The organism is Pseudomonas songnenensis (assembly GCF_003696315.1).
Taxonomy (GTDB): domain Bacteria; phylum Pseudomonadota; class Gammaproteobacteria; order Pseudomonadales; family Pseudomonadaceae; genus Stutzerimonas; species Stutzerimonas songnenensis.
In genome coordinates this window covers 1-112,232 of record NZ_RFFN01000005.1, presented here as the reverse complement: position 1 = coordinate 112,232, position 112,232 = coordinate 1, and the positions used below count along the sequence as shown (strand labels likewise).

The following is a 112,232-nucleotide window of genomic DNA, read 5'->3' as shown; positions in this document are numbered from 1 at the left end:
GCGGCCAAACAGGGCATGCACCAGGAAAATGGTCGAGCGCCCGAGCGCCGCCAGCACATCCAGACCGGCGCGCCCCAACAAGGCGACCCGATCCAACAAGGAACGCTTACGCATCGGTGCCTCCCAGCAGGTCGTCGGCGTATGCCGGCGCGGGAAAATGGAACGGCACCGGCCCATCGGCCGAACCCTTCATGAATTGTCGAATACGCGGATTATCCGACGCCATCAGTTCGGACGGTGTGCCCTGCCCGAGCACCTGGGAGTCGCCCACGACATAGATGTAATCGGCGATGGAAGCGGTTTCGGCCAGGTCATGGGAAACCACGATACTGGTGATACCCAAGGCATCGTTGAGCAACCGGATCAGGCGCACCAACACGCCCATCGCGATCGGGTCCTGCCCGGCGAAAGGCTCGTCGTACATCAGAATCTGCGGATCCAGCGCAATCGCCCGCGCAAGCGCGACACGCCGCTTCATGCCACCGGAGAGTTCGTCGGGCATCAGCTCGATGGCACCGCGCAGGCCGACAGCTTCCAGCTTCATCAGCACGATGTCGCGGATCATCTCTTCCGGCAGCTTGGTGTGCACGCGCAGGGGGAAGGCGACGTTCTCGAACACGTCCAGATCGGTAAAGAGTGCACCGCTCTGAAACAGCACCCCCATCTGCTTGCGCATATCGAACAGCTCGCTACGCGAGAGGCTCGGCAGGTTGTTGCCGGCTACCCATACCTCACCCTGCGAAGGCATCAGCTGAGCGGCGATCAGCCGCAGCAGAGTCGTCTTGCCGCACCCGGACGGCCCCATGATGGCCGTGACCTTCCCTCGCGGGATCGCGATGTCGACTTTATCGAAGATACTGCGCTCGCCTCGCATGAAGGTCACTCCCTTCAGCTCGACCGCGTAGTCGTTGCTGGCGCTCATCTGGTCTCCTTGCATGCAGTCTGCGAAACAGACGGTTCCCGTCGGCGCCGGGATACTTTCTGCCTGACCGTTTTCGGGCGCGCACTATAGCACCGCCCCTATGGCCGCCCAACCAATGAGCGTTTCAGCAGATGACTAGCGACACGCCCGTTCAGCCTGGGTTCAGCTAGCAGTGATCAGATCCTTCAGGCGCAACGACGCTGGACCGCCGAGATTTTCCATCAGCGGCAGCCCGTTTCTCGCTATAATCCGCGCTTTTTAATCGGACGACCTCGCCAGCCATGAGCCAGAGCAGCCAGTTGATCGAAACCGCGCAACGCACCATCCGCCTGGAAACCGAGGCAGTTGAGCAGCTGAACGCCAGAATCGACGCAAGCTTCGTCAGGGCCTGCGAATTGATCCTGGCGTGCAAGGGCCGCGTGGTCGTGGTCGGCATGGGCAAATCCGGGCACATCGGCCGCAAGATCGCCGCAACGCTGGCCAGCACCGGCACCGCCGCCTTCTTCGTGCACCCGGCCGAAGCCAGCCATGGCGACATGGGCATGATCACCCAGGATGACGTCGTACTGGCTCTGTCCAACTCCGGCACTACCAGCGAGATCGTCACCCTGCTGCCGCTGATCAAGCGTCTCGGCATCACCCTGATCAGCATGACCGGCAATCCCAGCTCGGTGCTGGCCAAGGCCGCCGCGGTGAATCTGGATGCCAGCGTCAGTATCGAAGCCTGCCCGCTGAATCTCGCACCGACCTCATCCACAACCGTGAGCCTGGTACTGGGCGATGCGCTGGCCATCGCGCTACTGGAAGCCCGCGGTTTCACCGCCGAAGATTTTGCCTTCTCCCACCCGGGCGGCGCGCTGGGCCGCCGGCTGCTGCTCAAGGTCGAGCATGTGATGCACACAGGCGAGCGCCTGCCCAGAGTGCCGCGCGGGACCTCACTACGCGACGCCCTGCTGGAGATGACGCAGAAGGGCCTGGGCATGACCGTGATCGTCGAAACGGACGGGCGGCTGGCGGGAATATTCACCGACGGCGATCTGCGCCGCGCGCTGGACAAGGGCGTGGATGTACGCCAGACCAGCATTGACGAGGTCATGACCGTTCACGGCAAGACCGCCAATGCGGAAATGCTTGCAGCCGAGGCACTGAAGATCATGGAAGACCACAAGATCAGCTCACTGGTGGTGATCGACGATAGCGAGCTGCCGGTCGGCGCGCTGAACATGCACGACCTGCTGCGCGCGGGGGTGATGTAATGCACGAGCAACTGCTGCAACGCGCCCGCGACATCCGCCTGGCGATCTTCGACGTCGATGGCGTCCTGACCGACGGTCGCCTGTATTTTCTTACGGACGGTAGCGAGTTCAAAACCTTCAACACGCTGGACGGTCATGGCATCAAGATGCTGATCAATTCCGGCGTGCGCACCGCAATCATCAGCGGGCGCAAGACGCCGGTCGTGGAGCGTCGCGCGCAGAATCTGGGCATCCAACACCTTTACCAGGGCCGCGAAGACAAGCTGGTCGTGCTCGACGAGCTGCTCGCCGAACTCGGCCTGAGCTACTCTGAGGTGGCTTATCTCGGCGACGATCTGCCGGACCTGCCGGTGATCCGCCGTGTCGGCCTCGGCATGGCAGTCGCCAGCGCCGACTCGTTCGTCCGTGCACATTCACACGGCGTGACGCAGGCACGCGGCGGCGAAGGTGCAGCACGCGAGTTCTGCGAACTGATCATGCGCGCCCAGGGCACCCTGGCCGCCGCGCAGAACGCTTATCTGTAGAGGTCTGGATGCTTCGCAAACTGCGCTTCGCCGCCCTGCTGACCCTGATCGCTGCCCTGTTAGTGGCTATCGGCTACTGGAATATCCGGCCGGAAAGTTTCATGCAGCAGCCGCCTGCCGCGACTGCCGAGACGCCTGATGTCGACTTCTACGTGATCAACTCGCGCACGGTGCAGTACCAACCCGACGGCAAGCGCAACTACGAACTCACGGCAGACAAACTCGAGCACATCAAGGCCAGCGATATCAGCCTGCTGACCAAGCCCGACCTCATGTCCTATCGCGGCACCGAGCTGCCCTGGCACGTGCGCAGCGAGCGCGGCGAAGTATCGGCCGAGGGCGACGAGGTGGTGTTGATCGACAAGGTACGGGTCGAGCGTACCGATGCCAAAGGCCGCCCGACGATCCTTACCACCAGCCGCCTGACCGTATGGCCGGACAAGGATTATGCCGAGACCAACCAAGCCGTTAGAATCGAGGCCGCCAACGGCGTGACCACCGCAACCGGCATGAAAGCGTACATGGATGACGGCAGGATGCTCCTGCTGTCCAACGTAAGAGGCCAGCATGAGCTGCGTTAAGACTCTCCCCCTCCTGCTCGGTTTGAGCGCCTTCTGGCTCGGCGCCAGCGCCTGGGCGCTTCCCGAGGACCGTGAACAGCCAATCCGCGTACAGGCCGACTCCGCCGAACTCGACGACCGACAGGGCGTAGCGGTATATCGCGGCGACGTGGTCATCACCCAGGGCACGATGAAGATCACTGGCGACACGGTGACCATCACTCAGGATGGCAATGGCGATGTCGAGGTCTTCACTTCTATCGGCAAGCCAGCCTACTACGAGCAGAAACCGGCAGCGGACAAGGAGATCGTCAAGGCCTACGGCCTGACCATCCAGTACTTCGCCGCCAACGAGCGCATCGTCCTTATCGACCAGGCCAAGGTGGTTCAGGAAGGCAACACCTTCGAAGGTGAGAAGATCGTCTATGACACCCGTCGCCAGATCGTCAATGCCGGTCGCGCCACCAATGCCGATGTGACCACGCCGCGGCCGCGCGTCGACATGGTGATCCAGCCGCGCAAACGCGACCAAGCCACGGAGCAGCCTGAGTAATGGCCGTTCTCAAAGCCCAGCATCTGGCCAAGAGCTACAAGAGTCGCCAGGTCGTGCGCGACGTCAGCCTGTCCATCGAGAGCGGACAGATCGTTGGCCTGCTCGGCCCCAACGGCGCTGGCAAGACCACCTGCTTCTACATGATCGTCGGCCTGGTGAATGCCGACCAGGGTCGCGTTCTGATCGATCAGAACGACGTCACCCACCTGCCAATGCACGGCCGCGCGCGCGCCGGCATCGGCTACCTGCCGCAGGAAGCGTCGATCTTTCGCAAACTCTCGGTGGCTGACAACATCATGGCCATTCTCGAGACGCGCAAAGACCTGGATCGCAGCGGCCGGCAGCAGGCGCTGGAAGGTCTGCTGCAGGAGTTTCACATCAACCACATCCGCGACAGCCTCGGCATGAGCCTGTCCGGCGGCGAGCGTCGCCGGGTGGAGATCGCCCGCGCCCTGGCTACTGCGCCGAAGTTCATCCTGCTCGATGAACCCTTCGCTGGCGTGGACCCGATCTCGGTAGGCGATATCAAACAGATCATCCATCACCTCAAGGCCAAGGGCATCGGCGTGCTGATCACCGATCACAATGTCCGCGAAACCCTGGATATCTGCGAAACCGCTTACATCGTCAATGACGGGCAACTGATTGCCGAAGGCGACGCGCAGACCATCCTGAGCAACCAGCTGGTCAAGGAAGTCTACCTGGGCCACGAATTCCGGCTGTAACGCGGATTTTTTGCTCGGCTCGGCAAATCGGCTCTAGGCAAAGGCTTCGTCGGCAGGCATATAATTTGCTTTCGCCGGCGCCCCCAGGCGCGGCATGTCGGAATGGGCGCGGTTGCGCCGGCATACAAGGTTCGAAGTCCTCTGCCATGAAACCATCGCTAGTCCTGAAGATGGGCCAGCAGCTGACGATGACACCGCAGCTGCAACAGGCCATACGGCTCCTCCAGCTATCCACCCTCGATCTGCAACAGGAGATCCAGGAGGCGCTGGATTCCAACCCCATGCTCGAGCGTGAAGAAGACGGTGACGACTTCGACAGCTCCGACCCCATGGCCGAAGCCGCCGATCGGCCGGGCGAACCCGGCATCGAGAAAAACAGCAGCCCGGAAAGCACTTACGAGGAGCCGTCCCACAGCGGCGAAAGCGCAGACGACGGTGATTGGGGAGAGCGAATCCCCAGCGAGCTCCCGGTCGACACGGCCTGGGAAGACATCTATCAGACCAGCGCCAGCAGCCTGCCCAGCAACGATGACGACGAGTGGGACTTCACCAGCCGTACGTCCAGCGGCATCAGCCTGCAGAGCCACTTGCTGTGGCAGCTCAACCTGGCGCCGATGAGCGATACCGACCGCCTGATCGCGACCACCCTGATCGACTGCATCAACGATCAGGGCTATCTCGAAGAGACACTGCAGGAAATCGTCGACTCCTTCGATCCGGAGCTGGAAATCGAACTCGATGAGGTCGAGGTCGTCTTGCGTCGCATCCAGCAGTTCGAACCGGCCGGCATCGGCGCGCGCGATCTGCGCGAATGCCTGCTGCTGCAACTGCGTCAGCTCCCCGAGCGGACGCCTTGGCTGAGCGAAGCCCAGCGCCTGGTCAGCGACTACCTGGATATCCTGGGCAGCCGCGACTACAGCCTGCTGATGCGGCGGATGAAGCTCAAGGAAGACGATCTGCGCCAGGTCATCGAGCTGATCCAGAGCCTGAACCCCCGCCCCGGCTCGCAGATCGAGGCGAGCGAACCGGAGTACGTGGTGCCCGACGTCATCGTGCGCAAGCACAATGACCGCTGGCTGGTCGAGCTGAATCAGGAAGCCATGCCGCGCCTGCGGGTCAATGCGCAGTACGCAGGCTTTGTCAAACGCGCCGATTCCAGCGCCGACAACACCTTCATGCGCAACCAGCTGCAGGAAGCGCGCTGGTTCATCAAGAGCCTGCTCAGCCGCAACGAAACCCTGATGAAGGTCGCAACCCAGATCGTCGAGCATCAGCGCGCCTTCCTCGAGCACGGTGACGAAGCAATGAAGCCGCTGGTGCTGCACGATATTGCCGAAGCGGTGGGCATGCATGAGTCAACCATTTCCCGGGTGACGACGCAGAAATACATGCACACGCCGCGGGGCATCTACGAGCTCAAATACTTCTTCTCCAGCCACGTCAGCACCGCTGAAGGCGGCGAATGTTCGTCCACCGCGATCCGCGCGATCATCAAAAAGCTGGTCGCCGCGGAAAACCAGAAAAAGCCGTTGAGTGACAGCAAGATCGCTGGTTTACTGGAGGCGCAGGGCATCCAGGTGGCCCGCCGCACAGTTGCGAAGTACCGTGAGTCACTCGGTATCGCACCGTCCAGCGAGCGCAAGCGTTTGCTGTGATCGGCCCCTGGTCGAACTGTATCGGCGGCAGGCCTACCACCCTGCTCTTCGCACAAGGCAAAGGAGATAGCAGTATGCAAGTCAACATCAGCGGTGTTCATCTGGAAGTAACCGACGCCCTGCGTGACTACATCGAGGAGAAATTCGACCGGCTTGCTCGCCACTTCGACCGTATCATCAGTGTTCAGGTGATCCTGCAGGTCGAGAAGCTCAAGCAGAAAGCCGAAGCAACCCTGCACGTCGCCGGCCGCGAAGTCGTGGCCATTGCCGATCACGAAGACATGTACGCTGCCGTCGACCTGCTGGTCGACAAGCTCGATCGCCAACTGATCAAGCACAAGGAGAAGCAGCTAGACCACACTCAGGGCGCTGTCACCCGCTGACTTCAATATGATCCGACTCGAAAACATCCTCACCCCCGGACGTTCTCTGGTGAACGTCCCGGGCGGTAGCAAGAAGCGCGTCCTGGAGCAGATCGCCAAGGTGATCGCCCAGGATCTTATCGATCTCGACTCCCAGACCATTTTCGAAAGCCTGATCGCACGGGAAAAACTCGGCTCGACCGGGTTTGGCAATGGCATCGCCATTCCGCATTGCCGCATGGTCGGCTGCAGCGCACCGCTGAGCGCCGTTCTGCGTCTGGAAACGCCGGTGGATTTCGATGCCATCGACGGCGCACCGGTGGACCTGCTGTTCGTTCTGCTGGTGCCTCAAGCGGCCACCGACGAGCACCTTGAGCTGCTGCGCCAGATCGCCAGCATGCTCGACCGCGAGGAAGTACGCCAAAGGCTGCGCGAGGCGCCAACCAACCAAAGCCTCTATCAGGTCGTAGTCGACGTGCAGAACGGGGCCTGACGAAATGGGCAATCGATGCGGCTGATCATCGTAAGTGGGCGCTCAGGCTCGGGTAAAAGTACCGCGCTGAATGTGCTCGAAGACAACGGTTTCTACTGCATCGACAACCTGCCTGCCGGGCTGCTGCCGGAACTTGCCGAGCGCGCCCTGTTGCATACCGAGCTACTGCATCCGCAGGTCGCCGTATCGATCGATGCGCGCAACCTGCCTAGCCAGCTCAAGCGCTTCCCGGAACTGCTCGAAGAGGTCCGCGCCCGGCATATCCTCTGCGATGTGCTCTATCTGGACGCCGACGACGAAACCCTGCTCAAGCGCTTCTCGGAAACCCGTCGCCGTCACCCACTGACCAACGAAACCCGCTCGTTGGCCGAAGCGATCCACGATGAGGAGCTGCTGCTGGCTGCGATCATCGATCACGCCGATCTGAAGATCGATACGACGCACCTCAACCTCTACCAGCTGCGTGACGTGCTCAAGCTGCGCCTGCTCAACAAACCAGAGCCGGGCACGGCTTTTCTCATCGAGTCATTCGGATTCAAGCGGGGCATGCCCGTCGACGCCGACCTGGTATTCGACGTGCGCTGCCTACCCAACCCGTACTGGAAAGCAGAACTGCGCGACTTCTCAGGGCTCGACCAACCGGTGGTCGACTATCTCGCCGCTCAGGCCGATGTGGAGGAAATGTTCCAGGACATCCACGCCTATCTGAGCAAATGGCTGCCGCGGTTTGCTGCCAGCAACCGAGCCTACGTCACCATCGCCATTGGCTGCACCGGCGGGCATCACCGTTCGGTCTACCTGGCCGAACGGTTGGGCCAGGCCCTCAGAGAGCCGCTGAAAAACCTGCAGGTCCGTCATCGGGACCTCGCCTAGGAATACCTGTACCCATGCCCGCCCGTGAAGTAACCATCATCAACAAACTCGGCCTGCATGCTCGTGCTGCAGCCAAGTTCGTCGCCGTAGCCAACCGTTTCCCCTGCAAGATTCGCGTGGGCCGGTGCCCCGACACCCTGGTGGACGGGAAAAGCATCATGGCCGTCATGATGCTTGCGGCAAGCAAAGGCACCTCCGTACACCTGCACACCGAGGGCGAGCAGGAAGATGACGCCTTGAACGCCCTGATTGCGCTGATCGACGACTACTTCGAAGAAGGCGAGTAAAGCGCCGGGCTAGACGGCGCGAACTGTCTCCAGCCGCGCCACTGCGTTAGCTTCACTTACCGGCGACCATCATCCGCTCGATCAGCACCGAGCCGGTTCGCACATTGCTGCGGGTTTCCACGTCACAGCCCACCGCAACGATCTGACGGAACATGTCGCGCAGGTTGCCGGCAATGGTCACCTCCTGCACCGGGAACTGGATCTCGCCGTTTTCGACCCAGTAGCCACCGGCACCACGCGAGTAGTCGCCGGTAACCAGGTTCAACCCCTGCCCCATCAGCTCGGTTACCAGCAGGCCTCGACCCATGCGACGGATGAGCGCCGCCTGATCCTCATTGCCGTGGCTGACGAACAGGTTATGCACGCCCCCCGCGTTGGCTGTGCTCGGCATGCCCAGCTTGCGCCCGGAGTAGGTCGATAGCACATAGGACAGCAGGCGGCCGTTCTCCACGAACGGCTTGGCGTACGTCGCCAGACCATCACCATCGTAGCTGGCACTGCCAAGCGCGCGCGGAATGTGCGGGCGCTCATCCAGGCTTAACCATTCAGGAAACAGCGTCTGACCGAGGGCATCTTCGAGATAGGACGCCTTGCGATACAGGTTGCCGCCGGATATCGCCGCGATGAAGTGGCCGAACAGCCCGGTCGCCAACTCAGGAGCAAACAGCACGGGCACCTCGCAAGTTGGCACCGGTCGCGCCCCCAGACGCCTTACCGCCCGCTCGGCGGCGCGCCTGCCGATCGTCTGCGGGTCCAGTAGCGCCTCACCGATGCGATTGACATCGTAGAAGTAGTCGCGCTGCATCTGGCCTTCGCTTTCAGCGATCATCACGCAGCTCAGGCTATGCCGGCTGCTGCAATAACCACCGATGAAACCGTTGCTGTTGCCATAGGCACGGCAGCCCTGATGGGTATTGAGACTGGTACCGTCCGCGTTGCGAATACGCTGATCGACCGCGAACGCTGCGCCTTCACAGCTCAGGGCCTGTTCGATGGCCTGCTCCGGCGTGATGTTCCAGGGATGATAGAGATCCAGGTCGGGCAGCTCCCGTGCCATCAGCGTCGCATCAGCCAGACCGGCGAACTCATCCTCGGACGCATGCCTGGCAATGGCCAGTGCAGCCGCCACGGTTTCCCGTATGGCCTCATCGCCACTACCGGTGGTGCTGGCTGAACCCTTGCTCTGACCGACATAAAGCGTGATGCCGAAGCCCTGGTCGCGGTTGAACTCGACAGTCTCGACCTCCCCCTGGCGAACCGTGGTGGACAGCCCCTGCTCCATCGAGACCGAAACCTCACTGGCGCTGGCACCTTGCCGACGCGCTTCCTCGATGATGCGCTCGACCTTCTCGCGCAACCCGGGTAGCGCGTGCGGGCCGATGCCTTCTACTTCACTCATAAGCACTCCCAAACGACCGCAATCGAATCAAGTTGCAACCTGGCGCCGCTCCTCTGAAGCCTGCCGCCAGGGCTGCTGTTATCATGGCGGCATTTCCTAATGGACCATCCCCATGTCTGAACACTCCGACGCCGAAGATTTCGACGAGAAAAGCAAATCCCAGGTCAAGCGCGAGTTGCTTGCCCTTCAGGAACTCGGCGAGCGCCTGACCACCCTCAAGCCGGACCTCATTGCCCGCCTGCCGCTGAGCGATGCCCTGCAGAAGGCCTTGGCCGACGCCCCCAAACACAAGGCGCACATCGCCCGCAAAAGGCACATCCAGTACATCGGCAAGCTGATGCGTGATCAGGATGTCGACGCCATCCTGGCACTGGTCGATCAGCTGGACGCCTCGACTCGTCAGTACAACGAACGCTTCCATGCGCTGGAGCGCTGGCGCGACCGTCTGATCGGTGGGGATGACGCCACGCTGGAAGCCTTCGTTGCCGAGTACCCCGATACCGACCGCCAGCATTTGCGTGGGTTGATCCGTCATGCTCAGCACGAAGCGGCACGCAACAAACCGCCAGCCGCCAGCCGCAAGATCTTCAAGTACATCCGCGACCTCGACGAAACCAAGCGCGGGCTGCGCTAACTGCAGAGCCGAACCGGGAGCTGCAAGCCGAGGCCGACACGGTCCTGCGCTTGCAGCTCGAGATCAGCAGGCCTCTCAAGCGCCTGTTCCGCCTACCGTGATCTCATCGATCTTCAATGTCGGCTGACCGACACCGACCGGCACCGACTGCCCATCCTTGCCGCAAGTGCCCACGCCGCTGTCCAGCGCCAGATCGTTGCCGACCATCGACACCCGGTTCATCACCTCCGGCCCGTTGCCGATCAGCGTGGCGCCCTTCACCGGTGCGGTGATCTTGCCGTCCTCGATCAGATACGCCTCGCTGGTAGAGAAGACGAACTTGCCGCTGGTGATATCGACCTGGCCACCGCCAAGGCTGGCGCAGTAGATACCCTTCTTCACCGAGCGGATGATTTCCTGCGGATCGCTCTCGCCGGCGAGCATGTAGGTATTGGTCATGCGCGGCATCGGCAGGTGTGCATAGGACTCGCGGCGGCCATTACCGGTCGGTGCAACGCCCATCAGCCGTGCGTTGAGCTTGTCCTGGATATAGCCCTTGAGAATGCCGTTCTCGATCAGCGTGGTGCACTGCGTCGGCGTACCTTCGTCATCGATGCTGAGCGAACCACGACGGTCGGCCAGGGTACCGTCGTCGACGATGGTGCAGAGCTTGGACGCGACCTGCTCGCCAATCCGGCCGCTATAGGCCGAACTGCCCTTGCGGTTGAAATCACCCTCCAGACCGTGCCCCACGGCCTCGTGCAGCAGCACACCGGACCAGCCCGGGCCGAGCACCACCGGCAACGAGCCCGCCGGGGCTGGCACCGCCTCGAGGTTGACCAGCGCCTGGCGCAGGGCCTCGCGGGCGTAGCCCATGGCGCGGTCTTCTGTCAGGAAGTACTGATAGCCGGTGCGGCCGCCACCACCCTGGCCGCCACGCTCACGCCGACCGTTCTGCTCGACGATCACGCTGACGTTGAAACGCACCAGCGGCCGGATATCGGTTGCCATCTCGCCGTCCATGCCAGCCACCAGAATGTGCTCCCAGACACCCGCCAGGCTCACCGTGACCTGTTTGATGCGCGGGTCCAGCCCACGGGTCGCGACATCGATGCGCTTGAGCAGCTCGACCTTCTCGGCGCGGCTCAGCCCATCGAGCGGATTGTCGCGGCTGTACAGCGGAGCGAATGCCGCCCTGGACAGAACCCTGACCTCGCCCTGCTGCCCGCTGCGCGCAATCGAGCGCGCTGCCTGAGCGGCCTGGCGCAGCGCATCGGCGGTGATGGCATTGCTATAGGCGAAGCCGGTCTTCTCGCCAGACAGCGCGCGCACACCGACGCCCTGCTCCAGGTGAAAGCCGCCCTCCTTGACGATGCCGTCCTCGAGCACCCACGACTCGGACACCTGGTCCTGAAAATACAGATCCGCAGCATCCACGCCGGGACCGGCAAGCTCGCCGAGCAGACCGGGCAGATCGTCGATACCCAGGCCGCCAGGGGTCAGCAGGCGCTCGGTGACGGGTAACAGCAGTTCACTCATATTCACTCCAAACGGTCCGTGACCAGGCACGGTACGGAAAATCGGCGGTGGCGTTGCACCGGCATGCGCTGGCGAATGGCGGCCTGTTCCGCCACATCTCGCTCGGCGACGAGGGCAGCCGGAGCGGTTGCCTGCTCGCATAGCAATCGGCCCCATGGGTCAACGATAGACGAATGACCATGGGTGAAGCGACCGCCCGGGTGCTCGCCACCTTGCGCTGCAGCCAGGATATAGCATTGCGTCTCGATGGCGCGGGCGCGAACAAGGGTCGTCCAGTGGGCCTCACCGGTCACCGTGGTGAACGCCGACGGCACGCTGATCAACTCAGCACCCGCTGCGCGCAACGCCGTATACAGCTCCGCAAAGCGCAGGTCGTAGCACACGCTCATGCCCAATCGACCAACCGGCGTATCGACCACGACCAATCGCTCACCGGGCGCATAGTCATCCGACTCTCGATACTGGCCGCGGCTGTCAGCCACCGCCGCGTCGAACAGATGCAGCTTGTCGTAGCGCGCCACGCGCTGCCCTTGATCATCGAACAACAACGAGCAGGCGTTGGGCTTGCCCTGCGGGCAATCATCGGGGGGCAACGGCAGCGTTCCGGCGACTATCCATAACCTGAGGTCGCGCGCCGCCTGTTTCAACCAGGGCAGGATCGGCCCCTCATCCATTGCTTCAGCACGCCCGATCGCCGCCGGAGCCTTGTGCCCGATGGCTGCGAAGTTCTCCGGCAGCACCGCCAGACGGGCGCCGGCCTGTGCCGCCTGCTCCAGCAACTGTCGAGCGCAGGTCAGATTGAGCGCAACGTCAGCCTGACTGGCCATCTGTATCACCGCTAAGGACATGACTTCCCCGCTGCTGAAAGACGAAGCCCGCGACTGAGGATCAGTTGGGCTTCTCGAATGGTTTGTCGAAGCTGATCTTCGGCGACTGCCACGGCCCCTTGACGTCGTACTGCACGCTGGCGAAACGCGCCACGCGGTCACCCAGGAGCTTGTCCGCCACGAATAGCGCACCGCCGATCGCCGGCGCACCGACGATCAGCGCCGCCAGCGGCAGGTTGTTGCTGATCGGCAAGGTGACCAGCAGCTTGGCGTCTATTTCGTCGCGGGCCATGTCCAGCTTGCCGTCCAGCTCGAGGTTGCTCGACGGGCCGCTGACCGTGATCGGCTCGCGGGTCGTGAACACTCCGGCGCTGGCCTGCAGGTTGCCGTCCAGACGGTCGTAGCTGAGGCCCTTGCTGAACAGGTCGGAGAAATCCAGGCGCAGGCGGCGACCTATCGAGTTGAAGTTCAGCACGCCGAACACGCGCAGTGCCTGAGCGCTGCCATCGATCTCGACGAACTGTCCCTTGCGCAGCCGCGGTTGCATGCTGCCGGAATAGCGCGCCATGGCGAACCGGGCCGGCGATCCCGGCCACTGGCCGTCCGCATCCAGTCGAAAGGATTCACTGGTCACCGAGGGGGCGAAGCCCCAGGCGACCAACACGTCAGCCAGATTGCGCCCTTCGAGGCGACCTTTGTACCAGGTCTGCGTACCATTCCAGCCGCCGGCACCGGCGACCCTCAGCCCCTTCAGGTCAAGGGCGATATCGCGGAATTCGACTCCACCGCTGACCGGGCGCAACTTCAGCGCCCAGGCACCGAGTGCGTCGTCCCCCATGGCAACCTGGTCGATGGAAACATCCATCGCCGGCAGGCTTTGCGGGTCCACGTCAGCCAGCGGGTCGGGACGAGTTCCGCCCGCTTCGCCAGTCGCCGTCGCGGCGGGCAAGCGGAGGTGTTGCAGATTGGCCACGATGACACCGTTCTCGGCATCCGGAAGGCGGACCGCGCCGCTGATGAGCGAGCTGCGCAAATTCAGGGCCCAGGCATTGCTCAGCCGCTGAAGGTCAACGCCGAGATTGTCGATATGGGTGCCGAAGCCATCGAAACGGCCGATATCGACCTGCACCTGGCGCAGCAGGGAGCCCGTCGTCTGCTGTGGGTCACCCTTGCCGTGCTGATCGAGCACTGCCTGCCAGGCCTTCCAATCGAGTTCAGCCAGGCGGCCTCGTACGTATAGCCCGGCGCGGGCCGGCAGATTGGCCGCGCCGGCCCCCAGCCGCAGCTCGCCGCGCCCTTGTGCCCAGGCATCCGGCGGTGCAGCGAACGCCAATGCCGCGAGCGTCCCGTACTGCACACCGTAGCGTCGCTCAGCCCCCTGCAGAGACATGCGCAACGAAGTGTCACGGCGTACGCCGGCCGTTTTGCCGAATGGCGCCGGCAGGTCGATGCGCAGCCCCTGCAGCGAAGAGTCGATCTGCAACTGGCTGTTCTCACCCGCCAGATCCAGCCGCAGCTGGTAGGGCAACTCGCCACTGGCTGGCAATGGCTGATCCACTTCGAGCCACTCGAGCAATGGCTTGAGCCCCACGTCGCCGCGCGCTTCGACACGGGAGGCGGGCTTGCCGGCCGACCCCGTCGCCACAGCCTTGCCCCTGACCGCACGGCCGAACAGCCGAGCCTGGATATCGTCTGCGCTGAGGCCACGCGCAGTGTCGTAACGGAAGTCGCCGCGCAGCTGCTCGAAACCAAGCGCAGGTTCGGCGATCCGCAATGCTGCATCGCTGCTGGAGAAATCCACGATGACCCGCGGCGTGCCTTTACCCAACGGAATCTGCAGATCCAGAGCGCCATCGAGCTGCCCCTGTCCCTGCCACCCCGCGAAGATCTCCCCGGTGCCGATTGGCGCTTCCTGCAGCAGCTTCAACGCATCCGGCAGGCTGCTGCTCACCTTTCCCTTGACGGACAACTGCGGGACCTTCCCACTGTCGGCATGGGGAATATCGGCTGTCGCGTCATACACGCGACTGTCGAGAATCCGGCCTTCTGCAAGCCGCACCCGCACCCCGCTGTCCTCGATCAAGACTTCACCGCGCCCCTGCCGCAGCACGGGCCAGCCAGGCTGAAACGCCAGCTCGGCGTCACGCACCTTGAAATACAGGCTCAGGCTGCGCGCACTGTCGGAAGCGTTCTTGCTCAGCGCGCCCTGGTACTGGAAATATCCCTGTTCGACGGTACCACCACGTATGGCCTCCTTGAGCCAGCCGACCAGCGCTGGGCTCAGCGCCGGCGACCTGGTGGGCAGGTACTTTTCGGTATAGCCGGCGTCGCCGTCGCTAAGCCCGACGCGCAGGTCCATGTAGTCTTCCGCCTCTGGATCTCGCATCAGGCGGATGAGGAAGTCCCCGGCAATCCTGCCTTCTTCGCCATCGACACGCAGATAGGGTGCGACCAGGGTGAACGCCTGGTCGTCCAGCGTCCAGGTCAGGCGGCCGGCACCGTGCCGATAGTGCCAGGGCTCGGGGTACAGCGGCGCGAGGTGCAGGCTGAAGCCGTCACTATCCAGGCGCAGCTCGCCACTGGCCAGATCGCCCTGAATGCTGCCGCTTGCGTTTCCGACTGCCGGGATCCAGTTCTGCGCCGCGAAGTTGACCCGATCCAGATTGGCGGCGAACCGCAACCGCTGCGGGGAGTCCGACTCGGGGCGGTAGTCGAGGCGAAGATTGCGCACCGTTCCGCTGGGCTGCAGCGCCGAAAGCGTCTCGGTGGCGGCCGGCGGTAGCGGTGCCAGCCCGCCGACGAGCGTGGCGATTGGCGCGATGCCTAAGCGATCGGCCTGCAGCCGCCAGTGCTGCTCGCCCTCGTTCTGCTGCAGAAGGATTCGCGCGTCGCCCCAACGCTCGCCTTGCAGATCGAAGGCCAGTCGGTCCAGCAGCACCCGATAGCCCTTCTCGGTGTGATCGACGTAAGCCTCGACGGCCAGGTCCTCGAGCTGCAGAGGTGCGCGATCGGCAAACGACGCGTTCAGCTGCAACGCATTCAAACGCAACACGGCGCGCTCCAGCTGCTGCTTGCTCCAGCGCCCCCACAGCTCACCGCCCGCCTGCACCGAGTGCAGGCTCCAGTCGGCAGTCAGGCGCCGCGGCAGCCACGCGGCCCAATCGCTTTGCGGCAGGCTCAGGTAAAGCTGCGCTTCAGCCTGCTGCCAACGCTGCGCCTGCACGCGCCCCTGAACGCGCAAGGCCAGGGGCTGGCCGTCCGGCAGAACGCTGCGGGCATCGAGTCTGAGCCGCTCGCCATCGACCCGCAGGCCCACATCGGTGTAGCTCAGGGTCAGGGGCGACTCGCCGAAGGGCTCAAGGGTGATCTGACTGTCCAGAACTGCGAGGCGTCGCACCTGCTGCAACGCCTCGATAAGCTTCTGCGGATCGGGAGGCGGCTGCTCGGGGCGCTCTGGCAGGCCCTCCACCCGCCATCTGCCCTCCGCATCTTCAGCCACGGAGAGGTGCACACCGGCCAACTCCAGCGTTGCGAGACGCAACTCACGTGCCCAAAGGCTGGCAGCCAGGTCGGGGACGATGGCGACACGGTCCAGACGCATGGCACCGTCGCCCTCGCCGATCAGCACGTCATGTGCAAGCAGCCTGGGGGCGTAGCCCTCCCAGCGGCCCTCCAGCCGGCCCACGGTTACCGGCATGTTCAGCGCCGCTTGCGCCTTTTCCTGCACCTCGCGCTGATACTCGGCCACCAGCGGAACCAGTTGCCGGCCAAGGCTGACGTACAGCGCGGCCAGAATGAGTCCGAACGCTGCCAGCCATGACAGCTGGCGCGACAGGGTCACGAGAAATACGGCGAGGCGGCTCATGCGGATGCACTCCGGTCATCCTGGCCCGGACGGCCTGGTCTACCTCTGTTCAGAGCAACACCACGTCGTACTGTTCCTGCGAGTACATGCTTTCCACCTGGAACTTGATCGACCGACCGATGAACGCCTCGAGATCAGCCACGTTGCCTGACTCCTCGTCCAGCAGGCGATCGATCACCTTCTGGTTGGCCAGCACCCGATAGCCTTCCGCCTGGTAGGCCCGTGCCTCGCGCAGGATTTCGCGGAAAATCTCGTAGCAGACGGTTTCTGGCGTCTTCAGCTTGCCGCGCCCCTGGCAGCACATGCATGGCTCGCAAAGCACCTGTTCCAGGCTTTCGCGGGTGCGCTTGCGGGTCATCTGCACCAGGCCAAGCTCGGTGATGCCGATGATGTTGGTTTTTGCGTGATCGCGCTCGAGCTGCTTTTCCAGCGTACGCAGGACCTGGCGTCGGTGTTCCTCGTCTTCCATGTCGATGAAGTCGATGATGATGATGCCGCCCAGATTGCGTAGCCGGAGCTGGCGGGCAATCGCCGTGGCCGATTCGAGGTTGGTCTTGAAGATGGTCTCTTCCAGCGTGCGATGGCCGACGAAGGCACCGGTGTTGACGTCGATGGTCGTCATCGCTTCGGCCGGATCGATGATCAGGTAGCCACCTGACTTGAGCATGACCTTGCGCTCCAGCGCCTTCTGGATCTCGTCCTCGACGCCATAGAGATCGAAGATCGGTCGCTCGCCCGGGTAGTGTTCGAGACGGTCGCCCAGTTCCGGCATCAACTCGCCGACGAACTGGGTGACCTTCTGGAAATTCTCCCGCGAATCGATACGGATCTTCTCGATGCGCGGATTGACCAGATCGCGCAGGGTGCGCATGGCCAGCGACAGGTCCTCGTAGATCACCGTGGGGGCGGCAGCGGTCTTGATCTGACTGGCGATCTGCTCCCACAGACGGCGCAGGTAACGGATATCCATGAGAATCTCGTCACTGCCGGCGCCCTCGGCCGCGGTACGCAGGATGAAGCCGCCCGCCTCCTGGATACCCTCGGCTGCCACGCATTCTGCAACGATCTGCTTGAGTCGTTCGCGCTCAGCCTCATCCTCGATGCGCAGGGAAATCCCGACATGACTCGTACGCGGCATGTACACCAGGTAGCGCGAGGGAATCGACAACTGCGTGGTCAGGCGTGCGCCTTTGGTGCCGATGGGGTCCTTGGTGACCTGTACCACCAGGCTCTGCCCTTCATGCACCAGTGCGTTGATCGGCTCGACCGCATTGCCTTCACGGGCGGAGATCTCCGACGCGTGGATAAAGGCCGCTCGGTCCAGGCCGATATCGACGAAAGCCGCCTGCATGCCGGGCAGTACGCGCACCACCTTGCCCTTGTAGATATTGCCGACGATGCCGCGGCGCTGCGTGCGCTCGACGTGCACTTCCTGCAGAACACCGTTTTCGACCACCGCCACCCGCGACTCCATGGGGGTGATGTTCATCAGGATTTCTTCGCTCATTCTTATTCTCGGCGGTGGCTTGATGTGCAGCGCTAGCTGATCGTTGGGGTCGATTCTAACCGGCAAGCATGCCGAAGCCACAGGCTCTAGCTTGAGCCTTTGGTCCAACGAGGAAGGCCGAACGCATCGACAAGCTGAGCCGTTTCACACAGCGGCAGACCAACCACCGCGGAATAGCTGCCGTGCAGCTGACTGACGAAGACCGCGCCCCAGCCCTGGATCGCGTAGCCGCCCGCCTTGTCCGCGGGCTCGCCGCTGGCCCAGTAGCGCTCGGCCTCGGCTTGCTCGATGACACGGAAGCTGACTTCACTGATGACTACGCGAACGTCGCATGCCGTGCGGCTGGCCAGCGCCACCGCCGTCATGACGCGGTGCGTACGCCCGGAAAGCGCCGCCAGCATGGCGAGCCCGTCTGCGCGGTCGACCGGCTTTCCGAGAATGTGTTGATCGAGCACCACGCTGGTATCGGCGCCAAGCACGCAGCCGTCCTGATCGCCCAGACTGGCCAGCCCGGCAAGCGCTTTCTCGCGCGCAACACGCTCGACATACGCCTCGGGGGATTCGGTGGGTGACGGAGTTTCATCGACCGACACGTCGATCAGCGAAAACGGAACACCTATCTGTGCGAGCAGTTCGCGGCGGCGGGGTGATGCCGAGGCAAGATACAAAGCGCCCATGACAGATCCTCAACGATAAATAAGCGACAGCGTCGCATATCCGCCTGGCTCGAGAAAGGCGAAAGGGACTGCAGTGAAGCTCGGAGGGATGCCTTGGACAGGGCACCAGAGCGATCGCAAAAAGACGCGCGCGGGCTCAGTAGACGGCGAACCGCTGACGCATGCCTTGCAAGGCCACGAAGACCCAGGGCCACAACAGCGCGCTGATGGGCACCGGCACGAGGAACAGCAATGTCGGCGGTCGGTTGCCGGTCAATGTGTTGAGCCACAGTTGAACCAGCTGAGCCAGACCGAGCACGACCAATAACACCATGCTTTGCTGCCAAAGCGGGAACATGCGCAGACGCTGCTGCAGACTCAACACCAGGAAGGCAATCAGGATCAGCGGCAAGGCGCTCTGCCCGAACAGAGTGCCGGCGAGCACGTCCTGCGCCAGGCCGAAACAGAACGCAGCACCCAGGCCGCCGCGATGGGGCAGGGTCAGCGACCAGAATGCAATGACCAGGCCCAGCCACAGCGGTCGGGCAAGCTCTGCACTGCCTGGCATAGGCGCGACACTGAGCAGCAGCGCAAGCGTCAGGCTGAACCAGATGACCCAGCCATTATTCGGACGTCCGCTGATCATTGCCCCGCCTCCTGGGCTGGTGCCGCCGGCGCAGTACCGGCAGCCGGTTGTGCGGCTTCGGCAGTGCTGCCGGACTCGCCGGGCGGCGTGCTCGCCTCGACTCCTTCGGCGGCGGCTTTCTGATCGGCGTCTGCCTGGGCTTCTGCCGCTGCAGCTGCACGCTCTTCCGGCGTGCGCGAGTCGCTGAAAACCAGCATCAGGTAGCGACTGCGATTGAGCATGGCGGTAGGGACCGCGCGCACGATGGCGAACGGCTGACCAGACCCATGCACGACCTCGGTGACCTGCGCCACGGGGTAACCGCTGGGAAAACGCTGGCCTAGCCCGGAACTGACCAGCAGATCTCCGGCCTTGACGTCAGCCGTTTCGGCCACGTGACGCAGCTCGAGATAATCCGGATTGCCGGTACCCACAGCGATCGCGCGCAGACCATTGCGATTGACCTGGACCGGAATGCTGTGCGTGACGTCGGTGAGCAGCAGTACGCGCGCGGCATAAGGCAGCACCTCGACCACCTGCCCCATCAGGCCACTGGCATCCAGCACCGGCTGCCCCATGAAGACGCCATCCTTCTCGCCCTTGTCGATCAGGATGCGATGGGTGAATGGATTCGGGTCCAGACCGATCAGCTCGGCGACGATGACCTTGTCGTCGACCAATGCCGCCGAATTGAGCAGTTCGCGCAGGCGCACGTTCTGCTCGGTAAGCATCGCCAGTTTCTGCAGGCGTCGCTGCATCAGCAACGCCTCGGCTTTGAGCTTCTCGTTCTCGGCCATCAGGCTGTTGCTGCTGGCGATCTGTTCGGTCGCGCCTCTCCAGATCCGCACCGGCATGTCGGCGACCCAGTAGAACGGCGTCAGTACCAGGCCCATCTGACTGCGTACCGTCTTCAGCGCGTCGAAGCGGGCATCCACCACCATCAGCACGACACAAAGCACGACGAACACCAGCAGGCGCACACCGAGCAGAGGTCCTTTGGCAAATAGCGGCTTGATTGCAACTACCTCACGAACAAAAAGCTTGAGACCAAACGTGACAAGCCGAAAGCCGGCGCGACCGGATCTTTCGGCTTGTCATGAGCACAGCTGCGCTGGCTCACTCGGTGGACAGCAGGTCCATGGCGTGACGATCCATCATTTCCAGTGCGCGACCGCCACCACGGGCCACACAGGTCAGCGGTTCTTCGGCAACGATCACCGGCAGACCGGTTTCCTGGGCGAGCAGCTTGTCCAGATCACGCAGCAGCGCGCCGCCACCCGTCAGCACCAGACCGCGCTCGGCGATGTCCGAAGCCAGTTCCGGCGGGGACTGTTCCAGGGCGCTCTTGACCGCCTGAACGATGGTCGCCAGCGACTCCTGCAGGGCTTCGAGCACCTCGTTGGAGTTCAGTGTGAAGCTGCGCGGCACGCCCTCGGCCAGGTTGCGACCGCGCACGTCGACTTCACGCAGTTCGCCGCCCGGGAAGGCAGTTCCGATTTCCTGCTTGATGCGCTCGGCGGTGGATTCGCCGATGAGACTGCCATAGTTGCGCCGCACGTAGGTCACGATGGATTCATCGAAACGATCACCGCCGACGCGTACGGACTCGGCGTAGACCACGCCGTTGAGGGAGATCAGTGCGATCTCGGTGGTACCGCCACCGATATCCACGACCATCGAGCCACGCGCTTCGTCCACCGGCAGACCGGCACCGATCGCGGCAGCCATCGGCTCCTCGATCAGGAACACTTCGCGGGCACCGGCACCCAGTGCCGACTCACGAATGGCACGGCGCTCGACCTGGGTCGACTTGCAGGGCACGCAGATCAGCACGCGCGGGCTGGGCTGCAGAAAGCTGTTCTCGTGCACCTTGTTGATGAAGTACTGCAGCATTTTTTCGCAGACGCTGAAGTCGGCAATCACACCATCCTTCATCGGGCGGATCGCGTTGATGTTGCCCGGGGTACGGCCCAGCATGCGCTTGGCCTCGGTGCCTACGGCGACAACGCTCTTCTGGTTGCCGTGGCTACGAATGGCGACTACAGAGGGTTCGTCGAGAACGATGCCGCGATCGCGCACATAAATAAGGGTATTGGCAGTGCCCAGGTCGATCGACAGATCACTGGAAAACATGCCACGCAGTTTCTTGAACATGGGAAAAGGGCCCTGGGGCAAACGCGTGGGGAAAAAAGTGCCGCAAACTCTAACAATGGTGCGAAGTTAGGGCAAGGCGAGAGTCCGCCCGCGTAGCGTCAGACGTGAGCCATTGCGCGCCAGGTCGCATGACGGTGGCCGGCACCCATCCTAATGCCGCGCACCGCGCCCACGCTACCGATAACCGCCTAGGGCATGTAAGATTGACGGCTTTTCCGGGCTCGAAAGCCCATTGCCGCGGCTCGTCCCGTGCCGCCATGCGCCCCGTCCAGTCGACGGAAGGTGCAGTCCCGATTCGCTTTCCGCTGGAGATACCCGATGGCGCTTGAACGCACCGAGGTGGAAAAGATCGCTCACCTGGCCCGCCTGGGCCTGTCTGAAGCCGACCTGCCCCGCACCACCGAGACCCTCAACAACATTCTCGGCCTGATCGATCGCATGCAGGCGGTCGACACCACCGGCATCGAGCCGCTGGCCCACCCGCTGGAAACGACCCAGCGCCTGCGCGCCGACGCGGTCACGGAAACCAACCAGCGTGATGCCTATCAGGCCATCGCGCCTGCCGTGGAAGACGGTCTTTATCTGGTTCCGCGAGTGATCGAGTGATGAAGGACACCGACATGCACAACCTGACACTTGCCGAAATCGCCCGCAACCTTGCCGAGAAGCGCTTCTCCGCCGAAGAGCTGACGCGCACCCTGCTGGCGCGCATCGAACAGCTCGATCCGCAGTTGAACAGTTTCATCAGCGTCACCGAGGAACTCGCCATCGCCCAGGCCAAGGCCGCTGACGCCCGTCGCGCCGCCGGTGAAAGCGGTGCGTTGCTCGGTGCACCGATCGGTCACAAGGATCTGTTCTGCACCCAGGGCATCCGTACCAGCTGCGGCTCGAAGATTCTCGACAACTTCAAGGCCCCCTACGATGCCACGGTAGTCGAAAGGCTCGCGGCGGCCGGTACGGTCACCCTCGGCAAGCTGAACATGGACGAATTCGCCATGGGCTCGGCCAACGAGTCGAGCTATTACGGCCCGGTGAAGAACCCCTGGGACCTGTCCCGCGTACCCGGCGGTTCCTCCGGTGGTTCCGCGGCGGCCATCGCGGCGCGTCTGCTGCCCGCAGCCACCGGCACCGACACTGGCGGTTCGATCCGCCAGCCGGCCGCGCTGACCAACCTCACCGGCCTCAAGCCCACCTATGGACGCGTCTCGCGCTGGGGCATGGTGGCCTACGCCTCGAGCCTCGACCAGGGCGGCCCGATGGCGCGCACAGCCGAAGACTGCGCGCTGCTGCTCTCGGCAATGGCCGGCTTCGATGCCAAGGACTCCACCAGCGTCGACCAGCCGCTGGACGACTACCTCGCCGCGCTGAGCCAGCCGCTCGCCGGCCTGCGCATCGGTCTGCCCAAGGAGTACTTCGGCGCCGGGCTCGATCCGAAGATCGCTGACGCCGTCATGGCGTCCGTCGAAGAGTTGAAGAAGCTCGGCGCCACGGTGAAGGACATCAGCCTGCCGAACATGCAGCATGCGATTCCTTCCTATTATGTGATCGCGCCGGCCGAGGCCTCTTCCAACCTCTCGCGTTTCGATGGAGTGCGCTTCGGCTATCGCTGCGAGAACCCGGTCGACCTCACCGATCTCTACAAGCGCTCGCGGGCCGAAGGCTTCGGCGACGAGGTCAAGCGACGCATCATGGTCGGCACCTATGCGCTGTCGGCCGGCTACTACGATGCCTACTACCTCAAGGCGCAGAAGATCCGCCGCCTGATCAAGCAGGACTTCGTCGCGGCCTTCGAGCAGGTCGACGTGATCCTCGGCCCGACCACGCCGAACCTCGCCTGGAAACTGGGCGAGAAGAACGCCGATCCGGTGTCCGCCTACCTGGAAGACATCTACACCATCACCGCCAACCTGGCGGGCATTCCGGGTCTGTCGATGCCGGCCGGCTTCATCGATGGCCTGCCGGTGGGCGTGCAACTGCTGGCGCCGTACTTCCAGGAAGCGCGCCTGCTCAATGTGGCGCACCAGTATCAACAAGTCACCGATTGGCACATGCGCGCCCCGGCCGGATTCTGAGGAGATTGAAGATGCAATGGGAAACCGTGATCGGGCTGGAGATTCACGCACAGCTCGCGACCCAGTCGAAGATCTTTTCCGGCAGCGCCACCACCTTCGGCGCCGAGCCCAACACCCAGGCCAGCCTGGTCGACCTCGGCATGCCCGGCACCCTGCCGGTGCTCAACGCCGAAGCCGTGCGCATGGCCTGCAAGTTCGGCCTGGCGATCGACGCCGAGATCGCGCCGAAGAACGTCTTCGCGCGCAAGAACTACTTCTACCCTGACCTGCCCAAGGGCTACCAGACCAGCCAGATGGATCATCCCATCGTCGGCAAGGGTCATCTGGACATTACCCTGGAAGACGGCAGCACCCGCCGCATCGGCATCACCCGCGCGCACCTGGAAGAGGACGCCGGCAAGAGCCTGCACGAAGACTTCCACGGCATGAGCGGCATCGACCTCAACCGCGCCGGCACCCCGCTGCTGGAGATCGTCTCCGAGCCGGACATCCGTTCGGCCAAGGAAGCAGTCGCCTATGTGAAGGCGATCCACGCGCTGGTGCGCTACCTCGGCATCTGCGACGGCAACATGGCCGAAGGCTCGTTGCGCTGCGACTGCAACGTCTCGGTGCGGCCGAAAGGCCAGGCTGAGTTCGGCACCCGCGCCGAGATCAAGAACGTCAACTCCTTCCGCTTTATCGAAAAGGCGATCAACCACGAGGTGCAGCGGCAGATCGAGCTGATCGAGGACGGCGGCAAGGTGATTCAGGAAACCCGCCTGTACGACCCGAACAAGGACGAGACGCGCTCCATGCGCAGCAAGGAAGAAGCCAACGACTACCGCTACTTCCCCTGCCCTGACCTGCTGCCGGTGGTGATCGAGCAGAGCTTCCTCGACGAAGTGCGCGCCAGCCTGCCGGAACTGCCGGTGCAGAAGCGCGAACGCTTCGAGCGCGAGTTCGGCCTGTCGGCCTATGACGCCACGGTGCTGGCCGCCAGTCGCGAGATGGCCGACTACTTCGAACAGGTCAACGTTACCTGCGGCGATGCCAAACTGGCAGCCAACTGGGTGATGGGCGAGCTGTCCAGCCTGCTCAACAAGGAAGGCCTGGAGATCGAGCAGTCGCCGGTATCCGCCGCGCAATTGGGTGGCATGATCCTGCGCATCAAGGACGACACCATCAGCGGCAAGATCGCCAAGATGGTTTTCGAGGCCATGGCCGCTGGCGAAGGCTCGGCCGACGAGATCATCGAGCAGAAAGGCCTCAAGCAGGTCACCGACTCCGGAGCCATCGAGGCCATGCTGGACGAAGTGCTGGCAGCGAATGCCGAGCAAGTCGAACAGTATCGCGCCAGCGACGAAGCCAAACGCGGCAAGATGTTCGGCTTCTTCGTCGGCCAGGCGATGAAGGCGTCCAAGGGCAAGGCCAACCCCGGCCAGGTGAACCAACTGCTGAAGAAAAAGCTCGAAGGCTAAGCTGAGCGATGGCCCTGCGCGGTTGCAGGCGACTGCAACCGCGCACATCGCCACTCCACTGCTCTCGGCACTGCCAGAACTGCGCAACCTCTGCCGCGGGCCATCGCCGACTCAGCGATCGACCCAACGGAAGGATTGTTCATGCGCCTGACACGCCTCACTGCCCTGCTGCTTCTGGCCCTGATCGTCAGCGGCTGCGCTGATCGCCAAGCGACGCAACCAACCAAGACACCTCCTGCCACTCAGGATCGTTTCAGCCAGAGCGGCAAGGCTTCCTATTACGCGCGAATGCATCATGGCCAACGAACCGCCAATGGCGAGCTGCATGATCAGAACGCGCTGGTAGCGGCACATCGCAGCCTTCCGTTCGGCACCAAAGTGCGCGTCACCAACGAGCAGAACGGCAAGCAAGTGGTGGTGCGCATCAATGACCGCGGGCCATTCCGCCGCGGCCGAATCATCGACCTTTCACGCGCCGCCGCGATGCAACTGGACATGCTGAAAAGCGGCGTGGCCCGCGTACGTATCGAAACCCTCCCATGACTGAAAAAACTCAGAATCCGACACCCGCCGCTGGCGCTGAACGCGCTGTTAAAGGAGCGCATGTATGTCGCTGGTGACCTTCGCCTATCTGCTCGGCGGGCTGGTGCTGCTGGTAGTGGGCGCCGAAGCCCTGGTGCGCGGCGCAGCGAAACTGGCCAGTCGCTTCGGCATTCCACCGCTTGTCATCGGCCTGACTGTGGTCGCCTTTGGCACCAGCGCTCCCGAAACCGCCGTCAGCGTGCAGGCTTCGCTGAGCGGAAGCGGGGATATAGCGGTAGGCAACGTGATAGGCAGCAACATCGCCAATATCCTGTTGATTCTCGGTCTTTCCGCATTGATCGCCCCCCTGGTGGTGTCCCGGCAACTGATCCGCCTGGACGTCCCGGTGATGATCGGTGCCGGCCTGCTCTGCTATGGCTTGGCCTGGAATGGCAGCATCAGCCGCCTGGATGGCACGCTGCTGCTCATCGCCCTGATCGGCTACACCGTGTTCCTGGTCGTCGCCAGCAAGCGAGAGAAGCCGGCCAAAGACGCCGACGAGTTCGCTGCGGAATTCGGCCCCGCCGAAGCCGAGAAACCATACGCCTGGGTGCTTCAGCTGATTTTGATCCTGCTGGGGCTGGGCCTGCTGGTCGGCGGCTCTAACCTGCTGATCGAAGGGGCCGTGGGCCTGGCTCGCGCGCTGGGCCTATCCGAACTCGTTATCGGACTGACAGTCGTAGCGGTCGGCACCTCGATGCCTGAGCTGGCAACCTCCGTGCTGGCGGTTATCAAGGGTGAACGCGACATTGCCGTCGGCAATGTGGTGGGCAGCTGCATCTTCAACCTGCTGCTGGTGCTCGGAGCCGGCGCCGCGGTGGCCGCAGATGGCCTATCCATCTCCCCCAATGCGCAGTCGTTCGACTTTCCGGTGATGCTGGCGGTATTCGTTGCCTGTCTGCCGATCTTCTTTTCCGGTTACTGCATTCAACGCTGGGAAGGCCTGCTGTTCTTCGCTTATTACGTCGCGTACACCCTCTACCTGGTGATGTTCGCCACGGGGCTTGGCGCCATCGAATTGCTACGCGATGCGATGCTCTGGTTCGCCTTCCCCTTGACGGCTGTCACGCTTTTGGTGATCTTCCTGCGCGCCTGGCAACGCCAGCGCTGACCCCCCCCCTATTTCAGATCTTTTTTGCGGAGCGCCACAATCGTGACCCTGATGACTTTCGTCTACCTCATTGCCGGCCTGGTGCTGCTCGTTGCCGGTGCAGAGGTGCTGGTGCGTGGCGCAGCCAAGCTGGCCGCCCAGTTCGGCATTTCGCCACTGGTCATCGGTCTTACCGTGGTCGCCTTCGGCACCAGCGCCCCGGAGACGGCCGTCAGCGTGCAGGCTGCCCTCAACGGCAGTGGCGACATTGCGATTGGTAACGTCGTGGGGAGCAACATCGCCAACGTGCTGCTCATTCTCGGCATGACAGCTCTGGTCGCACCGCTGGTGGTATCCCGGCAACTGATTCGCCTCGACGTGCCAATCATGATCGGCGCCAGCCTGGTGACCTTCGGTCTGGCCTGGGATGGCGAGCTCAGCCGAATCGATGGTGCGCTGCTGTTTACCGCGGTGGTCGTCTACACCCTGTTCCTGATCATCAGCAGCCGCCGCGAAAAGGCCGCAGAAGTCGATGATGAGTTTGCCAAGGAATTCGGCCTGGACGAGCCGGCCAAGCCCTACGCCGGACTGATCAATGCCGGCCTGGTGATCGCCGGCTTGGTATTGCTGGTGGTGGGTTCCAACTTTCTCGTCGAGGGCGCCGTCGCCCTGGCCCGGGCGCTCGGCCTGTCGGAGCTGGTCATTGGTCTGACCGTGATCGCCATCGGCACCTCGCTACCCGAACTGGCGACCTCGATCATGGCTGCCTTCCGTGGCGAGCGTGATATCGCCGTGGGCAACATTGTCGGCAGCAACATCTTCAATCTGCTCTGCGTACTTGGCCTCGCGTCACTGGTGTCGCCGCAGCCAATCGGCGTGTCTTCCAATGCGCTGGCGTTCGACTTCCCGGTGATGATCGCGGTAGCGGTGGCCTGTCTGCCGATCTTCTTCGCCGGCTACTGCATCAAGCGCTGGGAAGGCGCGCTGTTTCTCGCCTATTACGTGGCCTATACGCTGTATCTCGTGTTGACCAGCACCGGCCGGCCCTTCGCCGATACGTTCGGCGATGCCATGCTCGGTTATGCACTGCCCTTGACCGCTATCACGCTGCTGGTCATCGCCGGTCGCGCCTGGAAGACCCAGCGGGGATAAGGAGCCGAACCACCGGGCGGGCCTGCCGAGCCCGCCCGACTCAGCCTTCGCGAACCTGCGGCCGCGGCAGCTCGAGCACCTGTGCGCTCTCCTCCGCGTCACCCATACGGCTGAGGGTGCCGTCGACCACCGCGCCGTTTTCCATGCTCAGTTGGCGATAACGAATGTTGCCGCGGACCCGCGCATTGGAGTGCAGTTCGAGCAGATGCTCGACCACCAGGTCGCCGACGATGGTCCCGTCGATCAGCGCATCATAGCTACTGACATTTCCCTCGATCCGCCCCTCGGCACTGAGCGCCAACAGGCTGTGGGTGCCAGCCTTGTGACTGACATTGCCGCGCACTTCTCCGCTGACCTTCAGTCCCTCTTCGAACGTCACATCACCGACCAATGCCAGATTCCCGGAGATCAGGCTGGAAAACTGGTCAATGGTGACGCGGGATTCGGACTTCTTCTTGAACATCGTCTACTCCAGAAAATTAACGGGCTTTCTTCTGCTGACGGAAGAATGCCAGGTCGGTCTGCAGGCGCTCGACCTGCGCTGATAGCGTGGCGATACGCCTGAGCAGCTGCTCTTCGGTGGCATGAGTTTCCTGGCGCTGCAGCCGGCCCTGCTCCAACTCGGCCTTCAATGCCTGAGTCTCCAGACCCAGTGCCTCGATCCGCTGCGCGTGCTGCGTTTGTTCCTGGCTGCGCAGATAGAGCAATGCGCCGATCACGCACAGCAGGCCGACAATGATCCAGCGCCCGGTCCGCACGCTGCGAGCCGCGTGTGGGCGGTGTTCGGCGCGCAGCAGTTCGCGGGTGGTCGGGCGTTTAGTCCTCAGCCAGGCCATCGCTGACACGCTCCAGATCGCCGAGGGCCAGGAAGCGCTGCGGGTCGACGAAACGGCCCTTGTGCAGCACTTCGAAATGCAGGTGCGGGCCGGTCGAACGCCCGGTAGAGCCTACTGCGCCGATACGCTGCGCCGGGGTAACCAGGTCGCCTTGACGCACATCCAGTCGCGACAGATGCGCGTAGCGGGTAACCAGACGATTGCCGTGGTCGATCTCCACCAGCTTGCCGTAGGCACCGCGGTAACCCGCGAAACGGACCCGACCGCCAGCCGCAGCAATGACGTCGGAGCCGGATTTCAAGGCGAAATCGACTCCCGAATGAAATGCCAGGGTCTTGCGGAAGGGGTCGATACGATTGCCGAAGGCAGAGCCAAGACGAGCCTCGCCCACCGGGCGTTTCGAAGGGATGGCCATGAGCGCCGCGTTACGTTCGGCGACTCGCTGCATCAGGCCATCGAGCATCACGCGCATGCAGCGCGCGGAGGTTTCGCTGCGCTGCAGATCGGCAAGGGTGGCGCGTTCGTTGTCGGCCGACAGCTCGCCAGAGCAACCACGCGGCGGCAGCAGCGCGCCGCCCTGGCCCATGCTCCCGACACGTGCGGGGCGATCCGGCACCAGCACCGGCAACAGTGTCGGGTCCAGAGCAGACAACTGGCCGTGCAGCACCTGCTGTTGATCCATCATCTGCTGCAGGGCGATCAGATCGGACTCGAGCGACTTCAACCGCCCTACCACCTCGCCCACGCGGGCGATGGCGAAGCGGCCTTCGCCCTCCGACACATCGTCCAGATGCGCAACTTCGACCTGCCCGTGCCGATCACCAGCGACCCAGACACCGCCGGCGAAGCTTGCCAGACTCACTGTCAGCATGATCGCCAAGGCCGGCAGCGCCAGCCGGCGCAGGTTCACCACACGGATGTCATCACGCGTCAGTGATCGGTTCGTAGGTGTGAAAAAAGCCATGAATGATTCCCTAGAACATAGAGCGGCCGCCTCGCCAGGCAAGCCGTTGAACGTCCCGGGCAATTTGACGGAAACGCGCTTTTTTTTCTGAGGCCTGATGACCGATTACGACCATCGCGCCGTGATTCTTAAACCGAAACACCGCATTGGCGACGAACGGCGCAGAAACCCTTCGATAGGCAGACTAGATCCAGCCCAGCCAGCCCAGCAGGAACAGCCCCGCGTTGATGCTCAACGCCGCCATCAGCGTCGTGATGACGATGATCGTCGCAGCAAGCTGGTGATTGGAATTCACGGCCCGCGCCATGACGAAGCTCGCCGCCGCGGTCGGGCTGGCGAAATAGAGAAACAGAATGCCCAGCTCCGCGCCCCGAAAGCCAAAGGCCCAGGCGCCCAGCGTCGCAAGCGCCGGCAACCAGACCATCTTCATCAGACTCGAACTGAGCGCGCTGCCGCTGCTTTTGCGCAATGCATCCAGAGAAAGCGTGGCGCCGATGCAGATCAGCGCCAGCGGCAAGGTCATCTGTGCAAAGTACTGCCCCGACGTCATCAGCCAACCAGGCAAAGCGACTTGCCAATAAGCAAACGGCACGGCCGCCACTACACCGATGATCAGCGGGTTGCGCAGAATGCTGAGCAGAATGTCCTTCGGGCCGACGCGTCCGTCCGGGCTATAGATGGCCAATACCACCGCCGAGAGGCTGTTGTAGACGAGGATCACCACACCGGCGAGCACGCCGCCGAGCGAAAGGCCGTAATCACCATAGAGACTGCTGGCTAGCGCCAGACCGACAATCCCGTTGTTACCGCGAAACGCCCCCTGAACGTACACCCCGCGATCAGGAGCCGGGCAGCGCCAAAGGGCCCAGACCCAGGCCAGGACAAAGGTGCCTATCGTCGCGAGCACGAAATAAAGGAGCAGTGCGGGCTGCAGGGCCGCACTCAGATCGGCCTTGATGATCGAGATAAACAGCAGAGTCGGCATGGTGCCCTTGAACACCAGCGACGAGGCAGTGTGGACGAACGCCGAGTCGATCCAGCGCAAGCGCATGAGCGCGACGCCAAGAAACAGCATGGCAAACACCGGAGCAGTGACGCTCAGGGTCTGCAGAACGAGGGGAAGCATGGAAAAAGCCTGCAACTACGAGAGGTGCAAGCATAAAGCATGAGCTACGCGAGGGCTCAACGGCCGTGTCGCTGGCCACGTCCGGCCCCCGCGAAATTGCCGTTTCGAATCAGCGTCGAACCGGACGCTTCTGCAATTTGCGCTGCAACGTTCGCCGGTGCATGCCCAGCGCGCGAGCCGTAGCGGAAATGTTGCCATCATGCTCGCTGAGCACCCGCTGGATATGCTCCCACTGCAGGCGGTCGACGGACATGGGGTTTTCCGGTACCAGGCTGTCGAGGTCGGCATGCTGAGACAGCAATGCCGCCAGCACGTCATCGGCGTCGGCCGGCTTGCACAGGTAATTGCACGCGCCGCGCTTGATGGCTTCCACCGCCGTGGCGATGCTGGAGTAGCCGGTCAGGATCAGCACCCGCATCTCCGGGTCCAGCTCAAGCAGCTTGGGTAGCAGTACCAGCCCCGAATCGCCCTCCATCTTCAGGTCAAGCACTGCATAGTCGGGAATATCCTGCTTGGCCAGGGCCAGGCCCTCTTCGGCCGAACCGGCGATGCTGACCTGCAGTCCACGACGGCTCATGGCGCGAGCCATCACCCGGGTGAACGTCGGATCGTCATCCACCAACAGCAGGTGAGGTTGTTCTTCGCCCTCTTGCTGCAACTCGTCGGTCATCTGTGCATTTCCTCGCATTGGTCACGATCAGGGTCAGGCGCGTACCGAGCCATGCGGCAGGCGCAGTTCGGTCAGTGTGCCACCTTCTTCGTGATTGTAGAGCTTCACGGTGCCGCCAGCGCGGGTAACGCTGGCCTGGCTGAGAAACAGACCAAGGCCGAAACCCTTGCCCTTGGTCGTGATGAATGGTCTGCCGATCTGCTCGGCGATGGCCAGCGGCACGCCGGCGCCATGGTCGCGAATGGTCAGCCGGATCCATTGCGCGTCCCAGTCCAGGCGAATCTCGAGATCTTCCGGGCTGGCATCGGTGGCGTTGTTCAGCAGATTGAGCAGCGACTGGCTGAGGTCCGCCGGCGGCATCAGTTTCGGCGCGCTGCCGAGGCCCACGCAGTGGAAGCGATAGGTGGCCTCGGGACGCATCAGGTGCCAGCGCTGCAACACCGATTCGACCCACTCGCGCGCCGTCTGCTCGACCACGGCCTGCCGCCGATCCGCCTCGGCGGCACGCACCAGCTGGCGCAGGCTCTCCTTGCAGAGCTGGACCTGCGACTGCAGCAGGCCGAGATCCTCGTTCAGCTGCGGGTCGTTGTACTCCTGGCGCAACTCCTTGAGCAGCACGCTCATGGTCGCCAGCGGCGTGCCCAGCTCATGGGCGGCGCCGGCGGCCTGGGTCGCCACGGCCAGCAGCTGCTGGTCACGCATGCTCTCCTCTCGGCGTTGGGCCTGCTGCTGCTCCTGACGGCGCAGCTGCTCAGCCATGCGCGCGACGAAGAAGGTGATCAGCGCCGCCGCCAGGGCGAAGCTCAGCCACATGCCGTAGACCTGCAGGGTGGCGCGCTCGAACGGCGGCAGGGTGAGCGGGTCGTACCAGACCAGCATCAGCGTGTAGCCCAGCAGCGCCAGCCCTGAAAGCACGATGGAATACAGCCAGGGCAATGTCGCCGCGGCGATGGTCAGCGGAACCAGGTAATAGGAAACGAAGGGGTTGGTCGAGCCGCCCGAGTAGTACAGCAGGGCGCTGTGGACCAGCAGATCGCAGCCCAGATGCACCGCATACTCGAGCTCGGTGACCGGCCATGGCCCGCGCAAGCGCAGTGCCGTTCCCAGGCAAAGCACAGCGGACACTGCCAGGGTGATACCCAGCGCCAGCCAGGGCAGCGTCAGCAGCTGGGTTGCGTAGGCGACACCGACGGCGCCGGACTGTGCGGCCAGCACCACGATGCGAATTAGGGTCAGAAGCCGAAGGTTCTGCCGGCTGGCGGACAGCAGCGGGACGGATGCGTACATGGAGTCTCCAACAATTCGGCGGAGTATAACCAAGCCGTTCGCAAGCCAGCCCGAAATGCGGCAACTCGACGCACGGACTGCTGCACACATTCGCTGGCGGAGTTAGAGTCTTGAGCTACCGCACCGTCCCGGTGCCCATGCCAAGGACTTGTTATGCACCCATCCCTCCTCCGCCGCGCAGCCTTCGTCGCCGTGCTCGCGAGCGTCACCAGCCTGCCCGCCCTGGCCGAAGAGGCCCGCTACAACCAGGTCGCCCTGCGCGCCGAAGTCAGCAGCGAAGTGGCCCATGACCGCATGCACGTCACGCTCTACAGCGAGGCCCAGCACAGCGACCCCGCCGAGCTCGCGGCGCAGACGACTCGCGCGTTGAACCAGGCGCTGCAGACCGCTCGCCAGAACAAGGACGTGATCGTCAGCCAGGGCAGCCGCAACAGCTATCCGGTCTACGACGACAAGGGTCAGCAGATCACCGGCTGGCGAGAGCGTGCCGAGCTGCGCCTGGAAAGCGGCGATTTCGCCAGTCTGTCGAAACTGACTGCCGAACTGATGAAGAGCCTGAAGATGGGCGGCATGTATTTCAGCGTCTCCGACCCGATCCGCAAGCAGAACGAGGATGCTCTGCTCAAGGATGCCGTAGCCGCGTTCCAGGCCCGCGCCCAGCTGGCGACCGAAGCCCTCGGCGGCAGCGGCTACAAGCTGGTGAGCCTCAACCTCAACGGCGGAGGATTCCAACCGGTCATGCGTAGCAGCGCGATGAAGATGGACATGATGGAATCAGCACCGGTACCGGAGATCGAGGCAGGCACTCGCCAGGTCACGATCAACGCCGACGGCGTCATCGAAGTTCAGATGCGGTGACCAAAACGGACCATCTGGTCTACGTTTAAATATCTGGTTACAAATCGCCAGCCTGCGCCACACAAGGGCTGGCAGCCATTTGCACGACACAAATGAGAATCCAGTGCAGTAAATCGTAAATTCTCGTTTACGAATGATTATCATGCGGGCGCCAACGAGACGGCTACAAGGAGCCCGCATGTCTATCCCCTTCGCACGTACCGCCCTGTCCTGCGCCATGATCGGCTGCAGCTGGACGGCCCTCGCCCAGAACGCGCCTGTCACGCTCAACGACACGGTCGTCAGCGCCTCCGGCTTCGAACAGAAGATCACCGAAGCGCCGGCCAGCATCAGCGTCATCAGCCGTGAAGAACTGCAGCAGAAGCGCTACAACAACCTGGCGCAGGCTCTGGGTGACGTGGAAGGTATCGACATCGGCCAGGGCACGGGCAAGACCGGTGGATTGAATATCAGCATCCGCGGCATGCCAAGCCAGTACACCCTGATCCTGATCGACGGGCGCCGCCAGAACGCGGCAGGTAACGTCACGCCCAACGGCTTCAACGAAACGTCCACCAGCTTCATGCCGCCACTGTCTGCCATCGAACGCATCGAAGTCATCCGCGGCCCGATGTCGACGCTTTATGGTTCTGACGCCATGGGCGGCGTGATCAACATCATTACCCGCAAGGTGGCCAAGGAGTGGACAGGATCGCTGACGCAGGATTACACCTACCAGGAAGACCGCGACTTCGGTGATACCCGCAACACCAGCATCTACGCCAGCGGCCCACTGATTGACGGCCTACTCGGCCTGCAAGTGCGCGGCAGTCTGTTTAATCGTGAAGAATCCGAACTGAGCTATGGCAACGGCATTGACGTAAGCAAGCGCGGCCCATCGCCGGTTGATGGGCGCAACAGCAATGTCGGTGCACGCCTCTCGCTCACTCCACATGAAAACCATGATTTTGGACTGGATGTGGAGCGTGGCCGTCAAAAGTACAACAACGATGAGTGCCAGCTTGGCAGCCTCGACGGGCTAGACCGCAACTGCGATGTAGTGGCTAACAATGCTCACGGATATGCCGACGAGCTGCGCTTCGAGCGCGAGCAAATCGCTCTGACCCATACTGCGCGCCTGGGCTTCGGCACACTCGACTCCAGCCTGATGCACAACACCACCGAGACCATAGGCCGCACGATTCCCGGTGACGTGATCGGCAATGATTCCGGCATTCCCGGCTCCCTGATCGGCGACGATCGAGACTTGGAAACTACCAACCTAGTACTCGACACCAAGCTAGTCGCTCCCATTGGTGAATCCCATATCGCCACGATTGGCGGTCAATGGTGGAAAGCCGAGATGAGCGACGGCATCGCTCTGGACGATTTTGAACAGAAAACCTGGGCACTGTTTGCAGAAGACGAGTGGCGCCTGCGTGACGACCTGGCACTCACGCTGGGCGCACGCTACGACGATCATGAAGCGTTTGGCGGCCACGTTAGTCCACGTGCCTACCTGGTCTGGAGCACGACCGAGAACTGGACCATGAAAGGCGGCATCAGCCGTGGATACCGCACGCCAGACTTGAACGACCTTCACGTCGGCATCAATGGTGTAACTGGGCAGGGCACGATCATTACGGTCGGCAACCCGGACCTGGAACCAGAAACCACCACCAGCACCGAGTTTGGTATCTATTTCGACAATCTTTCCGGTTTCAACGCCAACGCAACGCTGTTCCACAACAAGTTCAAAGACAAGATCGCCAGCACTGACGGCGTTCAGGTTACCGGTCGTCCTGGCGTCCCTGACGGTACCTATTCCCAGCAGGTCAATGTCGATGAAGCCGTAACTCAGGGTCTCGAACTGGCGGGCAGCTGGCAGTTCGCTCCAGCCTGGACCTTGAGCGCGAACTATACCTTCACCGACAGCGAGCAGAAGAGCGGTAAGGATAAAGGCGAGCCTCTGACCAATACACCCGAGCATCTAGCCAACGTTAAACTGAACTGGCAGACCACTGATCGGTTTAACCTCTGGGTAAAGAGTGAGTACCGTGGAGAACGAACTCGCTTTACGTCCAGCTACGCCAACCTTGCTAATAGCGACGGAAGCCCGTCCACCAACCAGTCGATATACGACACGCTGGGCAAGAACACCAAGGCCTACACTCTCTTCCACTTGGGCGGCTCATTCCGGGCTTCTGAGAACGTGACCTTCAACGCCGCTATCTACAATCTCCTAGACAAGGACTTTGTTGATGGTAAGGCATATACCTTGTATTCATCCCCGCGCTACAACGATGATGGCACGCTCCGCACTCCCGGCGGCGCCCCAACCGGTACCGCCTACGGCACCGACTTCTCCCACTCGACAGCAGGCACTACCGGCGTGATGGATGAAGGCCGTCGCCTCTGGCTCTCCGCTAATCTCACCTTCTGATCCAGCGATGCACGATGACAAGGCCGGAGTCCTGCTCCGGCCTTGCCGCATCTGCAGCACACCCAGAAAGACGCGAATGCATGCTGTTTGTTAATCATTAGCATTCAAGTCGAAAGACTTTTAGAATCCACCTCTCCCGCATACGAAGGTTCACCATGCACTTCTGGCTCGGCACGTTGCGCCAATGGCACTGGATCAGCTCCGCGCTGTGCCTGGTTGGCATGCTGCTCTTCTCAGTCACGGGCATCACCCTCAACCACGCCGGCCAGATCGAAAGCAAACCGCAGGTGCAAAGCCGCGCTGCACAGCTTCCCGACTCGCTGCTCGCCAAACTGCAAACCGAAACGCCCGAGTCGGGTCTGCCCGTCGAACTGCGCGCTTGGCTGGAGCAGACACTGGACATTCGCCTGGCCGGGCGTGAGGCCGAATGGAGCGATGGCGAACTCTATGTCGCCCTGCCGCGCCCCGGCGGCGATGCCTGGCTGAGCCTGAGTAGCGAAACCGGCGAACTGGAATACGAGTCGACCGACCGCGGCTGGATCGCCTACTTCAACGACCTGCACAAGGGCCGCCACACCGGTGAGACCTGGAGCTGGTTCATCGACTTCTTCGCCGTTGCCTGTGTGGTGTTCAGCCTCACCGGCCTGCTGCTCCTGCAACGTCACGCCGGCAACCGGCCCAGCACCTGGCCCCTGGTAGGCCTGGGGCTGGTGATACCGCTGCTGCTGGCGCTGCTCTTCATTCATTAAGGACTGCCCATGCGTAAACGCCTGTTGTTGCCCCTCGCCCTGCTCAGCGCCCCGCTGCACGCGGCGGACCTGCAGCTGGACGTGGAAATCCCGCGTCTGGATGTCGCCGAGTACCACCGCCCCTATGTCGCCATCTGGCTCGAGCGGCCGGACCAGAGCCATGTCGCCAATCTGGCGGTGTGGTACGACACCAAGCTCAAGGACAAGGAGGGCGAGAAGTGGCTCAAGGACCTGCGCCAGTGGTGGAGACGCAGTGGCCGCAGCCTGGAAATGCCGGTCGACGGTGTCAGCGGTGCCACCCGTGCCGTGGGCAGTCACAGGTTGCAGTTCTCCGACCGGCAGGCGCCACTCAAGACGCTGGAAGCGGGCGAGTACCGCGTCGTGGTCGAAGCCGCCCGTGAAGTCGGCGGTCGCGAACTGCTGCGCGTTCCGTTCAGCTGGCCACCCAAGCAGAGCGCCGAGCACCAAGCCCAGGGTCAGAGCGAACTGGGCGCAATCACCCTCAAGCTGACCCCATGAACAGGACCCACGCCATGAAACCCGTCATCAAATGGACCACCCTGGCGCTCGCCGTCTGCCTGCCGTTGTCGGCCCAGGCCCACCGCGCCTGGATGCTGCCCTCGGCCACCGTACTCTCCGGCGAAGAGCCGTGGATCACCGTCGACGCTGCCGTTTCCAACGATCTGTTCTACTTCGAACACGTACCGATGCGCCTCAAGGGCATCGGCGAGGCAGCCCAGGCGCCGGCAGGCGGCCCGCCGGGCATGCGCCGGCCGGTTCCCGAACTGCAGATCATTGCGCCGGATGGCTCGAACGTCTCCGCGCAGAACGGCAGCATCGGCCGCTACCGCAGCACCTTCGATGTACAGCTGAGCCAGAAAGGTACCTACAAGCTGGGCGTGGCCAACAATGGCCTGTTCGCCAGCTGGAAGGAAAACGGTCAGCCGCGCCGCTGGATGGGCACCGCGGAAAGCTTCGCCAAGGACGTCCCGGCGAAGGCCGAAGGGCTCAAGGTCAGCCAGACCAGCAACCGCATGGAAGTGTTCGTCACCTCCGGCGCGCCATCCACCGAAGTGCTCGCACCGACCGGCCAGGGCCTGGAGCTCAAGCCCGTCACCCACCCCAACGACCTGTTCGCCGGCGAAGCGGCAGACTTCGTCTTCCTGCTCGACGGCAAGCCGGCCGCCGATGTCGAGATCAGCGTGATTCCCGGTGGCAACCGCTACCGCGACGAGCTCGGTGAGATAAAGGCGAAAACCGACAAGGACGGCAAGGTGAGCATTACCTGGCCAGAAGCGGGCATGTACTGGATGGAAGCCGAGCTGACCACCGACAAGGGCGTCAGCAAGCCGGCCACCGAGCGCCGCGCCAGCTACAGCGCAACCCTGGAAGTGCTGGCGCCCTGACGCGCCGACCAGGTCCGAGCCGTCGTAACGGCTCGGGCCAGCCTTTTCCCCCTCATCGATGAGCCTTCCGTTGCACTCATCCCTCTTAGCGCTTCTGCGCGCCTGGCCGCTGTACAGCTGTATCGCCGTCTCGTCCTGCCTGCTCTGGTGGCAACCGGCGCGGGAGCTCAGCGCGGCAGTGGTGATCACGCTCTATCTCGCGCTTTCGCTACGCTGCTGGCGTGGACGGTTGCGCCCGCGCGCGGCCGTCGATGGCCCGGCACAGCTGGTGATCGCCTACGCCAGCCAGGGCGGCCAGGCACAGGGCTTCGCCGAACGCAGCGCAGCGCAGCTGCGCGACGCGGGCCAGCAGACGTTGCTGCTGCCGCTCAATGCGCTGGACCCGAACCACTGGCCGGCCCCGCGCGCCCTGTTCGTCGTCAGCACCTACGGCGAAGGCGAGGCGCCGGACAATGCGGCCCGCTTCGAGCAGCGGCTCGCCGCCGATGGCGTTCATGCGCGATCGCTGGAATATGCCGTACTGGCCTTCGGTGATCGCCAGTACCGGGACTTCTGCGCCTTCGGCCGCCGCCTCGATGAGCGTCTGCGCCAGCTCGGGGGCTTGCCGCTGTTCGACCGGCTGGAAGCCGATCGCGGCGATCCTGGCGTGCTGCGTCACTGGCAACATCAACTGGCCCACCTGAGCGGCGACAGCAATTTCAGCGACTGGCTGCCGGCACCCTATCAACCCTGGCGCCTGACCGGCCGGCACTGCCTCAACCCTGGCAGTTCAGGGGCGCCGGTACAGCTGCTGACCCTTGCACCGCCGAGCGAGCAGGCATTCTGGCGTGCAGGCGATATCGTCGAGGTCGGCCCGCGCCACGCGCTCGCGCGCATCGAAGCCTTGTTGCACGATGTGGGCCTCGATCCTCATGAATTGTTCGACGGCCAAAGTCTGGCCGCACAGCTGTCCAGAAGGCATCTGCCCACCACGGGCGACCTGCACGGCCTCGACGCCGAGGCGCTGCTGGGCTTGCCGCCGTTGCCACACCGCGAATATTCCATCGCCTCGATACCGGCGGACGGCGCCGTGCAGCTGGTGGTACGCGAAGCCTTCCAGGCCGATGGCACTCCCGGACTCGGTTCCGGCTGGTTATGCCGCTACGCGGCCATTGGCGAAGAGATCGATCTGCGCATCCGCAGCAATCCCGCATTCCACGGCCCGGACGCCGCCACACCACTCATCCTGATCGGCAACGGCACGGGCATTGCCGGACTGCGTGCGCACCTGCGCGAACGTGCCGCACATCCAGGCTCGCGCAACTGGCTGCTGTTCGGCGAGCGCAACGCGACCCACGACTTTCTCTTCCATGAAGAACTGGCACTGTGGCGTGAAAGCGGCCATCTGCAGCGGCTGGACCTGGCGTTCTCTCGCGACCAGCCGGAGAAGCGCTACGTGCAGCACGTCCTGCGGGATGCGGCCGACGAACTACGCTGCTGGGTGGGCCAGGGCGCGGCGATCTATGTCTGCGGCAGCCTCGAGGGCATGGGCCAGGAGGTGCAGCAGATCCTGCTGGGGCTGCTCGGCCAGGCGCGGCTGGAGCAGTTGAGCGAACAGGGACGCTATCGCCGCGACCTGTACTGACGCCTGGTTACGACAAAGGCCGCTTCGAAGAGCGGCCTTTGTTCTTTCACGCCTGCGGATCAGAAGTGGAAATTGGTGCTCAGCAACGCGGTCCGACCGGCTGCGACATGAGCATAGTGGCTGCCGTAGACCTGATCGAAATAGCGCTTGTCGGTCAGGTTCTGCACGTTCAGCTGCAAGTCCAGGTTCTTGTTCACGCGGTAGGCCGCCATGGCGTCGTAGCGCCAGTACTCAGGCACCTCGATGTTATTGGCCGCATCGCCGAAGCGGGAGTCGACATAGGTGGCGCCGCCACCGATGGTCAGGTCCTGGGTGAGGTTGTAGGTGTTCCAGAAGCTGAAGCTGTGCTTCGGCGTGCTGGGCACCTCGTTGCCGTCATACAGGCCCTCGACGTAGATCGGGCTGGTCCGCGTGCCGATATTGGCGGCACCGGACTTGACCAGTTCGGCGTCCAGGTAGGTGTAGCTGGCGAACACCTGCCAGTTGCGGGTGAGTTGACCGGTGGCGCCCAGTTCCAGGCCATCGACCCGGGTTTCACCGATGCTTTCCTGGAAACCGCTGGCGTTGGTCACCCGCGCGTTGGTCTTCTCGGTGCGGAACAGCGCGGCGGTCAGACCCAGGCGCGCGTCAAGAAAGTCCCACTTGGTGCCGATCTCGTAGTTACGGTTGCGCTCCGGATCGAGGACCTGGTTGGCCGCGCTGAGCGCATCGGAACCTTCGCCACCGGTCTCGCCGGACGGGTTGCTGGAGGTCGACCAGGCCGCGTAGAGGCTGCCATTGGGTAGCGGATTGAAGACCAGGCCCAACTGGTAGTTCCAGAAGTGGCTCTTGTTTTCAGGACGGGTGATCACACCATCGGTGGCGACGGCTTTCTGCGCAGTTTCATAGTCGTCGTAACGCAGGCCCATGTTCAACGACCACTGATCATTGAATTTCAGCGTATCGAAAATATAGGCCGCCAGCGTTTCGGTGTCGGTATCGGTCGTCGCCGTGCTGCGCGCAATGCTGCCGCTCCAGGCATCCTTGGGGCTCGGGTTGTACAGGCTGGTGCAGTCACCGGATGCCAGGTGCGCCGGCGTACAGGTGTTGCCGCTGGTACCCGGAGTCACTATGTAGGGTCGGTTGTGCACCCCCACATCGCTGATCTCGACGCCCGTTACCAGGGTGTGCTCGATGCTGCCGGTATCGAACCGTGCGGTCAGGTCGGTCTGGTTGACCCAGCTCTGGGTGTTGGAGTTGCGGCTCTTGGCAGAGCGCGAAACCAGGCCGTTGGCCACGTTGCCGCGCGAGTCGTCCGGGTTGGTGACGATGTAGTCCAGGGTGGTGCGGGCGATACGTGTGGTGTTGGAAACGGTCAGACTCTCGTTCAGGTCGTGCTCCAAACGGAGCGTGCCGGCATCCGTCGTGCTCTCGCGGAAGTCGCGGTTGTCCAGGCCGTAGAAGTTGTCCCGATCGACCTTGACGGGCTCGCGGCGCGGATTGCTCGGCGTGGCCACTGTAAGCGGAATGCCGTAATCCGGCATGTCGTCGGTTTCCAGGTGGTAGTACGACAGCGTCGCCCGGGTCGGCGTATCGAAGCCGAAGGTGATGATCGGCGCCACGCCCCAGCGACTGACGTCAACGCCATCGCGGCCGGCGACGTTGGCCTCGTGCTTCATCAGGTTCAGGCGACCGGCGACGTTGTCGCCGAGCACGCGGTTGACGTCCAGCGTGTAGCGGCGCGTCTGGTCCGAGCCGAGGGTAACGCTGGCGTCGCCGAAGTCGCGCTGCTTGGCGGTCTTGCTGATCAGATTGAGGCTGCCGCCGGTAGAGCCCGCGCCGGTGTAGGCCGAGCCCGGCCCTTTGCTCACTTCGATGCTTTCGACGTTGAAGATCTCGCGGGTCTGCGAGCCCACGTCACGCAGGCCGTCGATGAAGGTATCGCTCTCGGCGTTGAAGCCGCGAATGATCGGCCGGTCACCCGCCGGGTTGCCGCCTTCGCCCGCACCGAAGGTGATGCCGGAGGTGGTACGCAACGCGTCGACCAGCGTGAGCGAGCCGGTATCGCGGATCACCTGATCGGTGATCACGGTGACCGACTTGGGCGTCTCGCGCAGCGGCGCGGTGTACTTCTTCGAAGCGGAGGTGTCGGCTTTGTAACTCTGCTCCTGCTCGCCGATCACGGTCACTTCATCCAGCGCAACCGGGGCTTCGCGACGGGGCGATGCAGCATCGGGGGCGGCCTGAGCGATGGACGGGATGGAGAAAGCGGTAAGGGCAACACCGATAGCCGAAGCCAACACGCGAGGTGGCTGGGCCAGTTCTAGAGACTGACGCGACATGGAATGCGAATCCTTGGAAGTTAATGCAACTGCGAATTGCTATTATTAGCGGATAGCATTCTGATACATTCTGTCGCATTCTGAAACATCTAAATGCAAACTAATATCATTCGTCATTTCCTACTGCCGGTGCCTCATGCTGCTACGCATTGCCAACGTGTTTTCCCGCGAAGAATCCGCCCGTGTCCGCACCGCGCTGGAACAGGCTGCCTGGCAGGACGGCCGGGTAACGGCTGGCTACCAGTCGGCCAAGGCGAAACACAACCTGCAGCTGGCCGAAGACGATCCGCTCGCTCGCGAGATCGCCGAAGCCATGCTGCAGCGTCTCTGGCAACATCCGCAGTTCATGTCCGCCGCACTGCCGAGCAAGGTCTTTCCGCCGCTGTTCAACTGCTACACCGGCGGCGGTGAGTTCGGCTATCACATCGACAACGCGGTGCGGCAAGTGCGCAACAGCGCCGAACGCGTCCGTACCGACCTGTCCGCCACGCTGTTCTTCAGCGACCCCGACGAGTACGACGGCGGCGAGCTGGTCATCCAGGACACCTACGGCACCCAGCGGGTGAAATTCGCCGCCGGCGACATGGTGCTTTATCCCAGCACCAGCCTGCACAAGGTCGAGCCGGTGACCCGCGGCGCACGGCTGGCCTCGTTCTTCTGGATTCAGAGCCTGGTGCGCGAGGACGCTCAGCGCACGCTGCTTTACGAGATGGATCAGGCCATTCAGCAGCTGACCGCCGATGTGCCGGACCACCCATCCCTGGTGCAACTGACGGGCACCTATCACAACCTGCTGCGCCGCTGGGTCGAGGTCTGATGCAGCACTTTCTGCGCCGCGAGGAAACGCTCGACACGACCCAGCTGAACGATCTCGCCGAACAGCCGCAGCGCGCCGCGCGACTGGTGCTGGCAGCTGCCGCGACCGGTGAAATCGAAGCCCAGGCGCTGCTCGGGCAGATCCTCCTGGAGGGCCGCGGCATCCAGTCCGATCCGGGGCTGGCCCTGATCTGGTTCGACATCGCCGCCGGCCGCGGACATGCCATGGCCTGCAACATGGCCGGGCGTTGCCACGAGCTTGGCTGGGGCTGCGCGGCCAATCCCGCACGCGCCGCCGAGTTTTACCACCGTGCGGCAGAAAAGGGGCTGGACTGGGGCATTTACAACCTGGCCAATCTGCTCGCCACCGGTCGCGGCCTTCCACAGGATGAAGCCGCGGCCTATCGCCTTTACCGCCAGGCCGCCGAGCTGGGTCACGCCAAGTCGATGAACCTCACCGGCCGCTGCCTCGAAGACGGCTGCGGCGTGGCTCGGGATGTATCGGCAGCGCACGCCTGGTATCGACGTTCCGCCGAGGCCGGCGACTTTCGCGGCCAGTTCAGCCATGCCGCCGTGCTGCTCGCCGAGCAGCAATGGGACGCCGCCCGGCATTGGCTGGAGCGCGCGCTGGAGGTTGGCCACCTGAAGTTCGTCGAGACCGCGCTGGCCAGCCTGCAGGCCGCCGAGCTGCCACCGATCGCCGATATCGTCGTGGCCTACGCGCGGCGACGCGACGAGCTACGCGCTCGATTGCGGTGAGCGAAGCGCAGAAACGAAAACGCCCCGCAATGCGGGGCGCTCGTGCAGCGATTATGGCTTAGATGTAGTAAGCCTTCAGCGGCGGGAAGCCGTTGAATTCCACCGCGCTGTAGCTGGTGGTGTAGGCACCGGTGGACAGCCAGTACAGGCGATCACCGATGGCCAGGTTCAGCGGCAGGCCGTACTTGTAGTTCTCGTACATGATGTCCGCGCTGTCGCAGGTCGGACCGGCGATCACCACTTCCTCCACCTCACCCTTCTTCTCGGTGTAGATCGGGAACTTGATGGACTCGTCCATGGTTTCGATCAGACCGCTGAACTTGCCCACATCGACGTACACCCAGCGCTCGACGGCGGTACGCGACTTGCGTGCCACCAGCACCACTTCGCTGACCAGGATGCCGGCGTTGGCGATCAGCGAGCGGCCCGGCTCCAGGATGATTTCCGGCAGGTCGTCGCCGAAGTCTTCCTTGAGGAAGCGGATGATCTCCTCGGCGTAGGTTTCCAGGCTGTTGGTGCGGGTGATGTAGTTGGCCGGGAAGCCGCCACCCATGTTGATCATCTTCAGCTCGATGCCGTCTTCTTCCTTCAGGCGCTCGAAGATCACCTTGACCTTGGCGATGGCGGCGTCCCAGACGGAAATGTCGCGCTGCTGCGAGCCGACGTGGAAGGAAATGCCGTACGGTTCCAGGCCCAGCTGGCGGGCCAGGATCAGCAGGTCCATGGCCATGTCGGTCTGGCAGCCGAACTTGCGCGACAGCGGCCAGTCGGCCGTGGTCGAGCCTTCGGTAAGGATGCGTACATACACCTTCGAGCCCGGCGCGGCCTTGGCGATATTGCGCAGGTCGGCTTCGGAGTCGGTGGCGAACATGCGCACGCCCTTCTCGAAGAAGTAGCGGATATCCCGGGACTTCTTGATGGTGTTGCCGTAGCTGATGCGCTCAGGACCGACGCCGCGGGACATGACCTTGTCCAGCTCGTAGATCGAGGCGATGTCGAAGCTCGAACCCTTGTCACGCAGCAGGTCGATGATTTCCACCGCCGGGTTGGCCTTGACGGCGTAGTACACCTTGGCGAATTCGAAACCGGCACGCAGGTCGTCGTAGGCCTTGCTGATGGTTTCGGTGTCGATCACCACGAAGGGGGTTTCGTGCTGGTCGGCGAAGGCCTTCATCTTCTGGAAGGTGGCGCGGGGGTAATAGTCTTCGATCTTGACCGTCATGCGTGGGACTCCAAAAAACGGGAAACAAAAGTCGGATGAGGGATGGAGGGCATCAGCCCTGACAAGAACGCCTGATCAGTTTCCCCACTTTGGTTCGCCTACTTCCCAAGGCATGTCGCCGAGTATCACGGTGGATCTCTCGTCGTCAGTACTTGAGCCGGATGGATCGTTGCCAGCATGGACGTTCGGGCGCGAACTTTAGGACCAAGGGGGGCATAGATCAATCAAAAAAACGTCCCGATTGCGCATCCGTTTCGAGTTGTTGTCGATTCAAAACAAAGCGTCATGGAAACTGCACAAATCGGCGATTTCCGCTGCCGTGCGGGCCGCAGCGAAATCCATTTGCCGCTATAATCGCCGCCTTTTTTGACAGACCGACTACTCGTCGACGGGTTCCTTAATTCCGATGACCACTCAGGCCGCCGAAGTCGCGAAGCGCCGTACCTTCGCCATCATCTCGCACCCCGATGCGGGCAAGACCACCATCACCGAAAAGCTGCTGCTGATGGGCAAGGCGATTGCCGTTGCCGGTACGGTGAAGTCGCGCAAATCCGACCGCCATGCCACCTCCGACTGGATGGAGATGGAGAAGCAACGCGGCATCTCCATCACCACCTCGGTGATGCAGTTCCCCTATCGCGAGCACATGATCAACCTGCTCGACACCCCCGGTCACGAAGACTTCTCCGAAGACACCTACCGCACCCTGACCGCGGTGGACTCGGCTTTGATGGTGCTCGACGGCGGTAAGGGCGTCGAGCCGCGCACCATCGCCCTGATGGACGTCTGCCGCCTGCGCGACACGCCCATCGTGAGCTTTATCAACAAGCTCGACCGCGACATCCGCGACCCCATCGAACTGCTCGACGAGATCGAGGCGGTGCTGAAGATCAAGGCCGCGCCGATCACCTGGCCGATCGGTTGCTACCGCGACTTCAAGGGCGTCTACCACCTCAAGGACGACTACATCATCGTCTACACGCCGGGCCACGGCCACGAGCGCACCGAGGTCAAGATCATCGAGAAGCTCGATTCCGACGAGGCGCGCAAGCACATCGGCGACGAGTACGAGCGCTTCCTCGAACAGCTGGAACTGGTCCAGGGCGCCTGCCACGAGTTCGACCAGGCCGAGTTTCTCAGCGGTCAGCTGACCCCGGTGTTCTTCGGTACCGCGCTGGGTAACTTCGGCGTCGACCACGTGCTCGACGCCGTCGTCGACTGGGCGCCCATGCCGCTCGCCCGTGCAGCGAACGAGCGTGTTGTCGAGCCGATCGAGGAGAAGTTCACCGGCTTCGTGTTCAAGATCCAGGCGAACATGGATCCCAAGCACCGCGACCGCATCGCCTTCATGCGCATCTGCTCGGGCAAGTACGAGAAGGGCATGAAGCTGCGTCACGCGCGCATCGGCAAGGATGTCCGCATTGCCGATGCCCTGACCTTCTTCTCCAGCGAGCGCGAGATGCTGGAAGAAGCCTACGCAGGCGACATCATCGGCCTGCACAACCACGGCACCATCCAGATCGGCGACACCTTCACCGAGGGTGAAAACCTCGGCTTCACCGGCATCCCGCACTTCGCCCCGGAACTGTTCCGCCGCGTGCGCCTGAAGGACCCGCTCAAATCCAAGCAGCTGCGTCAGGGCCTGCAGGAACTCGCCGAGGAAGGCGCCACCCAGGTGTTCTTCCCCGAGCGCAACAACGACATCATCCTCGGCGCGGTGGGTGTGCTGCAGTTCGACGTCGTCGCCAGCCGCCTGAAAGAGGAATACAAGGTCGAGTGCGCCTACGAGGCGATCAACGTCTGGTCGGCGCGCTGGATCGAGTGCGATGACAAGAAGAAGCTCGAAGACTTCAAGAACAAGGCCTACGAGAACCTCGCCATCGACGGCGGCGGTCACCTCACCTACCTGGCACCGACACGGGTGAACCTGAGCCTGATGGAAGAGCGCTGGCCGGAGGTGAAATTCCGCGCCACCCGCGAGCACCACTGAGGCAACCTGGTGAAGCTGAGCCGGTTTGCCGGCTCAGCGGATCAAGGGTTTTCGGCTCAGGCTTCCTGCTCGGCCGCGCAACTCAGGCAGAACGCCGCAGCTGGCATCGCGCGCAGGCGTGACTCTGCAATCATCTGACCACAGCGCTGACACTCACCATAGGTCCCCTCGGCCAGACGCTGGCGCGCCAGCCCGACCAGGCGCAACTCATCTTCCGCCTCGATCAACAGGCCGCGCAGCACGTCGTCGTTCTGCCGCTCCTGCGCCTGCTCCGCCGAATCGTGATCGTGCTCGCGCGCCAGATCACGGCGCAGCGCAGCGGCTCGCTGCAGGTACTCACTGGACAGGCGCTCGAGCGCCTCGCTAGGGTCGAACTGGCTCATCACGAATTCTCCATGGGTGATGCACTCAGTGTGGACCGGCGCGCAACCGCTGTACTGATGATGGTCAAGCTTCGGCTATTCAGGTCTGCGCTTGCACCATTAGCCCCTGCGCCTCCGGCCGTTTGATCACCGCGTAGACCACCCCGGTCACCAGGCTCCCGGCCAGGATCGCGACGAGATACAGCAGTGCGTGGTTGATCGCGTTGGGGATCAGCAGCACGAACAGCCCGCCATGGGGCGCCAGCAGCTTGGCACCGAACGCCATGGACAGCGCGCCGGTCAGCGCACCGCCGGCGATGCTGGCCGGGATTACACGCAGCGGGTCCTTGGCAGCGAAGGGAATCGCGCCTTCTGAAATGAAGCAGCAGCCCAGCACCAGCGCGGCCTTGCCGGCTTCGCGCTCGGTCTGGGCGAACTTGCGCCGGGCGATCAGCGTGGCGATGCCCATGCCGATCGGCGGCACCATCCCGGCGGCCATGGTCGCGGCCATCGGCGCGTAACTCTGGGAGGCGAGCAGCCCGACGGAGAAGGCATAAGCGGCCTTGTTCACCGGCCCGCCAAGGTCGACGCACATCATGGTGCCCAGCAGCAGCCCGAGCAGGATCGCGTTGGAGGTGCCCATGGTGTCGAGGAATTCGGTGAGCCCGGCGAGCAGCTTCGCCACCGGCGTGCCGACGATGTAGATCATCACCAGGCCCGTCACCAGGCTGGCCAGCAGCGGAATAATCAGAATCGGCTTGAGCGACTCGATGCTGGCCGGCAGCGGAATCCAGCGGCTCACCGCCTTGGCCGCGTAGCCGGCGACGAAACCGGCGATGATGCCGCCGATGAAGCCCGCGCCGAGCGTGCCGGCCAGCAAGCCGCCGATCATGCCGGGCGCCAGGCCCGGGCGGTCGGCGATGGAATAGGCGATGTATCCCGCCAGCAGCGGCACCATCAGCTGGAAGGCCGTTTCGCCACCGATCTTCATCAGCGCGGCGGCCAGGGTGCCCTCCTCCTTGAACGCCTCGATGCCGAAGACGAACGACAGGGCGATCAACAGACCGCCCGCCACCACCATCGGCAGCATGTAGGACACCCCGGTGAGCAGGTGCTTGTAGACACCAGCCTTTTCGCCCTTCTGTTCGCCACTTGCGCTGGCAGCGGCGCCTCCAGCGAGCACCGCGCCTTCTTCCAGCGCGCGATCCAGCGTCGCCTCCGGTTGCTTCAGCGCGACACCGGTGCCGCAGCGGAACACGCGCTTGCCGGCGAAACGGGCGACGTCCACCTCGATATCGGTCGCCAGCAGCACTGCGTCGGCCGCCTCGATGGCCTGGGGGTCGAGCACGTTGCGCGCGCCCACCGAGCCGCGCGTCTCCACCTGCAGGTCGTAGCCCTTGCGCGCGGCCGCCTGCTGCAGCGCCTCGGCGGCCATGAAGGTGTGCGCCACGCCGGTCGGGCAGGCGGTAATGGCCACCAGCTTGGGTTTGCCGGCGGAAGGCGCGACGTCGGCTTCGTCGACCGGCTGCAGTTCGGTCGCGGTATCGGCGGCGCTGCGCAGGAAGCCTTCCGGGTCGAGCAGGGCCTCGGACGGGGTCGACTGCACGACACGCTTGCCGACGAAGCGCGCAAGCGACAGCGGCCCGGTCTTGACCACCACGACCAGGTCGGCCGCGGCGATCTGTTCGGCGGTAAGCGGCGAACCGATGGCCTTGGGGTCGTGGACTTCCACGGCGGTCGACCAGCCCAGGCGATGGGCAGCCGCTTCGAGCAGGCGCGAGGTCAGCACGCTGGTGACCATTCCGTTGGGGCAGGCCGTGATGATGAGCAGATTCATTCCTTCACCTCTTGTTCGAATTATTGGCTGAGCGACTGCAGGCGCACCGCAGCTTCAAGCTCCGCAAGTTCAGCCGTGTCGGTGATGCCAAAGCCGACCTGCCCAACCGCCTGCGCGGCGATGGCAGTGGCATGCGCGAGGGTGCGTTCTGCCGGCCAGCCTACGAGCAGGCCATGCAGCATCCCGGCGAGCAGCGAGTCGCCTGCACCCACGGTGCTGACCACCCGAACCCTGGGCGGATTGGCATGCAGTGCCGCCCCTGGCGAGAACCAGCTGACGCCGTCAGCACCTTGCGAAACCACCACGTGCTCGATGCCTTCGCCTTGCAGTCGCCGCGCTTCGGCCAGCAGCGCCGAAGATCCGGTGAGATCAACGCCACGGGCCTCGGCCAGCTCCTCCTCATTGGGCTTAATCAGCCACGGCCGGGTCGCCAGCCCGTCACGCAACGCGGCGCCGCTGGTATCCAGCGCCACCCGCACGCCCAGCGCTTTGAGCGAGTTCAGCAGCTGGACGAACCACTGACTGTCGATGCCACGCGGCAAACTGCCGGCTACGACCACCAGGTCATGAGCAGGCGCCAGCCGCTGGAGCCGAGCCAGCAGCTCATCGCACTGCGCCTCGCTCACAGCGAGCCCCGGGCCATTGATATCGGTGACCCGCCCGTCCGTCTCGGCCAGCTTGAGGTTGCTGCGGGTCTCACCGGCGACACGGACGAACTCGTCAGTGAAACCCCGCGCGGCGAACAGCTGTTCGAAGGCTTGCGGATTCGTTTCCCCAAGAAAACCGGTGACGGTCAGCTGATGGCCGAGATCGGCCAGGACCTGGGCGACGTTGAGGCCCTTGCCTGCGGCATGAACCTGCAGACTTTCGCTGCGATTGACCTCGCCGAGGCGCAGGAATGGCAGTTGGACGGTCAGGTCCAGTGCCGGGTTGAGGGTGACGGTCAGTACGCGCGCCATCAGCAGTGCTCTCCGACGAAGGCGCGCACTTCATGGGCGCCGGGCAACATCAGGGCCTGCTGAGCCAGCCTCTGGCAGGCGGCGAAGTCCAGCTCGCGCACCCGCGCCTTGACCAGCGCGATGCTGCGCGCCGAGACGCTCAACTCATCAACGCCCAGCCCCACCAGCATGGGTATCGCCAGCGCATCGGCGGCCAGCTCGCCGCAGACGCCCACCCATTTGCCCTGCGCATGGGCGGCTTCCACCGTCATACCGATCAGGCGCAACACGGCCGGGTGCAACCCATCGGCCTGGCCGGACAGCGTCGGGTGGCCGCGGTCGATGGCCAGCGTGTACTGGGTCAGATCGTTGGTGCCGATGCTGAAGAAATCGACCTCCTGCGCCAGCACCGGCGCGATCAGCGCGGCGGACGGGATCTCGATCATGATGCCCACCTGCAGGTCGGCCACCGGCAGCTCGACGCGCAGGCGGTCGACCAGCGCCTTGGCGGTGCGCCATTCGTCGATATTGCCGACCATGGGAAACATGATCCGCAGCGGCCGGCCGTCGGCGGACGCGAGCAAGGCACGCAGCTGGGTTTCGAGGATGTCCGGGCGCTGCAGGCTCAGGCGAATGCCGCGCACACCGAGGAAGGGGTTCTCCTCGGCCGGCATCGGCCAGTACGGCAGCGGCTTGTCGCCGCCGACATCGAGCGTGCGCACCACCAATGGTCGGCCTTCGAGGGCTTCCAGCACACGGCGGTATTCGGCTTCCTGGGTCGCCTGATCCGGCGCCTGAGCGTGGTTCATGAACACCAGCTCGGTGCGCAGCAGGCCGATGCCCTCGGCACCGAGCGCCACCGCCTCGGGCGTCTCGCCGGCGGCGCCGATGTTGGCAGCGATCTCCACCGGATGGCCGTCACGGGTGATCGCCGGCTCCAGACGTCGCTCATGGGCCAGGCGCTTGCGTTCCTCCCGCGCGGCGCGCTCGCCCCGGGCCTGTTCGAGCTGCGTATCGCTCGGCGCCACCAGCAGCTCACCGCGCTCGCCGTCGAGCAGCAGCAGGGTGTTGGGCGCCAGGCCGAGCACACCGGGCCCGGCGCCGACGATGGCCGGAATACCCAGCGCCCGGGCAATGATGGCGCTGTGCGAGGTGGCGCCGCCGCCGGCGGTGAGAATGCCGGCGACGCGCTGGGCATTGAGGGTGGCGACGTCCGACGGCGCCACCTCGTCCATCACCAGAATGTAGGGCTCATCCGGGGCCTGCTCGGCTTCGACACCGGCCAGGCAGGCCAGCACGCGGCGGCCCACGTCGCGCAGGTCGGCCGCGCGCTCGGCGAGCAGCTGGTCATGCAGCGCCTCCTGCTGCTGCGCCGCGCTTTCGATTTCCTCCATCCACGCCGCTTCGGCGCTGAGGCCTTTGTGCAGGCGCACCTGCACCTCTTCGCGCAGGGCGGGATCCCTGAGCATGGCCTGGTGGGTGGTGAAGATGTCGCGGATGCTGGCGACTTGGCTCTGCGCGATCAGCGTGCCGATTTCGGCGAACACCTTGTCCAGCGCCGCGTCGAGCCGCTGCAGCTCGACAGCGGGCGATTCGCCGCGCCGCGGATAGTCGATCGCCTGCGGCTTGCGCACCAGCACCGGGCCGATGGCGATGCCGGGCGAGGCGGCGATGCCGATGAGCTGCTCGCCGGCCCGCAAGGCGGGCACGTCCTGGGCGGCTTGATTCAGTTGCACGGTGGCAGCTGGCTGCTCCGCCGGTTCCCCGCCGGCTGGCAGCGGCTCGATTTCCTCGCCGAGCCCTTCTTCCACCGCGCGCACCAGCGCCGGCAAGGCATCGTCGGCGATCGAGGGCTCGGCGATGAACTCCAGCACCTGCCCGCGATGCGAGCCCATCGCCAGCAGCTTGCTCAGGCTCTTGGCCGACACCCCCGCGCTCTGACTGCCGGCCAGGCGCACGCGGATCTCGCCGGCGAAAGCCTGTGCGACCTCGGTCAGCACCTTGGCGGGCCGTGCGTGCAGGCCGTGGGCATTGGCCAGCGGCACCCGGGCGCTCGGCCAGTCCGCCGGCACTTCGCCGCCCAGCGCTTCGAGCACCACGCGACTGGAGGTCGCCTGACTCAGCTCCGCGCCGCGCCCCTCGATCAGCAGGTTGCACAGGCGCTCGAGCATCGCCCGGTGCGCTTCGCCGAGACTGGCCAGCACGAACAGGCCGTTGAGCGGCTGGCCGTGATGATCCAGCGACGCGGCGGGTGTGACGAACGCCAGCCCCGGTCGCTGCACCGACTGCTCGCTGCTCAGCCACCAGAGACCCTCGCCCAGCGGCAAGGCCTGGTCGAGCGCGAGCCCGGCATTGAAGCCGGAGACCACGCACTCGGCGCGCTTGAGCAGCTTGACGCCCTGCCAGGCCAGCTCATCGAAGTCCTCGGCGGCAACGCCCAGCCCGACCAGCTCGCCATCGAGCGCCAGCTCCTGCGGTGCCCCCTGCAGCAGCGCGATGATCGCCTCGGGGCTGTCGACCTTCTGCAGCGCCTCACTGAGGTCGCCCTCGCCGAGCGCGCGGGTCAGCAGTTGCAGCAGACGCAGATGCTCGTCGGAACGCGCGGCGATGCCGATGGCGAGGTGGACCTGCTGGCCGTTGCCCCAGTCGACGCCCTCCGGAAAATGCAGCAGCCGCACGCCCGTGGTGAACACCTGATCACGGGTTTCCGGCGTGCCGTGGGGGATCGCGATGCCCTGGCCGAGAAAGGTCGAGCCCTGGGCTTCGCGTGCGCGCAAGCCGTCCAGGTAGCCGGGTGCCACCAGCCCGTCGGCGACCAGCACCTCGCCGAGCAGGGCCAGCGCGGCCGGTTTGTCCGCCGCAACCTGATGCATGTGGATGTGCTGCGCATTCAACTCAAGCATGGAGAACTCCTGCGGGGCTCGCGATTGTTGTGGCCGACGGTGCGCCGGCATAGCCCGAATCCTGGGCTGGCGCTTCAGACCTGAGAGCTGCTGAAACGTTTCAGCCAAGGCTGGCACATTACGCAATATTGGGTAATTCTAGAAGCCCGAATTCATACCACCCGTCTTAGGCCCCCCAGTTGAAACTGACCGACATCGCCCGCCTCGCCAACGTTTCGGTAACCACCGCCAGCTACGTGCTCAACGGCAAGGCCGCGCAGCGACGGATCAGTCCAGCCACGGTCGAGCGCGTGCTGGCGGTCGCCGAGCAGCAGGGTTTTCAGCTCGACCAGCAGGCCGCCGGGCTGCGCCGCGGCCAGTCGCGGACCCTCGGCTTCATCGTGCCGGACCTGGAAAACCCCAGCTATGCACGCCTGGCCAAGCTGCTCGAGCAGCGTGCGCGACAGCGCGGCTACCAGCTGCTTATCGCCGGGACGGACGACGAGCCGGACACCGAGCGCCAGGTCATCCAGGTGCTGCGCTCGCGACGCTGCGATGCGCTGATCGTCGCCAGCTGCCTGCCGGCGGACGATGCCGGGTACCGCAAGGTTCAGGCGGCCGGCACGCCGGTGATTGCGCTGGACCGTGCGCTGGATGCCGAACACTTCTGCTCGGTGGTCAGCGACGACCGCGAAGCCGGCGCGCAGCTGACCCGCTCGCTGGACGTGCCGCCCGAGGCGCATGTCGCCCTGATCAGCGCACGCCCGGCGCTGCGCATCAGCCAGCAGCGCGAAGAAGGGTTCCAGCAGGCACTGGCGCAGCACCGCGGGCCGGTCAGCATCCTGCGTGCCGAGCAGTTCAGCCGCGCCTGCGGCCGCGCGCAGATGCTCGCCCTGCTCGACCGCGGCGCGCTGCCCGATGCACTGATCACCACCGCCTATGTGTTGCTCGAAGGCGTGTTCGACGCGCTGCGCGAGCGCGACCTGCTCTGGCCCGAACAGCTGCGGCTGGGCACCTTCGGTGATGCGCAGTTGTTGGATTTCCTGCCGATCCGGGTCAACGCGATTTCCCAGCAGCACGCGCAGATCGCCGAGCAGGTGCTGGAGCAGGCCATTCGCGCCATCGAACAGGGCGACTACCGCCCCGGCGTGATCGCCATCGAGCGCGAGCTGAAGGTCCGCCGCGGCTGACGCCCTCTTGCGGGCGCCGGCGCACTGGCGGAAGCTTGTCGTCTTTCGAACAGCCCGCCTCCCCTGATGAACATCGAACAGATCACCCAGCGCCTGCACGCGATCCGCGATCGCAACGACTGGCAGCGCTTTCACAGCCCGAAAAACCTCGCCATGGCCGCCAGTGTCGAAATGGCCGAGCTGGTGGAAATCTTCCAGTGGCAGACCGAGGACGAGTCGCGCCAGCTATCGGCCGACAAGCTCGAGCACGCGGGCCAGGAGGTCGGCGACATCCTCATGTATCTGCTGCTGATGTGCAGCGAGCTGGGGATCGACATGGAACAGGCGTTGCTGGACAAGCTGGCCGACAACGAGCGGCGCTTCGTCCGATGAGCGACCGCCATTTCGACGAGCTGGCGACGCGTTTCGCCGAGAAGATCTACGGCGGCGCCAAGGGCGCGATCCGCCTGGCCGTGCTGCAGGCCGACCTGGCCGAGATCCTGCCGCCGCGCCCGCTGCGGGTGCTGGACATCGGCGCCGGGCTCGGCCATATGAGCCTCTGGCTGGCGCAGCAGGGCCATGCGGTCACCCTCGCCGAGCCCGCCGAACCGATGCTGCAAGGCGCCCGCCAGCAGTTCGCCGATGCCGGTCAGCAGGCGACCTTCATCCAGGCGCCCTGGCAGGCGGTGGAAGCGCATGTCGACGGCCGCTTCGATCTGGTCATCTGCCACGCCGTGCTGGAGTGGCTCGCCGAGCCCCAGGCGATCCTGCCGGTGCTGCACCGCCTGACCGCGGCCGATGGCTGGCTGTCACTGGCCTTCTACAACCGCGATGCGCTGATCTACCGCAACCTGCTCAAGGGCCACTTCAAGAAGCTGCGCAGCCAGACCTATGCCGGCGAACGGCAGAGCCTGACCCCGCAGCAACCGCTGGACCCACGCGAACTGGCTGCGCAACTCGCGCCGCACTGGCAGGTCGAATCCAGCAGTGGCGTGCGCGTTTTCCATGACTACATGCCCGCCGATTTCCAGGCCCGCACCGAGCCGGCCGACCTCATCGAGATGGAACTGGCCTACCGCCGCCATCCCACCTTCGCCGGCCTCGGGCGCTATCTGCACTGGTTGTGCCGGCCACGCTGAGCCGGCCGGGAGGTTTCCATGTCGAACCGCGCGTTTATGCCCTTGCTCTGCCTTGCCCTCGCGGCCTGCCAGAGCCAGAACCCCTATACCGATGAATCGGCGCCGATACCGCCCGCCCCTCCGGTGGAACAGATCCAGGCGCCCACCTATCCGGCCGCGCCCAGGGACTTCTCCAGCTACCAGCACTGGAGCTGGCGCAGCCCGCCAGCGGGTACGGCCTCGATCAGCGGTGAAGAACTGCAGGAGATGGTCGCCGGCGCCCTCGATCAACGTGGTCTGCGACCGGCCCCGGACAATGCTCCGGGTGATGTACGGATCAGCGCCAGCGCCAGCAAGGAAACCCGAGTACGCCAGACCTACGACAACTACGGCTACGGCCCGCATGTCGGCGTAGGCCGTTATGGCGGTGGCTACGGCACCGGGTATGGCGTCGGCACCAGCGTGCCCATCGTGCGCAACTACGAGGAGGAAGTCGTCTCGGTGCGCATCGAGATGTTCGATGCGTCTTCCGGGCATTCGGTCTGGAGCAATCGCGCCGAAGCGCGCCTGAGCGGCAGCCGGGCCAAGCAGCAAGATGCGGTGCGCCAGGCCGTCGAGCGGGCGCTGGCCGATTATCCGCCGCGCTGAGTGCGGCAAGTGGCTACGCGCCGAACGAAGGCGCCGGGCCTAGACTGAGCAGCCCCTTCCCTGGAGAACGATCATGTTCCGCCGTCTGTTGCTGATTCCCCTACTCCTCGCCCTCGTCGCCTGCCAGGGCCCGCAGGTGCAGCGCGATTTCGATCCGACACGGGATTTCTCCGCCTATCGCGCCTGGAGCTGGAAGGAGCCGGCGCTGCAGTACCGGCCGGATGACCCGCGCATACAGAGCGACCTCACCGAGCAGCGGGTCCGCGACGCCATTGCCGAGCAACTGGACCAGCGCGGCCTGCGGCCCGCCACGGCGAGTGCCGCGGCCGGCGTGCAGGTGCAGGCGTGGTACATCGTCGACCAGCGCACCCAGCAATACACGACCACTTCCGGCGCCTGGGGCAATCCCTGGTATGGCTACTGGGGCGGACCGATGTTCACCGATACCCGCACCATCGACTATCAGGTCGGCACCTTGCAGATCGATCTGTATGACGCCACCGATGGCAAGCTGGTCTGGCGTGGCAGTGCCGAGCAGGTACTGCGCAGCCGCCAGGGCACGCCCGACGAGCGCGCTGGCAGCATGCGCGAGCTGGTGGCGCGGGTGCTGTCGCAGTATCCACCGCACTGAGCCAAGCGCCTGAGCCTGCCGCGGTGCTGGCGAGCGGCTGCCGCGCTCGCCATACTGTCGCGCCGCTGATCCTGGAGACCTGAAATGCCCGCTGTTGCCTGGTGGTTGCTCACCCTGCCGTTCATTGCCGGCGCCATGCTGCCTTTGCAGGCCGGAATCAATGGTCAGGTGGCGCGCCAGCTCGGCAACGTCATGGGCGCGGCGTTGCTTTCGTTCACCGTGGGAACGCTGGCGCTGTTCGTTATCGTGGCAGTCCAGCGCGATATCCCGGCGCTGCAGACCCTCAAGGGCCTGCACTGGTGGCACTGGTGTGGCGGCCTGCTGGGCGCCTTCTTTATCGCCACGGCCGCCTTCGCCGCACCGCGCACCGGCGCGTTGCTGTTCATGGCGCTCTTGCTGGCCGGCCAGCTGTTCGTCGCCCTGCTGCTGGACCACTTCGGCTGGGCCGGTTTCCGCCAGTCCTCAATCAGCCTCGGCAAGGTGTCCGGCCTGTTGCTGATCTTCGGCGGTGTCTGGCTGATCCAGCGCGGCTAGGTTTGCACAGCCAGGCCATTTTCACTGATGTTCGAAGGCGTAGAACAGGTTCGGCTCGCTGACCAGATAGAGATTGCCCTGCGCGTCGAAGGTCATGCCCTCGGCCTGCGGCACGCTGCGCTCGAGCCCGGCGAAACCGCGCCATAGCGAGCGGAAGCTGACCAGCTCGCCGTCGGCATCCAGCTCCAGCATCATCTTCGCCTCGTCGCTGAGCAGCACCAGATGACCGGTCTGCTCGTCGAAATGCACCGACGACAGGTCGCTGGCCATGTCCAGCTTGTCGATCCAGGCCTGACGGTCGATGATCTTGATGTCCATGTCGCCGGCCAGGCTGCGCTTGATGCCGTGGATTTCATAGAGCTTGCGCGGCGAATGCTCCTTGACCACGAACAGACGATCGCCCGCTCGGTCGTAGCCGACACCTTCGAAGCCGGAGTTCTGCGCCTCGCCAAGGGCCAGGGTGATGGAGCGCCCTTCCGCACGCAGCAACGGCCCGGCCACCCTGGGGACGGCCAGGACAACCAGCGACTGTTTGCGCTCTTCGGTCACGACCAACAGGTCGTCGCCAAGATAGGTAACCCCCTCGACATCCTCGAAACCCTGCAACGGGTAGCGCGCGATAAAGCTGCCATCACGCCCCAGTGCGAGCAGTTCCTCCGGATTGTTGACCACCGCCCACAGATGAGCGCGGCCCTCGTCATAAGTCAGCCCGGAGAGGTTGTCGTGCACCGTTGCCACAGGCAGCGCATCGATCTTCACCTGATATTCCGGAAGCCAGAGGCTGCGCCGCTCCCAACTGGTTTCATGCCAGGTGGTCTTCAATGTGTAGAACAGGCGCTCATCGAGGTGAATGGTAGTGGCGGCGTAGAGCAGCGCGAAAAGCGCGCAGCCGTACCACCAGGCCGGACGCAGCGCCGCAACTCGTCCCAGTTGCGCTCTGGCAAGGGCTCGCATCATGTGTTCTCGTTCAGGGGATCGCAGGCAGATTGCCCGGGGCATGTTGCAGCTGCATGAAGGCGGGTGCCCGAGCCCAGCGCCGATCCGTGCAGCGTCACTACGACCGCGATCCTTCTCCATCGGTTCCAGCGCGGCAGCAGCGATTCGGAACTCTCGGGCGTGCTAGACAGCCCAATGCGCAGGGCTGTGCTTGCGCACGGCAATCGAACGTTTCAGGAGAGCGATACATGCGGGTAGAAGGATTCTTCGAATGGTTGGGACAGGCGCTTGGCTCGGTCATACGCTTCATCGTCGAGGCGCTGGGCGATTTCTTCGGCCTGTTCGCCCGAGCCGGGCACAACTTCCTCGAGGGGCTGTCGCGCACGCTCGGCATGGACCGGTCGCTGATCAGCCTGGTGGCACTGGCGATCGGCCTGTTGCTGCTGGTCGCCGCGGTACGCTCGTTCTTTCGCGGCTCGATCATCGGTGGGCTGATCTGGCTGTTTCTCGGCCTGTGGCTGCTGAGTTGGCTGATCCACTGAGCCGCTGCCGAAATCGCTAAGCGCTACCGCCCGGTTTGCGAGCAGGCCGGCTTTTCCTCTTTTTTCGATGCCACGTATAGTGCCGGGCCGTCCCGGAAGGCCCGAAATGTCCAGCATGCTTGCCGCCTGGCGTCATGCGCCCACCCATAGCAAGGTGTGGGCGCTGGCAGCGCCGATGATCCTGTCCAACCTGTCCGTTCCGCTGGTCGCGCTGGTGGACAGCAGCGTGATCGGCCATCTGCCGCACGCTCACCAGCTGGGCGCGGTGGCGGTTGGCGGCAGCCTGTACACGTTATTGGTGTGGGTGATGGGCTTCCTGCGCATGGGTACGACCGGCTTCGCTGCACAGGCAGCCGGCCGCCAGGATGGCGGCGCGCTGCGCCAGATCCTGTTGCAGGGGCTATTGCTGGCCCTCGGCTTCGCCCTGCTGCTGGGCGTGATCGGCGTGCCGCTCAAAGGCGCCGCGCTGCAGGTGATGCAGCCGTCCGCCGAACTGGACGAGCTTACCCGCGACTATTTCCATACGCGCCTGTTCGGCCTGCCCGCGGCGCTGGCCAGCTATGCGCTGATTGGCTGGTTTCTCGGCACGCAGAACGCGCGTGCTCCGCTGGCCATTCTGCTGACGACCAACCTCATCAATGTCGCACTGGACCTGTGGTTCGTGCTCGGCCTCGACTGGGGCGTGGCCGGCGCCGCGCGCGCTTCGGTGATCGCCGAATGGAGCGGCGCGCTGCTCGGTCTTGCGCTCACCCGCAACGCGCTGGCCCGTTATCCCGGCAGGCTCGATCTTGCAGCCCTGCGCCTTTGGCTAAGCTGGCGCCCGCTGATGGCGGTCAACCGCGACATCTTCCTGCGCTCCCTGGCGTTGCAGCTGGTGTTTTTCCTGGTGACGGTACAGGGAACCCGCCTGGGCGACGCCACTGTCGCCGCCAACGCCTTGCTGCTCAACGGCCTGCTGCTGACCGCGCATGCCCTCGATGGGTTGGCCCATGCCGTGGAAGCCTTGAGTGGACATGCCATCGGTGCTCGCGACCGCAACGCGCTGCAACGGGTGATGGTGGTTGCCGGGGGTTGGTCATTGCTGGCCAGCATCGCCTTCGGCCTGTTCTTTCTGTTCGGCGGCCAGCTGTTCATCCAGTTGCAGACCGACATCCCCGAGGTGCGCCAGACCGCGCTGACCTACCTGCCCTATCTGGCGGCATTGCCGCTGATCGCGGTCTGGAGCTATCTGCTTGACGGGCTGTTCATCGGCGCCACCCGCGCGCGGGAGATGCGCAACAGCATGCTGCTGGCGGTGGCGCTGACGTTGCCGCTGGGCTGGCTACTGCAGGGGCTTGGCAATCACGGCTTGTGGCTGGCGTTTCTCGCCTTCATGCTGATGCGCGGCGTCTGCCTGGGCGTGCTCGCTCAGCGCCTGCAGCGCAGCGGAGCCTGGTTTACCATGGGCGCGCCGAGCACCACGCACTCCGAGGGACACTGAACATGGCGTATGCCATCGCCGCCTACCTGCACTTCCTGGCGATATTCCTGCTCTTTGCCCTGCTGCTGCTGGAGCATCAGCTGTTCCGCCAGCCGCTGACGCTGGAGCGCGCGCGCAGCCTGTTCCGCATCGACATCGCCTTTGGCATCACCGCGGCGGCGGTACTGGCCAGCGGAGCTGCCCGCGCAATCCTCTATGGCAAAGGCCTGGATTATTACCTGAAGAACAGCCTGTTCCATGCCAAGGTCGGCCTGTTCGTGGTCGTCGCCGTCCTGTCTATCTACCCGACGCTGACCTTTCTGCGCTGGCGCCCCGCACTCGCGGCAGGCCAGGCACCGATCATCTCGGACCGCAGCGCCAGGTGGGTCAAGCTGACCATCCGCCTGGAGCTGCTCCTGCTCGCGCTGATTCCCCTGCTGGCGGCGCTGATGGCACGGGGCTTTGGTGTGATGCCCGGCTGACGCCGGGCTCGCCACTCAAGGCGTCAGATAGGAAGACCGCGTTAGGCCCAGTCGCAACGCATCGATGTACTGGGTCCGTTCCTTGGCACTCAGCTTGGCGCCCGCGACCTTGTCGCGGTAGTAGGTCATCAGCTCCTCGGGCGACAGGTGCACGTAGCGCAGCATGTCCTCGATGGTGTCGTGGGTCTCGATGCCGGCGTGGTAGTAGCTGCCGTCCTCGCGCTGATAGACGTTCACCGAGTCGGTATCGCCGAACAGGTTGTGCATGTCACCGAGAATCTCCTGATAGGCACCCACCAGGAACACGCCGAGGAAGTACTCCTCGCCAGGCGCGACCTCGTGCACCGGCATGCTGCTCTCGATGCTCTGCTCGTCGACGTAGTGCTTGATCTTGCCGTCCGAGTCGCAGGTCAGGTCCTGCAGCACGGCGCGCCGCACCGGCTCTTCGGTCAGCCGCTGCAGCGGCACGATCGGCAGGATCTGGTCGATCGCCCAGGTATCGGGCAGGCTCTGGAACACCGAGAAATTGCAGATGTACTTGTCCGCCAGCTTGTCGTTGAGCTCGTCGAGCACTGCGCGGTGCGAGCGCTGACGGGCCTTGAGCTGGTTGTACAGGCGGCGACAGATGGCGAAATAGCTCTGCTCGGCCAGCGCCTTCTGTGCCAGCGTCAGCTTGCCGGACGCGTACTGCGCGCTGGACTCGCTCATGTAGTGGGTAGCGCGCCAGTAGGTCTCGGTGACCATCTCCGGGTCGGTCGGCCCGAGCAGATCGGCCAGCGACTGCACGATTTCCGGCAGTTCATCATAGTTGTCGATCACCGGCAGCTCGTCGTTGTGCCGCTCGACATCGGTGACCTGCATGACCAGCACCGCATGATGCGCCGTCATCGCCCGGCCGCTCTCGGAGAAGATGTTCGGGTGCGGCAGGCCCTGCGCCTCGCAGAATTCCTTGAGCATGCCGACCACGGTGCCGGCGTACTCGTCGATGTCGTAGTTGATCGAGCTGGCGTTGCGCGAATGGGTGCCGTCGTAGTCGACCCCCAGGCCGCCGCCGACATCGATGTAATCCACCGGCAGGTTCAACGCCCGTAGCTCGGCGTAGTAACGGATAGCCTCACGGAAGCCCTGACGGTAATCCGCCAGGTTGGCGATTTGTGAGCCCATGTGAAAGTGCAGCAAGCGGATGCCCTGATCCATTTCCGCCGCACGGAAGCGTTCGATCACCGAGAGCAGCTGCGCTGCGGACAAGCCGAACTTGGAACGCTCGCCACCGGTATCGGCCCATTTGGACGATGCCAGCGACGACAGGCGCACACGCAGACCGACCTGCGGGGTCAGCTTGAGCTCGTTGGCCTCCTCGATCACCAGTCCGACCTCGGACTCCTTCTCGATGACGATGAACACCTTGTGGCCGAGCTTCTGACCCATCAGCGCCAGGCGGATGAACTCGCGATCCTTGTAGCCATTGCAGACAATGGTGCCGCCCTTCGGTGCCAGCGCCAGCACGGCCATCAGCTCCGGCTTGGAGCCCGCCTCCAGGCCGATGGAAACGTTCTGCGTGGCAATGATGTTCTCCACCACCGCTTCCTGCTGGTTGACCTTGATCGGGTACAACGCGGTGTACTTGCCGGCGTACTCCATGCGCTCGATGTTGGCGTCGAAGGCACCGGTCAGGCGCCGCACGCGGTCCTGCAGGATGCCGGGGAAACGCACCAGCAACGGCAGCGACAGCCCCGCCTCGCGCAATTGCTCGATCAGCCCGTTGAACTCGATCGGCTCACCGCTCGGCCCCTGCGGGCGCACTTCGACATTGCCCTGATCGTTGATCGCGAAATACCCAGCTCCCCAGTGGCGGATACCGTAAATGCTGCGGCTATCGGCAGCGGTCCACTGACTACCGTCGTCTTTACGTGTGCGTCGTACAGGCATCAAGGCCTCCCGGAAGAAATTGAGTGTTTCGCAGCGAGCAGAACCGTGCGGCGAAGGCTATGCGGCTTCGACAGCCGATATGCGGAAAATGGTGAAAATCGATGGAGACGTCACATCGGCGCTCAGCCACCGGACTTCTTGGCCTTGAAGCCACGTTTGTTCAGCTCGTCGATCAGCAGCTGAACGTGGTCGCCCTGAATCTCGATGACGCCGTCCTTCAACGCGCCACCCGTGCCGCAGCGGCGCTTCAGCGCGCTGGCCAGCTCCTTGAGCTCGGTTTCGGCCAAGGGAACGCCACTGATGGTCGTCACCGTCTTGCCGCCCCGGCCCTTGCTCTCGCGGCGCACCCGTGCAATGCCGTCGCCTTCGGGCACAACGCTTTGTTTGCAGATGCAACTGCCCAGCGGTTGACTGCACTCGGGACAATGCCGACCGGCATCGGTGGAATAGACCAGCCCGCTCAGGCCGGCCAGGGAAGTGGTTTTCTTTGCCACACAAACCTCACTCGCCAATCTGGCTCTGCCTGGCAGAGCCGAAGTGCCGGCTAATTTACCAGCAATGCGAGTTGGTGGCAGAACAGAGTCCGGGCGACTGATATCAAACCCGGACTGCTCACGTAACCGGGAGCCAAGCCAAGAGCCGCTCAGCCCTTCTGATCGACACGACCGGTCGGTGCGTAGGGCGACGGATCCACGATCGGCGCCTGCCCAAGCATCAGATCGACCAGCAGCTGGCAGGACGCCGGCGCCAGCACCAGCCCGTTGCGGAAGTGCCCGCAGTTCAGCCACAGCCCGTCGAAACCGCTGACCTGCCCTATATAAGGCACACCGTCCGGCGAACCGGGACGCAGACCGGCCCAGTGCTTGACCACTTGCGCGTCGGCCAGCGCGGGCAGCAATTCGATTGCGGTCGCTCGCAGGCTTTCCAGCGCATCCTCGGTGGGCGTTTTGTCGAAACCGACATCTTCCAGCGTGCTGCCAACCAGGATATGACCGTCACGACGGGGAATCGCGTAGCGCCGCTTGGCCAGCACCATGCTCGGCAGGAAGTCCTCCGCGCATTTGAAGAGAATCATCTGCCCCTTCATCGGCTTGACCGGAATCTGCAGCCCCAGCGTCGCCAACAGCTGTGCACTCCAGGCGCCCGCCGCCACTACAACCTGATCCGCCCTCATCTCGCCCTGCGCCGTCTGCACACCGACAATGCGCGCGCCATCGCGCAGGAAACCTTCCACCGGGCACTGCTCGATCACATTTACATTCGGCAGCTGCCGCAGTGCTTCACGCAAGGCGCGCAGCAGACGGGGATTGCGAATGTTGGCGACCCCCTCCATGTAGACCGCCCGCTCATAACCCTCACCCAGCGAAGGCACTGCCTGGCGCACGGCCTCCATCGACACCGAAGTGAGGGGCCTGCCATAACACTCAGCCCAGCTCAGCGCCTCGGCCTCGTCATGCAGGTCCAGCCAGTAGAGGCCCGTCACATGCACCTCGGGGTCCACCCCCGTTTCGCGCAGCAGCCGTTCACCCAGCTGCGGGTAGAAGTCTTGCGACCAATGCGCCAGCGCAGTCACCGCCGGGCTGTAGCGCCACGGATACAGCGGCGAAACGATCCCGCCGCCGGCCCAGGAGGCTTCGCTGCCGACATCGCCAGACTCCAGCAGCAACACCGACTTTCCCGCCGCAGCCAGTCGATAGGCAGACAGCAGCCCGATGACACCGCCGCCGACAACGATCACTTCTTGATTCACACGTTTCTCCAACCATCTGGTTCACATTTCCGCCAGCCCTCGCTTGGACGAACGGGCAGGCTGCTTTAAAAGAGAACGTTCGCGCATCTCTTCATGACATGCACGAACAGCAGCCAGGACGGCCGAACATCATACGTGCAAAGGAACCGCACTATGTCGAACCGAAATCAAGGCTTCACGCTTATCGAGTTGATTGTCACGCTTGCTGTACTTGCCATATCAATTGCCGTGGCAGCACCAGTGTTCACCGCAACCCTCGACTCGGTTCGAGAACGGACGCTACTCGATCAGCTCCTCGCAGACATCCATTTCGCAAGAAGCGCAGCGATCGCCAGACGGCGACCGGTAAGTATCTGCACGGGAGATGAAGCCTGTAGCGGTGAAGCAAACTGGAGCGGTCCAGTTTTTATATTTGATGATCTCAACGGGAACGGAGCACTTGACGATGGCGATTCCCCACTTCGGGGCTCAATGATCGGCAATAACTATCAATGGAGCTGGAGCAACTTTCGCAAGCAGCCCCACCTAACTTTCAAGCCCGACGGCACGACTCATAGCCTGAATGGTTCCTTCGTTCTCTGCCGCCGAGGTATGGCGCTAAAGAAGATTGTGATCAACATCACAGGCAGAGTGAAACTTGAATCACCCAACGCCACTGACCGCTGCACCTGACATGCCACACAACCGTCGAAACCGACCGATCGTCCCGGGGGAATGGGAAGCGCAGCGGCAAATCTGGATGATTCGATAACCCCAAAATCGAGAAAGACCATGCGGCATTCCCGAGGTTTTACCCTTATCGAGCTAATGGTAACGCTGTCGATTCTAGCGATCCTGCTGGCCATCGCAGCGCCTTCATTCCAGGGCACGATACAAAGCAATCGCACACAAACGATTACCACTGACCTTACCACCGCGCTGCAGTTAGCTCGCTCCGAAGCCGTCAAACGCGGAGTGAAGGTGGATGTCTGCCGACGCAGCGGCGAAGTCTGCGCAAATGCAGCCGACTGGGGCAATGGTTGGCTGGTACAGGTACAAGGCGGTGACGTGCTCCGAGTATGGGAAGCAGTAGGAGGTCAAGACACCGTTACCGGCCCCAACGAGACACTTACCTACCGGCCAAATGGCTTGCTGACCAAAGTAAACGACGCGGCCCACACGACCTTCACCGTGGCATTTGCCAATTGTTCCGGCAAAACGCAGTACACGGTAACCCTCACGGCAACGGGACGAGTCACGAGCACAAAAGGGACGTGCCCATGAAGAAACAACTCAATGCAATCAGGACGCAGCGAGGCGCAACACTTATCGAAGTGCTCGTTGCCATGCTGATCCTGTCAGTAGGACTGCTCGGACTGGCGAGCATGCAAACGACCGCCCTGCAGAGCAACCAGAGCGCCTATTACCGCTCGCAAGCTACGGTACTGGCTTACGACATCATCGACCGCATGCGGGCGAATCGCGCCGACGCACTCAACGGCGTTTATGACATCGCCATGCAGAATCAAGCCTGTAAACCGGACCTGGCAGCAAGCGGAACACTAGCGAAGCGAGACGTTGCCGAATGGCTGAACTCCCTTTCCTGCCTGCTATCTGCCGATGCCCGCGGAAGCGTCGTAAGAGACGGTCGCCTGTTCACCATTTCCATCGAGTGGAATGACAACCGTGGCCGCATCGAAGACGCCAAAGATGACGACCGAGAAACCTTTGTTTACCGGACCCAGCTATGAAAACAGCCCCTCTCAATCGACAGATGGGCCTTTCGCTCATCGAGTTAATGGTTGCCATGCTGATCAGCCTGATCTTGCTGGGCGGCGTATTACAAGTGTTCTTATCCAGCAAGGACATGTATCGCACCAACACGGCCGTTGCCCGAGTGCAGGAAGCAGGACGATTTGCAACGGATTTCATCGCTTTCGATATTCGGCAGGCAGGGTACAAAGGCGAATGCCTAAGCGATCCCGCAACGCACCTTAAGCTCACCAATGCTAGCGTCGATATAAAGAATGCCTACAGTACAAGTCCTGCAATTCAAGGATGGGACAACAGCAAACCTGTGTTCTTCGGTACTGCGGATACCACCCGAGCCAATACGGACTCGTTCATCGTCAAGTATGCCGGCGATGGGCTGGAGTTCGAAGCGAGCGGTACAAACAACACAAATGCCCAAAGTTTAACCGTCAACGACAGCACTACGGCCTATGCGGGCCAAGTCGTCTTATTGGCAAATTCCACCGGTTGCGACCTGTTTCAGAACACCAACAATCAGAACGCGAGCGCTTTTCAAAAAGCGGGCGGCAACGCCGAACCTGGCAACATCAATCAAGACTGGAGCCAGTCGTACAACGGCCGTATGACAGCCCATGTTCTTCGCAGCCATACGTACTTCATACGCGACAACAATGGACGGCTTCCTTCTCTTTGGCGTCGGGTGCTAAGTCCTAAGCCCGTTATGGAGGAGTTGGTCGAGGGCGTGATTGACATGCAGGTCACCTACGGCATCGACAAGGATGGCGATCGCTTAGCCGATGAGTATGTAAAAGCGGGAACCAATAACTTAGTCGCGAGCGGGGTGGGTGACTGGAACAAAGTGGTATCAGCTCGGATATCCATACTCGCGATCAGCCCCGAGACGAATGTTTTGGACGAGCCCCAGAAGTTCATTTTCCCCGCCATCGTCGGCATAAATCGGGACGACGAATATGCGCACTATGGAAGCGACGGCACGGTAACAATCAAGAATAACCGCGTCGCTCAGGTATACACCGCCACTGTTGCCATTCGGAACCGCCTGCCATGAATAAAGGATTCGTTGACCACTCACGACAGCGCGGCGCTGTTCTCTTGGTATCTTTGATCATGTTGCTACTGCTGACCATCATCGGCGCGGCGGCGATGCGCGATACCAACCTGCAGGAGCGCATGGCTGGAAATATGCGCGACCACAGTCTGGCCTTTCAGGCAGCCGAAGCGGCGTTGCGTTTTGCTGAGCAGGAAGTCAAGACGGACTACGCCAATCTTATCAACGACGCGAAGTATCCCATCAACAACCGAATTGGAAACACATTCGTCCCGCCCACGGTAGTGACGTTCACTGGCTTTACCGGTGAGGTTGCCAGCAAGCCCACCTACACCATTACCCGGCTTCCGCACCCTGGACCACTCGATATGCAGAACATGGTCAATCCGACGACCGCCGGAGGCGACTCGCTCGCCGCGGGGGAATCGCTGATTCTGGACTTCGTTCTAGTACGCATCGAAGCGAAAGGCACCGGTGCTAGCCCGGATTCGAAGGTCACCCTTCGTTCCTTGTACTTTGTAGAGGAGTGACATGATGCCGCTCAAGCCCCCCCATGTGCCACAAAACGGATTTAGCACCATGCTGCGCCCGCTGATAGTTGCAAGTCTGACATTAATTTGGACGCTTAGCGCCAGCCAAGCTGTAGCAGACGTATCACAAACGCCGTTGTTGCTTGGCGGCGGCAACGTACCGGGTAATCTTGCGCTGGTACCATCAGTCGAACACCCGACTGTAATCAGCGTGGCCAATCTTGGCACCTACAATAACAACTCTATCTATACAGGTTATTTTGACCCTGGAAAGTGTTATAGCTTTATTGAAGAGGATTTTAACCACGTTTTTTTGGCACCATTTCTAAAGCCAACGGCGGCGGTTACTTTACGCCCATAACAGAGATGAACAGCGCGCGCGACTGTTCCGGCAACAGCAGCGCAAAATGGAGCGGGAACTATCTGAACTGGGCGACCACCCAGACAATCGACCCATTTCGTAAAGCGCTAACAGGCGGCTACCGAGTGGTTGACACAACCTCAATAACCATTCTTGAGAAGGCCACTCGAGGCAACAGCAGCAATTACTTTGGAAACCGCACGATCGATGCAACAAACGCTAATAAAACAACGCCATTTGGCAGTGTTTCGCTTACCAGCTCCGTTACCAGCGGCAGTAATGACTTCCAGAAAAACAAAACAGTACGCTTCACATACAACGGAAGCGACAACAAGACGGTAACCAAGTACTTTACCGTAAGGGTAGAAGTTTGCAAAAAAGGCCTCCTAGAAAGCAACTGTACTAAATATGGCGAAAATCTCTGGAAACCGGAAGGCCTGATTCAGCAATATTCAAAAGATATCCGCTACAGCGTATTCAGTTATCTCAATGAAAACGGCAACACACGTAATGGCGGCGTAATGCGAGCCCCACAGGGGTACGTGGGCCAAACAAAGCGCCAGCCGGGCACACCGAACGCATTACCGAACGAACTCAAAGAGTGGTCGGATGAAACCGGAATTTTCTACGCAAACCCCCAGAACGACAGCATAGGAAATAGCGGAGTCATTAACTATATAAACAAATTTGGCGAGCTCACCAACCGCCACAAGTCAAACGACCCGGTAAGCGAACTCTACTATGCTGCGCTTCGTTATTTCCGCTTCGGCAAGGACGGAAACGTTGCGGCATATTCAAACATTACTGACGAATCACAACGAGATAAATTCCCAGTAATCACCAACTGGACAGACCCAATCCAATACTCTTGCCAAAAGAACGTAATCCTTGGAATTGGCGACGTTAACACCCACGAAGACCGGGATTTACCGGTGACAGGTGATCCACTAAACGTACGCGATTTCACTCAGAAGGTGTTTGATCTAGAAGGAATCGATAAGAGCGCATCGAGCGAATTTACTGGCCGAGGCAACTCAGCATATATCGCCGGCATGGCCTATTACGCCAATACCACCGACTTGCGTGAAGATCGCGCAGGAAAGCAGACGATATCCACCCACTGGGTCGACGTAAGGGAAGGCGAGACACTTTTAGAGAAAGCGAGAAACCAATACTGGCTCGCGGCAAAATATGGCGGATTTCAGGTCCCCAATGATTACAAGTTCGGCGGCACCATTGACCAAGCTTGGTGGTGGACCAATGGTGAGACACTCAGCCCCACAAACGACAAGCGTCCGGACAACTTCTATGTTGCGAGTGACGCAACCCGCATGGTGGAAAGCTTGAAAACAGCTTTTGCCAAAATCGCTAACGACGTGCGCAGCACCACCGCAGCCCTTTCCACGAACTCTACCAAGCTCGAAACCGGCACCGTGGTTTTCCAATCGATGCTCGACAGCGCGGACTGGAGCGGCAATTTGCTAGCCAAGGCAGTAGGCAGCGACGGAAAAGTTAGCGCAACCCCTAGCTGGCGGGCTGCTGAAAAGCTTGACGGACTAACCGATGCTCAGACATCGGATCGCAAGATATTCACCTCGCTACCGCCAACTGCCGACGCAACATCGGACGCACTACGGTCTACTACAGGCCGACCATTTCTCTGGGCGCAGTTGAACTCAGCCCAGCAAGAAGCGCTTCGGAGAACTGCCGGGGAATCATTGACCACTGAGGCCGTCGGCCAGAATCGTCTTGCCTTCATCCGCGGTGATCGCAGCATGGAGCGCACCGACGCGCAACCCAACAATCCTTTCCGGCAGCGGGGTAGTCGTCTCGGCGACATTGCGAACTCGGACCCGCAGTTCATTCACAAGCAGAACTTCGGTTATTCGCAACTGCCAGAAAGCGCAGGTTTCACGGCGGCTGCAAAGAGCGCCTACACCACCTTCCGCGCCTCCCCCAGCTACCAGAGTCGCCCACCTCTGGTCGTGGTAGGCGCGAACGATGGAATGCTGCATGGATTTGACGCTAGTTTGGGCACCAATGGGGGCAAGGAGCTGTTTGCCTACATACCGAACGATCTGATCGATGAACTCCATGAGCTCACCGACCCTACTTATTCGCACCGCTACTATGTCGATGGCACCCCGCGCATTGGCGATGCGTGGGTTGGCAATGCCTGGAAAACCTTGGTCATAGGCTCATCTGGAGCGGGGGGGCGCAGCATCTTTGCTCTGGACATCTCTAATCCTAGTGAGATGTCCGCAAGCAGCGTTCTCTGGGAGTTCACCCACCCAGAAATGGGCTACACCCTTGGACGGCCCAGCCTGGTTCCGCTCTATAACGGCAAGTTTGGCGTGGTGGTTACTAGCGGCTACGCTCGCCCCACCAGCACGACAAGTGGCTATGTATGGATTCTTGACGCCGCTGACGGCAGCGTCTTGAAGCGCTTCGAACTACCAAACAGCGGTGACTTGGGCTCGCCTCTGGTCGTTGACCTCGACAATGACCGCGTCGCCGATCGGATTTACGTTGCCGACACCAACGGCAATGTCTGGCGGCTGGACACGAATAACACGACCATCGGCAATTGGGACGCCCCTGCCAGCTTGAAATCAGGAGGCAGCATCGCCCCTCTGTTCATTGCAAAAGACAGCACAGGTGTTCGCCAGCCAATCACGGCTCCGCTGGATGCGGCCTATACCAAGGATCGTAAGATCATGCTGGTATTTGGAACGGGCAGCTTCTACAAGACAACCGATAACGAAATACCCGAATCCCCTCAGGTCCAGTCGTTCTACGGCATCATCGATGGCGGAACGCCAATCGATGGGCGCAGCAAGCTGCTTGAGCAGGAGATCCTCAAGGAGGTTTCAGGTAGCAAGCTTAATGCCCGCGCTATCAGCCAGAACACGCTTGGAACCGGACACTTGGGTTGGTATCTGGACCTGCAATGGAAGAAGTCGAATAACGGGCCAGGGCCTCAGGGTGAGCGCGTTATTTCGCAAGCCCAGCTAGGCGGCAACCGAGTGACATTCAGCACTTTGATCCCATCTGCCGATCCCTGCGATGCTGGTGGCACAAGCTGGATCATGAGTCTGGACTTGGCTACCGGTAGCCGGTTGGTCTACTCGTATTTCGATTACAACGGGGACGGAAAAATCGATGAATACGATTACATCGCACTTGATGACGGCACAAAGGTTCCGGTAAGCGGAGTAGCAGACCCAAATGAGGGTGCAGTGAAGGGCAACATCAGCCTTAACGACCAGAAGAAGGGGAAACGTTATCTCTGTTATGCCAGCTCTGCGTCCAGTACGGGCTCTGATGGCGTAACCCCGGTTTGCATCGAGGTCATGGGAGACAACAGCGATTCGAACCGCCTGTCGTGGCATGAAGTGAGGAACAATCTTTGAAAACTTTTCGAGCTGACCGGATATTGAATAGAGGTTTCACTCTGATTGAGCTGATGATCGTGGTAGCGATCATCGGCATCATCGCGGCCATTGCCTACCCCAGCTATCAGGAGTATGTCCGTAGCGCTAAGCGCGCCGATGCTGAAACGGCACTAATGGAGCTTGGGCACTTTATGGAGCGCTATTACACAGCCAACGGCAAGTATGTCAAAGCCGACGGCAGCGCACCGGCTCTGCCATTTACCGAAGCCCCCAAAGATGGTTCAACCAAGACTTATACACTTGGATTTGCCGCTGGCAATCCCACTACGTCTAAATATGTTCTGCAGGCGGCGCCGAAAGGAAGCATGGCAAACGACAAGTGTGGAACCTTGACGCTTTCTCACACCGGCGCGAAGGGACAGAAGGCGGGAATGACCCAAGCTGAATGTTGGAAACGCTAAACCAATGGAACGAAAAAGCCCGGCTATACCGGGCTTTTTCGTATGCGGGCTGTCAAATTGCTCTCACCCGCAACTCCTTCGGCATGGAGAACGTCACGTTCTCCGGCCGCCCTTCCAGCTCGGCCATGCCGCTGGCGCCCCACTCTTTCAGGCGTTCGATCACCCCACGCACCAGCACCTCAGGTGCCGATGCGCCGGCGGTGATGCCGATACGCTCGACGCTCTCGAACCATTCGCGCTTGAGGTCCTCGGCGCCGTCGATCAGATAGGCCGGGGTGTTCATGCGCTCTGCCAGCTCACGCAGACGGTTTGAGTTTGAGCTGTTGGGGCTGCCGACCACCAGTACCACGTCGCATTCATCGGCCAATTGCTTTACCGCATCCTGGCGATTCTGCGTGGCGTAGCAGATGTCATCCTTGCGTGGACCACCGATGCTCGGGTACTTGCTGCGCAGCGCGTCGATGACGCGACTGGTGTCATCCATGGACAACGTGGTCTGGGTGACGAATGCCAGCGCCTCGGGGTTGCGCACCTGCAGCTGGGCGACGTCCTCTTCATCCTCGACCAAGTAGATCGCGCCGCCATTGCGCGCGTCGTACTGCCCCATGGTGCCTTCGACTTCCGGGTGGCCCTGGTGGCCGATGAGGATGCACTCGCGCCCTTCACGACTGTACTTGGCCACTTCCAGATGCACCTTGGTCACCAGCGGACAGGTGGCGTCGAACACCTTCAGGCCGCGTTTCTCGGCTTCCTGTCGAACGGCCTGCGAAACGCCATGGGCGCTGAAGATGACGATGACGTTGTCCGGCACCTGATCCAGCTCCTCGACGAAGACCGCACCGCGGGCACGCAGGTCTTCCACGACGAACTTGTTGTGCACGACCTCATGTCGCACATAGATCGGAGGACCGAAGACTTCCAAGGCGCGGTTGACGATTTCGATGGCGCGATCTACACCCGCGCAGAAGCCGCGAGGGTTGGCGAGTTTGATTTGCATGATGGGTCTCGGCACGCGAAGGCTTAATGACGGGAGAGTGTAACGCGATACGTGCGGGCATTCTTGGATGCCCTTTCGCCAGCCGGCGGAAGCGAATGCTCCGCCAGCTGCCAGCCGGTTACGCCGGTTTGACGTCGATGATCTCGACTTCGAAAGTCAGGGTCTTGCCAGCCAGGGGGTGATTGAAGTCGACGGTGACCTGATTATCATCGAAGGCTTTCACCACCCCCGGCAGTTCGGTGCGGGCCGCATCCTGAAAGCTCACCATCAAGCCTTCGGAAAGCTCCATCCCGGCGAACTGGCTGCGCGGCATGACCTGCACGTTCTGCGGATTGACCTGACCGAAGCCCTGCTCCGGCGCAATCTGCAGGGTGCGCTTGTCACCGGCCTTCAGCCCGTAGAGCTGCTGCTCGAAACCTGGCAGCAGGTTGCCGTCGCCCACCTTGAAAGTGGCCGGCTTCTTGTCGAACGTGCTGTCGACCAGCTCACCCGTTTCCAGGCCGAGCGCAAAATGCAGGGTGACTTCCTTGTCCGGCCCAATGCGCTGTTCAGTCATGTGCAGCTTCTCCGGTCTTGTTGCTCTTGAACATGTCCAGCGCCAGCATCACGGCACCGACGGTGATGGCGCTATCGGCGATATTGAACGCGGGGAAATACCAGCGATTCTGCCAATGCACCAGGATGAAATCGACCACATGGCCCAGCACCACTCGGTCGTAGAGATTGCCAATCGCGCCGCCCAGAACCAGCGCCAGCGCGACGGCCAGCCAGGTTTCGTTCGGCTTTAGACGCTTAAGCCAGACCACCAGAACAGCGCTGACGCCAATCGCGATCACGGCAAACAACCAGCGCTGCCAGCCACCGTGATCAGCGAGGAAGCTGAACGCCGCACCGGTGTTATAGGCGAGCGTCCAGGCGAAATAGCCCGGGATCACGTCGACTTTCTGGTACAGGCTGAAATTGGCTTCGAAGTAATGCTTGGTGGCTTGATCAAGGACGATCACCAGCACACTGAGCCACAGCCAGGCGAGCCTGCCGAAACGCGCACTCATTGCCCAGTCTCCGGCGCACTGATCGTCCGCTGCATATCACGCATAGTGACGAACCTCACCAGCGCCTTCGATATTCTCCACGCAGCGACCGCAGATCTCCGGATGCTCGGCATGAGCACCGACATCCGGGAGGTGATGCCAGCAACGCCCGCACTTGCTGTGTTCGGTCTTCTTTACCACCAGCTTGAGGCCGGCCAATTCGCTCTCCACAGCCTCGGCTGGCGCCTGAGCCAGCGGAGCGATATCGACAGCAGAGGTGATCAGCACGAAACGCAGCTCGTTACCCAGCTTGGCCAATTCCCCAGCCAGCGCGTCTTCTGCATACAGCGTGACTTCCGCCTGCAGGTTGCCGCCAATGGTTTTCGCCGCCCGCTGGTTTTCCAGCTCCTTGTTCACCGCGGTCTTGACTGCCATGACCTTGTCCCAGAAGGCGCGATCCAGCCCGGCATCCTGCGGCAGCTCGGCCAAGCCCGTGTACCAGGTATTGAGCATCACCGACTCGTTGCGCTCGCCCGGCAGGTACTGCCAGATCTCTTCGGCGGTGAACGCCAGGATCGGTGCGATCCAGCGCACCAGCGCCTCGGCAATGTGGTACAGCGCAGTCTGGCAGGAACGCCGCGGCAGACTGTCGGCGCCGGTGGTGTACTGGCGGTCCTTGATGATGTCCAGATAGAAGCCGCCCAGCTCCTGCACGCAGAAGTTGTGCACCTTCTGGTAAACATTCCAGAAACGGTAGGTGGTGTAAGCCTCCTCGATCTCGCGCTGCAGCAGCAGCGCACGATCGATGGCCCAGCGATCCAGCGCGATCAGCTGATCATTTGGCACCATGTGCTGCGCCGGATCGAAGCCGTCGAGGTTCGAGAGCAGGAAGCGCGCGGTGTTGCGGATACGCCGGTAGGCATCGGCGCTGCGCTGCAGGATCTGCTTGGATACCGCCATCTCGCCGGAATAGTCGGTGGCCGAAACCCACAGGCGCAGGATGTCGGCGCCCATGCTGTCGGTGATTTCCTGCGGCGCGATCACGTTGCCCAGCGACTTGGACATCTTGCGGCCGTTCTCGTCCACGGTGAAGCCGTGGGTCAGCAGGCCCTTGTACGGCGCATGACCGTCGATGGCCGCGCCGGTCAGCAGCGAAGAATGGAACCAGCCGCGATGCTGGTCGGAGCCTTCCAGATAGAGGTCGGCACGCGGGCCGCTTTCGTGGCCCATGGGGTGAGATCCGCGCATCACATGCCAATGGGTGGTGCCGGAATCGAACCAGACGTCCAGAGTGTCAGTGATCTTCTCGTACTGCGCCGCTTCCTCGCCGAGCAACTCAGCCGCGTCCAGCTTCGACCAGGCCTCGATACCGCCCTGTTCCACACGCAGGGCCACCTGCTCCATCAGCTCGACAGTACGCGGGTGCAGCTCGCCGCTTTCCTTGTGCAGGAAGAACGGAATCGGCACACCCCAGGTCCGCTGGCGCGAGATACACCAGTCCGGACGTCCGGCGATCATGCCGTGCAGGCGCGCCTGCCCCCAGCCCGGGACGAATTCGGTCTGCTCGATGGCGTCCAGCGCACGGCGGCGCAGCGAACTGCCGTCGTGGGCGACCTTGTCCATGCCGACGAACCACTGCGCCGTGGCGCGGTAGATCAGCGGCGTCTTGTGCCGCCAGCAGTGCATGTAGCTGTGCTGGATCGACTCATGCTTGAGCAGCGCGCCAACCTCGGCGAGCTTCTCGACGATCGCCGGGTTGGCCTTCCAGATGAACTGGCCACCAAAGAACGGCAGGTCGGAGACATAGACACCGTTGCTCTGCACCGGGCCGAGAATGTCGTCATTCTCCATGCCGTAGTGTTTGCAGGAACGGAAGTCGTCCTCGCCGTAGGCCGGCGCAGAATGGACGATACCGGTGCCAGCGCCGGTTTCCACATAGTCGGCCAGGTAGACCGGGGCGAAGCGCTCGTAGAACGGATGGCGGAAGCGGATCAGCTCCAGCGCCTTGCCTTCGCAACGGGCGATGATTTCACCGGCCAGGCCGTAGCGCTGCAGACAGGACTCCACCAGCTCCTCGGCCAGCACCAGCAGACGCTCGCCGGTGTCGACCAGCGCATAGACGAACTCGGGATGCACGTTCAGCGCCTGGTTGGCCGGAATGGTCCAGGGCGTGGTGGTCCAGATCACGATGCTGGCAGGCTTGGCCAGATTGGGCAGACCGAACGCAGCAGCCAGCTTGTCGGCATCCTCGACCGCGAAGGCGACGTCGATGGCATCGGATTTCTTGTCCTGATACTCGACTTCCGCTTCGGCCAGCGCCGAACCGCAGTCGAAGCACCAGTTCACCGGCTTCAGGCCCTTGAAGACGAAGCCACCCTCGACCAGCTTGGCCAAGGCGCGAATCTCGCCAGCTTCGTTGGCGAAGTCCATGGTCTTGTACGGGTTGTCCCAGTCGCCCAGGACGCCGAGGCGGATGAAGTCGGCCTTCTGCCCTTCGATCTGTTCGGCCGCGTAGGCACGGCAGCGCTCGCGGGTCAGATCAGCCGGCTGGTTCTTGCCGAAGGTAGTCTCGACCTTGTGCTCGATCGGCAGGCCGTGGCAGTCCCAGCCCGGCACATAGGGCGCGTCGAAACCGGCCAGGGTGCGCGAGCGGACGATCATGTCCTTGATCACCTTGTTCACCGCGTGGCCAATGTGAATGTTGCCGTTGGCATACGGCGGGCCATCGTGCAGGACGAACTTCGGGCGACCTTCGCCGATCTGCCGCAGCTTCCGGTACAGGTCAATGCTGTTCCAGCGCTGCAGAATCTCCGGCTCGCGCTGTGGCAGACCGGCCTTCATCGGAAATGCCGTGGACGGCAGATTGAGGGTCGCTTTGTAATCGGTCATTTCAGTCCTGACTCGTCATAAGGGGTGAAGCCCGCCAGTAATCACGGGCAGCGGCGATGTCGGCATCAATCGCCGTCTTGAGCGCCTCCAGCGAGGCGAAACGCTGCTCGTCGCGCAGCTTGCGATGAAAGGTGACCTGCACCAGACGCCCGTACAGGTCGCCCTGATAGTCGAGCAGATGCACTTCCAGGTGTGGTTTACCATCACTCTCGACCGTGGGCCGCATGCCGATGTTGGCGACACCGGCGAGAGACTTGCCGTCCAACTCGAGACTGACCAGGAACACGCCGCTCAGCGGCGTGTTGCGGCGCTTGAGCTGCACGTTGGCAGTCGGTGCGCCGAGCTGGCGACCTAGCTTTTGCCCATGCATGACCCGACCGGTGATACCGAACGGCCTGCCGAGCAGCGCCTCGGCGCAGGCCAGATCACCCTCTGCCAGCACCTGGCGCAGCCGCGTACTGCTGACCCGCTCGCCATCCACCTCGATGGTGGTCGCGGCCTCGACCGAGAAGCCTTCGGCCGCGCCGGCCTTGAGCAGGAAGTCGAAATCGCCGGCGCGGTCGCAACCGAAACGGAAATCGTCACCCACCTCCAGGTGCTGTACGCCCAGACCTTCAACCAGCGTGGCATGGACGAACTCGGCGGCGCTCAGCTCACGCAGGCGGCGATTGAACGCCAGACACAGCACCAGATCGACGCCCTGCTCGCTCAGCAGCTGCAGCTTTTCACGTAAACGGGTCAGGCGTGCCGGCGCCTTGTCCGGCGAGAAGAACTCGCGCGGCTGCGGCTCGAAGATCACTACGCAGCTGGGCAGCCCCAATTCGGCAGCACGCTCGCGCAGCCGCGCCAGGATGGCCTGATGCCCCCGGTGCACGCCGTCGAAATTGCCGATGGTGGCGACGCAACCCCGATGCCGGGGTCGCAGATTGTGAAGGCCTCGAACCAGCTGCATACCGCACTTCTTGCTTGAAAAGTGGCCGATTATACGCATGTGCCGAGCATCCCGGACAGGTTTGCGCCGCCCGTGAATCGTCGATCAATGCCGCAAATGCCGCGGCCGTAGCCCCGTCAGCAGCAGCCCACCGGCAAATGCCGCCAACCCTGCGCCAACGAGAATCCCCAACCGCAGCGCCCGCTGCTGCCAACCCCAGGCAAACCACTCTTGTGCCGGCACATTGAGCCACCAGACCACCGCCACCATTGCTGCGCAGGCAGCCGCCAGGCGCAACCCGAACGGCCACCAGCCAGGCGCCGGGCGATAGACCCCGACCTTGTACAAGCCCCAGAACAACAGCACCGCGTTGAGCATCGAGGATAACGACGTAGCCAATGCCAATCCCACGTGCTGCAACGGCCAGATCAGAATCAGGTTCATCACCATGTTTGCGACCATGCAAATGACCGCGACGCGCACCGGAGTCTTGAGGTCCTGACGCGCGAAGAAGCCCGGCGCCAGCACCTTGATCAGCATGAACGCCAGCACGCCCAGCGAGTAAGCCTGCAGGGCCCGTGCCGACTGAACCACCGCTTCTTCGCTCATGGCGCCGTAGTAAAACAGGCTGGCGATCATAGGCTCGGCGAGGATACCCAGCGCCAGCGCCGCGGGGACGCCCACCAGCAGCACCATGCGCAACGCCCAATCAACCGTCGCCGAGAACGCCTTCGGGTCTTCGCCGGCGTGCTGACGCGACAGGCTCGGCAGGATCACCGTACCAATCGCGATACCGAACGCCCCCAACGGCAACTCGGACAGGCGGTCGGCGTAGTACAACCAGGAGACGCTGCCGGTCTGCAGGAAGGACGCGAGCACCGTATCGAGCAGCAGATTGATCTGACTGACCGAGACACCGAACAGCGCCGGCACCATGAGCAGCATGATACGCCGCACCCCCTCATCACCCCGCTTGACCCTTGGCCGGGGCAACAGGCCGAGCTTGGCAACGTACGGCAGCTGGAAGGCCAACTGGGCGAAGCCAGCGATGAACACACCCCAGGCCAGCGCCATGATCGGCTGATCGAAATACGGGGTCAGGAACACCGCCGACATGATCATGCAGACATTGAGCAGCACAGGCGTGAAGCCGGGCACCGCGAAATAGCCGTAGCTGTTCAGCACCCCCGAGGTGAAAGCCGTCAGCGAAATCAGCATCAGGTAGGGAAAGGTAATGCGCAGCAGCTCGCCAGCCAGCTGCATCTTCGCCGGATCGTCATGAAAGCCTGGCGCGAAGACCATCACCACATAGGGCGCGAACAGCACGCCCAGCGCGGTCAGACCGGCAAGGATGAGCCCGAGCATGCCGGCGGTGCGATCCACCAGCTGCTTGACGTCGGCCAGCGTGCGCTTGGTGCGATATTCCGACAGCACCGGCACGAACGCCTGGGCAAAAGCGCCTTCAGCAAAAAGCCGACGCAGGAAGTTGGGAATCTTGAACGCAATGAAGAACGCGTCGGCTGCAGCGCCTGAACCGAAGTAGCTGGCGACGACCATATCGCGTACCATGCCCAGCACGCGTGACAGCAGGGTCATGACACTGACCACGGCGCTGGAACGCAACAATCCGCCCTTGCCGGTTTTTTCGGACATTTGTCTTCCTAGAATTGCAGCGAGATTGATCGACCGTGCGCACAGCGCCGGCCGGATCGATGGCCAGTTACGACACGAAAAGAGGCGGCGAGTTTAGCCGCAGCCCTTCTGTCCGACCAGCTTCTCACGCCATTCGACCGGGCTTGACAAGCGCCCGGCGTGTCGGCATGATTCGCGGCCTTATTTGCTTTGCAATCCCCCAAGTTTTCGAGGAGTTCGACGGTGGCCAACAGCCCTTCCGCCAAAAAACGCGCAATTCAGGCTGAGAAGCGTCGCAGCCACAATGCCAGCTTGCGCTCCATGGTTCGTACCTACATCAAGAATGTGGTCAAGGCCATCGACGCCAAAGACCTGGACAAGGCTCGCACAGCCTACACCGCAGCTGTGCCGGTCATTGACCGCATGGCCGACAAAGGCATCATCCACAAGAACAAAGCTGCTCGTCACAAGAGCCGCCTGAACGGCCACATCAAGGCCCTCGGCGAAGCTGCTGCAGCCTAACTGCAGGTTCTTGTAAAAAAAACCGGCCTAGCGCCGGTTTTTTTGTGCCTGCTTTTATGCCCCATCCCGACGAAACGAGACGACTGCGATTATTGCGTCACCGGCCAGGGCAGGATCGGAATCGCCGTCACCGCATTCTGCGGACTCCCTTCGATGACGCGATCGCTGTACACGAGATAGACCAGCGCATTGCGCGACTCATCAAAGAAGCGCACCACCTGCATGGTCTTGAACACCAGCGAAGTACGCTCCTTGAACACCACATCGCCATCCTTGAGCTTGCCCTTGATACGGATCGGGCCGACCTGACGACAGGCGATGGAGGCCTCCGCGCGATCCTCCGCCAGCCCCAAGCCACCTTTGATTCCACCAGTCTTGGCCCGCGACAGATAGCAGGTCACGCCATCGACCATGGGATCATCGAATGCCTCGACGACGATCCTGTGATTCGGCCCGAGCCACTTGAACACCGTGTCGACCGCACCGATCTCCTCGGCAACCGTCAGACCCGGCAGAGCCAACCCCACCATCAGTGCCGCAATCGCCAAGCGCATGGAAAACCTCAGACCAGAATCATGTTGTCGCGATGAATAAGTTCGGGCTCATCGACGTAGCCGAGCAGCTTTTCGATCTCATCGGATGGCCGCCCGAGAATACGCTGCGCCTCGGCCGCACTGTAGTTCACCAGACCGCGCGCCACTTCACTTCCCTGCGGCCCGACACAAACCACCATCTCGCCACGACGGAACGCCCCCTGCACCGCGCGCACTCCGACAGGAAGCAGACTGCGATTCCCCTGTCGCAAGGCATGCACAGCACCGTCATCCAACGTCAGGGTGCCGCGAGTTTGCAGATGCCCGGCCAGCCACTGCTTGCGAGCCGCATGCCGACTGCACTCCGGCGCCAGCAGCGTACCCAGGCGCTCGCCCGCCTTGAGGCGCGCCAGCACCTGCTCGATACGACCACCAACAATCACCGTATGCGCGCCGGAACGCGCCGCAAGGCGCGCAGCGCGCAGCTTGGTCTGCATACCGCCGCGCCCCAGTGCACCACCCGTGCCGCCAGCCACCGCATCCAGCGCAGGGTCGTCAGCACGCGCCTCACTGATGAGATTGGCCTCAGGATTGAAACGAGGATCGGCATCGAACATGCCATCCCGGTCGGTCAGGATGACCAGCAGATCAGCCTCGACGAGATTGGCGACCAGCGCACCAAGCGTGTCGTTGTCACCGAAGCGGATCTCGTCGGTAACCACTGTGTCGTTCTCGTTGATGACCGGCACCACACCGAGATCAATGAGCGTGCGCAAGGTGCTGCGCGCATTGAGGTAGCGCTTGCGGTCCGAGAGATCGTCGTGGGTGACGAGAATTTGCGCCGTCTGCTGATCGCAGCGAGCAAAGCTGGATTCCCAGGCGCGAATCAGCCCCATCTGCCCGACCGCGGCAGCCGCCTGCAGCTCATGCACAGCTTTCGGCCGAGAACTCCAGCCGAGACGACTCATGCCCGCCGCGACCGCGCCCGACGACACCAGCACGAGCTCCACCCCGGCCTCACGCAAGGCCACCATCTGATCGACCCAGACCGCCATCGCAGCCTGATCAAGCCCGCGACCGTCGGCGGTCAGCAGCGCACTGCCGATCTTGACCACCCAGCGCCGCGCACCGCTCACCTTGTCCCGCATCGTTCCCGCCTTCTATACGGCCAAAACACTTCCGGATCGGACTGCGCACGAGCCAGCCCACCGACCACTCGCCAGACCAGGCCGCGCAGCGGCCCGGGGGCTCGACTTAGCGCACGTAGATGATCTCGGCACCGCCCTCGTCATCATCATCGTCGTCGAAGTCGTCATCTTCGATCTCATCAGCCGCCTTGACGCCAGCGCGACGCAACGCCCGCTGATCATCCAGCTCCTGCAAGCGGGCCCGTGCCTCATCCTCGATCTGACGATCCAGCTCAGCCAGCGCTTCCGCGTAGTCAGGCTCTTCGGCAATACGCACGGTGCGCTCGTCCAGATAGCGCATGATGGCCTGGCTCAGCGCCTCGGTGCCCTCGCTCTCCAGCGCGGAGATGACAAATACCGGCCCCTTCCAGTCGAGCCGCTCGACCACCTGCCTGACGCGCTGCTCCCGCTCATCTTCCAGCAGCTGATCGGCCTTGTTCAGCACCAGCCAGCGATCACGCTGCGTCAGAGCCGGACTGAATTTTTCCAGCTCATGCAGGATGACTTCCGCCGCATCGGCCGGGTCGCTACCGTCCAGCGGGGCCATGTCCACCAGATGCAGTAGCAACCGGGTTCGCGCCAGATGCTTGAGAAAGCGAATTCCCAGCCCGGCACCCTCGGCCGCACCCTCGATAAGACCAGGTATATCGGCGATCACGAAGCTCTTGTAGCGCCCGACACTGACGACACCGAGATTCGGCACCAGTGTGGTGAACGGATAATCGGCCACCTTGGGCTTGGCCGCCGACACCGAACGGATGAATGTACTCTTGCCAGCGTTCGGCAGACCCAACAGCCCGACATCCGCAAGCACTTTCAACTCGAGCTTGAGGTCGCGCGCATCGCCCGGCTTGCCCGGTGTGGTCTGCCGCGGCGCACGGTTGGTACTGGACTTGAAGCGGGTATTACCCAATCCGTGCCAACCACCCTGAGCCACCAGCAAACGCTGCCCCGGCTTGGTCAGGTCGCCCATGATTTCCTGAGTAGCGGCATCGATCACCGTAGTGCCGACCGGGACCGGAAGAATCAGATCCTCGCCCTTGGCACCCGTACAATCGGTGCTACCACCCTTCTGCCCGTTCTGGGCATTGAAACGACGGGTATAGCGGTAGTCCACCAGGGTATTGAGGTTTTCGTCAGCCTCCAGATACACCGAGCCACCGTCACCGCCGTCGCCGCCATTGGGGCCGCCCTTTTCGATGAACTTCTCCCGGCGGAAGCTCATCATGCCGTTGCCGCCATCACCGGCCTTTACAAAAATCGATACTTCATCGACGAATTTCATGAGAACGCCTCCCGTCACAGGACGGGCTTAAGAAACAAGAAACGTAAGGGTCTTGCAAAAAACCCAGCGAAAACTGAATGAGCACCTAGCAGTTCTTTGCAAGAGCCTCACAGGATACAGAAACAAAAAAGCCCCGTCGCATGACAGGGCTTTTCCAGCAACGCCGCAGTTAGGCTGCGACGACGCTCACGTAGCGACGGCCAAAAGCGCCCTTCACTTCGAACTTGATCACGCCTTCGACTTTAGCGAACAGGGTGTGATCCTTGCCCATGCCAACGCCGTAGCCGGGATGGAACTGAGTGCCGCGCTGACGCACGATGATGTTGCCGGCCTTGATGGCCTGGCCGCCGTACATCTTCACGCCAAGGCGTTTGGCTTCTGAGTCGCGACCGTTGCGGGTAGAACCGCCAGCTTTTTTGTGTGCCATGAGTTCAATACTCCTATAAGGGGATTCAGGCCCGATTAGCCCTGAATACCGGTGATTTTGACCTCAGTGAACCACTGACGGTGGCCCTGACGCTTCATGTGGTGCTTACGACGGCGGAACTTGATGATGGTGACCTTGTCATGACGGCCTTGAGCGATCACTTCAGCGGTAACTTTTGCACCATCGACCACCGGAGCGCCGATCTTTACATCTTCGCCGTTGCCGATCAGCAGAACGCGGTCAAAAGTGACAGCTTCGCCAGTGGCAACTTCGAGTTTTTCAATCTTGAGGTATTCGCCTTCGGCGACCTTGTATTGCTTGCCGCCGGTTACGATAACTGCGTACATCTGTGTATCTCCGTTAATCCTGCTCACCCAGCGCTTTGAAAGAATGGTTAGTGGCTGGCATGGCTGCATGGGGCCGGAAGGTGACGCCCGTGCAATTGCGTAAGGCAGGGAAATGCCCAGGGGGAAGTTCAGGGTCCGCGATTGTACGCATGCGCTATCCCCCACGCAATAGCCAACTGGCGTTGCCTTGACAGTACCAGACCCGCCCCCTAGCATGCCGCGCAATCTGCGAGGAGTCCCCGATGCAACCCCAGCCTTTCTATCAAGTTGTGGCGGACGATTTTGCCGCTGTCGACGGCATCATCCGCAAGCAACTGACTTCGCGCGTTCCTCTGGTGGAAAAGATCGGGGATTACATTACCTCAGCCGGCGGCAAACGCCTGCGTCCGCTGCTGGTATTGCTCAGTGGCAGCGCGCTCGGTCATCAGGGCGATCAACTGCGCCTGCTGGCTGCCATCATCGAGTTCCTGCACACCTCCACACTGCTGCATGACGACGTCGTCGACATGTCCGGCATGCGCCGTGGCCGCTCCACCGCCAATGCGCTATGGGGCAACGCGCCCAGCGTGCTGGTTGGCGACTTTCTATATGCGCGCTCGTTCGAAATGATGGTCGAGCTGGATTCCATGCCGGTGATGCGCATCATCTCCCAGGCGACCCGAGTCATCGCCGAAGGCGAAGTGCTGCAGTTGTCGAAGGTTCGCGACGCCAGCACCACCGAAGAGATCTACATGGAAGTCATCCGCGGCAAGACCGCCATGCTCTTCGAAGCCTCGACCCACAGCGCGGCCACCCTGGCCGGCGCCAGCGAGGAGCAGCGTGAAGCGCTGCGCACATTCGGTGATCACCTCGGCATCGCTTTCCAGCTGGTTGACGACCTGCTCGACTACCAGGGCGACGCTGAAACCCTCGGCAAGAATGTTGGCGATGATCTGGCCGAAGGCAAACCCACCCTTCCGCTGATCTACACCATGCGCGAAGGCACCGCAGAACAGGCAGCCCTGGTCCGCAAGGCCATTCAGAAAGGCGGCCTAGAGGATCTGGAAAGCATCCGTGCCGCTGTCGAGGCAGCAGGCGCTCTGGACTATACCGCCAAGCTTGCCCGCAACTATGCCGAGCGCGCTATTGCCTGCCTCGAAGTGATCCCCGCCAATCAGTATCGCGACGCCCTGGTCGAGCTTTGCCGCTTCGCCGTAGCGCGCACACACTGACAATAAACCTAGCAATACCGCTGCGCCTCGGGCGCAGCCGTCAACCTCTATCGTCGATCCCCACCTCTATCCGCGCGCCGGCACTTCTTTGCGCTTGCATATTTGCAAATAACAATTATTCTCATTAACAGAATAAATTGGAGGTGCCGAATGACTTATCTGATAGATGCCTGGCTGGATCGCCCACAACCCTACCTGCGCATACTTGACCGGAATACCGGCGCGGTATGCGTCTCGCTCGACGGGGAAGCGCTGGACGAACTGCGAGAACAGGGCGATCTGGATCTACAGGAACTGAGCACGAACGAGCCCGGCGTGCTTAAGGAACAGGTACGCAACCTGTTCCTCTTCAGCTATGCCCGCGCGCTGCGGCCCTGACCACTGGAAATCCTGAGATCGGGAGGCCGCACACTGACAAGGCGGACAGGGCTTAGCAGCAGCGTGTCGTAGCCGGTTAGTCGCCGTCCACAGAAGCCAAGCCCAAGACGGACTCAGAGCACGTCCAGCAGTTCGACGTCGAACACCAGCGTGCTGTGCGGCGGGATGCTGCCGACGCCCTGAGCGCCATAGGCCAGCTCGCTCGGCACGTACAGGCGCCACTTGCTGCCGGCATTCATCAACTGCAGCGCCTCGGTCCAACCGGCGATCACGCCGCCAACCGGGAACTCGGCAGGCTGGCCACGCTGGTAGGAGCTGTCGAACACACTGCCGTCGATCAGCGTGCCATGGTAATGGGTACGCACGCTGTCCTCGCGGGACGGTTTGGCGCCTTCGCCGGTCGTCAGCACTTCGTACTGCAGCCCCGACTCCAGCACCACGACGCCTTCGCGCTTGGCGTTCTCGGCGAGGAAGGCACGGCCTTCGGCGGCAGCCGCCTCAGCCTTCTTCTGCGCCTCGGCCTGCATGCGCTCGCGAATCACCGCGAAGCTGGCGTTCAGCGCTTCCGGGCTGACCTGGCTGGCAGTGCCGGCGAAGGCATCACGAATGCCGGCGATCACTGCATCGAGGCTGACGCCCGGCGGAGGATTGTCACGCAGCTGGTCGCCCAGCTGGCGGCCAATGCCATAGCTCACACGGGTTTCGTCAGTGGACAGGTTGAGGTCGGTCATGCCGGGCTCCGAGATGAAAAAAAGGTCGGCCAGCCTAGCACAGCTCAGCCGGGTGGACGCAGCGGCCTGCAACTCCCGAACCACAACCGGTAGCAAAGGCGATTCGAGCGTCTACCCCTTCCGACTACGCCGACAGCGCTCGGAGCAATACCGCACCTCATTCCAGCAGCGCGCCCACTTCTTTCGCCAGGCAAACGGCAAGCCGCACACAACACAGCACTTGAACGGCAGCTCGCCCTTCCTTTTCACAGCGCATCACCGGCATCCAGTCGTGCCAGCAGTACCTCGCCGCGCTGCCACAACGCCTGCTGTTTGCTCTCGCTCATGCGCGCCAGATTGCGGTAGACCATGGTCATCCGCGGATTGCCCTGCAGGAGCTCACGGTGGCGCATGAGAAAGTGCCAGTACAACGCATTGAACGGACAGGCGTCATCGGTGGTGCTTTCACTGACCTTGTACGGACAATCCTGGCAGTAGTTGGGCATCCGCTTGATGTACTGGCCGCTCGCACAATAGGGCTTGGAACCGAGATAGCCGCCGTCGGCATGCAGCACCATGCCCAGCACATTGGGCAGTTCTACCCAGTCGAACGCGTCCATGTACACCGCCAGATACCAGTCGCACAGCGCGGGCGGAGCAATGCCTGCAAGCAATGCGAAATTACCGGTCACCATCAACCGCTGGATATGGTGCGCATAAGCGTGCTCCAGCGTCTGCCCGATCACCTGACGCATGCAGTTCATCCGCGTTTGCCCGTTCCAGTAGAACTCGGGCAGCGGTCTGGTATTCCCGAAAGCGTTGCGCTTTGCGTAATCGGGCATCTGTAACCAATAGATGCCGCGCACATACTCCCGCCAACCGATCAGCTGACGAATGAAGCCCTCGGCCGCGTTCAGCGCGATGCGCCCCTGCCGATAGGCCGCTTCGACGTCGTCGCACAGCCGCCGCAGGTCAAGCAGACCGACATTGAGCGCGGCACCGATGCGCGCGTGAAACAGAAATGGCTCGCCGCTGGCCATGGCGTCCTGGTAATCACCGAACGCCGCCAGGCCGAAGTCGAGGAAATGCAACCAGAGCTGCTCCGCTTCGGCGTGGGTAACCGGATAATCGAAGCCGTCGAGGCGACCGTAATGATGCGCGAAACGAGCCTGAACCAATGCCAGAACGTCACGGGTAATGCTGTCAGCTGCGAAGCGCAGCGCGATCGGGCCGTGCAAGCCGCGCGGCAATGGCTTGCGGTTGTCTGCATCGAAATTCCACACCCCGCCTTCCGGCGTTCCATCCGGTTGCAGCAGCAGGCCGGTCTTGCGACGCATCTCGCGATAGAAGAACTCCAGGCGCAACTGCCGCTTGCCATGGGCCCAGCGTGCAAACTCGCTGCGCGAACAAATGAAGCGTCGATCTTCGTGCCAGGTAACCGGCAGACCGCAGCCCTTCAACGCATGTTCGACGCGCCAATCGCCGGTCTCGGTGATATGAATCGATTGCGGCCGATGCAACCTGGCAAAGCGGGTCAGTTCACCCGCCAGTGAACCGCTGTTGGCGGGATCATCAAGCGTCACGTAATCCACCGACACCCCGCGCTGGCGCAGCGCCTCGGCGAAGTGGCGCATCGCGCTGAAGATGAAGGTGATCTTCTGCGGGTGGTGTGGCACATGGCAGGTCTCGTCGGCCACTTCGGCAAGCAAGACCCGGTCACGCACCAGATCCAGCCCCTCCAGGGCCGACAGATCAAAGCTCAGCTGATCGCCAAGCACCAGCCGCAGCGCAGTGACGTTCATCGACCGGGCGCTTCACGCCAGCCGGACGAGACGCAACAGCGAAGCGGCGTCACCACTGCGACCGCATGCCAATCGGCACACGCAGCGGCTCACGGGCGCCCTCGGCCAGACCGCACATTTCGTCATAGGGTGATTGCTGTACCAGATGGAAAGGCAGCTCGGGCACCTCTCGCAGCAGGTCGCGGGCATGCTCCACCGAGCGCAGATGCCAGACCGCGCCACGCTCGTCGATCAGACGATGGCGCTGGCCTTGCAGATAGATATCGAGAAGATAGATGCCACCCTCGAGCGAGATCAGCTCGAGGGCGTCGATACGTCCGGCGGCTGCATGAGTCGCAAGGTCTTGAAGATACATGGCAAGCTCCCGTTAAAACCGCTACAGAATATTGAACAACAAAACGATTCTGTACAGGTTTTTTGTCGACCACGAGATGATTGCTACCCTGCTGAGCCGGCAGGCAATGCGCCGCAATCAGTGCTTGGTCATCTTGTCCATGTAGCCCATGGCAAATGCGGAAACCACGAATGTCAGGTGGATGATCACGTACCACATGAGTTTGTCGCTATCGATCTGCTGCACGTCCATGAACATGCGCAGCAGATGGATGGAGGAAATCGCCACGATGGAGGCTGCGACCTTCAGCTTCAGGGAGCTGGAGTCCATCTTGCCGAGCCAGTCGAGTTTTTCCTTGCCCTCGGCCACGTCCAGCTGCGAAACGAAATTCTCGTAGCCAGAAATCATCACCATCACCAGCAACCCGCCAACCAGCGCCATGTCGATCAGTGACAGGAGCGTCAGCACCAGATCCGCTTCGCTGATCGACAGGATCATCGGCAGGATATGGAAGATTTCCTGGAAGAACTTGATCGCGAGTGCCAGCAGGGCGAACGCCAGACCGAAGTAGATGGGAGCCAGCAGCCAGCGAGCGGCGTACATGGCATTTTCGAGGATGCGCTCCATGAGGGTCTCACAGCGGAAATGACAAGGGCGCGAGTATACGCAGCCCCGCCGGACGCACCAAGGCAGGCCAAGGCGCGCAACCCGCTTGTGGATAAGACTTTCGCCAGCACCGGCAAGCAGCGCCAGCCACGCGGCACCCCGTGTAGATCAGATGCTCAGGGGCGCGATTCCCAACCCGCCAGGAAGCGGGCCTGATTGGCATTCACCCGGCGCAATTCGGCCTGCATGTGCACCTGCCAGATGGAGGGATCATCCGACTCGCAGTAGCCCTGCCCCATCAGGTTGTCCGCAATGGACGCGAGCACCGATTCAGCCATGGCAGGCCCGTGGAATGGGCCCTGGACCTTGATCGCCGTGGGCTGCCCGTCCGCCAGACCGGCAGCACAGAGCAGCGTCCACAATCCATTACCGCCGGCAAGCGGGCGTATGGCGCATTCGATTCGGGTAACCAGGCCGAGGCACTGGCGATTCAGACAAAGGTTGTGCGGCATGACGGCAGTCCTCGCGTCGGGCTGACGCGGGACATCCTGTGCGGATGTAGCGCGAGAGCCAGTTATCCCCTAAAGCTGTGGATAATCCTGTGGATGGAGGGTGGATGCCCTCCTCCACTGCAGACCTGCCGCGCGCGCTATCGTTCCGTTCAAAAACCGTGCAATGGTGCGCTCAGCTATCCCCTTCGGGGGCGGACGGCGCGTGCTCCGATGACGCTCCTGACTCGCTCTTCGCTTCCTCTTCCAGCTCGATTTCGGCGATGTCGCGCAGCCGCTCGACCACCCGGGCGTTGACACTGCCCTTGGGGAAATGACCCTGGTCGTTGGCCGCGCCGACATCCTCACCAACCAGCAGTGACAGCGCCTCGTCCACCTGTTTTACAGCATAGACGTGGAATCGCTGCTGGCGCACCGCTTCGAGCACGCGCTCGTCGAGCATCAGCGTGGTGACGTTGGCGAACGGGATGATGACGCCTTGCTCACCGGTCAATCCGCGGGCCTCGCAGAGGCGGAAGAATCCTTCGATCTTCTCGTTGACCCCGCCGACCGCCTGCACTTCGCCAAACTGATTGATCGAACCGGTGATGGCGAAGCACTGTTTGAGCGGCGTGCGCGACAGGGCCGAGATCAGCGCGCAGCATTCGCCGAGCGACGCACTGTCGCCGTCGACGTAGCCGTAGGACTGCTCCAGCGCAATGCTTGCAGAAATCTCCAGCGGAAACTCCTGGGCGTAGCGGCTGCCCAGGTAGCCGGTGAGGATCATCACCCCCTTGGAGTGGATCGGCTGACCGAGGTTGACCTCACGCTCGATATCGACAATGCCCGAACCACCTGGATAAACGGTGGCAGAGATGCGGGCCGGCATACCGAATGCCGAGTCACCGACCTCAAGCACCGTCAGCCCGTTGCACTTGCCGATCGCCGCGCCTTCGCTATCGATCAGGATCACCCCGGCCAGGATGTCCTCGAGAATCCGCGCCGATACGCGACCGGTGCGCGTGGCCTTGGCCTTCAGCGCACGCTCGATATGGCCGACATCCGTGACCTCGTCCTTGGCCAGCTGGCGGATGAAATCAGCCTCGCTGACCAGCTGGAACAGATCACCGATGCGTGCCGACAGGCGGCCCTGGTGTTCAGCCAGGCGCGCGCTATAAGTCGCCAGACGCGCAACGGCAGCGGCGGTCAGCGGCGCCATACCCTCCTCGGAAGTGCGGGTCTTCATCAATTGGGCGAACTGTTCGAGGCTGTCCTCGGCCAGCGGGATGTCCTCGTCGAAGTCGACCAGCACACGGAACATTTCCTGGAAGTCCGGATCCAGGTCCTGCAGCGTGTAGTAGAGCTGGCGCGAACCGATGATGATGACCTTCACGTGCAGCGGAATGACCTGCGGCGTCAGCGTGACGGTAGCCAGGCGGCCGAGTTCGGCCAGCGGCGACTCCATCTTCAGCTTGCGCGATTGCAGGGCACGCTTGAGCGCTTCCCAGACGAAGGGCTCGCTGAGCAGCTTTTCCGCTTCCAGCATCAGGAAACCGCCATTGGCACGATGCAGCGCACCGGGGCGCAACTGCCTATAGCTGGTATAGAGCGCGCCCTGATCGGTGTTGTACTCGATGCGGCCGAACAGGTTGTCGTAGGTCGGGTGGGGCTCGAATACCACCGGCGCACCACCATCGACCGGATGGCCAACCACCAGGCTCGGGCTGTACTGCTCTTCCAGCAGGACACGGTTCTGCGCCTCGGGGCGGTTCTCGTCCACCAGCTGCTCGACCACGGTCTTCAGCAGATTGACCTGCACCGCCTGCAGATAGGCTTCGATACCGGCATTCTCGGCATATTTTTCCGACAGGGGCGCCAGCAGCGGCTGCAAGGCCTGACTGATGGTCTCGTCGTTCAACTGGCGCAGCTGGTTGGTTGACTCGCGCTTCCACTGCGGCAGGCTGGCGAGCTCTTCGTTCAGGCGCACTTCCAGCGCGGAAATGTCCTCGTGATAACGCTCGCGTTCGGCTTCGGGCAACTGGGCGAACTCGGTTTCGTCCAGCGCCTTGCCTTCCTTCATGGGGGTGAACGCGATGTTGGTGCTGTCGCGATAGAGGGCGATCTCCTTTTCCAGCGCGAGCTTTTCGATCACATCCAGCGCCTTGTCATAGCGCTGATTGAAGCCGCGGTCGATAGCGCTCTTCTTCTGCTGGAAACTCGGATGCTCGAACACCGCCGGAAAAGTCGCCAGCAGGTTGTCGATCAGCTGATTGATATCGGCAATGAACGCAGCCGCGCCGCCGTTGGGCAACTCGAGCACCCGCGGCTCGCGGGGCTCATCGAAGTTGTTCACGTAAACCCAGTCGGAAGGCGTATCCAGTCGCTTGCCTTCGGCCTTCAGATAACGCCGCACGAAGGAAAACCGCCCGGTGCCCGGCTCGCCCATGACATATACGTTGTAGCCCGGACGCGGCATGGCGACGCCGAACTGCAACGCCTCGACTGCACGCTCCTGGCCGAGCACGCCGAGAAACGGCTCGAGCTCGGCAGTGGTATTGAAATTGAATTGGCTGGGCTCGAAGGGACGGGTCAGCGCATCGGGTGCCAGGCGCAAGCCGGCAGCGACAGTTTCAGGCATCGGGAATCCTTGCTGGAGTGGCACGCGTGGCCACGATTGATGCCGCCATTCTGGCGTTGCCTCGGTTGCACCGCAAGGCTGACGCCGTGCCGCTGCGCGCCTCGTGCAGGGGAATGCCTACCGCCGCATGTTCCATTCACCAGCACTCGACTCAGACCCGGGACACAAGTGGATACATTTGGCCGCACCTTGGCTGCCGGGGCTTCTTGATGTGGATCAAACGGTCGCTTGACATAAAAGCGCCTCCTAGAGCCAGTCAACACAAAAGGAGCTACCAGATGCGCCCGTCTCTTCCCCTATTGCTTAGCAGCCTACTTTTCACTGGCGCAGCAAGCGCCGACGAGCTGCGCGAGCGCGCCAACGCCATTTTCAAGCCGATTCCGGACAAGGTCACCGAAGTCCGCGGCCAGGCCGTCAGCGAAGATCAGGCGATGCTCGGTCACAAGCTCTGGTTCGATCCGCGTCTGTCCAGCAGCCACGTGATCAGCTGCAACACTTGCCATAACCTGAGCATCGGCGGCAGCGATAACGTGCCGACTTCCATCGGCCATGGTTGGCAGAAGGGTCCGCGCAACTCGCCCACCGTGCTCAATGCGGTATTCAACGCCGCGCAGTTCTGGGACGGTCGCGCCAAGGATCTGCAGGAACAGGCCAAGGGCCCGGTGCAGGCGAGCGTGGAAATGAACAGCACGCCCGAGCGCGTCGTCGCCACGCTCAAGAGCATTCCGGAGTACGCCGCCGAGTTCAAGAAGGCGTTCCCCAAGGACAAGGAGCCGGTCAGCTTTGACAACATGGCCTATGCGCTGGAAGCCTTCGAAGTCAGCCTGACGACGCCGAATTCGCCGTTCGACCGTTTCCTCAAGGGCGAGGACAAGGCGCTCGACGACAAGCAGAAGCAGGGCCTGGCCCTGTTCATGGATGCCGGCTGCTCGTCCTGCCACAACGGTGTGAACCTCGGTGGCCAGGGCTACTTCCCCTTCGGCGTGGTCAAGAAGCCAGGGGCGGAAGTACTGCCGACAGGTGACAAGGGGCGCTTCACGGTGACCAACACGGCAAGCGACGAGTACGTCTTCCGCGCCGCGCCGTTGCGTAACGTCGCACTGACGCCGCCTTACTTCCACAGCGGTGAGGTCTGGGAGCTCGAACAGGCGGTCGCGATCATGGGCGACAGCCAGCTGGGTCGTCAGCTCAACCAGGATGAAGTCAGCGCCATCACCGCCTTCCTGCACAGCGTGACCGGCGATCAGCCGCAAGTAGCCTACCCCGTGCTGCCTGCCAGCACAGCGACCACGCCGAAACCAGAGTGATCGCTTCGGCTACCCGGCGCGTGGCGCCGGGTAGCCATGTGGGTTGCTTTCTACGCCACGTACTCAGCTGCCCTTTTGCTCCCTGAGCAGGTCGCGTATCTCGGTCAGCAACAGTTCCTCCTTGGACGGCGCAGGGGGTGCGGAGGGGGCTTCAGCCTCCTTGCGCTTGAGGTGATTGATCGCCTTGATCGCCATGAAGATGGCAAAGGCGATGATCAGGAAATCCACCACCGTCTGGATGAACGAACCGTAGCGCAGCAGCACGGCTGGCGCATCCCCTGCGGCCTCCTTGAGCACGATTGCCAGGTCGGAAAAATCCACACCACCGATGAGCAGCCCCAGCGGCGGCATGATCACACCGTCAACGAACGACGAGACGATCTTGCCGAATGCGGCACCGATGACGATCCCCACGGCCATGTCGACCACGTTACCCCGTACGGCAAACGCCTTGAATTCGCTGATCAGACTCATATGCAGATTCCTTATGTCGGTAACAGACCCGCTCTGGATGGCCACTGGGCCACAGCATGACTGCCGTCGTAGAGCATAGGCGGCGTTGCCTAGGCAGGCCAAGACAGTAGCCTTTCATCGACCGGTTGTTGCGAATGAGGTTCGCTTGATCGCCGTCAACCGGTTCTGCGGGGATGGCGAATAAGGTAGAGGCCTTCCTGACAAACCGGAGCGGTTTCCATGCACGTCGAACATCACCCCCTGATCAAGGACTTCCCTGAGAAACGCGAGCAATTGCAAAAGCTGCGTCAGGAAGATCCGGCCTTTGCCCGCAAGGCTGAAGAATACGAAGCGCTCGACAAGCGCATCTGCCGCGTCGAAGACGGCGTCGAAACCCTCGATGACGCTGCGCTCAATGCCCTCAAGCAGGAGCGCGTCAGCATGAAGGACGACATCGCCCGCGACCTCAAGCGGGCATCGGGCAGCTGCTGCGGTGGTTGCTGCGGCTGATAGCACCGCCAGTAGAAAGAAGCCCGCCATGCGCGGGCTTTTTTCTGTCTGGCCCGCTAGAACAAGCCACCGAAGCGGAACCCCGAACCGACCCAGACGAAGGCGACAGCAGTCAGGGTGATCAGCACGATATGCAGCCCCAGTTGCGGCAACCGTTGCGCATCCAGCTTCGGAATCAATGCCAGTCGCGCGTGCGCTCCGAGCAGCGCGGTAAATCCGAGGAGCACCAGCTTGGCCTGCACCAGGTGCGCCAAAGGCGACGAGTCGAACCATTGCCCGTGGGGCAGCCAGAGACTGGCCAGCCAGAGCCCGCTGACGATCTGCACCAGCAGCGCAGGAATCCCGACGCGCTCGTAGAGTTGTTCGAACTGGCGTACCGGCTGCACATCACGGCGACGCAGGGCACCCGGCAGCACACTGAACAGCAGCACCAGATGCCCGCCAACCCAGACACTGGCACCCAGCAGGTGCAGAAACAACAGATGTCGCATGGCGCTCACTCCTGTTCGATTTGTTTACAGTCTGGCCGCTGCCTCGCCGCTTGTGGCTGATGGCGATCAAGTCAGTCGTTATCATGCGACACCACCTACCATACCCGGAGTTTCCCATGGCCAAGGCCAAGCGCATGTATGGCTGCACCGAATGCGGCTCGACCTTTCCGAAATGGGCCGGCCAGTGCGGCGATTGCGGTGCCTGGAATACCCTGGTGGAAACCCTCATCGAAGGTGCTGCGCCACCATCGGGCCGCGCTGGCTGGGCAGGCGAGCAGGCCAACATCCGGACCTTGGCCGAAGTCAGCGTCGAGGAAGTACCGCGCTTCTCCACAGCATCTGGCGAGCTGGACCGCGTGCTCGGCGGCGGCCTGGTGGACGGCTCGGTCGTGCTGATCGGTGGCGACCCAGGCATCGGCAAGTCGACCATCCTGCTGCAAACGCTCTGCGCCATAGCCCAGCATTATCCGGCGCTCTACGTGACCGGCGAGGAATCCCAGCAGCAGGTGGCGATGCGCGCCCGCCGCCTCGATCTGCCGCAAGACAGGCTCAAGGTGATGACCGAGACCTGCATCGAATCGATCATCGCCACCGCGCGGCTGGAGAAGCCCAAGGTGATGGTGATCGACTCGATCCAGACCATCTTCACCGAGCAACTGCAGTCCGCGCCGGGCGGCGTCGCCCAGGTTCGCGAGAGCGCCGCGCTGCTGGTGCGCTTCGCCAAGCAGAGCGGCACGGCGATCTTCCTCGTCGGCCACGTCACCAAGGAAGGCGCCCTCGCCGGCCCGCGGGTGCTCGAGCACATGGTCGACACGGTGCTGTATTTCGAGGGCGAGTCAGACGGTCGCCTGCGCCTGCTGCGCGCGGTGAAGAACCGCTTCGGCGCGGTCAACGAACTGGGCGTGTTCGGCATGACGGACAAGGGTCTCAAAGAGGTCACCAACCCGTCGGCGATCTTCCTCACCCGCGCTCAGGAAGCGGTACCCGGCAGTGTGGTGATGGCGACCTGGGAAGGCACGCGGCCGATGCTGGTGGAGGTGCAGGCGCTGGTCGATACCAGCCACCTGGCCAACCCGCGGCGCGTCACCCTGGGCCTGGACCAGAACCGCCTGGCCATGCTGCTGGCCGTGCTGCACCGCCATGGCAGCATTCCGACCTACGACCAGGACGTGTTCATCAACGTGGTGGGCGGCGTGAAGGTGCTGGAAACCGCGGCGGATCTGGCGCTGATGGCCGCGGTGATCTCCAGCCTGCGCAACCGGCCGCTGGATACCGATCTGCTGGTGTTCGGTGAAGTGGGCCTGTCGGGCGAGATCCGCCCGGTGCCGAGTGGCCAGGAACGCCTGAAGGAGGCCGCCAAGCACGGCTTCAAGCGCGCCATCGTGCCCAAGGGCAATGCGCCGAAGGAGGCTCCCGCCGGGCTGCAGATCATTGCAGTGACGCGCCTGGAGCAGGCGCTCGACGCATTGTTCGAATGATCGCTACTGGCCGCCGAGCGCGGCCAGCTCGCGTTCCAGCAATGCCTCGTCGCCGAGGTTGAGTTCGACCAGGCGCCGCAGATGGGCGATCGAGTCGAGATCGATATGCTGGCAGACGAAGCCGATCAGATCGCCCTCCTCATGGGTCATCGCCACCTCCATTCGCACCTCGGCATCATCGGCCAGGCGCACCCGTGCGTCGAACGGCTGTTCAGCATCGGCATCCCAGCCTTCCGGCCGGCGAACCAGCAGGCCTTTCAGCGACAGGTCATGCAGCTCGACCGGCCAGCGGCGGTCGCCCTGGACAAGCTCGGTGGCTGCGTCGAACTCGATGCGCTGGAAGCGTCGGCGCTCACTCGGGTTATCACTCATCGAAAAACACTCCGCGAAGTCTGGGTTCACTATAGGACAGCAGCGTCCCGCCGGGCCGTCACAACCAGCGACGGACGCGCCCGCGATAGGCGCGGTAGTCGTCACCGAACAGCTCGGCCAGCAGGCGCTCCTCGTGCACGATCACGCCACGCTGCATGCAGTAGATCACAGCGGGAAACAGCAGCCACGGCCAGAGCGAACCCCAGAGCAGCGCGATACCACAGTAGATAAGGCTGTCGGCCAGGTAGATAGGATTACGCGAATAACGAAAGGGCCCCTCCTCCAGCAGCCGGGCGGGCTTGCCATATGGATTGACCGTGGTCTTGCGCCAAAGCATCAACAGCCCGGCCCAGAGCATCAGCAGCACGCCTGCGTCGATCAGGCCCCAGCCGAAATAGTCCGTCCAGATGTTTTGCGGCAGCGCGATCGGGATCACCGACTCGAGCAACCAGGCTGCTGCGAGAAACAGCAGGTAGATGACTGGCGGCGGCAGGATCACACCGGTGGCGCGCTTGAACATACCTCGAACTCCAGGCGGACAGATGATTGCAGTCTAGCGCGTCGAGCCCTTGCCGCGGCGACGAGGATCAAGCCGCCATCATCTGCCGGCAGCAGATAGCAGAAAGCCCGCTTTCGCGGGCTTTCGGGTGCAACGTGCGTACGCTTAGTTGCCGTATACCGGGAACTTGGCGCAGACCGCTTCGACCTTGCCACGGACCGCGTCGATCACCGACTCGTCGCCCATGTTGTCGAGGATGTCGCAGATCCAGCCGGCCAGATCGCGGCACTCGGTTTCACCGAAGCCACGAGTGGTAACGGCCGGAGTACCGATGCGCAGACCGGACGTCACGAACGGCGAACGCGGGTCGTTCGGCACGCTGTTCTTGTTCACGGTGATGTGGGCGTTGCCCAGGGCAGCATCCGCGTCCTTGCCGGTGATGTCCTGCTTGATCAGGCTGAGCAGGAACAGGTGGTTCTTGGTGCCGCCGGAAACCACGTCGAAGCCGCGCTGGATGAACACTTCGGCCATGGCCTGGGCATTCTTGACTACCTGCTGCTGATAGGCCTTGAACTCGGGCTGCAGCGCTTCCTTGAAGCACACGGCCTTGGCCGCGATGACGTGCTCCAGCGGGCCGCCCTGAGCACCGGGGAATACGGCGGAGTTGAGCTTCTTCTCGATCTCGGCGTTGGCGCGCGCCAGGATCAGGCCGCCGCGCGGCCCGCGCAGGGTCTTGTGGGTGGTGGTGGTGACGACGTCAGCGAAGGGCACCGGGTTCGGGTAGACGCCAGCGGCGACCAGACCGGCCACGTGCGCCATGTCGACGAACAGGTAGGCACCGACCTTGTCGGCGATGGCACGGAAGCGGGCGAAGTCCAGTACCTGCGAATAGGCGGAGAAACCGGCGACGATCATCTTCGGCTTGTGCTCGACGGCAAGACGCTCGACTTCGTCGTAGTCGATCAGGCCCTGGTCGTTGATGCCGTACTGCACGGCGTTGTACAGCTTGCCGGAGGAGGACACGCTGGCACCGTGGGTCAGGTGACCACCGTGGGCCAGGCTCATGCCGAGGATGGTGTCGCCCGCGCTGAGCAGTGCCAGGTAGACAGCGGCGTTGGCCTGGGAGCCGGCGTGCGGCTGGACGTTGGCGTAGTCGGCGCCGAACAGCTCCTTGGCGCGGTCGATGGCCAGCTGCTCGACCACATCGACGTACTCGCAACCGCCATAGTAGCGCTTGCCCGGATAACCTTCGGCGTACTTGTTGGTCAGCACCGAACCCTGGGCTTCCATCACCGCCGGGCTGGTGTAGTTCTCCGAGGCGATCAGCTCGATGTGGTCTTCCTGACGCTTGGCTTCCTGCTGCATGGCAGCGAAGAGATCGGCGTCGAAACGGGCGAGGGTCAAATCACGGCTGAACATGGCAGTCCTCTGAGATCAGCTGGCGGTATAAAGAGAGGCGCGGATTCTACCTCATCCGGCCGGTCACGGGTATGAGCGATAGTCATGTACAAGATGAGCAGCCGGCGGCCTCGACCCGTAGCCGCGGCCCGCGGCGGTTTGCCCTGACCGGTGCATTCGGGTAGCTTTGCGCCCTTTCCATGCCACCCGTTTTTTCGGCCCCCCACGGCCTGGGTCAGGCATCCTTCACCACTGTCACGGGCATTCGTTTCCATGGCTCAATACGTCTACACCATGCACCGGCTGAGCAAGGTCGTTCCGCCGAAGCGTGAGATCCTCAAGAACATCTCCCTGTCGTTCTTCCCCGGCGCCAAGATCGGCGTGCTCGGCCTGAACGGCGCCGGTAAATCCACCCTGCTGCGCATCATGGCCGGCGTCGACACCGAGTTCGACGGCGAGGCCCGCGCCATGCCAGGCATCAATGTCGGCTATCTGCCGCAGGAACCGCAGCTCGATCCGGAAAAGACCGTGCGCGAGGTCGTCGAGGAAGCGGTTGGTGTGATCAAGGACGCCCAGGCCCGCCTGGATGCCGTCTACGCCGCCTACGCCGAGCCGGATGCCGACTTCGATGCGCTGGCCGCCGAGCAGGCCAAGCTCGAAGCGATCCTGCAGGCATCCGACGGTCACAACCTGGAGCGTCAGCTGGAAGTCGCCGCCGATGCTCTGCGCCTGCCGGCCTGGGATGCCAAGGTCGCGCACCTGTCCGGCGGCGAGAAGCGCCGCGTCGCCCTGTGCCGCCTACTGCTGTCGGCCCCGGACATGTTGCTGCTGGACGAACCGACCAACCACCTGGACGCTGACTCGGTGGCCTGGCTGGAGCGTTTCCTCCATGACTTCCCGGGTACCGTGGTGGCGATCACCCACGACCGTTACTTCCTCGACAACGTCGCCGGCTGGATTCTCGAACTCGACCGCGGCGCGGGCATCCCGTACGAAGGCAACTATTCCGGCTGGCTGGAGGCCAAATCGGCCCGTCTGGCGCAGGAATCCAAGCAGCAGTCGGCCCATGAAAAGGCCATGAAGGAAGAACTGGAGTGGGTGCGCAAAGGCGCCAAGGCCCGCCAGTCGAAATCCAAGGCCCGTCTGCAGCGCTTCGAGGAAATGCAGTCGCAGGAATTCCAGAAACGCGCCGAGACCAACGAGATCTACATCCCGGCCGGCCCGCGCCTGGGTGACAAGGTCATCGAATTCAAGAACGTCACCAAGGGCTATGGTGACCGCGTACTGATCGACAACCTCTCCTTCAGCGTGCCGAAAGGCGCCATCGTTGGCGTGATCGGTGGCAACGGGGCCGGTAAGTCGACCCTGTTCCGCATGCTGATGGGCAAGGAAACCCCGGATTCCGGCAGCATCGAAATCGGCGATACCGTGCAGTTGGCCTGCGTGGACCAGAGCCGCGACGACCTGGACGGTAGCAAGACCGTATGGGAAGCGGTTTCCGATGGCCTGGACCAGATTCGCATCGGCAACTACGAGGTGCCATCGCGCGGTTACGTTGGCCGCTTCAACTTCAAGGGCGCTGATCAGCAGAAGTTCGTCAAGGATCTCTCCGGCGGTGAGCGCGGTCGTCTGCACCTGGCGCTGACCCTCAAGCAGGGCGCCAACGTGCTGCTGCTCGACGAACCGTCCAACGACCTCGACGTGGAAACCCTGCGCTCGCTGGAAGAGGCGCTGCTGGACTTCCCCGGCTCGGCCATCGTGATCTCCCACGATCGCTGGTTCCTCGACCGCGTCGCCACCCACATCCTCTCCTACGAGGACGATGGCGGTGTCGTGTTCTTCGAAGGCAACTACACCGAGTACGAAGCCGATCGCAAGAAGCGCCTCGGCGATGCTGCCTCCCAGCCGCACCGAGTCAGGTACAAGAAGCTCGCGCAGTAACTGTTGCAGCAGACGAACGGAGCCCATGCGGCTCCGTTCTTGCGTCAGAAAGACGACTATCGGCTAGTAGCAAAACGCCTTATGCCGGATAATTGCCGTTTTTCGATAACCGGCCGGCAACCAATACCGTGCCAACCGAGCGACAGAGGGAACTTCGCATGGCAGCCTTGGGACTGCGCGGCAAATCACTGCTGGCCCTGTTACTGAGCTGCCTCCTCGCATTCGCCTTTGCCGGGCTGATCGGTCGGGAGGCCTTGCTTGGCGTGCAGCACCGCTTCGGCGAGGCCTACGCGCGCAACGTCGTACAGCTCAATCGCGAACGCCTTTTCGCGCCGGTATCCCGCGAGCTGGCCCTTGCCCAACGACTCGCCGCCTCTCAGCTGACCGTTGCCTGGTTGCAGGCGGAAGACAGCCCGGCCAGCCGCGACATCTTTTTCAGAGAAGCCGCCGGCTACCAGCAAGCGTTCGGTGACCACGCATATTTCGCGGCCTCCGCCACCAGCAACCGCTATTACTCCAACGGCCCAGGCCAAGAGCCAAGCCAGGCGCCGCGCTACCTGATGAGTCCGGACAATCCCCGCGACGAGTGGTTCTACCAGACCCTGCAGACAACAACGCCCTACTCGATCAATGTTGACCGCTCTGTAGTCACCGGCGAGCTAAAGGTGTGGTTCAACGTGCAGGTGCGCGACGGCGACCGTCGTCTGGGCCTGGTCGGCTCGGGGATCGGTTTGCGCGCCTTTCTCGATGACTTCATCGAGTCCAGCAAGGTCGGAGTCGAGTCGATGGTGCTCGACACCTATGGCTCCATCCTGGTGCACCCGAACCAGAATCTGGTGACGCTGAATGCCGAGACGGCCCGCGGGCGCTCGCTATCGACCAACGTGCTAGGGCTGCTCGATGACATCAGCGCCGCCACGGCGGTCCGCCAGGCGATGGCCGACAGCCGCGAGGCGCCTGGAACGGTCGCGACACTGCGCGTCACCCTGGACGGTGCGCCGCGCCTTCTGGCGCTGAGCTGGATACCGGAATTGCAATGGTTCGTTGCCAGCTCCGTCGATCTCGGCACGGCACAGGTGGTCGAGGTACGCCCGCTGCTACCCGCCATCGGCCTGTTCCTGGTGCTCTTCCTGCTGCTGATCGGCGGCGGTGCCTGGCTGGTCGAAAAGCGCGTGCTCAAGCCGCTGCGCCAGCTGCGCCGCGGCGCCCAGGCGCTGGCGGCCGGACAGTACGATGTCGCGTTGCCACTCGGCCGCAAGGACGAGATCGGCGAGCTGAGCGCTGCCTTCGGCAGCATGGCGCAGACGGTTCGCAGCCACACCAGCGAACTGGAAAACCGCGTGCGCGAACGCACCCAGGAACTGGAGCGAGCGAACCGCGACATGGCGGCCGCGCACAAGAAGATCGACGACTCGATCGACTATGCCAGCCTTATCCAGCGCGCCATCCTGCCCAATCGGCAGTTGGTCAGCGCCATGGGCGATCGTCATGCGGTGCTCTGGCGGCCACGTGATGTCGTCGGTGGCGACTTCTATGTCTACCGGGCCGATGAACGGGGTTGCCTGTTTGGCGTGGTCGATTGTGCCGGGCATGGCGTGCCGGGCGCGCTGATGACCATGCTCGCCCACGCGGCCATCGACCAGGCGCTCGGCACGACCGGCCTGGATGATCCGGCAGCCGCGCTATCGCGTACCGACGCGATCGTTCGCAGCATGCTGCGAGAAGAGGACGACGCCCACGCGCTGGCTACCAACATGGACATCGGCCTGGCCTACGTCGACCTGCAGCAACGCGAGGTGCGCTACGCCGGAGCGAAGATCGCGCTGTATTACTGCGACGGCGAGGAGGTACAGGAAGTCCGCGCCGCTCGACGCGCGATCGGTGACAAGCGCATCGGCGAGTACCACAACACCAGCGTCAAACTGCAGCCAGGGCGGACGTTCTACATGACCACCGACGGTTTCCTCGACCAGGCGGGTGGCGAACAGGGGTACGGCTTCGGCAACAGCCGCTTCGCCAGCATGCTCCAGGCGCACGCCAGACTCCCACTGGCCGAACAGGGCGAAGCTTTCAGCCGTGCGCTGGCGCACTATCAGGGTGATTATCCGCAGCGCGACGACATCACGATGTTATGTTTCCGTTTCGATTGAGACAGGGAGTTGGCAATGGCCCCCATTGACATGTTCGCGATGCGCGAATGCTACAACCAGCAACAGATCATGTTGTGCTTCAACGGCCCTATCTCGCGCAGCCTGATCGAAGAGATAGGCAACGCGCTGCGCAATTACATGGCCGAAGAACAGGCCCACCCGTCATCGGCCATGGACGTATTCGCCGTCTACATCGAGATGACGCAGAACATTCGTCACTACACCCGCGAGAAGAACTGGTCCGATCAGCAGGCGGGCGCCACGGTGGTGGTGTCACGCGACGACCAGGGCCGCTATGTCGTCTCGGCGGGCAACCTGATCGAAACCGCCGACGGCCAGTTGCTGCTCGGTGCAGTGGCCGAACTGGCGAAGAAGAACAAGGCGGAACTGAAGGCGCTGTACAAGGAACAATTGCGCCGGCCACGCGACGAACATGTGACCTCCGGCGCAGGGCTGGGGCTGATCGATATAGCGCGCAAATCCAGCGAGCCCCTCAAGGCCTCGCTGCAACCGGTTTCCGACGAGCTTTCCTTCATCAGTCTGAGCGCCGTCATCTGACCTCCAAGAGCATCCACATGAACGATTTCTCCATCCCCGGCAGCCAATCCACCCCAGCCATTCATTCGGACTGGGAAAAAGGTGTCGTCTCGATGCAGGGCGATTCCTATCCGGAAAACTCTTATGAACTGTTCCATCAGGTCTATGACTGGATCGAGCGCTTCCTCGGCCAGGCCTCGCACCCGCTCGCCCTCGAACTGCGTCTGCTGTACCTCAACACCAGCAGCATCAAGGCGATGATGGACATCTTCGACCTGCTTGAAGCGGCCTATCAGGATGGCCGTCAGGTGGCCGTCAACTGGTACTACGACATCCGCAACGAGCGTGTGGTAGAGCTGGCCGAAGAGTTCAAGGAAGACTGCACCTTCCCCTTTTCCATCCAGAGTCACGACTGACAGAAGGTTGATATGCGTGGGCCATCGCCGCTAGAGCAAGAGGTTGCCAATCTCCTCGCCGATCCGCAGTTCGAGGGTCATCCGTTGAAGGAGGCCCTGAGCCAGCTGTGGGGAGCCCACCACGACCTGCTCGGACGCATCGAGCGGATCGCCCGTGTCTCGGACGGCTACCAGAGCATTGCGCGCGAGCGCGAAATGAGTCTGGCTGCACGCTTCGACAAGCAGTTGCGGCAGTTGGAGAAGGTCGCGCGCATCTCCGATCGCTATCAACTGATGATGCACGACCTGAACGCCTCCCTGCGCGAAGCCTCGACACTCGACTCGCTGACCGGCATCGCCAATCGCCGCCTGCTGACCGAACGCCTGCGCGAGGAAAGCGAGCGGGCCAAACGCTATGCGCGCCCGCTGGCAGTGGTCATGCTGGATATCGACCGCTTCAAGCTGATCAACGACGAACACGGTCATGAAGTCGGTGACCGGGTATTGATTGAAGTGGTCCGCGTCATGGAAGCGGAAATTCGCGAACAGGACCTCTGTGGTCGCTGGGGCGGCGAAGAGTTTTTGATCCTGATGCCCGAGTGCACCGCACCTACCGCCGGCGCGGTCATGGCCCGCCTGGGAGAGAGCATCAGCGCGCTCGGCGTGCGAGTGAACGACAACCTGCTGGGCGTCACCGCGAGCATGGGCATCGCCGAACTACGTGCCGAGGAAACCTACTCGAGCACCATCAATCGGGCCGACTTCGCGCTGCTGCGCGCCAAGCGCAGCGGGCGCAACCGCTGCGAGCTGGCCGACTGATCTCCCGAAGACGTCTCTTTTCCTGCACAAAAACGACGCACCGCATGCGTCATTTTGGGCGCGAAGGGCGGCACACGCTTGATTCAAATCGGCCATAAACCCTGAGCTAGGCGAGTTCCCCGTTCCTCCCTCGCCGCACACAAGAACGCACCATTGACTGGCAACTCAGACCCATGTCGCACTTCCGCGGTGCGAAGCAGGTTTGTTACAGTCGCGCGCCAAAAAATTATTAATGACTGCCAATGCGCGGTCGCCGAGGGCCTACTGATGATCGAAACCGTTGATGCCTTTCTCGCCCGCCTGAAGCAACGCGACCCACACCAACCCGAGTTCCACCAGGCTGTGGAAGAAGTGGTTCGCAGCCTCTGGCCATTCCTCGAAGCCCATCCGCACTACATGCAGGCCGGCATCATCGAACGCATGGTCGAACCGGAACGCGCCATCATCTTCCGCGTGCCGTGGGTCGACGATCAGGGCCGCGTCCAGGTCAACCGCGGGTTCCGCATCCAGATGAACAGCGCCATCGGCCCATACAAGGGCGGCCTGCGCTTCCATCCATCAGTGAACATCGGCGTACTCAAGTTTCTCGCCTTCGAGCAGGTCTTCAAGAACTCGCTCACCTCGCTGCCCATGGGCGGCGGCAAGGGCGGTTCGGACTTCAACCCGAAGGGCAAGAGCGACAATGAAGTGATGCGCTTCTGCCAGTCGTTCATGAGCGAGCTGTACCGCCACATCGGCGCGGATCTCGACGTGCCGGCCGGTGACATCGGCGTTGGCGGCCGCGAGATCGGTTTCCTGTTCGGCCAGTACAAGCGCCTGTCCAACCAGTTCACCTCGGTGCTGACCGGCAAGGGCCTGCCCTACGGCGGCAGCCTGATCCGCCCGGAAGCCACCGGCTACGGCTGCGTGTATTTCGCCGAGGAAATGCTCAAGAACACCCACAGCAGCTTCGAAGGCAAGCGTGTCTCGATTTCCGGCTCCGGCAACGTGGCGCAGTACGCCGCGCAGAAGGTCATGGAACTGGGCGGCCGGGTCATCTCGCTGTCCGACTCCGGCGGTACCCTGCACTTCCCGGATGGTCTGACGGGCGAGCAGTGGGACTACCTGATGGACCTGAAAAACGTCCGCCGCGGCCGTCTCGAGGAGATGGGCGCACATTTCGGCGTGACCTACCTGGCCGATCAGCGCCCGTGGAGCCTGCCGTGCGATATCGCCCTGCCCTGCGCCACGCAGAACGAGCTGGACGGCGAAGACGCCCGCATGCTGCTGAAGAATGGCTGCGTCTGCGTCGCCGAAGGCGCCAACATGCCGTCGACGTTGGAAGCAGTGGACCTGTTCCTCGAGGCCGGCATCCTCTACGCGCCGGGCAAGGCATCCAATGCCGGTGGCGTGGCCTGTAGCGGCCTGGAAATGAGCCAGAACGCCATGCGCCTGCACTGGACTGCCGGCGAAGTGGACACCAAGCTGCACAGCATCATGCAGTCGATCCACCACGCCTGCGTCGCCCACGGCGAGGAGAATGGCCGGATCAACTACGTCAAGGGCGCCAACATCGCCGGCTTCGTCAAGGTTGCCGATGCCATGCTGGCCCAGGGCGTCGTTTAACCGCGCCAGCGGCACGCCACGAGAAAAGCCCCTGCCGGATCGTCCGGCAGGGGCTTTTTGCTTTCCTGCTGGTGACCTTGAAGCTTGTGCCGGGACGCCGGGACGCCGCATCGGTGCTCGCCTACCAGTAGTTCTCCACCGCCACCTGGCCGGGCCTGCGGGTCATCGCCAGGTTCAGATCACGGGCTTTCAATACGGCGCGCGTGTCCTCGATCATCTGCGGGTTGCCGCAGAGCATGATCCGCGAATGCTCCGGCGTCAGCTGCAGATCGGCGGCGCGCTCCAGTTCGCCGTTCTCGATCAGCGTGGTGATGCGCCCATGCAGCGCGCCGGGCACCCGTTCGCGCGTGACGACCGGCAGGTACAGCAGCTTCGCGCCCAGACCTTCCAGATAGTCGCGCTGAGGCAGTTCTGCGATCAGCTGCTGATAGGCCAGTTCGCGGGCCTCGCGCACGCTGTAGACGAGAATGATGCGCTCGAAGCGCTGCCAGGCCTCGAAGTCCTGCAGGATCGACAGAAACGGGGCGATCCCGGTGCCGGTGGCCAGCAGCCAGAGGTCACGACCATCGGGAAAGCGATCCAGCGTCAGGAAGCCGAAGGCCTGCTTGTCCACCAGCAACTCGTCACCCACCTCGAGCCGGCTCAGCTCGCTGGTGAATTCGCCGTCCGGCACCACGATGGAGAAGAAATCGAGAAACTCGTCGTGCGGCGCCGAAACCATCGAATAGGCACGCCAGACGATACAGCCGCTGGGCTTGCGCACGCCGAGGCGGGCGAACTGCCCGGCGCTGAAACGAAAGCCGGGGTCGCGGCTGGTGCGCAGGGTGAACAGGTTGGGCGTCAGCGTCTGCACCTCGAGCAGGCGCTGGCGGGTGAACTTCTCTTCGCTGGCGGTCATACTTCGCTCCCTCCGAGCATCAGTGGACACTTACGTGGCGCCCCGTGAACTCTTGATACTCCTTTCCGACGCCCACAAACACCGCCAGTTCTCATGCCTATTCTCGACACCCCGTACGCCAGCCTCGACCTGATCCGCCAGCCGGAGCAGCCCAATGAGCCGTTGCAGGCCTTCGACGCCGCCGACGAATACCTGCTCGCCACGCTGCATGAACAGCGTCTGCCGGCCGCCACGCGGGTGCTGATTCTCAATGACAGCTTCGGCGCGCTGGCCTGTGCGCTGGCCGCGCATGTCGAAGTGACCAGCAGCGGCGACTCGCATCTGGCCCACCTGGCGCTGCAGAAGAACCTGGCACGCAACGACCTGCCGGCCGAACGCGTGCGTTTCGTTCCCGCCAGCGAGGTCGCCGAGGGCCCGTTCGATTTGGTGCTGATCCGCGTACCGAAAACCCTTGCCCTGCTGGAAGAGCAGCTGATCCGTCTGCACGGCCAGCTGGCGCCCGGCGCGCAGGTGATCGCGGCGGCGATGATCAAGCACCTGCCGCGTGCCGCCGGCGATCTGCTGGAGCAGTACATCGGCCCGGTGCAGGCCTCGCTGGCGGTAAAGAAGGCCCGCCTGCTCAGCGCAACGCCGGTCGATAAACCGGCGCCGCGGTCGCCCTACCCGACCCGCTACCAGCTCGAACAGCCAAAACTGGAGCTGCTCAACCACGCCAACCTGTTCTGTCGCGAAGGGCTGGACATCGGCACCCGCGCCTTTCTGCCACATCTGCCGCAGGCACTCGGTGCGCTGCGCGTCGCCGATCTTGGCTGCGGCAACGGCGTGCTCGGCATCGTCTACGCGCTGGGCAACCTGCAGGCGGAACTGACCCTGGTGGACGAGAGCTACATGGCGGTGCAATCGGCGCGGGAGAACTGGCAAGCAATCCATGGCCAGCGCCCGGTCGAGATTCGCGCCGGCGACGGCCTGGCCGAGCAACCGCCGGCCTCGCTGGACCTGGTGCTGTGCAATCCGCCGTTCCACCAGCAGCAGGTGGTCGGCGATTTCCTCGCCTGGCGCATGTTCACCCAGGCCAAGGCGGCACTGACCAAGGGCGGTGAGCTGTGGATCGTCGGCAATCGCCACCTCGGCTATCACCTCAAGCTCAAGCGTCTGTTCGGCAATGCCGAGCAGGTCGCCGCCACACCGAAGTTCGTCATTCTGCGGTCGATCAAGGCATGAGCGAGGCGCCGGTCCGCCTCAGCATCCGGCAGTTCGCCGCACGTACCGGGCTGTCCGCCGACACGCTGCGCTATTACGAGAAGATCGGCCTGCTACGGCAGGTCACTCGGGATGCCAGCGGTTTTCGCGTCTATGGCCCACGCGACCTGGAGTGGATCGGCTTCATCCTGCGCCTGAAAGACACCGGCATGCCCTTGGAAGACATCATCCGCTACGCCGATCTGCGCGAATGCGGCGATACCACGCTGGCGGCGCGCCAGATGTTGCTCGAGCAGCACGCTGCCAGGCTGCACGAACGCATCCAGCGCGACCATGAGCATCTCGACGCGTTGCGCGCGAAGATCGCCCTGTATTGCCAGCAAACTTCCGCTTGACCTGGAGCTGACTCCAACCCGCAGGCTTTCCTCTAGCCCATCAAGAGGAACGCTCCATGCCTGCATCGACCCGCTACACAAACGGCCTGGCCAAGCTCGAAGAAATTGACGGCGAAGCCGGGCGCAAGGTCATCGACAGCCTGCAAGCCATCGCACCGGACCTGGCGCGCTACGTGATCGAGTTTCCCTTCGGCGACATCTATCAGCGCCCCGGCCTGGACCTCCCCCAGCGCGAGCTGGCGACCGTGGCGGCGCTTACCGCGCTCGGCCACTGCCAACCGCAGCTGGCGGTGCACGTTCACGGCGCGCTGAATGTCGGCTGCACGCCGGAGCAGATCGTCGAAGTGGTCATCCAGATGGCGGTTTATGCGGGCTTCCCGGCGGCACTCAATGGCATGCACACCGTCAAGGCGGTATTCGCCGAACGAGGTTTGCTGCCGACCGGCAACGCCAACGAATGACCAACCGCCGGGACCGCCCTCGCTGCAGGCGCGGCTCAGTTCGGCCGCGCCTCGCTCAGCAACGCCTTGCTGATCGCCTGGCCGACCTGTTCGAACAGGCGGCCGGCTTCCTTGCCTTCGTCCAGGCCTTCGGCGCAGGCCACCACGACGATCGCACGGCGCTCGTCCTGCGGCTCGATCACGCCCACATGGCAGGCGCGTTCCAGCTGCGTGCCGGTCTTCTGGATGAAGGGCACGTCCTCCGGCAGCCCGGCCTCGAGCCGGTAGTTGTCATAGGAATCGAGCTTCATGAAGCCGTACAGCAGATCGCGGCTCTCGGCCGACAGCAACTCCCCGCGCACCAGTTTTTCCAGCATCGTGCCGTAGGCCACCAGGCTGCTGGAGTTGAGCTGGCGGGCGTAGTAGCGCTCGTAGGCCTGCTCCATGCTTGCCGCCTTCAACTCGTCCTGCTGCAGATTGAGTACCCGCGCCAGCGCCTCATAACGCGGCTTGCTGAACGGCGCTGAGGCCAGCTCCACCAGCTGCATGTTGTCCAGCTGGGCGGCATCGGGATGTACCTCGCCGTATACGTCGCGCCGCACCTGGGTAAAGCTGGTGATGGCCTCGAAGTCGCCGCCCATGCTCTTGCGGGTGCGCTGGTTGAGCGCATCCTCGCCGACCAGGCGGATCAGCATGTTGGCGGCCGTGTTGTCGCTTTCGATGAGCATTTCCCTGAGCAGGTCGCGCAGCGAGTAATCGACGCCGTTGTCCTGCCAGACCAGATCGCCGGAGCCGTCCACCTTGTCCTCCGCCTCCAGCGTCAGCCGCTGATCGAGGCGAAACTCGTCATCGTCGACGCCCTGCAGCACGGCCAGCGCGATCGGCACCTTCACTGCCGAGCCCAGGTACCAGAAGCGCTCGGCGTCGTAGCGCAGCTCAGCGTCCTCGCCCAGATGCTTGATGTACACGCCGAGCTTGCCCGGCGACGCCTCGTCGACGCGGCGCAGCTCCTGCTCCAGCCCATCCTTCCAGGTCGCCTCGGCCTGTTCGGTGCAGGCCGTCAGGCCGGCCAGTGGCACCAGCAGTGCGCCCAACGCGATCAATCTGCTCATCTTCGAATCAACCCCGCTGCGGCGACGGCCTCGCCGGTGCCACGCAATGCCCGCTCGGCCTGGGCGGTAGAGGCCACCCCGCGCACGCAGGCGACAATGATCAGGCGCTGGGACGTCGAGTCCGCCGCGCCTGGCTGGTCCACCAGCCCGGCATCGCAGATGCGCGCGCGCTGGGTGCCGGTCTTGTGAGCGAACCCGGTGCCGGACGGCAGGCCAGCCTTGATTCGCCGCCCGCCGGTCTCGACCCGGCGCATCACGCTCAGCAGGTACTCGGTGCTCGCCGGCCCCAGCGCGGTGCCGGCATCGAGTGCCGAGAGCAGATCGCCATAGGCCTTCAGCGTGCCGGAGTTGAACGGCGTGGCGTAGTAACGCTCGTAGGCCTCGCCGAGGCTGATGGGCACCAGCGCGCTGCGCTCCACGCCGATCAGCCGCGGCAGCAAGGCCAGGCGGCCGGCGTCGTTCGGCTGCCGCTTGAGGGCGAGAAAATCCTTACCGGACAGGGTGCGCGCCGCCGGATGCAGTTCGCCGTAGATCAGCCGTCGCACATCGGCCAGGGTGGTGATCGGCCCGAAGCCCTCGGGCACCAGCTCGCGGGTGACCGCATTGACCTGGTCGATGCCGACCAGCCTGATCAGCATGTCGCTGGCGGTGTTGTCGCTGTGGATCAGCATCTGGTCCAGCAGATAGCGCACGCTCAGCGCCTTGCCCGGCGCATGGCTGTTGGTCGGGCCGGCACCGTCGACATAGTCGCTGGCAAGCAGGGTCACCGGGCTGTCCAGCGTCAAGTCGTCCTGCTCGACACGGCGCATCACCGCGATGGCAATCGGCACCTTGACCGTCGAGGCCAGGTACCAGGCGTCTTCGCCGTGGTAGGAGACCGAGATGCCGGTCTGCATGTCCTTGACGTAGACGCCCAGTTGCCCCGGTGTCTGCCTGTCCACCTGCGCCAGGCGCGCCAGGAACGGGCCGCTCCATTCGATGCTGTCCTGCGCCACGGCGCGCTGGGCGAGCGACAGCGTGATCAGCAGCAGACACAGAGCGGCGAACGGTGAACGAAGCTGGGCGGGCAACAACATGGGCCTCCGGATCGAATGGTGCATTTCCCACCTATCCGACCACCGGCGCTGGCGGGCGTGCGCCGGGTCCCGATTACCGGTGCAGCGCAACCGCTGGCGTCGATGCGAGTCCGATGACTATCAACCGACGCAGGAGTGGAGCAGTGGCGCGCACCGAACATTTCATCGGACTGGAGTGGCTGCGCTTTCTGCTGGCCATCTATGTCGTGCTGTTCCATACCGTGCACGCCTACGTCGAGGACGAGCCGACTTGGCTCTCGGAGCTGGCCGGCGTCGGCTTCTTCGCCACCAGCAGCTTCTTCGTCCTCTCCGGCTTTCTGCTGGCGCACGTCTATTGTCGGCAGGGCGAACTGCGCGAGCCGGCGCGGCATTTCCTCGGCAAACGCCTGGCCAACCTCTACCCGCTGCACCTGTTCTCGCTGCTGCTGACGGCCATCGTGCTGACCATCATCGCCAAGCTAGGCATTCCGCCGGACGACGCCAAGGCGAGCCTGCGCTATGTGGTCTACGACACCAACGAGGAGCTCAGCGGCGAGGCCCGCGACGCCCTCGAGTACTTCATGAACAACCGCGAGCTGGCGTTCAACTTCGTTCTGCAGCTGCTGATGCTGCATGCCTGGAACCCGCTGTACCTGACGTTCAACCCGCCGCTGTGGTCGATCTCCACGCTGTTCTTCTTCTACCTGTGCTTCCCGCTGCTGGCACCGCGCCTGATGCGCCTGCGCCACAAGGGCTGGTGGCTGCTGGCAATCGCCGCGCTCTACCTGCTGCCGCCGCTGTGGGCGATCCAGCAGGATGCCTACGGCATTCCCGTCACCGGCATGCTGCACCGCATGCCGCTGCTGCGGCTGCCGGAATTTCTCGCCGGCATTCTGCTCTGCGGGCTGTTCCGCGAATGGCGAGCGGCCGGCGGGCAACTCGGCATCGCAGCACGGCTGGCACTGGGGGCCTTCGTGCTGGTGAGCTTTCTGGCCACGGTGTGGCTGCTCAAGGGCGAACGCTACTGGTATTTCCTGTTGCACAACGGCCTGCTGCTGCCGGCACAACTGGCGCTGGTCTGGCTCTGCGCGCTGATCGCCACGCCACGCAGTGCCGCAGTGGTCGGCTGGTCACAGCGCCTGGGCGCCGCCTCGTTGCCGCTGTTCGTGCTGCATGTGCCGGTGTTCATCCTCTTCTCGCGCTCGGAGAAGCTGCTCGGGGCGGTATCGGCCGAATGCCTCGACGACTGGGCCGATTGCGTGGCTCAGGCGGGGGAACTGGCGCTGACGCCGGCCTTCTATCCGCTGTATCTGGGATTGTGCATCGTGGTGTGCGTGCTGGCGCAGGAACGGGCGGTGGTGCCGGTGAGGCAGTTCCTGCTGAGGCGGGTATTGAAGGTTTGATGCAGGGGCGCGTGAAGTCGCATGCCCATGCGCGCCAGAAAAAGCGAAGAAAGATCGCGACCGAAAACCTACAGGCACACTCGGCCCCCATTCCCCGTCAGGAGGCCGAGCGTAGGCGCTGCGTAGGGGGGCGCGAGGCAGGACGCCGAGCGAGGAGTGAAGGGACAGAGACGTCCCTTCGCGACGGCCCCCGGAGCAACGCCGGAGGGAGGGAAGTTTTGCGAAGTAAAACCCGGATGCCGGGTGGCCTTCTTTTTGGTTACT

Annotated in this window: 112 protein-coding genes (1 of these 112 running past the window's edge); 59 read left to right on the top strand and 53 right to left on the bottom strand. The window is 62.9% G+C overall.

Annotation, left to right across the window (positions count from 1 at the left end):
- Both mlaE and EA798_RS14505 read right to left on the bottom strand, forming a co-directional pair.
- Positions 1–114, bottom strand: the start of a protein-coding gene (gene mlaE, locus EA798_RS14510) for a lipid asymmetry maintenance ABC transporter permease subunit MlaE (protein ID WP_106155726.1). 684 nt of this gene lie to the left of the window's left edge; 114 of the gene's 798 nt are visible here — the first part of the coding sequence; its start codon is at positions 112–114; its stop codon lies off the left edge, out of view.
- Positions 107–922, bottom strand: coding sequence for an ATP-binding cassette domain-containing protein (locus EA798_RS14505; protein ID WP_122099400.1), 816 nt, complete (start codon positions 920–922; stop codon positions 107–109). Before EA798_RS14505 ends, mlaE begins: the two co-directional genes overlap by 8 nt.
- A 281-nt stretch (positions 923–1,203) precedes the next feature.
- On the opposite strand from EA798_RS14505, the gene EA798_RS14500 reads away from it, so the two are divergent.
- The 10 genes from EA798_RS14500 (at position 1,204) to EA798_RS14455 (ending at position 8,210) form a co-directional block, all read left to right on the top strand.
- On the top strand, positions 1,204–2,178 hold the full coding sequence (locus EA798_RS14500; RefSeq protein ID WP_106155728.1) for a KpsF/GutQ family sugar-phosphate isomerase: 975 nt from the start codon (positions 1,204–1,206) through the stop codon (positions 2,176–2,178).
- On the top strand, positions 2,178–2,702 hold the full coding sequence (locus EA798_RS14495) for a KdsC family phosphatase (protein ID WP_106155729.1): 525 nt from the start codon (positions 2,178–2,180) through the stop codon (positions 2,700–2,702). Before EA798_RS14500 ends, EA798_RS14495 begins: the two co-directional genes overlap by 1 nt.
- 8 nt (positions 2,703–2,710) lie before the next feature.
- Complete coding sequence (gene lptC, locus EA798_RS14490; RefSeq protein WP_106155730.1) at positions 2,711–3,283, top strand: LPS export ABC transporter periplasmic protein LptC; 573 nt, start codon at positions 2,711–2,713, stop codon at positions 3,281–3,283.
- Positions 3,270–3,815 carry a lipopolysaccharide transport periplasmic protein LptA gene (gene lptA, locus EA798_RS14485; protein ID WP_106155731.1) on the top strand — a complete coding sequence of 182 codons (546 nt, stop codon included), beginning with the start codon at positions 3,270–3,272 and terminating at the stop codon, positions 3,813–3,815. Before lptC ends, lptA begins: the two co-directional genes overlap by 14 nt.
- Entirely contained in the window at positions 3,815–4,540 is a 726-nt protein-coding gene (gene lptB, locus EA798_RS14480) for an LPS export ABC transporter ATP-binding protein (protein WP_015278034.1), read from the top strand. The genes lptA and lptB overlap by 1 nt, the downstream gene beginning before the upstream one ends.
- A gap of 146 nt (positions 4,541–4,686) precedes the next feature.
- The gene (locus EA798_RS14475; RefSeq protein WP_106155732.1) at positions 4,687–6,195 is read left to right on the top strand and encodes an RNA polymerase factor sigma-54; all 1,509 of its coding nucleotides are present in this window, start codon (positions 4,687–4,689) and stop codon (positions 6,193–6,195) included.
- Positions 6,196–6,269: 74 nt separating this feature from the next.
- Entirely contained in the window at positions 6,270–6,578 is a 309-nt protein-coding gene (gene hpf / locus EA798_RS14470; protein ID WP_003302844.1) for a ribosome hibernation-promoting factor, HPF/YfiA family, read from the top strand.
- Positions 6,579–6,585: 7 nt separating this feature from the next.
- A complete protein-coding gene (gene ptsN / locus EA798_RS14465) occupies positions 6,586–7,050 on the top strand; it encodes a PTS IIA-like nitrogen regulatory protein PtsN (protein ID WP_122099399.1) in 465 nt (154 codons plus the stop codon).
- A 15-nt stretch (positions 7,051–7,065) separates the two neighbouring features.
- On the top strand, positions 7,066–7,923 hold the full coding sequence (rapZ, locus tag EA798_RS14460) for an RNase adapter RapZ (RefSeq protein WP_038657289.1): 858 nt from the start codon (positions 7,066–7,068) through the stop codon (positions 7,921–7,923).
- A gap of 14 nt (positions 7,924–7,937) precedes the next feature.
- Positions 7,938–8,210, top strand: a complete 273-nt coding sequence (locus EA798_RS14455) for an HPr family phosphocarrier protein (RefSeq protein WP_015278038.1) — start codon at positions 7,938–7,940, stop codon at positions 8,208–8,210.
- 52 nt (positions 8,211–8,262) lie between these two features.
- Here EA798_RS14455 and pmbA read toward each other — a convergent pair whose 3' ends face one another.
- Complete coding sequence (gene pmbA / locus EA798_RS14450; protein WP_106155734.1) at positions 8,263–9,609, bottom strand: metalloprotease PmbA; 1,347 nt, start codon at positions 9,607–9,609, stop codon at positions 8,263–8,265.
- Positions 9,610–9,721: 112 nt separating this feature from the next.
- Between pmbA and yjgA the strand changes: the two genes are divergently transcribed.
- Positions 9,722–10,243, top strand: a complete 522-nt coding sequence (gene yjgA / locus EA798_RS14445; protein WP_106155735.1) for a ribosome biogenesis factor YjgA — start codon at positions 9,722–9,724, stop codon at positions 10,241–10,243.
- 75 nt (positions 10,244–10,318) lie between these two features.
- On the opposite strand, the gene tldD is transcribed toward yjgA, so the two are convergent.
- From tldD to mreB, 8 genes are all read right to left on the bottom strand, one after another.
- Entirely contained in the window at positions 10,319–11,761 is a 1,443-nt protein-coding gene (gene tldD, locus EA798_RS14440) for a metalloprotease TldD (protein WP_122099398.1), read from the bottom strand.
- A gap of 2 nt (positions 11,762–11,763) precedes the next feature.
- The gene (locus EA798_RS14435) at positions 11,764–12,609 is read right to left on the bottom strand and encodes a carbon-nitrogen hydrolase family protein (protein ID WP_122099397.1); all 846 of its coding nucleotides are present in this window, start codon (positions 12,607–12,609) and stop codon (positions 11,764–11,766) included.
- A gap of 40 nt (positions 12,610–12,649) precedes the next feature.
- Complete coding sequence (locus EA798_RS14430; RefSeq protein ID WP_122099396.1) at positions 12,650–16,453, bottom strand: YhdP family protein; 3,804 nt, start codon at positions 16,451–16,453, stop codon at positions 12,650–12,652.
- A gap of 49 nt (positions 16,454–16,502) precedes the next feature.
- Entirely contained in the window at positions 16,503–17,960 is a 1,458-nt protein-coding gene (gene rng, locus EA798_RS14425) for a ribonuclease G (RefSeq protein WP_106155739.1), read from the bottom strand.
- Positions 17,961–18,046: 86 nt separating this feature from the next.
- A complete protein-coding gene (locus tag EA798_RS14420; protein ID WP_122099395.1) occupies positions 18,047–18,637 on the bottom strand; it encodes a Maf family protein in 591 nt (196 codons plus the stop codon).
- 136 nt (positions 18,638–18,773) lie between these two features.
- Positions 18,774–19,262 (bottom strand): rod shape-determining protein MreD, encoded by a 489-nt coding sequence (mreD, locus tag EA798_RS14415; RefSeq protein ID WP_106155741.1) that lies wholly within the window; start codon positions 19,260–19,262, stop codon positions 18,774–18,776.
- A complete protein-coding gene (gene mreC, locus EA798_RS14410; protein WP_420849557.1) occupies positions 19,259–20,209 on the bottom strand; it encodes a rod shape-determining protein MreC in 951 nt (316 codons plus the stop codon). The genes mreD and mreC overlap by 4 nt, the downstream gene beginning before the upstream one ends.
- A gap of 148 nt (positions 20,210–20,357) precedes the next feature.
- Complete coding sequence (gene mreB, locus EA798_RS14405) at positions 20,358–21,395, bottom strand: rod shape-determining protein MreB (protein ID WP_003292433.1); 1,038 nt, start codon at positions 21,393–21,395, stop codon at positions 20,358–20,360.
- Between the two features lie 318 nt (positions 21,396–21,713).
- Here mreB and gatC point away from each other — a divergent pair, with 318 nt between their 5' ends.
- From gatC to EA798_RS14375, 6 genes are all read left to right on the top strand, one after another.
- Positions 21,714–22,001, top strand: coding sequence for an Asp-tRNA(Asn)/Glu-tRNA(Gln) amidotransferase subunit GatC (gene gatC, locus EA798_RS14400; protein ID WP_015278048.1), 288 nt, complete (start codon positions 21,714–21,716; stop codon positions 21,999–22,001).
- A 14-nt stretch (positions 22,002–22,015) separates the two neighbouring features.
- Positions 22,016–23,467: an Asp-tRNA(Asn)/Glu-tRNA(Gln) amidotransferase subunit GatA gene (gene gatA, locus EA798_RS14395; protein ID WP_122099506.1), complete on the top strand. Its 1,452-nt coding sequence runs from the start codon at positions 22,016–22,018 to the stop codon at positions 23,465–23,467.
- Positions 23,468–23,478: 11 nt separating this feature from the next.
- Positions 23,479–24,924 carry an Asp-tRNA(Asn)/Glu-tRNA(Gln) amidotransferase subunit GatB gene (gene gatB / locus EA798_RS14390; protein WP_122099393.1) on the top strand — a complete coding sequence of 482 codons (1,446 nt, stop codon included), beginning with the start codon at positions 23,479–23,481 and terminating at the stop codon, positions 24,922–24,924.
- 141 nt (positions 24,925–25,065) lie between these two features.
- The gene (locus tag EA798_RS14385; RefSeq protein WP_106155744.1) at positions 25,066–25,467 is read left to right on the top strand and encodes a septal ring lytic transglycosylase RlpA family protein; all 402 of its coding nucleotides are present in this window, start codon (positions 25,066–25,068) and stop codon (positions 25,465–25,467) included.
- A gap of 64 nt (positions 25,468–25,531) precedes the next feature.
- The gene (locus tag EA798_RS14380) at positions 25,532–26,617 is read left to right on the top strand and encodes a calcium/sodium antiporter (RefSeq protein WP_122099392.1); all 1,086 of its coding nucleotides are present in this window, start codon (positions 25,532–25,534) and stop codon (positions 26,615–26,617) included.
- Between the two features lie 42 nt (positions 26,618–26,659).
- Positions 26,660–27,748 (top strand): calcium/sodium antiporter, encoded by a 1,089-nt coding sequence (locus EA798_RS14375; RefSeq protein WP_106155746.1) that lies wholly within the window; start codon positions 26,660–26,662, stop codon positions 27,746–27,748.
- A 40-nt stretch (positions 27,749–27,788) separates the two neighbouring features.
- Here the strand turns inward: EA798_RS14375 and EA798_RS14370 are convergent, their stop codons facing one another.
- The 6 genes from EA798_RS14370 to EA798_RS14345 all read right to left on the bottom strand — a co-directional run bounded on the left by EA798_RS14370 (position 27,789) and on the right by EA798_RS14345 (position 32,631).
- Positions 27,789–28,211 (bottom strand): bactofilin family protein, encoded by a 423-nt coding sequence (locus tag EA798_RS14370; protein WP_122099391.1) that lies wholly within the window; start codon positions 28,209–28,211, stop codon positions 27,789–27,791.
- A 16-nt stretch (positions 28,212–28,227) separates the two neighbouring features.
- On the bottom strand, positions 28,228–28,584 hold the full coding sequence (locus EA798_RS14365; RefSeq protein WP_106155748.1) for a hypothetical protein: 357 nt from the start codon (positions 28,582–28,584) through the stop codon (positions 28,228–28,230).
- Positions 28,565–29,548, bottom strand: coding sequence for a M23 family metallopeptidase (locus EA798_RS14360; RefSeq protein ID WP_122099390.1), 984 nt, complete (start codon positions 29,546–29,548; stop codon positions 28,565–28,567). Before EA798_RS14360 ends, EA798_RS14365 begins: the two co-directional genes overlap by 20 nt.
- A gap of 184 nt (positions 29,549–29,732) precedes the next feature.
- Complete coding sequence (locus EA798_RS14355) at positions 29,733–30,674, bottom strand: AEC family transporter (RefSeq protein ID WP_106155750.1); 942 nt, start codon at positions 30,672–30,674, stop codon at positions 29,733–29,735.
- A 109-nt stretch (positions 30,675–30,783) separates the two neighbouring features.
- On the bottom strand, positions 30,784–31,344 hold the full coding sequence (locus tag EA798_RS14350; protein ID WP_014821408.1) for a response regulator transcription factor: 561 nt from the start codon (positions 31,342–31,344) through the stop codon (positions 30,784–30,786).
- A 33-nt stretch (positions 31,345–31,377) separates the two neighbouring features.
- A complete protein-coding gene (locus EA798_RS14345; RefSeq protein ID WP_106155751.1) occupies positions 31,378–32,631 on the bottom strand; it encodes an ATP-binding protein in 1,254 nt (417 codons plus the stop codon).
- Positions 32,632–32,784: 153 nt separating this feature from the next.
- Here EA798_RS14345 and EA798_RS14340 point away from each other — a divergent pair, with 153 nt between their 5' ends.
- The 6 genes from EA798_RS14340 (at position 32,785) to EA798_RS14315 (ending at position 39,690) form a co-directional block, all read left to right on the top strand.
- Entirely contained in the window at positions 32,785–33,489 is a 705-nt protein-coding gene (locus tag EA798_RS14340; RefSeq protein WP_122099389.1) for an SIMPL domain-containing protein, read from the top strand.
- A 178-nt stretch (positions 33,490–33,667) separates the two neighbouring features.
- The gene (locus EA798_RS14335) at positions 33,668–35,911 is read left to right on the top strand and encodes a TonB-dependent receptor domain-containing protein (protein WP_122099388.1); all 2,244 of its coding nucleotides are present in this window, start codon (positions 33,668–33,670) and stop codon (positions 35,909–35,911) included.
- 155 nt (positions 35,912–36,066) lie between these two features.
- A complete protein-coding gene (locus tag EA798_RS14330) occupies positions 36,067–36,660 on the top strand; it encodes a PepSY-associated TM helix domain-containing protein (RefSeq protein ID WP_122099387.1) in 594 nt (197 codons plus the stop codon).
- Between the two features lie 9 nt (positions 36,661–36,669).
- Positions 36,670–37,179, top strand: a complete 510-nt coding sequence (locus tag EA798_RS14325) for a DUF2271 domain-containing protein (RefSeq protein ID WP_013981899.1) — start codon at positions 36,670–36,672, stop codon at positions 37,177–37,179.
- A 14-nt stretch (positions 37,180–37,193) separates the two neighbouring features.
- Complete coding sequence (locus tag EA798_RS14320) at positions 37,194–38,066, top strand: DUF4198 domain-containing protein (RefSeq protein WP_122099386.1); 873 nt, start codon at positions 37,194–37,196, stop codon at positions 38,064–38,066.
- A 70-nt stretch (positions 38,067–38,136) separates the two neighbouring features.
- Positions 38,137–39,690, top strand: a complete 1,554-nt coding sequence (locus EA798_RS14315; protein WP_122099385.1) for a sulfite reductase subunit alpha — start codon at positions 38,137–38,139, stop codon at positions 39,688–39,690.
- A 59-nt stretch (positions 39,691–39,749) separates the two neighbouring features.
- Here the strand turns inward: EA798_RS14315 and EA798_RS14310 are convergent, their stop codons facing one another.
- On the bottom strand, positions 39,750–42,011 hold the full coding sequence (locus tag EA798_RS14310; RefSeq protein ID WP_122099384.1) for a TonB-dependent receptor: 2,262 nt from the start codon (positions 42,009–42,011) through the stop codon (positions 39,750–39,752).
- A 136-nt stretch (positions 42,012–42,147) separates the two neighbouring features.
- On the opposite strand from EA798_RS14310, the gene EA798_RS14305 reads away from it, so the two are divergent.
- Complete coding sequence (locus EA798_RS14305) at positions 42,148–42,828, top strand: Fe2+-dependent dioxygenase (protein WP_122099383.1); 681 nt, start codon at positions 42,148–42,150, stop codon at positions 42,826–42,828.
- Complete coding sequence (locus EA798_RS14300; protein ID WP_122099382.1) at positions 42,828–43,586, top strand: tetratricopeptide repeat protein; 759 nt, start codon at positions 42,828–42,830, stop codon at positions 43,584–43,586. Before EA798_RS14305 ends, EA798_RS14300 begins: the two co-directional genes overlap by 1 nt.
- A 58-nt stretch (positions 43,587–43,644) precedes the next feature.
- Here the strand turns inward: EA798_RS14300 and EA798_RS14295 are convergent, their stop codons facing one another.
- Entirely contained in the window at positions 43,645–44,808 is a 1,164-nt protein-coding gene (locus EA798_RS14295; RefSeq protein WP_106155761.1) for a type III PLP-dependent enzyme, read from the bottom strand.
- Between the two features lie 406 nt (positions 44,809–45,214).
- On the opposite strand from EA798_RS14295, the gene EA798_RS14290 reads away from it, so the two are divergent.
- Complete coding sequence (locus tag EA798_RS14290; RefSeq protein WP_122099381.1) at positions 45,215–46,798, top strand: peptide chain release factor 3; 1,584 nt, start codon at positions 45,215–45,217, stop codon at positions 46,796–46,798.
- A 56-nt stretch (positions 46,799–46,854) separates the two neighbouring features.
- Here EA798_RS14290 and EA798_RS14285 read toward each other — a convergent pair whose 3' ends face one another.
- The 4 genes from EA798_RS14285 to ptsP form a co-directional block, all read right to left on the bottom strand.
- Positions 46,855–47,181 carry a TraR/DksA family transcriptional regulator gene (locus EA798_RS14285; RefSeq protein ID WP_122099380.1) on the bottom strand — a complete coding sequence of 109 codons (327 nt, stop codon included), beginning with the start codon at positions 47,179–47,181 and terminating at the stop codon, positions 46,855–46,857.
- 79 nt (positions 47,182–47,260) lie between these two features.
- Positions 47,261–48,997, bottom strand: a complete 1,737-nt coding sequence (locus tag EA798_RS14280) for a PTS fructose-like transporter subunit IIB (protein WP_122099379.1) — start codon at positions 48,995–48,997, stop codon at positions 47,261–47,263.
- Positions 48,998–49,017: 20 nt separating this feature from the next.
- Positions 49,018–49,956: a 1-phosphofructokinase gene (pfkB, locus tag EA798_RS14275; RefSeq protein ID WP_122099378.1), complete on the bottom strand. Its 939-nt coding sequence runs from the start codon at positions 49,954–49,956 to the stop codon at positions 49,018–49,020.
- A complete protein-coding gene (gene ptsP, locus EA798_RS14270; RefSeq protein ID WP_122099377.1) occupies positions 49,956–52,838 on the bottom strand; it encodes a phosphoenolpyruvate--protein phosphotransferase in 2,883 nt (960 codons plus the stop codon). The genes pfkB and ptsP overlap by 1 nt, the downstream gene beginning before the upstream one ends.
- Positions 52,839–53,017: 179 nt before the next feature.
- Between ptsP and cra the strand changes: the two genes are divergently transcribed.
- From cra to EA798_RS14240, 6 genes are all read left to right on the top strand, one after another.
- Positions 53,018–54,007: a catabolite repressor/activator gene (cra, locus tag EA798_RS14265; protein WP_122099376.1), complete on the top strand. Its 990-nt coding sequence runs from the start codon at positions 53,018–53,020 to the stop codon at positions 54,005–54,007.
- Between the two features lie 66 nt (positions 54,008–54,073).
- The gene (locus EA798_RS14260) at positions 54,074–54,379 is read left to right on the top strand and encodes a nucleotide pyrophosphohydrolase (RefSeq protein WP_013981886.1); all 306 of its coding nucleotides are present in this window, start codon (positions 54,074–54,076) and stop codon (positions 54,377–54,379) included.
- Complete coding sequence (locus EA798_RS14255; RefSeq protein WP_106155768.1) at positions 54,376–55,125, top strand: methyltransferase domain-containing protein; 750 nt, start codon at positions 54,376–54,378, stop codon at positions 55,123–55,125. Before EA798_RS14260 ends, EA798_RS14255 begins: the two co-directional genes overlap by 4 nt.
- 18 nt (positions 55,126–55,143) lie before the next feature.
- Positions 55,144–55,752: a DUF4136 domain-containing protein gene (locus EA798_RS14250; protein ID WP_122099375.1), complete on the top strand. Its 609-nt coding sequence runs from the start codon at positions 55,144–55,146 to the stop codon at positions 55,750–55,752.
- 73 nt (positions 55,753–55,825) lie between these two features.
- A complete protein-coding gene (locus tag EA798_RS14245) occupies positions 55,826–56,383 on the top strand; it encodes a DUF4136 domain-containing protein (RefSeq protein WP_122099374.1) in 558 nt (185 codons plus the stop codon).
- Between the two features lie 84 nt (positions 56,384–56,467).
- On the top strand, positions 56,468–56,917 hold the full coding sequence (locus EA798_RS14240) for a DMT family transporter (RefSeq protein WP_106155771.1): 450 nt from the start codon (positions 56,468–56,470) through the stop codon (positions 56,915–56,917).
- 21 nt (positions 56,918–56,938) lie between these two features.
- Here EA798_RS14240 and EA798_RS14235 read toward each other — a convergent pair whose 3' ends face one another.
- Complete coding sequence (locus EA798_RS14235) at positions 56,939–57,871, bottom strand: SdiA-regulated domain-containing protein (RefSeq protein ID WP_122099505.1); 933 nt, start codon at positions 57,869–57,871, stop codon at positions 56,939–56,941.
- Between the two features lie 230 nt (positions 57,872–58,101).
- Between EA798_RS14235 and EA798_RS14230 the strand changes: the two genes are divergently transcribed.
- The 3 genes from EA798_RS14230 to EA798_RS14220 all read left to right on the top strand — a co-directional run bounded on the left by EA798_RS14230 (position 58,102) and on the right by EA798_RS14220 (position 60,336).
- Complete coding sequence (locus EA798_RS14230) at positions 58,102–58,395, top strand: hypothetical protein (RefSeq protein ID WP_003281534.1); 294 nt, start codon at positions 58,102–58,104, stop codon at positions 58,393–58,395.
- Between the two features lie 106 nt (positions 58,396–58,501).
- On the top strand, positions 58,502–59,875 hold the full coding sequence (locus tag EA798_RS14225) for an MATE family efflux transporter (protein ID WP_122099373.1): 1,374 nt from the start codon (positions 58,502–58,504) through the stop codon (positions 59,873–59,875).
- 2 nt (positions 59,876–59,877) lie between these two features.
- Entirely contained in the window at positions 59,878–60,336 is a 459-nt protein-coding gene (locus EA798_RS14220; protein ID WP_122099372.1) for a DUF2214 family protein, read from the top strand.
- Between the two features lie 15 nt (positions 60,337–60,351).
- Here the strand turns inward: EA798_RS14220 and speA are convergent, their stop codons facing one another.
- The 3 genes from speA to thiO all read right to left on the bottom strand — a co-directional run bounded on the left by speA (position 60,352) and on the right by thiO (position 64,015).
- Entirely contained in the window at positions 60,352–62,265 is a 1,914-nt protein-coding gene (speA, locus tag EA798_RS14215) for an arginine decarboxylase (protein WP_122099371.1), read from the bottom strand.
- A 122-nt stretch (positions 62,266–62,387) separates the two neighbouring features.
- Positions 62,388–62,759, bottom strand: coding sequence for a translation initiation factor Sui1 (locus EA798_RS14210; RefSeq protein ID WP_045631839.1), 372 nt, complete (start codon positions 62,757–62,759; stop codon positions 62,388–62,390).
- A gap of 149 nt (positions 62,760–62,908) precedes the next feature.
- On the bottom strand, positions 62,909–64,015 hold the full coding sequence (gene thiO / locus EA798_RS14205; protein ID WP_122099370.1) for a glycine oxidase ThiO: 1,107 nt from the start codon (positions 64,013–64,015) through the stop codon (positions 62,909–62,911).
- Between the two features lie 153 nt (positions 64,016–64,168).
- Here thiO and EA798_RS14200 point away from each other — a divergent pair, with 153 nt between their 5' ends.
- The 8 genes from EA798_RS14200 to EA798_RS14170 all read left to right on the top strand — a co-directional run bounded on the left by EA798_RS14200 (position 64,169) and on the right by EA798_RS14170 (position 71,562).
- Entirely contained in the window at positions 64,169–64,687 is a 519-nt protein-coding gene (locus EA798_RS14200; RefSeq protein ID WP_234493094.1) for a GspH/FimT family pseudopilin, read from the top strand.
- 99 nt (positions 64,688–64,786) lie between these two features.
- The gene (locus tag EA798_RS14195; RefSeq protein ID WP_045631836.1) at positions 64,787–65,278 is read left to right on the top strand and encodes a GspH/FimT family pseudopilin; all 492 of its coding nucleotides are present in this window, start codon (positions 64,787–64,789) and stop codon (positions 65,276–65,278) included.
- Positions 65,275–65,745, top strand: coding sequence for a type IV pilus modification protein PilV (gene pilV, locus EA798_RS14190; protein ID WP_045631835.1), 471 nt, complete (start codon positions 65,275–65,277; stop codon positions 65,743–65,745). The genes EA798_RS14195 and pilV overlap by 4 nt, the downstream gene beginning before the upstream one ends.
- Positions 65,742–66,815 carry a PilW family protein gene (locus EA798_RS14185; protein ID WP_122099369.1) on the top strand — a complete coding sequence of 358 codons (1,074 nt, stop codon included), beginning with the start codon at positions 65,742–65,744 and terminating at the stop codon, positions 66,813–66,815. The genes pilV and EA798_RS14185 overlap by 4 nt, the downstream gene beginning before the upstream one ends.
- A complete protein-coding gene (locus tag EA798_RS14180) occupies positions 66,812–67,345 on the top strand; it encodes a pilus assembly PilX family protein (RefSeq protein ID WP_122099368.1) in 534 nt (177 codons plus the stop codon). The genes EA798_RS14185 and EA798_RS14180 overlap by 4 nt, the downstream gene beginning before the upstream one ends.
- A 1-nt stretch (position 67,346) precedes the next feature.
- A complete protein-coding gene (locus tag EA798_RS20535) occupies positions 67,347–67,706 on the top strand; it encodes a hypothetical protein (RefSeq protein WP_147456784.1) in 360 nt (119 codons plus the stop codon).
- A gap of 125 nt (positions 67,707–67,831) precedes the next feature.
- Complete coding sequence (locus EA798_RS20770; protein WP_244221278.1) at positions 67,832–71,119, top strand: pilus assembly protein; 3,288 nt, start codon at positions 67,832–67,834, stop codon at positions 71,117–71,119.
- Positions 71,116–71,562, top strand: coding sequence for a type IV pilin protein (locus EA798_RS14170; RefSeq protein ID WP_122099367.1), 447 nt, complete (start codon positions 71,116–71,118; stop codon positions 71,560–71,562). The genes EA798_RS20770 and EA798_RS14170 overlap by 4 nt, the downstream gene beginning before the upstream one ends.
- Before the next feature lie 52 nt (positions 71,563–71,614).
- Here the strand turns inward: EA798_RS14170 and ispH are convergent, their stop codons facing one another.
- The 6 genes from ispH to murJ all read right to left on the bottom strand — a co-directional run bounded on the left by ispH (position 71,615) and on the right by murJ (position 79,063).
- Positions 71,615–72,559, bottom strand: a complete 945-nt coding sequence (gene ispH, locus EA798_RS14165) for a 4-hydroxy-3-methylbut-2-enyl diphosphate reductase (RefSeq protein WP_122099366.1) — start codon at positions 72,557–72,559, stop codon at positions 71,615–71,617.
- 118 nt (positions 72,560–72,677) lie between these two features.
- The gene (locus EA798_RS14160) at positions 72,678–73,115 is read right to left on the bottom strand and encodes an FKBP-type peptidyl-prolyl cis-trans isomerase (RefSeq protein ID WP_122099365.1); all 438 of its coding nucleotides are present in this window, start codon (positions 73,113–73,115) and stop codon (positions 72,678–72,680) included.
- Positions 73,108–73,611, bottom strand: coding sequence for a signal peptidase II (gene lspA / locus EA798_RS14155; protein WP_106155783.1), 504 nt, complete (start codon positions 73,609–73,611; stop codon positions 73,108–73,110). The genes EA798_RS14160 and lspA overlap by 8 nt, the downstream gene beginning before the upstream one ends.
- Positions 73,612–73,647: 36 nt before the next feature.
- A complete protein-coding gene (ileS, locus tag EA798_RS14150) occupies positions 73,648–76,479 on the bottom strand; it encodes an isoleucine--tRNA ligase (protein ID WP_122099364.1) in 2,832 nt (943 codons plus the stop codon).
- 1 nt (position 76,480) lies between these two features.
- Positions 76,481–77,431: a bifunctional riboflavin kinase/FAD synthetase gene (gene ribF / locus EA798_RS14145; protein WP_003281562.1), complete on the bottom strand. Its 951-nt coding sequence runs from the start codon at positions 77,429–77,431 to the stop codon at positions 76,481–76,483.
- Positions 77,432–77,515: 84 nt separating this feature from the next.
- Positions 77,516–79,063, bottom strand: coding sequence for a murein biosynthesis integral membrane protein MurJ (gene murJ / locus EA798_RS14140; RefSeq protein ID WP_106155785.1), 1,548 nt, complete (start codon positions 79,061–79,063; stop codon positions 77,516–77,518).
- A gap of 222 nt (positions 79,064–79,285) precedes the next feature.
- Here murJ and rpsT point away from each other — a divergent pair, with 222 nt between their 5' ends.
- Entirely contained in the window at positions 79,286–79,564 is a 279-nt protein-coding gene (rpsT, locus tag EA798_RS14135) for a 30S ribosomal protein S20 (protein WP_003281567.1), read from the top strand.
- Positions 79,565–79,653: 89 nt separating this feature from the next.
- On the opposite strand, the gene EA798_RS14130 is transcribed toward rpsT, so the two are convergent.
- The 5 genes from EA798_RS14130 to rplU form a co-directional block, all read right to left on the bottom strand.
- Entirely contained in the window at positions 79,654–80,118 is a 465-nt protein-coding gene (locus tag EA798_RS14130; protein ID WP_106155786.1) for a CreA family protein, read from the bottom strand.
- Positions 80,119–80,126: 8 nt separating this feature from the next.
- The gene (gene proB, locus EA798_RS14125; RefSeq protein WP_122099363.1) at positions 80,127–81,245 is read right to left on the bottom strand and encodes a glutamate 5-kinase; all 1,119 of its coding nucleotides are present in this window, start codon (positions 81,243–81,245) and stop codon (positions 80,127–80,129) included.
- 106 nt (positions 81,246–81,351) lie between these two features.
- Positions 81,352–82,569 (bottom strand): Obg family GTPase CgtA, encoded by a 1,218-nt coding sequence (cgtA, locus tag EA798_RS14120; protein ID WP_106155788.1) that lies wholly within the window; start codon positions 82,567–82,569, stop codon positions 81,352–81,354.
- A gap of 169 nt (positions 82,570–82,738) precedes the next feature.
- Positions 82,739–82,996 carry a 50S ribosomal protein L27 gene (rpmA, locus tag EA798_RS14115; RefSeq protein WP_015278103.1) on the bottom strand — a complete coding sequence of 86 codons (258 nt, stop codon included), beginning with the start codon at positions 82,994–82,996 and terminating at the stop codon, positions 82,739–82,741.
- Positions 82,997–83,031: 35 nt separating this feature from the next.
- Positions 83,032–83,343, bottom strand: a complete 312-nt coding sequence (gene rplU, locus EA798_RS14110) for a 50S ribosomal protein L21 (protein ID WP_003281576.1) — start codon at positions 83,341–83,343, stop codon at positions 83,032–83,034.
- Positions 83,344–83,585: 242 nt separating this feature from the next.
- Between rplU and EA798_RS14105 the strand changes: the two genes are divergently transcribed.
- Together EA798_RS14105 and EA798_RS14100 are read left to right on the top strand one after the other, a co-directional pair.
- Positions 83,586–84,554 carry a polyprenyl synthetase family protein gene (locus EA798_RS14105; RefSeq protein ID WP_106155789.1) on the top strand — a complete coding sequence of 323 codons (969 nt, stop codon included), beginning with the start codon at positions 83,586–83,588 and terminating at the stop codon, positions 84,552–84,554.
- 150 nt (positions 84,555–84,704) lie between these two features.
- On the top strand, positions 84,705–84,932 hold the full coding sequence (locus EA798_RS14100; protein WP_106155790.1) for a PA4570 family protein: 228 nt from the start codon (positions 84,705–84,707) through the stop codon (positions 84,930–84,932).
- 113 nt (positions 84,933–85,045) lie between these two features.
- On the opposite strand, the gene EA798_RS14095 is transcribed toward EA798_RS14100, so the two are convergent.
- The 7 genes from EA798_RS14095 to EA798_RS14065 form a co-directional block, all read right to left on the bottom strand.
- Entirely contained in the window at positions 85,046–85,663 is a 618-nt protein-coding gene (locus EA798_RS14095; protein ID WP_106155791.1) for a BamJ family beta-barrel-assembly machinery protein, read from the bottom strand.
- Positions 85,664–85,774: 111 nt separating this feature from the next.
- Positions 85,775–85,912, bottom strand: coding sequence for a DUF2256 domain-containing protein (locus EA798_RS14090; protein ID WP_122099362.1), 138 nt, complete (start codon positions 85,910–85,912; stop codon positions 85,775–85,777).
- Complete coding sequence (locus EA798_RS14085) at positions 85,909–87,444, bottom strand: cryptochrome/photolyase family protein (protein ID WP_122099361.1); 1,536 nt, start codon at positions 87,442–87,444, stop codon at positions 85,909–85,911. Before EA798_RS14085 ends, EA798_RS14090 begins: the two co-directional genes overlap by 4 nt.
- A 49-nt stretch (positions 87,445–87,493) precedes the next feature.
- The gene (locus EA798_RS14080) at positions 87,494–87,799 is read right to left on the bottom strand and encodes a DUF6482 family protein (RefSeq protein ID WP_122099360.1); all 306 of its coding nucleotides are present in this window, start codon (positions 87,797–87,799) and stop codon (positions 87,494–87,496) included.
- 117 nt (positions 87,800–87,916) lie between these two features.
- Positions 87,917–88,405 (bottom strand): TIGR00645 family protein, encoded by a 489-nt coding sequence (locus EA798_RS14075; protein WP_106155795.1) that lies wholly within the window; start codon positions 88,403–88,405, stop codon positions 87,917–87,919.
- Positions 88,406–88,560: 155 nt separating this feature from the next.
- Positions 88,561–88,896: a PA4575 family protein gene (locus EA798_RS14070; protein WP_122099359.1), complete on the bottom strand. Its 336-nt coding sequence runs from the start codon at positions 88,894–88,896 to the stop codon at positions 88,561–88,563.
- Between the two features lie 172 nt (positions 88,897–89,068).
- Positions 89,069–91,510, bottom strand: a complete 2,442-nt coding sequence (locus tag EA798_RS14065) for a Lon protease family protein (RefSeq protein ID WP_122099358.1) — start codon at positions 91,508–91,510, stop codon at positions 89,069–89,071.
- A gap of 278 nt (positions 91,511–91,788) precedes the next feature.
- On the opposite strand from EA798_RS14065, the gene EA798_RS14060 reads away from it, so the two are divergent.
- Entirely contained in the window at positions 91,789–92,817 is a 1,029-nt protein-coding gene (locus tag EA798_RS14060) for a cytochrome-c peroxidase (RefSeq protein ID WP_106155798.1), read from the top strand.
- A gap of 63 nt (positions 92,818–92,880) precedes the next feature.
- Here EA798_RS14060 and mscL read toward each other — a convergent pair whose 3' ends face one another.
- Complete coding sequence (mscL, locus tag EA798_RS14055) at positions 92,881–93,291, bottom strand: large-conductance mechanosensitive channel protein MscL (RefSeq protein WP_106155799.1); 411 nt, start codon at positions 93,289–93,291, stop codon at positions 92,881–92,883.
- 219 nt (positions 93,292–93,510) lie between these two features.
- Between mscL and EA798_RS14050 the strand changes: the two genes are divergently transcribed.
- Complete coding sequence (locus tag EA798_RS14050) at positions 93,511–93,780, top strand: HP1242/YdcH family protein (RefSeq protein ID WP_106155800.1); 270 nt, start codon at positions 93,511–93,513, stop codon at positions 93,778–93,780.
- 56 nt (positions 93,781–93,836) lie between these two features.
- On the opposite strand, the gene EA798_RS14045 is transcribed toward EA798_RS14050, so the two are convergent.
- The gene (locus EA798_RS14045) at positions 93,837–94,271 is read right to left on the bottom strand and encodes a CopD family protein (protein WP_106155801.1); all 435 of its coding nucleotides are present in this window, start codon (positions 94,269–94,271) and stop codon (positions 93,837–93,839) included.
- Positions 94,272–94,387: 116 nt separating this feature from the next.
- Between EA798_RS14045 and radA the strand changes: the two genes are divergently transcribed.
- Positions 94,388–95,749, top strand: coding sequence for a DNA repair protein RadA (gene radA / locus EA798_RS14040; protein WP_122099357.1), 1,362 nt, complete (start codon positions 94,388–94,390; stop codon positions 95,747–95,749).
- Positions 95,750–95,752: 3 nt separating this feature from the next.
- Here the strand turns inward: radA and EA798_RS14035 are convergent, their stop codons facing one another.
- The 3 genes from EA798_RS14035 to glyA form a co-directional block, all read right to left on the bottom strand.
- A complete protein-coding gene (locus tag EA798_RS14035) occupies positions 95,753–96,121 on the bottom strand; it encodes a PilZ domain-containing protein (RefSeq protein ID WP_122099356.1) in 369 nt (122 codons plus the stop codon).
- A 58-nt stretch (positions 96,122–96,179) separates the two neighbouring features.
- A complete protein-coding gene (locus EA798_RS14030) occupies positions 96,180–96,641 on the bottom strand; it encodes a methyltransferase family protein (protein WP_106155804.1) in 462 nt (153 codons plus the stop codon).
- A 144-nt stretch (positions 96,642–96,785) separates the two neighbouring features.
- Positions 96,786–98,039 (bottom strand): serine hydroxymethyltransferase, encoded by a 1,254-nt coding sequence (glyA, locus tag EA798_RS14025; RefSeq protein WP_111481738.1) that lies wholly within the window; start codon positions 98,037–98,039, stop codon positions 96,786–96,788.
- Positions 98,040–98,291: 252 nt separating this feature from the next.
- Here glyA and ettA point away from each other — a divergent pair, with 252 nt between their 5' ends.
- From ettA to gdhA, 6 genes are all read left to right on the top strand, one after another.
- Positions 98,292–99,959, top strand: coding sequence for an energy-dependent translational throttle protein EttA (ettA, locus tag EA798_RS14015; RefSeq protein ID WP_106155807.1), 1,668 nt, complete (start codon positions 98,292–98,294; stop codon positions 99,957–99,959).
- 158 nt (positions 99,960–100,117) lie between these two features.
- The gene (siaA, locus tag EA798_RS14010) at positions 100,118–102,109 is read left to right on the top strand and encodes a biofilm regulation protein phosphatase SiaA (RefSeq protein WP_122099355.1); all 1,992 of its coding nucleotides are present in this window, start codon (positions 100,118–100,120) and stop codon (positions 102,107–102,109) included.
- Between the two features lie 15 nt (positions 102,110–102,124).
- On the top strand, positions 102,125–102,667 hold the full coding sequence (gene siaB, locus EA798_RS14005) for a biofilm regulation protein kinase SiaB (protein WP_015278146.1): 543 nt from the start codon (positions 102,125–102,127) through the stop codon (positions 102,665–102,667).
- A gap of 17 nt (positions 102,668–102,684) precedes the next feature.
- On the top strand, positions 102,685–103,062 hold the full coding sequence (siaC, locus tag EA798_RS14000; protein WP_106155809.1) for a biofilm regulation phosphoprotein SiaC: 378 nt from the start codon (positions 102,685–102,687) through the stop codon (positions 103,060–103,062).
- 12 nt (positions 103,063–103,074) lie between these two features.
- A complete protein-coding gene (gene siaD, locus EA798_RS13995; protein WP_106155810.1) occupies positions 103,075–103,860 on the top strand; it encodes a biofilm regulation diguanylate cyclase SiaD in 786 nt (261 codons plus the stop codon).
- A 267-nt stretch (positions 103,861–104,127) separates the two neighbouring features.
- Positions 104,128–105,465 (top strand): NADP-specific glutamate dehydrogenase, encoded by a 1,338-nt coding sequence (gene gdhA / locus EA798_RS13990; protein ID WP_106155811.1) that lies wholly within the window; start codon positions 104,128–104,130, stop codon positions 105,463–105,465.
- 121 nt (positions 105,466–105,586) lie between these two features.
- On the opposite strand, the gene EA798_RS13985 is transcribed toward gdhA, so the two are convergent.
- Positions 105,587–106,363, bottom strand: coding sequence for a ferredoxin--NADP reductase (locus EA798_RS13985; RefSeq protein WP_122099354.1), 777 nt, complete (start codon positions 106,361–106,363; stop codon positions 105,587–105,589).
- Positions 106,364–106,456: 93 nt separating this feature from the next.
- Here EA798_RS13985 and EA798_RS13980 point away from each other — a divergent pair, with 93 nt between their 5' ends.
- From EA798_RS13980 to EA798_RS13970, 3 genes are read left to right on the top strand one after another with little or no spacing between them, the layout of a single operon-like run.
- Complete coding sequence (locus EA798_RS13980; RefSeq protein WP_122099353.1) at positions 106,457–107,584, top strand: methyltransferase; 1,128 nt, start codon at positions 106,457–106,459, stop codon at positions 107,582–107,584.
- Entirely contained in the window at positions 107,581–107,958 is a 378-nt protein-coding gene (locus EA798_RS13975; RefSeq protein ID WP_122099352.1) for a MerR family transcriptional regulator, read from the top strand. The genes EA798_RS13980 and EA798_RS13975 overlap by 4 nt, the downstream gene beginning before the upstream one ends.
- A 56-nt stretch (positions 107,959–108,014) precedes the next feature.
- Positions 108,015–108,419, top strand: coding sequence for a carboxymuconolactone decarboxylase family protein (locus tag EA798_RS13970; RefSeq protein WP_106155815.1), 405 nt, complete (start codon positions 108,015–108,017; stop codon positions 108,417–108,419).
- A 35-nt stretch (positions 108,420–108,454) separates the two neighbouring features.
- Here the strand turns inward: EA798_RS13970 and EA798_RS13965 are convergent, their stop codons facing one another.
- Complete coding sequence (locus EA798_RS13965; RefSeq protein WP_244221277.1) at positions 108,455–109,510, bottom strand: serine hydrolase; 1,056 nt, start codon at positions 109,508–109,510, stop codon at positions 108,455–108,457.
- Positions 109,507–110,586, bottom strand: a complete 1,080-nt coding sequence (locus EA798_RS13960; RefSeq protein ID WP_045631822.1) for a serine hydrolase — start codon at positions 110,584–110,586, stop codon at positions 109,507–109,509. Before EA798_RS13960 ends, EA798_RS13965 begins: the two co-directional genes overlap by 4 nt.
- A 143-nt stretch (positions 110,587–110,729) precedes the next feature.
- Here EA798_RS13960 and EA798_RS13955 point away from each other — a divergent pair, with 143 nt between their 5' ends.
- Entirely contained in the window at positions 110,730–111,968 is a 1,239-nt protein-coding gene (locus EA798_RS13955; RefSeq protein WP_122099351.1) for an acyltransferase family protein, read from the top strand.
- The last annotated feature ends 264 nt before the right edge of the window (positions 111,969–112,232 follow it).

What these genes read in the sequence shown, in the direction of transcription:
- EA798_RS14505 (WP_122099400.1), bottom strand. Translation starts at nt 922, where the DNA reads ATGAGCGCCAGCAACGACTACGCGGTCGAGCTGAAGGGAGTGACCTTC.
- EA798_RS14500 (WP_106155728.1), top strand. Translation starts at nt 1,204, where the DNA reads ATGAGCCAGAGCAGCCAGTTGATCGAAACCGCGCAACGCACCATCCGC.
- EA798_RS14495 (WP_106155729.1), top strand. Translation starts at nt 2,178, where the DNA reads ATGCACGAGCAACTGCTGCAACGCGCCCGCGACATCCGCCTGGCGATC.
- lptC (WP_106155730.1), top strand. Translation starts at nt 2,711, where the DNA reads ATGCTTCGCAAACTGCGCTTCGCCGCCCTGCTGACCCTGATCGCTGCC.
- lptA (WP_106155731.1), top strand. Translation starts at nt 3,270, where the DNA reads ATGAGCTGCGTTAAGACTCTCCCCCTCCTGCTCGGTTTGAGCGCCTTC.
- lptB (WP_015278034.1), top strand. Translation starts at nt 3,815, where the DNA reads ATGGCCGTTCTCAAAGCCCAGCATCTGGCCAAGAGCTACAAGAGTCGC.
- EA798_RS14475 (WP_106155732.1), top strand. Translation starts at nt 4,687, where the DNA reads ATGAAACCATCGCTAGTCCTGAAGATGGGCCAGCAGCTGACGATGACA.
- hpf (WP_003302844.1), top strand. Translation starts at nt 6,270, where the DNA reads ATGCAAGTCAACATCAGCGGTGTTCATCTGGAAGTAACCGACGCCCTG.
- ptsN (WP_122099399.1), top strand. Translation starts at nt 6,586, where the DNA reads ATGATCCGACTCGAAAACATCCTCACCCCCGGACGTTCTCTGGTGAAC.
- rapZ (WP_038657289.1), top strand. Translation starts at nt 7,066, where the DNA reads ATGCGGCTGATCATCGTAAGTGGGCGCTCAGGCTCGGGTAAAAGTACC.
- EA798_RS14455 (WP_015278038.1), top strand. Translation starts at nt 7,938, where the DNA reads ATGCCCGCCCGTGAAGTAACCATCATCAACAAACTCGGCCTGCATGCT.
- pmbA (WP_106155734.1), bottom strand. Translation starts at nt 9,609, where the DNA reads ATGAGTGAAGTAGAAGGCATCGGCCCGCACGCGCTACCCGGGTTGCGC.
- yjgA (WP_106155735.1), top strand. Translation starts at nt 9,722, where the DNA reads ATGTCTGAACACTCCGACGCCGAAGATTTCGACGAGAAAAGCAAATCC.
- tldD (WP_122099398.1), bottom strand. Translation starts at nt 11,761, where the DNA reads ATGAGTGAACTGCTGTTACCCGTCACCGAGCGCCTGCTGACCCCTGGC.
- EA798_RS14435 (WP_122099397.1), bottom strand. Translation starts at nt 12,609, where the DNA reads ATGTCCTTAGCGGTGATACAGATGGCCAGTCAGGCTGACGTTGCGCTC.
- EA798_RS14430 (WP_122099396.1), bottom strand. Translation starts at nt 16,453, where the DNA reads ATGAGCCGCCTCGCCGTATTTCTCGTGACCCTGTCGCGCCAGCTGTCA.
- rng (WP_106155739.1), bottom strand. Translation starts at nt 17,960, where the DNA reads ATGAGCGAAGAAATCCTGATGAACATCACCCCCATGGAGTCGCGGGTG.
- EA798_RS14420 (WP_122099395.1), bottom strand. Translation starts at nt 18,637, where the DNA reads ATGGGCGCTTTGTATCTTGCCTCGGCATCACCCCGCCGCCGCGAACTG.
- mreD (WP_106155741.1), bottom strand. Translation starts at nt 19,262, where the DNA reads ATGATCAGCGGACGTCCGAATAATGGCTGGGTCATCTGGTTCAGCCTG.
- mreB (WP_003292433.1), bottom strand. Translation starts at nt 21,395, where the DNA reads ATGTTCAAGAAACTGCGTGGCATGTTTTCCAGTGATCTGTCGATCGAC.
- gatC (WP_015278048.1), top strand. Translation starts at nt 21,714, where the DNA reads ATGGCGCTTGAACGCACCGAGGTGGAAAAGATCGCTCACCTGGCCCGC.
- gatA (WP_122099506.1), top strand. Translation starts at nt 22,016, where the DNA reads ATGCACAACCTGACACTTGCCGAAATCGCCCGCAACCTTGCCGAGAAG.
- gatB (WP_122099393.1), top strand. Translation starts at nt 23,479, where the DNA reads ATGCAATGGGAAACCGTGATCGGGCTGGAGATTCACGCACAGCTCGCG.
- EA798_RS14385 (WP_106155744.1), top strand. Translation starts at nt 25,066, where the DNA reads ATGCGCCTGACACGCCTCACTGCCCTGCTGCTTCTGGCCCTGATCGTC.
- EA798_RS14380 (WP_122099392.1), top strand. Translation starts at nt 25,532, where the DNA reads ATGTCGCTGGTGACCTTCGCCTATCTGCTCGGCGGGCTGGTGCTGCTG.
- EA798_RS14370 (WP_122099391.1), bottom strand. Translation starts at nt 28,211, where the DNA reads ATGTTCAAGAAGAAGTCCGAATCCCGCGTCACCATTGACCAGTTTTCC.
- EA798_RS14365 (WP_106155748.1), bottom strand. Translation starts at nt 28,584, where the DNA reads ATGGCCTGGCTGAGGACTAAACGCCCGACCACCCGCGAACTGCTGCGC.
- EA798_RS14360 (WP_122099390.1), bottom strand. Translation starts at nt 29,548, where the DNA reads ATGGCTTTTTTCACACCTACGAACCGATCACTGACGCGTGATGACATC.
- EA798_RS14355 (WP_106155750.1), bottom strand. Translation starts at nt 30,674, where the DNA reads ATGCTTCCCCTCGTTCTGCAGACCCTGAGCGTCACTGCTCCGGTGTTT.
- EA798_RS14350 (WP_014821408.1), bottom strand. Translation starts at nt 31,344, where the DNA reads ATGACCGACGAGTTGCAGCAAGAGGGCGAAGAACAACCTCACCTGCTG.
- EA798_RS14345 (WP_106155751.1), bottom strand. Translation starts at nt 32,631, where the DNA reads ATGTACGCATCCGTCCCGCTGCTGTCCGCCAGCCGGCAGAACCTTCGG.
- EA798_RS14340 (WP_122099389.1), top strand. Translation starts at nt 32,785, where the DNA reads ATGCACCCATCCCTCCTCCGCCGCGCAGCCTTCGTCGCCGTGCTCGCG.
- EA798_RS14335 (WP_122099388.1), top strand. Translation starts at nt 33,668, where the DNA reads ATGTCTATCCCCTTCGCACGTACCGCCCTGTCCTGCGCCATGATCGGC.
- EA798_RS14330 (WP_122099387.1), top strand. Translation starts at nt 36,067, where the DNA reads ATGCACTTCTGGCTCGGCACGTTGCGCCAATGGCACTGGATCAGCTCC.
- EA798_RS14325 (WP_013981899.1), top strand. Translation starts at nt 36,670, where the DNA reads ATGCGTAAACGCCTGTTGTTGCCCCTCGCCCTGCTCAGCGCCCCGCTG.
- EA798_RS14320 (WP_122099386.1), top strand. Translation starts at nt 37,194, where the DNA reads ATGAAACCCGTCATCAAATGGACCACCCTGGCGCTCGCCGTCTGCCTG.
- EA798_RS14310 (WP_122099384.1), bottom strand. Translation starts at nt 42,011, where the DNA reads ATGTCGCGTCAGTCTCTAGAACTGGCCCAGCCACCTCGCGTGTTGGCT.
- EA798_RS14305 (WP_122099383.1), top strand. Translation starts at nt 42,148, where the DNA reads ATGCTGCTACGCATTGCCAACGTGTTTTCCCGCGAAGAATCCGCCCGT.
- EA798_RS14300 (WP_122099382.1), top strand. Translation starts at nt 42,828, where the DNA reads ATGCAGCACTTTCTGCGCCGCGAGGAAACGCTCGACACGACCCAGCTG.
- EA798_RS14295 (WP_106155761.1), bottom strand. Translation starts at nt 44,808, where the DNA reads ATGACGGTCAAGATCGAAGACTATTACCCCCGCGCCACCTTCCAGAAG.
- EA798_RS14290 (WP_122099381.1), top strand. Translation starts at nt 45,215, where the DNA reads ATGACCACTCAGGCCGCCGAAGTCGCGAAGCGCCGTACCTTCGCCATC.
- EA798_RS14285 (WP_122099380.1), bottom strand. Translation starts at nt 47,181, where the DNA reads ATGAGCCAGTTCGACCCTAGCGAGGCGCTCGAGCGCCTGTCCAGTGAG.
- EA798_RS14280 (WP_122099379.1), bottom strand. Translation starts at nt 48,997, where the DNA reads ATGAATCTGCTCATCATCACGGCCTGCCCCAACGGAATGGTCACCAGC.
- pfkB (WP_122099378.1), bottom strand. Translation starts at nt 49,956, where the DNA reads ATGGCGCGCGTACTGACCGTCACCCTCAACCCGGCACTGGACCTGACC.
- ptsP (WP_122099377.1), bottom strand. Translation starts at nt 52,838, where the DNA reads ATGCTTGAGTTGAATGCGCAGCACATCCACATGCATCAGGTTGCGGCG.
- EA798_RS14260 (WP_013981886.1), top strand. Translation starts at nt 54,074, where the DNA reads ATGAACATCGAACAGATCACCCAGCGCCTGCACGCGATCCGCGATCGC.
- EA798_RS14255 (WP_106155768.1), top strand. Translation starts at nt 54,376, where the DNA reads ATGAGCGACCGCCATTTCGACGAGCTGGCGACGCGTTTCGCCGAGAAG.
- EA798_RS14250 (WP_122099375.1), top strand. Translation starts at nt 55,144, where the DNA reads ATGTCGAACCGCGCGTTTATGCCCTTGCTCTGCCTTGCCCTCGCGGCC.
- EA798_RS14245 (WP_122099374.1), top strand. Translation starts at nt 55,826, where the DNA reads ATGTTCCGCCGTCTGTTGCTGATTCCCCTACTCCTCGCCCTCGTCGCC.
- EA798_RS14240 (WP_106155771.1), top strand. Translation starts at nt 56,468, where the DNA reads ATGCCCGCTGTTGCCTGGTGGTTGCTCACCCTGCCGTTCATTGCCGGC.
- EA798_RS14235 (WP_122099505.1), bottom strand. Translation starts at nt 57,871, where the DNA reads ATGCGAGCCCTTGCCAGAGCGCAACTGGGACGAGTTGCGGCGCTGCGT.
- EA798_RS14230 (WP_003281534.1), top strand. Translation starts at nt 58,102, where the DNA reads ATGCGGGTAGAAGGATTCTTCGAATGGTTGGGACAGGCGCTTGGCTCG.
- EA798_RS14225 (WP_122099373.1), top strand. Translation starts at nt 58,502, where the DNA reads ATGTCCAGCATGCTTGCCGCCTGGCGTCATGCGCCCACCCATAGCAAG.
- EA798_RS14220 (WP_122099372.1), top strand. Translation starts at nt 59,878, where the DNA reads ATGGCGTATGCCATCGCCGCCTACCTGCACTTCCTGGCGATATTCCTG.
- speA (WP_122099371.1), bottom strand. Translation starts at nt 62,265, where the DNA reads ATGCCTGTACGACGCACACGTAAAGACGACGGTAGTCAGTGGACCGCT.
- EA798_RS14200 (WP_234493094.1), top strand. Translation starts at nt 64,169, where the DNA reads ATGTCGAACCGAAATCAAGGCTTCACGCTTATCGAGTTGATTGTCACG.
- EA798_RS14195 (WP_045631836.1), top strand. Translation starts at nt 64,787, where the DNA reads ATGCGGCATTCCCGAGGTTTTACCCTTATCGAGCTAATGGTAACGCTG.
- pilV (WP_045631835.1), top strand. Translation starts at nt 65,275, where the DNA reads ATGAAGAAACAACTCAATGCAATCAGGACGCAGCGAGGCGCAACACTT.
- EA798_RS14185 (WP_122099369.1), top strand. Translation starts at nt 65,742, where the DNA reads ATGAAAACAGCCCCTCTCAATCGACAGATGGGCCTTTCGCTCATCGAG.
- EA798_RS14180 (WP_122099368.1), top strand. Translation starts at nt 66,812, where the DNA reads ATGAATAAAGGATTCGTTGACCACTCACGACAGCGCGGCGCTGTTCTC.
- EA798_RS20535 (WP_147456784.1), top strand. Translation starts at nt 67,347, where the DNA reads ATGATGCCGCTCAAGCCCCCCCATGTGCCACAAAACGGATTTAGCACC.
- ispH (WP_122099366.1), bottom strand. Translation starts at nt 72,559, where the DNA reads ATGCAAATCAAACTCGCCAACCCTCGCGGCTTCTGCGCGGGTGTAGAT.
- EA798_RS14160 (WP_122099365.1), bottom strand. Translation starts at nt 73,115, where the DNA reads ATGACTGAACAGCGCATTGGGCCGGACAAGGAAGTCACCCTGCATTTT.
- lspA (WP_106155783.1), bottom strand. Translation starts at nt 73,611, where the DNA reads ATGAGTGCGCGTTTCGGCAGGCTCGCCTGGCTGTGGCTCAGTGTGCTG.
- ileS (WP_122099364.1), bottom strand. Translation starts at nt 76,479, where the DNA reads ATGACCGATTACAAAGCGACCCTCAATCTGCCGTCCACGGCATTTCCG.
- ribF (WP_003281562.1), bottom strand. Translation starts at nt 77,431, where the DNA reads ATGCAGCTGGTTCGAGGCCTTCACAATCTGCGACCCCGGCATCGGGGT.
- murJ (WP_106155785.1), bottom strand. Translation starts at nt 79,063, where the DNA reads ATGTCCGAAAAAACCGGCAAGGGCGGATTGTTGCGTTCCAGCGCCGTG.
- EA798_RS14130 (WP_106155786.1), bottom strand. Translation starts at nt 80,118, where the DNA reads ATGCGCTTGGCGATTGCGGCACTGATGGTGGGGTTGGCTCTGCCGGGT.
- proB (WP_122099363.1), bottom strand. Translation starts at nt 81,245, where the DNA reads ATGCGGGACAAGGTGAGCGGTGCGCGGCGCTGGGTGGTCAAGATCGGC.
- cgtA (WP_106155788.1), bottom strand. Translation starts at nt 82,569, where the DNA reads ATGAAATTCGTCGATGAAGTATCGATTTTTGTAAAGGCCGGTGATGGC.
- rpmA (WP_015278103.1), bottom strand. Translation starts at nt 82,996, where the DNA reads ATGGCACACAAAAAAGCTGGCGGTTCTACCCGCAACGGTCGCGACTCA.
- rplU (WP_003281576.1), bottom strand. Translation starts at nt 83,343, where the DNA reads ATGTACGCAGTTATCGTAACCGGCGGCAAGCAATACAAGGTCGCCGAA.
- EA798_RS14105 (WP_106155789.1), top strand. Translation starts at nt 83,586, where the DNA reads ATGCAACCCCAGCCTTTCTATCAAGTTGTGGCGGACGATTTTGCCGCT.
- EA798_RS14100 (WP_106155790.1), top strand. Translation starts at nt 84,705, where the DNA reads ATGACTTATCTGATAGATGCCTGGCTGGATCGCCCACAACCCTACCTG.
- EA798_RS14095 (WP_106155791.1), bottom strand. Translation starts at nt 85,663, where the DNA reads ATGACCGACCTCAACCTGTCCACTGACGAAACCCGTGTGAGCTATGGC.
- EA798_RS14085 (WP_122099361.1), bottom strand. Translation starts at nt 87,444, where the DNA reads ATGAACGTCACTGCGCTGCGGCTGGTGCTTGGCGATCAGCTGAGCTTT.
- EA798_RS14080 (WP_122099360.1), bottom strand. Translation starts at nt 87,799, where the DNA reads ATGTATCTTCAAGACCTTGCGACTCATGCAGCCGCCGGACGTATCGAC.
- EA798_RS14075 (WP_106155795.1), bottom strand. Translation starts at nt 88,405, where the DNA reads ATGGAGCGCATCCTCGAAAATGCCATGTACGCCGCTCGCTGGCTGCTG.
- EA798_RS14070 (WP_122099359.1), bottom strand. Translation starts at nt 88,896, where the DNA reads ATGCCGCACAACCTTTGTCTGAATCGCCAGTGCCTCGGCCTGGTTACC.
- EA798_RS14065 (WP_122099358.1), bottom strand. Translation starts at nt 91,510, where the DNA reads ATGCCTGAAACTGTCGCTGCCGGCTTGCGCCTGGCACCCGATGCGCTG.
- EA798_RS14060 (WP_106155798.1), top strand. Translation starts at nt 91,789, where the DNA reads ATGCGCCCGTCTCTTCCCCTATTGCTTAGCAGCCTACTTTTCACTGGC.
- mscL (WP_106155799.1), bottom strand. Translation starts at nt 93,291, where the DNA reads ATGAGTCTGATCAGCGAATTCAAGGCGTTTGCCGTACGGGGTAACGTG.
- EA798_RS14050 (WP_106155800.1), top strand. Translation starts at nt 93,511, where the DNA reads ATGCACGTCGAACATCACCCCCTGATCAAGGACTTCCCTGAGAAACGC.
- EA798_RS14045 (WP_106155801.1), bottom strand. Translation starts at nt 94,271, where the DNA reads ATGCGACATCTGTTGTTTCTGCACCTGCTGGGTGCCAGTGTCTGGGTT.
- radA (WP_122099357.1), top strand. Translation starts at nt 94,388, where the DNA reads ATGGCCAAGGCCAAGCGCATGTATGGCTGCACCGAATGCGGCTCGACC.
- EA798_RS14035 (WP_122099356.1), bottom strand. Translation starts at nt 96,121, where the DNA reads ATGAGTGATAACCCGAGTGAGCGCCGACGCTTCCAGCGCATCGAGTTC.
- EA798_RS14030 (WP_106155804.1), bottom strand. Translation starts at nt 96,641, where the DNA reads ATGTTCAAGCGCGCCACCGGTGTGATCCTGCCGCCGCCAGTCATCTAC.
- glyA (WP_111481738.1), bottom strand. Translation starts at nt 98,039, where the DNA reads ATGTTCAGCCGTGATTTGACCCTCGCCCGTTTCGACGCCGATCTCTTC.
- ettA (WP_106155807.1), top strand. Translation starts at nt 98,292, where the DNA reads ATGGCTCAATACGTCTACACCATGCACCGGCTGAGCAAGGTCGTTCCG.
- siaA (WP_122099355.1), top strand. Translation starts at nt 100,118, where the DNA reads ATGGCAGCCTTGGGACTGCGCGGCAAATCACTGCTGGCCCTGTTACTG.
- siaB (WP_015278146.1), top strand. Translation starts at nt 102,125, where the DNA reads ATGGCCCCCATTGACATGTTCGCGATGCGCGAATGCTACAACCAGCAA.
- siaC (WP_106155809.1), top strand. Translation starts at nt 102,685, where the DNA reads ATGAACGATTTCTCCATCCCCGGCAGCCAATCCACCCCAGCCATTCAT.
- siaD (WP_106155810.1), top strand. Translation starts at nt 103,075, where the DNA reads ATGCGTGGGCCATCGCCGCTAGAGCAAGAGGTTGCCAATCTCCTCGCC.
- gdhA (WP_106155811.1), top strand. Translation starts at nt 104,128, where the DNA reads ATGATCGAAACCGTTGATGCCTTTCTCGCCCGCCTGAAGCAACGCGAC.
- EA798_RS13985 (WP_122099354.1), bottom strand. Translation starts at nt 106,363, where the DNA reads ATGACCGCCAGCGAAGAGAAGTTCACCCGCCAGCGCCTGCTCGAGGTG.
- EA798_RS13980 (WP_122099353.1), top strand. Translation starts at nt 106,457, where the DNA reads ATGCCTATTCTCGACACCCCGTACGCCAGCCTCGACCTGATCCGCCAG.
- EA798_RS13975 (WP_122099352.1), top strand. Translation starts at nt 107,581, where the DNA reads ATGAGCGAGGCGCCGGTCCGCCTCAGCATCCGGCAGTTCGCCGCACGT.
- EA798_RS13970 (WP_106155815.1), top strand. Translation starts at nt 108,015, where the DNA reads ATGCCTGCATCGACCCGCTACACAAACGGCCTGGCCAAGCTCGAAGAA.
- EA798_RS13965 (WP_244221277.1), bottom strand. Translation starts at nt 109,510, where the DNA reads ATGAGCAGATTGATCGCGTTGGGCGCACTGCTGGTGCCACTGGCCGGC.
- EA798_RS13960 (WP_045631822.1), bottom strand. Translation starts at nt 110,586, where the DNA reads ATGTTGTTGCCCGCCCAGCTTCGTTCACCGTTCGCCGCTCTGTGTCTG.